Source organism: Sporosarcina sp. Y1011, from assembly GCF_057669885.1.
This window is the reverse complement of sequence record NZ_JBYHFP010000001.1, coordinates 115,343-230,685: the sequence shown is the minus strand read 5'-3', so window position 1 is coordinate 230,685 and position 115,343 is coordinate 115,343. Positions and strand designations below refer to the sequence as shown.

Annotated in this window: 119 protein-coding genes, 1 tRNA gene, 1 other RNA gene, 2 pseudogenes, 4 riboswitches and 1 other annotated feature (2 of these 128 running past the window's edge); of the genes and pseudogenes, 36 read left to right on the top strand and 87 right to left on the bottom strand. The window is 38.9% G+C overall.

All coding sequences use genetic code 11. The annotated features are described in order from the left end of the window. The 3 genes from leuS to AC25Y5_RS01170 all read right to left on the bottom strand — a co-directional run. Nucleotides 1–2,123, bottom strand: the 5' portion of a protein-coding gene (gene leuS / locus AC25Y5_RS01180) for a leucine--tRNA ligase (protein WP_488138721.1). 295 nt of this gene lie to the left of the window's left edge; only the first 2,123 of its 2,418 coding nucleotides appear in the window; the start codon lies at nucleotides 2,121–2,123; the stop codon falls past the left edge of the window. Nucleotides 2,124–2,383: 260 nt separating this feature from the next. Beyond that, nucleotides 2,384–2,610 (bottom strand) — a binding site (T-box leader). Nucleotides 2,611–2,652: 42 nt separating this feature from the next. Next, nucleotides 2,653–3,312, bottom strand: coding sequence for a 3-oxoacid CoA-transferase subunit B (locus tag AC25Y5_RS01175; protein WP_488138720.1), 660 nt, complete (start codon nucleotides 3,310–3,312; stop codon nucleotides 2,653–2,655). Nucleotides 3,313–3,331: 19 nt separating this feature from the next. Next, the gene (locus tag AC25Y5_RS01170) at nucleotides 3,332–4,018 is read right to left on the bottom strand and encodes a CoA transferase subunit A (RefSeq protein WP_488138719.1); all 687 of its coding nucleotides are present in this window, start codon (nucleotides 4,016–4,018) and stop codon (nucleotides 3,332–3,334) included. A 336-nt stretch (nucleotides 4,019–4,354) separates the two neighbouring features. On the opposite strand from AC25Y5_RS01170, the gene mnmL reads away from it, so the two are divergent. Both mnmL and mnmM read left to right on the top strand, forming a co-directional pair. Next, nucleotides 4,355–5,314, top strand: a complete 960-nt coding sequence (gene mnmL / locus AC25Y5_RS01165; RefSeq protein ID WP_488138718.1) for a tRNA modification radical SAM protein MnmL/YtqA — start codon at nucleotides 4,355–4,357, stop codon at nucleotides 5,312–5,314. Continuing rightward, on the top strand, nucleotides 5,311–5,898 hold the full coding sequence (gene mnmM / locus AC25Y5_RS01160; RefSeq protein ID WP_488138717.1) for a tRNA 5-(aminomethyl)-2-thiouridylate-methyltransferase MnmM: 588 nt from the start codon (nucleotides 5,311–5,313) through the stop codon (nucleotides 5,896–5,898). Before mnmL ends, mnmM begins: the two co-directional genes overlap by 4 nt. A gap of 405 nt (nucleotides 5,899–6,303) precedes the next feature. Here the strand turns inward: mnmM and AC25Y5_RS01155 are convergent, their stop codons facing one another. From AC25Y5_RS01155 to AC25Y5_RS01135, 5 genes are all read right to left on the bottom strand, one after another. Continuing rightward, the gene (locus tag AC25Y5_RS01155) at nucleotides 6,304–7,035 is read right to left on the bottom strand and encodes an SDR family NAD(P)-dependent oxidoreductase (RefSeq protein WP_488138716.1); all 732 of its coding nucleotides are present in this window, start codon (nucleotides 7,033–7,035) and stop codon (nucleotides 6,304–6,306) included. Between the two features lie 94 nt (nucleotides 7,036–7,129). Then, a complete protein-coding gene (locus AC25Y5_RS01150; RefSeq protein WP_488138715.1) occupies nucleotides 7,130–7,435 on the bottom strand; it encodes a hypothetical protein in 306 nt (101 codons plus the stop codon). Nucleotides 7,436–7,445: 10 nt separating this feature from the next. Next, on the bottom strand, nucleotides 7,446–7,901 hold the full coding sequence (locus AC25Y5_RS01145; RefSeq protein WP_482099849.1) for a helix-turn-helix transcriptional regulator: 456 nt from the start codon (nucleotides 7,899–7,901) through the stop codon (nucleotides 7,446–7,448). Nucleotides 7,902–8,091: 190 nt separating this feature from the next. After that, nucleotides 8,092–8,766: a 3D domain-containing protein gene (locus AC25Y5_RS01140; protein ID WP_488138714.1), complete on the bottom strand. Its 675-nt coding sequence runs from the start codon at nucleotides 8,764–8,766 to the stop codon at nucleotides 8,092–8,094. Nucleotides 8,767–9,012: 246 nt separating this feature from the next. Next, entirely contained in the window at nucleotides 9,013–9,609 is a 597-nt protein-coding gene (locus tag AC25Y5_RS01135; RefSeq protein ID WP_488138713.1) for a 3D domain-containing protein, read from the bottom strand. A gap of 126 nt (nucleotides 9,610–9,735) precedes the next feature. Here AC25Y5_RS01135 and AC25Y5_RS01130 point away from each other — a divergent pair, with 126 nt between their 5' ends. The 3 genes from AC25Y5_RS01130 to AC25Y5_RS01120 all read left to right on the top strand — a co-directional run bounded on the left by AC25Y5_RS01130 (nucleotide 9,736) and on the right by AC25Y5_RS01120 (nucleotide 11,598). Continuing rightward, nucleotides 9,736–10,254, top strand: a complete 519-nt coding sequence (locus AC25Y5_RS01130; protein WP_488138712.1) for a GNAT family N-acetyltransferase — start codon at nucleotides 9,736–9,738, stop codon at nucleotides 10,252–10,254. A gap of 15 nt (nucleotides 10,255–10,269) precedes the next feature. After that, nucleotides 10,270–10,857: a VanZ family protein gene (locus AC25Y5_RS01125; protein ID WP_488138711.1), complete on the top strand. Its 588-nt coding sequence runs from the start codon at nucleotides 10,270–10,272 to the stop codon at nucleotides 10,855–10,857. A gap of 78 nt (nucleotides 10,858–10,935) precedes the next feature. Further along, nucleotides 10,936–11,598, top strand: a complete 663-nt coding sequence (locus tag AC25Y5_RS01120) for a GntR family transcriptional regulator (protein ID WP_488138710.1) — start codon at nucleotides 10,936–10,938, stop codon at nucleotides 11,596–11,598. Between the two features lie 38 nt (nucleotides 11,599–11,636). Here the strand turns inward: AC25Y5_RS01120 and brnQ are convergent, their stop codons facing one another. The 3 genes from brnQ to AC25Y5_RS01105 form a co-directional block, all read right to left on the bottom strand. Then, nucleotides 11,637–12,992 (bottom strand): branched-chain amino acid transport system II carrier protein, encoded by a 1,356-nt coding sequence (gene brnQ / locus AC25Y5_RS01115; RefSeq protein WP_488138709.1) that lies wholly within the window; start codon nucleotides 12,990–12,992, stop codon nucleotides 11,637–11,639. Nucleotides 12,993–13,352: 360 nt separating this feature from the next. Beyond that, nucleotides 13,353–16,430 (bottom strand): AAA family ATPase, encoded by a 3,078-nt coding sequence (locus AC25Y5_RS01110; protein WP_488138708.1) that lies wholly within the window; start codon nucleotides 16,428–16,430, stop codon nucleotides 13,353–13,355. Continuing rightward, entirely contained in the window at nucleotides 16,427–17,587 is a 1,161-nt protein-coding gene (locus tag AC25Y5_RS01105) for an exonuclease SbcCD subunit D (RefSeq protein ID WP_488138707.1), read from the bottom strand. The genes AC25Y5_RS01110 and AC25Y5_RS01105 overlap by 4 nt, the downstream gene beginning before the upstream one ends. Before the next feature lie 148 nt (nucleotides 17,588–17,735). Continuing rightward, nucleotides 17,736–17,839, top strand: a riboswitch (TPP riboswitch). Nucleotides 17,840–17,945: 106 nt separating this feature from the next. Here AC25Y5_RS01105 and tenA point away from each other — a divergent pair. The 4 genes from tenA to AC25Y5_RS01085 are packed head-to-tail and all read left to right on the top strand — an operon-like array spanning nucleotide 17,946 to nucleotide 21,082. Then, the gene (tenA, locus tag AC25Y5_RS01100) at nucleotides 17,946–18,638 is read left to right on the top strand and encodes a thiaminase II (protein WP_488138706.1); all 693 of its coding nucleotides are present in this window, start codon (nucleotides 17,946–17,948) and stop codon (nucleotides 18,636–18,638) included. After that, complete coding sequence (locus AC25Y5_RS01095; protein ID WP_488138705.1) at nucleotides 18,625–19,374, top strand: ABC transporter ATP-binding protein; 750 nt, start codon at nucleotides 18,625–18,627, stop codon at nucleotides 19,372–19,374. Before tenA ends, AC25Y5_RS01095 begins: the two co-directional genes overlap by 14 nt. Beyond that, entirely contained in the window at nucleotides 19,371–20,111 is a 741-nt protein-coding gene (locus tag AC25Y5_RS01090) for an ABC transporter permease (RefSeq protein ID WP_488138704.1), read from the top strand. Before AC25Y5_RS01095 ends, AC25Y5_RS01090 begins: the two co-directional genes overlap by 4 nt. Further along, complete coding sequence (locus AC25Y5_RS01085; protein WP_488138703.1) at nucleotides 20,108–21,082, top strand: ABC transporter substrate-binding protein; 975 nt, start codon at nucleotides 20,108–20,110, stop codon at nucleotides 21,080–21,082. The genes AC25Y5_RS01090 and AC25Y5_RS01085 overlap by 4 nt, the downstream gene beginning before the upstream one ends. Before the next feature lie 48 nt (nucleotides 21,083–21,130). On the opposite strand, the gene AC25Y5_RS01080 is transcribed toward AC25Y5_RS01085, so the two are convergent. From AC25Y5_RS01080 to AC25Y5_RS01055, 6 genes are all read right to left on the bottom strand, one after another. Beyond that, nucleotides 21,131–22,066, bottom strand: a complete 936-nt coding sequence (locus tag AC25Y5_RS01080; RefSeq protein WP_488138702.1) for a metal ABC transporter substrate-binding protein — start codon at nucleotides 22,064–22,066, stop codon at nucleotides 21,131–21,133. A 26-nt stretch (nucleotides 22,067–22,092) separates the two neighbouring features. Then, nucleotides 22,093–22,959, bottom strand: coding sequence for a metal ABC transporter permease (locus tag AC25Y5_RS01075; RefSeq protein ID WP_488138701.1), 867 nt, complete (start codon nucleotides 22,957–22,959; stop codon nucleotides 22,093–22,095). Continuing rightward, a complete protein-coding gene (locus AC25Y5_RS01070) occupies nucleotides 22,956–23,696 on the bottom strand; it encodes a metal ABC transporter ATP-binding protein (protein ID WP_488138700.1) in 741 nt (246 codons plus the stop codon). Before AC25Y5_RS01070 ends, AC25Y5_RS01075 begins: the two co-directional genes overlap by 4 nt. 264 nt (nucleotides 23,697–23,960) lie before the next feature. Further along, nucleotides 23,961–25,223, bottom strand: coding sequence for a hypothetical protein (locus tag AC25Y5_RS01065; RefSeq protein ID WP_488138699.1), 1,263 nt, complete (start codon nucleotides 25,221–25,223; stop codon nucleotides 23,961–23,963). Nucleotides 25,224–25,293: 70 nt separating this feature from the next. Continuing rightward, nucleotides 25,294–25,668, bottom strand: coding sequence for a nucleotide excision repair endonuclease (locus AC25Y5_RS01060; RefSeq protein ID WP_482099867.1), 375 nt, complete (start codon nucleotides 25,666–25,668; stop codon nucleotides 25,294–25,296). A 78-nt stretch (nucleotides 25,669–25,746) separates the two neighbouring features. Beyond that, a complete protein-coding gene (locus tag AC25Y5_RS01055; RefSeq protein WP_488138698.1) occupies nucleotides 25,747–26,586 on the bottom strand; it encodes a TetR/AcrR family transcriptional regulator in 840 nt (279 codons plus the stop codon). Nucleotides 26,587–26,732: 146 nt separating this feature from the next. Here AC25Y5_RS01055 and AC25Y5_RS01050 point away from each other — a divergent pair, with 146 nt between their 5' ends. Next, nucleotides 26,733–29,849 carry an efflux RND transporter permease subunit gene (locus AC25Y5_RS01050; RefSeq protein WP_488138697.1) on the top strand — a complete coding sequence of 1,039 codons (3,117 nt, stop codon included), beginning with the start codon at nucleotides 26,733–26,735 and terminating at the stop codon, nucleotides 29,847–29,849. A 455-nt stretch (nucleotides 29,850–30,304) separates the two neighbouring features. Then, nucleotides 30,305–31,165 (top strand): SAM hydrolase/SAM-dependent halogenase family protein, encoded by an 861-nt coding sequence (locus tag AC25Y5_RS01045; protein ID WP_488138696.1) that lies wholly within the window; start codon nucleotides 30,305–30,307, stop codon nucleotides 31,163–31,165. Nucleotides 31,166–31,244: 79 nt separating this feature from the next. On the opposite strand, the gene AC25Y5_RS01040 is transcribed toward AC25Y5_RS01045, so the two are convergent. Further along, nucleotides 31,245–31,676: a YkvA family protein gene (locus AC25Y5_RS01040; protein ID WP_488138695.1), complete on the bottom strand. Its 432-nt coding sequence runs from the start codon at nucleotides 31,674–31,676 to the stop codon at nucleotides 31,245–31,247. A gap of 676 nt (nucleotides 31,677–32,352) precedes the next feature. Here AC25Y5_RS01040 and AC25Y5_RS01035 point away from each other — a divergent pair. Further along, nucleotides 32,353–32,967, top strand: coding sequence for a DUF3298 and DUF4163 domain-containing protein (locus tag AC25Y5_RS01035; RefSeq protein WP_488138694.1), 615 nt, complete (start codon nucleotides 32,353–32,355; stop codon nucleotides 32,965–32,967). A gap of 193 nt (nucleotides 32,968–33,160) precedes the next feature. Here the strand turns inward: AC25Y5_RS01035 and AC25Y5_RS01030 are convergent, their stop codons facing one another. The 7 genes from AC25Y5_RS01030 to AC25Y5_RS01000 all read right to left on the bottom strand — a co-directional run bounded on the left by AC25Y5_RS01030 (nucleotide 33,161) and on the right by AC25Y5_RS01000 (nucleotide 40,196). After that, nucleotides 33,161–33,868, bottom strand: a complete 708-nt coding sequence (locus tag AC25Y5_RS01030) for an NAD-dependent deacylase (RefSeq protein ID WP_488138693.1) — start codon at nucleotides 33,866–33,868, stop codon at nucleotides 33,161–33,163. Nucleotides 33,869–33,883: 15 nt separating this feature from the next. Next, nucleotides 33,884–34,558: an SOS response-associated peptidase gene (locus tag AC25Y5_RS01025; RefSeq protein ID WP_488138692.1), complete on the bottom strand. Its 675-nt coding sequence runs from the start codon at nucleotides 34,556–34,558 to the stop codon at nucleotides 33,884–33,886. Nucleotides 34,559–34,715: 157 nt separating this feature from the next. Further along, nucleotides 34,716–36,317 carry a BCCT family transporter gene (locus AC25Y5_RS01020; protein ID WP_488138691.1) on the bottom strand — a complete coding sequence of 534 codons (1,602 nt, stop codon included), beginning with the start codon at nucleotides 36,315–36,317 and terminating at the stop codon, nucleotides 34,716–34,718. Between the two features lie 319 nt (nucleotides 36,318–36,636). Further along, nucleotides 36,637–37,830: an MFS transporter gene (locus AC25Y5_RS01015; RefSeq protein ID WP_488138690.1), complete on the bottom strand. Its 1,194-nt coding sequence runs from the start codon at nucleotides 37,828–37,830 to the stop codon at nucleotides 36,637–36,639. After that, nucleotides 37,823–38,233 (bottom strand): MarR family winged helix-turn-helix transcriptional regulator, encoded by a 411-nt coding sequence (locus tag AC25Y5_RS01010; protein ID WP_482105099.1) that lies wholly within the window; start codon nucleotides 38,231–38,233, stop codon nucleotides 37,823–37,825. The genes AC25Y5_RS01015 and AC25Y5_RS01010 overlap by 8 nt, the downstream gene beginning before the upstream one ends. Before the next feature lie 260 nt (nucleotides 38,234–38,493). Beyond that, on the bottom strand, nucleotides 38,494–38,964 hold the full coding sequence (locus tag AC25Y5_RS01005) for a DinB family protein (RefSeq protein WP_488138689.1): 471 nt from the start codon (nucleotides 38,962–38,964) through the stop codon (nucleotides 38,494–38,496). 11 nt (nucleotides 38,965–38,975) lie between these two features. Next, entirely contained in the window at nucleotides 38,976–40,196 is a 1,221-nt protein-coding gene (locus AC25Y5_RS01000) for an MFS transporter (RefSeq protein ID WP_488138688.1), read from the bottom strand. Nucleotides 40,197–40,360: 164 nt separating this feature from the next. On the opposite strand from AC25Y5_RS01000, the gene AC25Y5_RS00995 reads away from it, so the two are divergent. The 3 genes from AC25Y5_RS00995 to AC25Y5_RS00985 all read left to right on the top strand — a co-directional run bounded on the left by AC25Y5_RS00995 (nucleotide 40,361) and on the right by AC25Y5_RS00985 (nucleotide 42,518). Next, the gene (locus tag AC25Y5_RS00995) at nucleotides 40,361–40,930 is read left to right on the top strand and encodes a nitroreductase family protein (RefSeq protein WP_488138687.1); all 570 of its coding nucleotides are present in this window, start codon (nucleotides 40,361–40,363) and stop codon (nucleotides 40,928–40,930) included. Between the two features lie 41 nt (nucleotides 40,931–40,971). Continuing rightward, nucleotides 40,972–41,895, top strand: coding sequence for a DsbA family protein (locus AC25Y5_RS00990; RefSeq protein WP_488138686.1), 924 nt, complete (start codon nucleotides 40,972–40,974; stop codon nucleotides 41,893–41,895). A gap of 260 nt (nucleotides 41,896–42,155) precedes the next feature. Then, a complete protein-coding gene (locus tag AC25Y5_RS00985; protein WP_488138685.1) occupies nucleotides 42,156–42,518 on the top strand; it encodes a hypothetical protein in 363 nt (120 codons plus the stop codon). A 41-nt stretch (nucleotides 42,519–42,559) separates the two neighbouring features. Here the strand turns inward: AC25Y5_RS00985 and AC25Y5_RS00980 are convergent, their stop codons facing one another. Beyond that, nucleotides 42,560–43,165 carry a YitT family protein gene (locus AC25Y5_RS00980; RefSeq protein WP_488138684.1) on the bottom strand — a complete coding sequence of 202 codons (606 nt, stop codon included), beginning with the start codon at nucleotides 43,163–43,165 and terminating at the stop codon, nucleotides 42,560–42,562. Between the two features lie 216 nt (nucleotides 43,166–43,381). On the opposite strand from AC25Y5_RS00980, the gene AC25Y5_RS00975 reads away from it, so the two are divergent. Both AC25Y5_RS00975 and AC25Y5_RS00970 read left to right on the top strand, forming a co-directional pair. Further along, nucleotides 43,382–44,977 (top strand): catalase, encoded by a 1,596-nt coding sequence (locus tag AC25Y5_RS00975; protein WP_488138683.1) that lies wholly within the window; start codon nucleotides 43,382–43,384, stop codon nucleotides 44,975–44,977. Between the two features lie 213 nt (nucleotides 44,978–45,190). Next, a complete protein-coding gene (locus AC25Y5_RS00970; protein ID WP_488138682.1) occupies nucleotides 45,191–47,077 on the top strand; it encodes an LTA synthase family protein in 1,887 nt (628 codons plus the stop codon). Nucleotides 47,078–47,162: 85 nt separating this feature from the next. On the opposite strand, the gene AC25Y5_RS00965 is transcribed toward AC25Y5_RS00970, so the two are convergent. From AC25Y5_RS00965 to AC25Y5_RS00955, 3 genes are all read right to left on the bottom strand, one after another. Next, nucleotides 47,163–47,468: a magnetosome magnetite crystal formation protein family gene (locus AC25Y5_RS00965; RefSeq protein ID WP_482099886.1), complete on the bottom strand. Its 306-nt coding sequence runs from the start codon at nucleotides 47,466–47,468 to the stop codon at nucleotides 47,163–47,165. 145 nt (nucleotides 47,469–47,613) lie between these two features. Further along, complete coding sequence (locus AC25Y5_RS00960; RefSeq protein ID WP_488138681.1) at nucleotides 47,614–47,769, bottom strand: hypothetical protein; 156 nt, start codon at nucleotides 47,767–47,769, stop codon at nucleotides 47,614–47,616. Nucleotides 47,770–47,792: 23 nt separating this feature from the next. Beyond that, the gene (locus tag AC25Y5_RS00955; protein WP_488138680.1) at nucleotides 47,793–48,032 is read right to left on the bottom strand and encodes a hypothetical protein; all 240 of its coding nucleotides are present in this window, start codon (nucleotides 48,030–48,032) and stop codon (nucleotides 47,793–47,795) included. Nucleotides 48,033–48,183: 151 nt separating this feature from the next. Here AC25Y5_RS00955 and AC25Y5_RS00950 point away from each other — a divergent pair, with 151 nt between their 5' ends. Further along, the gene (locus tag AC25Y5_RS00950; RefSeq protein WP_488138679.1) at nucleotides 48,184–49,446 is read left to right on the top strand and encodes an erythromycin esterase family protein; all 1,263 of its coding nucleotides are present in this window, start codon (nucleotides 48,184–48,186) and stop codon (nucleotides 49,444–49,446) included. 360 nt (nucleotides 49,447–49,806) lie between these two features. On the opposite strand, the gene AC25Y5_RS00945 is transcribed toward AC25Y5_RS00950, so the two are convergent. Further along, nucleotides 49,807–50,292, bottom strand: a complete 486-nt coding sequence (locus AC25Y5_RS00945) for a PaaI family thioesterase (protein WP_488138678.1) — start codon at nucleotides 50,290–50,292, stop codon at nucleotides 49,807–49,809. A 49-nt stretch (nucleotides 50,293–50,341) separates the two neighbouring features. Further along, nucleotides 50,342–51,061, bottom strand: a complete 720-nt coding sequence (locus AC25Y5_RS00940) for an AAA family ATPase (protein WP_488138677.1) — start codon at nucleotides 51,059–51,061, stop codon at nucleotides 50,342–50,344. A gap of 122 nt (nucleotides 51,062–51,183) precedes the next feature. Here AC25Y5_RS00940 and AC25Y5_RS00935 point away from each other — a divergent pair, with 122 nt between their 5' ends. From AC25Y5_RS00935 to pepF, 3 genes are all read left to right on the top strand, one after another. Then, nucleotides 51,184–51,612, top strand: coding sequence for a hypothetical protein (locus tag AC25Y5_RS00935; RefSeq protein ID WP_488138676.1), 429 nt, complete (start codon nucleotides 51,184–51,186; stop codon nucleotides 51,610–51,612). Between the two features lie 151 nt (nucleotides 51,613–51,763). Beyond that, on the top strand, nucleotides 51,764–52,060 hold the full coding sequence (locus AC25Y5_RS00930; RefSeq protein WP_488138912.1) for a hypothetical protein: 297 nt from the start codon (nucleotides 51,764–51,766) through the stop codon (nucleotides 52,058–52,060). A 124-nt stretch (nucleotides 52,061–52,184) separates the two neighbouring features. Further along, nucleotides 52,185–54,005, top strand: coding sequence for an oligoendopeptidase F (gene pepF, locus AC25Y5_RS00925; protein WP_488138911.1), 1,821 nt, complete (start codon nucleotides 52,185–52,187; stop codon nucleotides 54,003–54,005). Between the two features lie 63 nt (nucleotides 54,006–54,068). On the opposite strand, the gene AC25Y5_RS00920 is transcribed toward pepF, so the two are convergent. Genes AC25Y5_RS00920 through AC25Y5_RS00910 form a run of 3 tightly spaced genes read right to left on the bottom strand, consistent with a single transcriptional unit; the run spans nucleotide 54,069 to nucleotide 56,573 of the window. Beyond that, nucleotides 54,069–54,881 carry a MetQ/NlpA family ABC transporter substrate-binding protein gene (locus tag AC25Y5_RS00920; protein ID WP_488138675.1) on the bottom strand — a complete coding sequence of 271 codons (813 nt, stop codon included), beginning with the start codon at nucleotides 54,879–54,881 and terminating at the stop codon, nucleotides 54,069–54,071. A gap of 17 nt (nucleotides 54,882–54,898) precedes the next feature. Then, a complete protein-coding gene (locus AC25Y5_RS00915; RefSeq protein ID WP_488138674.1) occupies nucleotides 54,899–55,570 on the bottom strand; it encodes a methionine ABC transporter permease in 672 nt (223 codons plus the stop codon). Further along, on the bottom strand, nucleotides 55,560–56,573 hold the full coding sequence (locus AC25Y5_RS00910) for a methionine ABC transporter ATP-binding protein (RefSeq protein WP_488138673.1): 1,014 nt from the start codon (nucleotides 56,571–56,573) through the stop codon (nucleotides 55,560–55,562). Before AC25Y5_RS00910 ends, AC25Y5_RS00915 begins: the two co-directional genes overlap by 11 nt. 102 nt (nucleotides 56,574–56,675) lie before the next feature. Then, a riboswitch (SAM riboswitch) is annotated at nucleotides 56,676–56,786 on the bottom strand. A 168-nt stretch (nucleotides 56,787–56,954) separates the two neighbouring features. Between AC25Y5_RS00910 and AC25Y5_RS00905 the strand changes: the two genes are divergently transcribed. Next, nucleotides 56,955–58,121: an aminotransferase class I/II-fold pyridoxal phosphate-dependent enzyme gene (locus tag AC25Y5_RS00905; RefSeq protein WP_488138672.1), complete on the top strand. Its 1,167-nt coding sequence runs from the start codon at nucleotides 56,955–56,957 to the stop codon at nucleotides 58,119–58,121. A gap of 192 nt (nucleotides 58,122–58,313) precedes the next feature. Here the strand turns inward: AC25Y5_RS00905 and AC25Y5_RS00900 are convergent, their stop codons facing one another. Beyond that, nucleotides 58,314–59,153, bottom strand: a complete 840-nt coding sequence (locus AC25Y5_RS00900) for an aldo/keto reductase (RefSeq protein ID WP_488138671.1) — start codon at nucleotides 59,151–59,153, stop codon at nucleotides 58,314–58,316. A gap of 65 nt (nucleotides 59,154–59,218) precedes the next feature. Continuing rightward, nucleotides 59,219–59,459: pseudogene (locus tag AC25Y5_RS00895) on the bottom strand (MFS transporter); the annotation flags it as partial. Nucleotides 59,460–59,714: 255 nt separating this feature from the next. On the opposite strand from AC25Y5_RS00895, the pseudogene AC25Y5_RS00890 reads away from it, so the two are divergent. Beyond that, nucleotides 59,715–60,077, top strand: a pseudogene (locus AC25Y5_RS00890) (winged helix-turn-helix transcriptional regulator). Nucleotides 60,078–60,197: 120 nt separating this feature from the next. Here AC25Y5_RS00890 and AC25Y5_RS00885 read toward each other — a convergent pair. The 3 genes from AC25Y5_RS00885 to AC25Y5_RS00875 form a co-directional block, all read right to left on the bottom strand. Beyond that, nucleotides 60,198–60,794: a hypothetical protein gene (locus AC25Y5_RS00885; RefSeq protein WP_488138670.1), complete on the bottom strand. Its 597-nt coding sequence runs from the start codon at nucleotides 60,792–60,794 to the stop codon at nucleotides 60,198–60,200. 52 nt (nucleotides 60,795–60,846) lie between these two features. Beyond that, the gene (locus AC25Y5_RS00880; RefSeq protein WP_488138669.1) at nucleotides 60,847–61,608 is read right to left on the bottom strand and encodes a class I SAM-dependent methyltransferase; all 762 of its coding nucleotides are present in this window, start codon (nucleotides 61,606–61,608) and stop codon (nucleotides 60,847–60,849) included. A gap of 183 nt (nucleotides 61,609–61,791) precedes the next feature. After that, a complete protein-coding gene (locus tag AC25Y5_RS00875) occupies nucleotides 61,792–62,643 on the bottom strand; it encodes a GNAT family N-acetyltransferase (protein WP_488138668.1) in 852 nt (283 codons plus the stop codon). 142 nt (nucleotides 62,644–62,785) lie between these two features. Between AC25Y5_RS00875 and AC25Y5_RS00870 the strand changes: the two genes are divergently transcribed. Next, entirely contained in the window at nucleotides 62,786–63,373 is a 588-nt protein-coding gene (locus AC25Y5_RS00870) for a uracil-DNA glycosylase (protein WP_488138667.1), read from the top strand. Between the two features lie 116 nt (nucleotides 63,374–63,489). Here the strand turns inward: AC25Y5_RS00870 and AC25Y5_RS00865 are convergent, their stop codons facing one another. From AC25Y5_RS00865 to AC25Y5_RS00810, 12 genes are all read right to left on the bottom strand, one after another. After that, nucleotides 63,490–63,933, bottom strand: a complete 444-nt coding sequence (locus AC25Y5_RS00865) for a DUF2269 family protein (protein ID WP_488138666.1) — start codon at nucleotides 63,931–63,933, stop codon at nucleotides 63,490–63,492. Between the two features lie 8 nt (nucleotides 63,934–63,941). Continuing rightward, on the bottom strand, nucleotides 63,942–64,289 hold the full coding sequence (locus AC25Y5_RS00860; protein ID WP_488138665.1) for an ASCH domain-containing protein: 348 nt from the start codon (nucleotides 64,287–64,289) through the stop codon (nucleotides 63,942–63,944). Between the two features lie 150 nt (nucleotides 64,290–64,439). Next, the gene (ribH, locus tag AC25Y5_RS00855) at nucleotides 64,440–64,904 is read right to left on the bottom strand and encodes a 6,7-dimethyl-8-ribityllumazine synthase (protein ID WP_488138664.1); all 465 of its coding nucleotides are present in this window, start codon (nucleotides 64,902–64,904) and stop codon (nucleotides 64,440–64,442) included. 13 nt (nucleotides 64,905–64,917) lie between these two features. Further along, on the bottom strand, nucleotides 64,918–66,111 hold the full coding sequence (locus tag AC25Y5_RS00850; protein ID WP_488138663.1) for a bifunctional 3,4-dihydroxy-2-butanone-4-phosphate synthase/GTP cyclohydrolase II: 1,194 nt from the start codon (nucleotides 66,109–66,111) through the stop codon (nucleotides 64,918–64,920). A 12-nt stretch (nucleotides 66,112–66,123) separates the two neighbouring features. Beyond that, nucleotides 66,124–66,777, bottom strand: a complete 654-nt coding sequence (gene ribE, locus AC25Y5_RS00845; protein ID WP_488138662.1) for a riboflavin synthase — start codon at nucleotides 66,775–66,777, stop codon at nucleotides 66,124–66,126. Between the two features lie 299 nt (nucleotides 66,778–67,076). Further along, on the bottom strand, nucleotides 67,077–67,352 hold the full coding sequence (locus tag AC25Y5_RS00840) for a RibD family protein (RefSeq protein WP_488138661.1): 276 nt from the start codon (nucleotides 67,350–67,352) through the stop codon (nucleotides 67,077–67,079). Then, nucleotides 67,300–67,842, bottom strand: a complete 543-nt coding sequence (locus tag AC25Y5_RS00835) for a bifunctional diaminohydroxyphosphoribosylaminopyrimidine deaminase/5-amino-6-(5-phosphoribosylamino)uracil reductase RibD (protein ID WP_488138660.1) — start codon at nucleotides 67,840–67,842, stop codon at nucleotides 67,300–67,302. The genes AC25Y5_RS00840 and AC25Y5_RS00835 overlap by 53 nt, the downstream gene beginning before the upstream one ends. Before the next feature lie 59 nt (nucleotides 67,843–67,901). Further along, nucleotides 67,902–68,049, bottom strand: a riboswitch (FMN riboswitch). 296 nt (nucleotides 68,050–68,345) lie between these two features. Then, nucleotides 68,346–68,789 (bottom strand): OsmC family protein, encoded by a 444-nt coding sequence (locus tag AC25Y5_RS00830; RefSeq protein WP_488138659.1) that lies wholly within the window; start codon nucleotides 68,787–68,789, stop codon nucleotides 68,346–68,348. 65 nt (nucleotides 68,790–68,854) lie between these two features. Continuing rightward, the gene (locus AC25Y5_RS00825) at nucleotides 68,855–70,618 is read right to left on the bottom strand and encodes a methyl-accepting chemotaxis protein (RefSeq protein ID WP_488138658.1); all 1,764 of its coding nucleotides are present in this window, start codon (nucleotides 70,616–70,618) and stop codon (nucleotides 68,855–68,857) included. Nucleotides 70,619–71,157: 539 nt separating this feature from the next. Then, complete coding sequence (locus AC25Y5_RS00820; protein ID WP_488138657.1) at nucleotides 71,158–71,619, bottom strand: S-ribosylhomocysteine lyase; 462 nt, start codon at nucleotides 71,617–71,619, stop codon at nucleotides 71,158–71,160. A gap of 225 nt (nucleotides 71,620–71,844) precedes the next feature. Beyond that, nucleotides 71,845–72,591 carry a FixH family protein gene (locus AC25Y5_RS00815; RefSeq protein ID WP_488138656.1) on the bottom strand — a complete coding sequence of 249 codons (747 nt, stop codon included), beginning with the start codon at nucleotides 72,589–72,591 and terminating at the stop codon, nucleotides 71,845–71,847. A gap of 375 nt (nucleotides 72,592–72,966) precedes the next feature. Then, on the bottom strand, nucleotides 72,967–73,614 hold the full coding sequence (locus AC25Y5_RS00810) for a DedA family protein (RefSeq protein ID WP_488138655.1): 648 nt from the start codon (nucleotides 73,612–73,614) through the stop codon (nucleotides 72,967–72,969). A gap of 229 nt (nucleotides 73,615–73,843) precedes the next feature. Here AC25Y5_RS00810 and AC25Y5_RS00805 point away from each other — a divergent pair, with 229 nt between their 5' ends. The 3 genes from AC25Y5_RS00805 (at nucleotide 73,844) to AC25Y5_RS00795 (ending at nucleotide 75,057) form a co-directional block, all read left to right on the top strand. Then, the gene (locus tag AC25Y5_RS00805; RefSeq protein WP_482099912.1) at nucleotides 73,844–74,140 is read left to right on the top strand and encodes a hypothetical protein; all 297 of its coding nucleotides are present in this window, start codon (nucleotides 73,844–73,846) and stop codon (nucleotides 74,138–74,140) included. An 84-nt stretch (nucleotides 74,141–74,224) separates the two neighbouring features. Continuing rightward, entirely contained in the window at nucleotides 74,225–74,545 is a 321-nt protein-coding gene (locus AC25Y5_RS00800) for a YflT domain-containing protein (protein WP_482105126.1), read from the top strand. Between the two features lie 143 nt (nucleotides 74,546–74,688). Further along, nucleotides 74,689–75,057 (top strand): hypothetical protein, encoded by a 369-nt coding sequence (locus tag AC25Y5_RS00795; RefSeq protein ID WP_488138654.1) that lies wholly within the window; start codon nucleotides 74,689–74,691, stop codon nucleotides 75,055–75,057. Nucleotides 75,058–75,148: 91 nt separating this feature from the next. Here the strand turns inward: AC25Y5_RS00795 and rlmN are convergent, their stop codons facing one another. The 10 genes from rlmN to hisZ all read right to left on the bottom strand — a co-directional run bounded on the left by rlmN (nucleotide 75,149) and on the right by hisZ (nucleotide 84,034). Next, on the bottom strand, nucleotides 75,149–76,213 hold the full coding sequence (rlmN, locus tag AC25Y5_RS00790; protein ID WP_488138653.1) for a dual-specificity RNA methyltransferase RlmN: 1,065 nt from the start codon (nucleotides 76,211–76,213) through the stop codon (nucleotides 75,149–75,151). Between the two features lie 600 nt (nucleotides 76,214–76,813). Beyond that, the gene (locus AC25Y5_RS00785; protein WP_488138652.1) at nucleotides 76,814–76,993 is read right to left on the bottom strand and encodes a hypothetical protein; all 180 of its coding nucleotides are present in this window, start codon (nucleotides 76,991–76,993) and stop codon (nucleotides 76,814–76,816) included. A gap of 81 nt (nucleotides 76,994–77,074) precedes the next feature. Continuing rightward, complete coding sequence (gene hisC / locus AC25Y5_RS00780; protein WP_488138651.1) at nucleotides 77,075–78,139, bottom strand: histidinol-phosphate transaminase; 1,065 nt, start codon at nucleotides 78,137–78,139, stop codon at nucleotides 77,075–77,077. After that, complete coding sequence (hisIE, locus tag AC25Y5_RS00775; RefSeq protein ID WP_488138650.1) at nucleotides 78,132–78,773, bottom strand: bifunctional phosphoribosyl-AMP cyclohydrolase/phosphoribosyl-ATP diphosphatase HisIE; 642 nt, start codon at nucleotides 78,771–78,773, stop codon at nucleotides 78,132–78,134. Before hisIE ends, hisC begins: the two co-directional genes overlap by 8 nt. A gap of 2 nt (nucleotides 78,774–78,775) precedes the next feature. Continuing rightward, nucleotides 78,776–79,537, bottom strand: a complete 762-nt coding sequence (hisF, locus tag AC25Y5_RS00770; RefSeq protein ID WP_488138649.1) for an imidazole glycerol phosphate synthase subunit HisF — start codon at nucleotides 79,535–79,537, stop codon at nucleotides 78,776–78,778. After that, nucleotides 79,534–80,250, bottom strand: a complete 717-nt coding sequence (gene hisA / locus AC25Y5_RS00765; protein WP_488138648.1) for a 1-(5-phosphoribosyl)-5-[(5-phosphoribosylamino)methylideneamino]imidazole-4-carboxamide isomerase — start codon at nucleotides 80,248–80,250, stop codon at nucleotides 79,534–79,536. Before hisA ends, hisF begins: the two co-directional genes overlap by 4 nt. A gap of 53 nt (nucleotides 80,251–80,303) precedes the next feature. Continuing rightward, nucleotides 80,304–80,888, bottom strand: coding sequence for an imidazoleglycerol-phosphate dehydratase HisB (gene hisB, locus AC25Y5_RS00760; RefSeq protein ID WP_488138647.1), 585 nt, complete (start codon nucleotides 80,886–80,888; stop codon nucleotides 80,304–80,306). Continuing rightward, entirely contained in the window at nucleotides 80,881–82,167 is a 1,287-nt protein-coding gene (gene hisD / locus AC25Y5_RS00755; protein ID WP_488138646.1) for a histidinol dehydrogenase, read from the bottom strand. The genes hisB and hisD overlap by 8 nt, the downstream gene beginning before the upstream one ends. A gap of 6 nt (nucleotides 82,168–82,173) precedes the next feature. Next, the gene (gene hisG, locus AC25Y5_RS00750) at nucleotides 82,174–82,800 is read right to left on the bottom strand and encodes an ATP phosphoribosyltransferase (RefSeq protein ID WP_482099924.1); all 627 of its coding nucleotides are present in this window, start codon (nucleotides 82,798–82,800) and stop codon (nucleotides 82,174–82,176) included. 1 nt (nucleotide 82,801) lies between these two features. Further along, a complete protein-coding gene (gene hisZ, locus AC25Y5_RS00745) occupies nucleotides 82,802–84,034 on the bottom strand; it encodes an ATP phosphoribosyltransferase regulatory subunit (RefSeq protein ID WP_482099925.1) in 1,233 nt (410 codons plus the stop codon). Nucleotides 84,035–84,129: 95 nt separating this feature from the next. Between hisZ and AC25Y5_RS00740 the strand changes: the two genes are divergently transcribed. Continuing rightward, the gene (locus AC25Y5_RS00740) at nucleotides 84,130–84,927 is read left to right on the top strand and encodes a histidinol-phosphatase HisJ family protein (RefSeq protein ID WP_488138645.1); all 798 of its coding nucleotides are present in this window, start codon (nucleotides 84,130–84,132) and stop codon (nucleotides 84,925–84,927) included. A gap of 60 nt (nucleotides 84,928–84,987) precedes the next feature. Here AC25Y5_RS00740 and AC25Y5_RS00735 read toward each other — a convergent pair whose 3' ends face one another. The 3 genes from AC25Y5_RS00735 to gdhA all read right to left on the bottom strand — a co-directional run bounded on the left by AC25Y5_RS00735 (nucleotide 84,988) and on the right by gdhA (nucleotide 89,695). Further along, nucleotides 84,988–86,643: an S-layer homology domain-containing protein gene (locus AC25Y5_RS00735; protein ID WP_488138644.1), complete on the bottom strand. Its 1,656-nt coding sequence runs from the start codon at nucleotides 86,641–86,643 to the stop codon at nucleotides 84,988–84,990. Between the two features lie 295 nt (nucleotides 86,644–86,938). Next, on the bottom strand, nucleotides 86,939–88,147 hold the full coding sequence (locus tag AC25Y5_RS00730) for an argininosuccinate synthase (RefSeq protein ID WP_482099928.1): 1,209 nt from the start codon (nucleotides 88,145–88,147) through the stop codon (nucleotides 86,939–86,941). A 165-nt stretch (nucleotides 88,148–88,312) separates the two neighbouring features. Continuing rightward, nucleotides 88,313–89,695, bottom strand: coding sequence for an NADP-specific glutamate dehydrogenase (gdhA, locus tag AC25Y5_RS00725; protein WP_482099929.1), 1,383 nt, complete (start codon nucleotides 89,693–89,695; stop codon nucleotides 88,313–88,315). A gap of 323 nt (nucleotides 89,696–90,018) precedes the next feature. Here gdhA and AC25Y5_RS00720 point away from each other — a divergent pair, with 323 nt between their 5' ends. Continuing rightward, complete coding sequence (locus AC25Y5_RS00720; RefSeq protein WP_482099930.1) at nucleotides 90,019–90,159, top strand: hypothetical protein; 141 nt, start codon at nucleotides 90,019–90,021, stop codon at nucleotides 90,157–90,159. A 78-nt stretch (nucleotides 90,160–90,237) separates the two neighbouring features. Here the strand turns inward: AC25Y5_RS00720 and AC25Y5_RS00715 are convergent, their stop codons facing one another. Further along, nucleotides 90,238–91,524, bottom strand: a complete 1,287-nt coding sequence (locus AC25Y5_RS00715; RefSeq protein WP_488138910.1) for a glycoside hydrolase family 18 protein — start codon at nucleotides 91,522–91,524, stop codon at nucleotides 90,238–90,240. Between the two features lie 166 nt (nucleotides 91,525–91,690). On the opposite strand from AC25Y5_RS00715, the gene AC25Y5_RS00710 reads away from it, so the two are divergent. Beyond that, nucleotides 91,691–92,341: a spore coat protein gene (locus AC25Y5_RS00710; protein ID WP_488138643.1), complete on the top strand. Its 651-nt coding sequence runs from the start codon at nucleotides 91,691–91,693 to the stop codon at nucleotides 92,339–92,341. 93 nt (nucleotides 92,342–92,434) lie between these two features. On the opposite strand, the gene AC25Y5_RS00705 is transcribed toward AC25Y5_RS00710, so the two are convergent. Next, nucleotides 92,435–93,343, bottom strand: a complete 909-nt coding sequence (locus AC25Y5_RS00705; protein ID WP_488138642.1) for an RluA family pseudouridine synthase — start codon at nucleotides 93,341–93,343, stop codon at nucleotides 92,435–92,437. 114 nt (nucleotides 93,344–93,457) lie between these two features. Here AC25Y5_RS00705 and AC25Y5_RS00700 point away from each other — a divergent pair, with 114 nt between their 5' ends. Next, nucleotides 93,458–94,117, top strand: a complete 660-nt coding sequence (locus AC25Y5_RS00700) for an HAD family hydrolase (protein ID WP_488138641.1) — start codon at nucleotides 93,458–93,460, stop codon at nucleotides 94,115–94,117. A gap of 79 nt (nucleotides 94,118–94,196) precedes the next feature. On the opposite strand, the gene AC25Y5_RS00695 is transcribed toward AC25Y5_RS00700, so the two are convergent. Further along, nucleotides 94,197–94,859, bottom strand: coding sequence for a YczE/YyaS/YitT family protein (locus AC25Y5_RS00695; protein WP_488138640.1), 663 nt, complete (start codon nucleotides 94,857–94,859; stop codon nucleotides 94,197–94,199). 260 nt (nucleotides 94,860–95,119) lie between these two features. Between AC25Y5_RS00695 and AC25Y5_RS00690 the strand changes: the two genes are divergently transcribed. Beyond that, nucleotides 95,120–96,313 carry an NAD(P)-dependent malic enzyme gene (locus AC25Y5_RS00690; RefSeq protein WP_482105143.1) on the top strand — a complete coding sequence of 398 codons (1,194 nt, stop codon included), beginning with the start codon at nucleotides 95,120–95,122 and terminating at the stop codon, nucleotides 96,311–96,313. Nucleotides 96,314–96,587: 274 nt separating this feature from the next. On the opposite strand, the gene AC25Y5_RS00685 is transcribed toward AC25Y5_RS00690, so the two are convergent. From AC25Y5_RS00685 to metA, 3 genes are all read right to left on the bottom strand, one after another. Beyond that, nucleotides 96,588–97,049 (bottom strand): DUF421 domain-containing protein, encoded by a 462-nt coding sequence (locus tag AC25Y5_RS00685; protein WP_488138639.1) that lies wholly within the window; start codon nucleotides 97,047–97,049, stop codon nucleotides 96,588–96,590. Nucleotides 97,050–97,260: 211 nt separating this feature from the next. Beyond that, nucleotides 97,261–98,019, bottom strand: a complete 759-nt coding sequence (locus AC25Y5_RS00680; protein ID WP_488138638.1) for a hypothetical protein — start codon at nucleotides 98,017–98,019, stop codon at nucleotides 97,261–97,263. Between the two features lie 60 nt (nucleotides 98,020–98,079). Next, nucleotides 98,080–98,988, bottom strand: a complete 909-nt coding sequence (metA, locus tag AC25Y5_RS00675; protein ID WP_482105145.1) for a homoserine O-acetyltransferase MetA — start codon at nucleotides 98,986–98,988, stop codon at nucleotides 98,080–98,082. Nucleotides 98,989–99,156: 168 nt separating this feature from the next. Further along, nucleotides 99,157–99,263, bottom strand: a riboswitch (SAM riboswitch). A 138-nt stretch (nucleotides 99,264–99,401) separates the two neighbouring features. Between metA and AC25Y5_RS00670 the strand changes: the two genes are divergently transcribed. Continuing rightward, nucleotides 99,402–99,581, top strand: a complete 180-nt coding sequence (locus AC25Y5_RS00670; protein WP_488138637.1) for a hypothetical protein — start codon at nucleotides 99,402–99,404, stop codon at nucleotides 99,579–99,581. A gap of 237 nt (nucleotides 99,582–99,818) precedes the next feature. On the opposite strand, the gene AC25Y5_RS00665 is transcribed toward AC25Y5_RS00670, so the two are convergent. The 9 genes from AC25Y5_RS00665 to AC25Y5_RS00625 all read right to left on the bottom strand — a co-directional run bounded on the left by AC25Y5_RS00665 (nucleotide 99,819) and on the right by AC25Y5_RS00625 (nucleotide 105,854). Next, on the bottom strand, nucleotides 99,819–100,490 hold the full coding sequence (locus AC25Y5_RS00665) for a PP2C family serine/threonine-protein phosphatase (RefSeq protein WP_488138636.1): 672 nt from the start codon (nucleotides 100,488–100,490) through the stop codon (nucleotides 99,819–99,821). Beyond that, nucleotides 100,487–101,242 (bottom strand): NUDIX domain-containing protein, encoded by a 756-nt coding sequence (locus AC25Y5_RS00660; RefSeq protein ID WP_488138635.1) that lies wholly within the window; start codon nucleotides 101,240–101,242, stop codon nucleotides 100,487–100,489. The genes AC25Y5_RS00665 and AC25Y5_RS00660 overlap by 4 nt, the downstream gene beginning before the upstream one ends. Nucleotides 101,243–101,272: 30 nt before the next feature. Then, a complete protein-coding gene (locus tag AC25Y5_RS00655; RefSeq protein ID WP_488138634.1) occupies nucleotides 101,273–101,638 on the bottom strand; it encodes a spore germination protein GerW family protein in 366 nt (121 codons plus the stop codon). 45 nt (nucleotides 101,639–101,683) lie between these two features. Continuing rightward, on the bottom strand, nucleotides 101,684–102,334 hold the full coding sequence (locus AC25Y5_RS00650; RefSeq protein ID WP_482099943.1) for an SIMPL domain-containing protein: 651 nt from the start codon (nucleotides 102,332–102,334) through the stop codon (nucleotides 101,684–101,686). A 315-nt stretch (nucleotides 102,335–102,649) separates the two neighbouring features. After that, entirely contained in the window at nucleotides 102,650–103,156 is a 507-nt protein-coding gene (locus AC25Y5_RS00645) for an N-acetyltransferase family protein (protein ID WP_488138633.1), read from the bottom strand. A gap of 93 nt (nucleotides 103,157–103,249) precedes the next feature. Next, a complete protein-coding gene (locus tag AC25Y5_RS00640) occupies nucleotides 103,250–103,765 on the bottom strand; it encodes an N-acetyltransferase family protein (protein WP_488138632.1) in 516 nt (171 codons plus the stop codon). Nucleotides 103,766–103,843: 78 nt separating this feature from the next. Beyond that, nucleotides 103,844–104,290, bottom strand: coding sequence for a GNAT family N-acetyltransferase (locus tag AC25Y5_RS00635; protein ID WP_488138631.1), 447 nt, complete (start codon nucleotides 104,288–104,290; stop codon nucleotides 103,844–103,846). A gap of 133 nt (nucleotides 104,291–104,423) precedes the next feature. Beyond that, entirely contained in the window at nucleotides 104,424–105,296 is an 873-nt protein-coding gene (locus tag AC25Y5_RS00630; protein ID WP_488138630.1) for a YitT family protein, read from the bottom strand. Between the two features lie 78 nt (nucleotides 105,297–105,374). Next, complete coding sequence (locus tag AC25Y5_RS00625) at nucleotides 105,375–105,854, bottom strand: metal-dependent hydrolase (protein WP_488138629.1); 480 nt, start codon at nucleotides 105,852–105,854, stop codon at nucleotides 105,375–105,377. 144 nt (nucleotides 105,855–105,998) lie between these two features. Here AC25Y5_RS00625 and ssrS point away from each other — a divergent pair. Continuing rightward, nucleotides 105,999–106,190: non-coding RNA, 6S RNA (gene ssrS / locus AC25Y5_RS00620), on the top strand. A gap of 128 nt (nucleotides 106,191–106,318) precedes the next feature. On the opposite strand, the gene AC25Y5_RS00615 is transcribed toward ssrS, so the two are convergent. From AC25Y5_RS00615 to AC25Y5_RS00590, 6 genes are all read right to left on the bottom strand, one after another. Continuing rightward, nucleotides 106,319–107,212, bottom strand: a complete 894-nt coding sequence (locus AC25Y5_RS00615) for a PhzF family phenazine biosynthesis isomerase (RefSeq protein WP_488138628.1) — start codon at nucleotides 107,210–107,212, stop codon at nucleotides 106,319–106,321. Between the two features lie 31 nt (nucleotides 107,213–107,243). Continuing rightward, on the bottom strand, nucleotides 107,244–107,447 hold the full coding sequence (locus AC25Y5_RS00610; protein ID WP_488138627.1) for a hypothetical protein: 204 nt from the start codon (nucleotides 107,445–107,447) through the stop codon (nucleotides 107,244–107,246). Nucleotides 107,448–107,588: 141 nt separating this feature from the next. Further along, entirely contained in the window at nucleotides 107,589–107,822 is a 234-nt protein-coding gene (locus tag AC25Y5_RS00605) for a DUF2798 domain-containing protein (RefSeq protein ID WP_488138626.1), read from the bottom strand. Nucleotides 107,823–108,122: 300 nt separating this feature from the next. Then, complete coding sequence (locus AC25Y5_RS00600; RefSeq protein WP_488138625.1) at nucleotides 108,123–109,694, bottom strand: FAD-dependent oxidoreductase; 1,572 nt, start codon at nucleotides 109,692–109,694, stop codon at nucleotides 108,123–108,125. Nucleotides 109,695–110,332: 638 nt separating this feature from the next. Further along, a complete protein-coding gene (locus tag AC25Y5_RS00595; protein ID WP_488138624.1) occupies nucleotides 110,333–112,006 on the bottom strand; it encodes a ribonuclease J in 1,674 nt (557 codons plus the stop codon). A gap of 203 nt (nucleotides 112,007–112,209) precedes the next feature. Further along, nucleotides 112,210–112,281 (bottom strand) — tRNA-Asn (locus tag AC25Y5_RS00590). A 312-nt stretch (nucleotides 112,282–112,593) separates the two neighbouring features. Here AC25Y5_RS00590 and AC25Y5_RS00585 point away from each other — a divergent pair. Together AC25Y5_RS00585 and AC25Y5_RS00580 are read left to right on the top strand one after the other, a co-directional pair. Next, a complete protein-coding gene (locus AC25Y5_RS00585; RefSeq protein ID WP_482105629.1) occupies nucleotides 112,594–113,151 on the top strand; it encodes an SLOG family protein in 558 nt (185 codons plus the stop codon). Nucleotides 113,152–113,574: 423 nt separating this feature from the next. Next, entirely contained in the window at nucleotides 113,575–114,309 is a 735-nt protein-coding gene (locus AC25Y5_RS00580; protein ID WP_488138623.1) for a glycerophosphodiester phosphodiesterase, read from the top strand. 54 nt (nucleotides 114,310–114,363) lie between these two features. On the opposite strand, the gene AC25Y5_RS00575 is transcribed toward AC25Y5_RS00580, so the two are convergent. Together AC25Y5_RS00575 and AC25Y5_RS00570 are read right to left on the bottom strand one after the other, a co-directional pair. Beyond that, the gene (locus AC25Y5_RS00575) at nucleotides 114,364–115,077 is read right to left on the bottom strand and encodes a gamma-glutamyl-gamma-aminobutyrate hydrolase family protein (RefSeq protein ID WP_488138622.1); all 714 of its coding nucleotides are present in this window, start codon (nucleotides 115,075–115,077) and stop codon (nucleotides 114,364–114,366) included. A 78-nt stretch (nucleotides 115,078–115,155) separates the two neighbouring features. Continuing rightward, nucleotides 115,156–115,343 carry the 3' portion of a thioredoxin family protein gene (locus AC25Y5_RS00570; protein WP_488138621.1) on the bottom strand. The gene runs 130 nt beyond the window's last position, so the window shows 188 of its 318 coding nt (coding positions 131–318); its start codon lies beyond the right edge, outside the window — the gene reads right to left on this strand; it ends in the stop codon at nucleotides 115,156–115,158.

Sequence of the window (115,343 nt, the reverse complement as noted above, 5' to 3'; positions counted from 1 at the left end):
ACTGGAGAAATCATTTTCACGAAACCTTCTACATATTCTTTTGGAATTGTATCTGTTTTATAGCCTTCGTTTATGAAAACCATCAACTGAGAAATCGCAGTATTATTACGCATTCCCTCAAAGTCTTCCGTCACCTTTTTCACTGTTTGATGGTAGACCTTTTCAAGTGCCCCACCTGTTTTTCCACCAATTTTCGTACTTAGAGATCCATCTTCATTGACAAACAAGCGCCAGATTCGGTCAAGGAAGCGACGAGCTCCATCGAGACCATTTGTCGTCCATGCTTTTGAACCTTCTAAAGGTCCCATAAACATTTCATAAAGACGTAGCGAATCTGCCCCGTGTGAATGAACAATATCATCAGGATTGACAACGTTGCCTTTAGATTTTGACATCTTCTCATTGCCTTCACCAAGAATCATTCCTTGGTTGAACAATTTCTGGAATGGCTCTTTCGTGTGTACAACACCGATATCGTAAAGTACTTTATGCCAGAAGCGTGCGTAAAGCAGATGTAGAACCGCGTGTTCTGCGCCACCTACGTAGATATCTACAGGCAACCAACGTTTCGCAAGTTCAGGGTCGATGATCATCTCATCGTTATCCGGATCGATGTAACGCAAGTAATACCAGCAACTTCCCGCCCATTGCGGCATCGTATTCGTTTCGCGGCGACCTTTCATACCTGTTTCAGGATGTGTCACATTTATCCATTCCTCGATGTTTGCAAGTGGAGACTCACCCGTTCCACTTGGTTTGATATTATCCGTTACCGGTAATACGAGTGGTAAATCCGCTTCTTCAACAGGTGTCATCGTGCCATCTTCCCAGTGGATAATTGGAATCGGCTCGCCCCAGTAGCGTTGTCTTGAGAACAGCCAGTCACGAAGACGGAATGTAATCTTCTTGTCGCCTTTGCCATTTTCAACAAACCAAGCGATCGCTTTATCAATTGCTTCATCTTTCCCTAATCCGTCAAGGAAACCTGAATTGACATGTTTGCCATCTCCAACATACGCTTCTGCAGAAACGTCGCCGCCTGCTACAACTTCAATGATTGGAAGGTCAAATTCTTTTGCGAACTCATAGTCACGCTCATCATGTGCAGGAACCGCCATAATTGCGCCCGTTCCGTAAGTCGCAAGAACATAATCCGCGATCCAGATTGGCATTTTTTCACCGCTTGCAGGGTTGATAGCGTAAGCCCCCGTAAAGACACCAGTCTTTTCCTTCGCAAGATCTGTTCGTTCAAGATCACTTTTCATTTTCACTTCATTTAGATATTTTTCGACTGCATCTTTCTGTTCTGCAGTAGTCACTTGTTCAACCAATTTTAATTCTGGTGCAAGCACTGCATATGTCGCACCAAAAATCGTATCCGGACGTGTTGTGAATGCTTCAAACGTCAGATCAGTTCCATCAATTTCGAACGTCAGCTGCGCCCCTTCTGAACGACCAATCCAGTTACGTTGCATATCTTTCAAGCTTTCCGGCCAGTCCAGTTCATCTAAATCTTCAAGAAGACGATCTGCGTAATTTGTAATACGCAGTACCCATTGGCGCATCGGACGTCGCTCGACTGGATGACCACCACGTTCTGACTTGCCGTCAATCACTTCTTCATTCGCTAAAACCGTACCTAGTGCTGGGCACCAGTTAACAGCTACTTCATCAACATAAGCCAAACCCTTGTTGTAAAGTTGGATGAAAATCCATTGCGTCCATTTATAATAAGATGGATCCGTTGTATTAATTTCACGGTCCCAATCGTATGAAAATCCGAGATCATTCATTTGACGCTTGAACGTCGCTATATTTTTCGCTGTAAATTCAGCGGGATCATTTCCTGTATCAAGCGCATATTGCTCGGCCGGAAGTCCAAAGGCATCCCAGCCCATCGGATGAAGAACATTATAGCCTTGCTTCCGTTTGAATGAACTTAAAATGTCTGTTGCGATATAGCCTAGGGGATGCCCAACATGAAGACCCGCCCCCGATGGATATGGAAACATATCTAACGCAAAGAACTTCGGTTTTGATGGATCATCCATCATTTTAAATGTTTTATTGTCCTTCCAGTGCTGTTGCCATTTCTTTTCAATTTGCCCGTGATTATAACTCATTTACAATTCCTCCTATTTAAATCAATTGCGCCTCGGCGTAATTGCGTCCAGATTTTGAATCGAGCTTGTGCCTGCAGGATGCAGGTATGCAACAGGGAAGGATTGAACTGCATCCTTCCTATTGCCGCAGGACGCGGCGAACTTAAGTTGCCTTTCCACTCCCTTAAAAATCTGTGACATCCGCCGGAGGCTTTATTTTCATTCAGCCGGTGCATGAACACCGGCTGAATGAAAATAAAAAACTCCCGTCCCTTAAAAAGATAAGGGACGAGAGTACTATAGATTCCCGCGGTGCCACCCAAATTGACGGAAAAACCGCCCAACTTGATTCCTTAACGCGGACAACGGCACGGGTTACTGATTTACTGTTTAGTAGTTCACCAATGCAGGCTCCGAGGCGAGTTCATCTCCATCGTACAGGCTTTCACCAACCGCCTGCTCTCTAAAATCGACAGCAAAGATTACTATTCCTCATCTACGCCAAAGCTATTGCTTCTAGTTTACCCGAATTGTGGCACTTTAACAACCTTCATTTCACGCCTTCAATAACGTCTTTTACAATTAATTCAGCTTCCGTCGAATCGATAACTTCTTGAATTGTAAAACCCTCAAACACTTCTTTCAACTCAAGTCCTTCAGGAGTCACATTTATTAAAGCACGTTCTGTAATTATTTTATGAACGACTGCTTTCCCTGTTAACGGTAGCGAGCACTCTTTTTTAATTTTTGCTGAGCCATCTTTTGCAACGTGGTCCATTATAACGATTATTTTGCGAGCGCCATGAACGAGATCCATCGCGCCTCCCATTCCTTTAATCATTTTACCAGGAATCATCCAGTTGGCGAGGTCCCCATTTTCGGAAACCTCCATGGCACCTAGAATGGCAACGTCCACATGTCCTCCGCGAATCATCGCAAACGATTCTGCACTGTTAAAGTATGCAGAACCCGGAATTGATGTGACCGTCTCTTTTCCTGCGTTAATCAGGTCCGGATCGACTTCATCAGAGGTCGGATAAGGTCCGATACCCAGTAGTCCATTTTCTGATTGAAGCACGACTGTTTTGTCCGGCGAAATATAGTTTGCGACAAGCGTTGGCATACCTATCCCAAGATTGACATAGTTCCCATCTTCGATTTCCTTTTCAGCCCGTCTAGCAATTCTTTCCCTTACATTCACTTCTCCCATTTCATACATTCCCCTTTCCTTAGCGAGTCGTCAGACGCTCAATTCGTTTTTCCTGTTTAGCTTGTAGAAGTCCTTGCACATAGATACTCGGTGTATGAATTGCTGCAGGATCTAAATCTCCCGTTGCAACGATTTCCTCTACTTCAGCAATCGTGAACTTCCCTGCTGCCGCCATCATCGGATTAAAGTTTTGTGCTGTTTTATTGTAAATCAGATTACCGAATTGATCGGCTGTTGCTGCACGGACAAGTGAAAAGTCTGCGCGCAACGCTTCTTCTAGTACATATTCTTTGCCATCGTAAATCCGAACTTCTTTTCCTTCAGCTACCAATGTACCAACACCGGCCGGCGTGAAAAATGCCGGAATACCAGCTCCGCCTGCACGGATTTTTTCGGCTAACGTTCCTTGGGGCGTTAACTCGACTTCAATTTCACCGGAAAGCACTTGTCGTTCAAATTCTTTATTTTCTCCCACATATGAGCCAATCATTTTCTTAATCTGTTTATTCTTTAGTAGAAGTCCAAGTCCCCATTCATCGACTCCACAGTTATTTGAAATGACAGTAAGGTCTTTTACGCCTTTTTCAACTAGTGCTAAAATGAGCTGTTCAGGAATCCCTACGAGCCCAAATCCACCAACCATTAATGTTGCGCCATCCTCTATCTGTGCAACAGCATCTTTTGCTGACTTATAAATCGGTTTCATTTTACATCCCCCTTTTAAATCTTGCTAATTAAGCCGCAATTATCTATCTCTTCAATTAAATCATTCTATAGAAGATGTTGCAATGAAAGCATCTAACTTAATGGTATTAATCGTTTCTAAATTTAATAAAAATGAATTTTCGATGACTTTAATAAACATCCCAATAATGAGATGCCATACTTTCTAGACTCACAGACCGCCTCTGTTTACACTCAAACCAACTGAAGCTGATGACTTTCTTTATATTCCGACAAGACAAACACCTTATGTTCCATAATTCAAATGTTACTACAGTGTAAAACCATGATATAATCAACTGTTAGAGGAGTGAATGAAGTGGATAAATTGAACTTACCATTCCCTACTGAAGGGAAACGATATCATACATGGTCACGACACTTAAAGGATGAATTCGGATTTAAAGTGATGAAAGTTGCACTTGATGCAGGTTTTGATTGCCCCAACCGAGATGGTACGGTCGCTTTCGGTGGCTGCACATTTTGCAGCGTTGCAGGTTCTGGTGATTTTGCCGGAGATCGTGTTGACCCAATCGAGGTCCAATTTGCAGAGATTAGTGAAAGAATGCATAAGAAATGGAAAGACGGCAAATACATGGCTTATTTTCAGGCGTATACAAATACACACGCTCCACTCCCCAAGTTAAAAGAGAAATTTGAAGCAGCCTTGGCGCAAGAAGGTGTTGTCGCATTGTCAATCGCGACGCGTCCAGATTGCTTGCCCGATGATGTCGTGGAGTATTTGGCAGAACTGAATGAACGTACTTACCTGTGGGTTGAACTAGGACTTCAAACCGTCCATGAAAAGACCGCAAATCTTGTCAATCGGGCTCATGATTTCAAATCATACGTAGAAGGTGTTGAGAAACTACGTAAACATGGCATCCGAGTATGTACCCATATCATCAATGGTTTACCACTTGAAGATTACGATATGATGATGGAAACTGCACGTGAAGTTGCAAAACTTGACGTCCAGGGGATAAAAATTCATCTTCTACATTTATTAAAAGGAACACCAATGGTGAAACAATACGAAAAAGGTCAGCTTGAATTTCTAGAAAAGCAGGAGTACATTGATCTTGTAGCTGATCAGCTTGAAATCCTCCCCCCCGAAATGATTGTTCACCGTATTACTGGCGATGGTCCGATTGAATTGATGATAGGACCGATGTGGAGTGTCACAAAATGGGAAGTATTAAACGGCATAGACAAAGAACTCGAACGTCGTGACAGCTGGCAAGGTAAACATTACAAAAGGGCGGTCGAATTGATTTGAAGTTGCATCGGATTCTTCCTTTCGCAAGACAATTATTCAAAGATACAGTTCATGCAGGCGAAACCGTTATCGACGCAACGGCTGGTAACGGGAATGATACCCTTTTCCTCGCAGAACATGTCGGTGAAACTGGCCGCGTCTTTGCTTTCGATATACAGCAATCCGCACTCGATTCAACTGCTGAACATTTAGGCGACTTAAAGGAACGGGTCTCACTTATATTGGATAGTCATGCGAACGTTGAAAAGTACGTCGATGGGCAAATTGGTTGTGCGGTCTTCAACCTCGGCTATTTGCCGCATAGTGATGATCTATCGATTGTTACACAATCAGAATCTACAATTCAAGCTATCCAAAAGATGCTTGGATTGTTAAAAAAAGGCGGTATTATTGCGATTTCTGTCTATGATGGTCATGAAGGCGGCGCTGAAGAACGGGACGCACTTTTAGATTATGTAACTAGTTTACACCAGGCAGACGTACACGTAATTCGTTACCAGATGATCAATCAACGAAATAACCCTCCATTTTTGATTGCTATGGAAAAAATGAAAGACTTTAAAATAGTTAAACAAGTGGAATAAATAAAAGGTTGCTCTGATTGTTATTAAATCAGTTGCAACCTTTTATTATTTCCTTAATTAGATATGGAATAGCTGGGAATATTGTATCTTGAGACACGGCTGTTGATTAACCATAAAATAACTTGATGAAATACTGGGCACTACGTGTAGAATTGCTTTTGGTTCGCTTTGAATTGAACAACGCCTATACTATTATCGAAATGTCTTAGTAAGCAGGAACGCGACAGGCTAATAAACACAACAGGATTACTTGAAAGAGTGTATCTAGAAGTGTCGTATTTATATTTAATTCGCCAAAAGCGGGTCTGAAATAGTCCAGTGATAGCGGCGGTTTTCAAGCCCTTCTCGCCAGCTTTTTATGCAAGTAAATAGTTAATCAACTGACGTGATATTGAGTTCTACTATTCACTGTTCATAATCCCGCAAATCTGCAATCGGATCTATCGTTTTCAGGTCCACATTCTCCATAAACTTTATCAGACTCGTGGCTGTTTGTGCTGCACTGCTTAACAACCCTTTTTCTTTGTAGTCTATAAAACGCCCAAGGAGTGGAAATGCCTCTTCCTTACTTCCCCGAATAGTCTCCTGCATATCAGTATCGATAATGCCTGGCGCGATAGATACAATTCCTACGGGAAACGCCGCACTTTCCTGTTCTAGTGTGATCACGCGCGAAAATTGATCAAGTCCGGCTTTCGTTGTGCAATATGTCCCCCAGCCTTCATAAGCATTGCGGCCCGCTCCGGAAGATATATTCACAATCCGCTTCAATCCTTCACAATCTTTTAATTTCTTAATGAATGCATTAGAAAGAATCATAGGTGCTGTCAAATTGAGCGCTAAAGCACTTGTCATTTCATCTGCATTCACTGTCCCAATCAAACCTATGGGGGCAACCGTACCCGCATTATTAATTAGTGTGAATGAAGTAATTTTCTCCGAAGCGGTTAATAAAATTTCATCCATAAGAGTTTCTAGTATATCTGTTTCAGTAAGATCTGCTTCGACAAACTTTACCCCATCCAGTTCCCTTGCAGTGCGTGCAATTCCGATAACATAATGTCCCTTAGCACTTAATTGTTTTATAAGTTCATAGCCAATCCCTTTTGACGCACCTGTAACAATATACATATTCATTCATTCCACCCTTTCTGTATACATACTCAACAAAAATTCCATGTTAATCATTTTAAGAAATTTCGAGAAATCAATCTTACTAACAGCTATCCTATCAGAAATACGAACTAATTATAACTGCCCCATCTCTGCCAACGGGTTTAAACCAACCACCGTCATCAATGAAATTTGATGCCAACAATAGCGATCCTATTCCAGTAACAATATTGACTAAGAAAACATACCTTAATTTTATATTTCTCGATAATAAACCTGTTACTAGAATGAATAATATAGAACCAACAAATAGAAATGTTGCTTCCTCTCGCTTAATATGCTGCCCATATTCATAGTAGTGAAATAGGAAAGATACCGGTATTAATGAAACAATCAACCATAGTATTTTCGTGAAACCCCTCATAACTATCCATTCACTCCCCAATCGACAACTCGCTTAAACGCATGATAGCTTCATGCTCTTCAAACGAACTAAACCAACGATAATTATTGTTATCTAAAATTCTATAATGTTTGCTGATCACATTTTGTTGCAATCGAAAATTCCCTTTACAATCAATTTCATTCCACCAAATTCTGCCCCCCATGGATTTATCTCTTGGCCTATCTATTCCGTTATGTGCAAGTGTTTCAATGATTTCTAGAGGTTCATCCCCTAAAACAGACCGCAAAATTTCACTGTCCCTGAATAATGCACAAACCGTAATTACAGTTGTCCAACCCGCTAACGTTCTTCCTTTTTCGATTTGAATAAGTGTCTTTTTTGAAATACCTATAATGTCCGCCATTTTCTCTTGTGAATAACTTTTTTCCAATCGAATTAGTCTCATTTTTATTGAAATAATTTCGATTACCTGCCCTTTATTCATCATTTCCATCTCCTAGGTTACTAATAACACCAATTAGTGTAATTTTACACCTTAAATTATTATATAGCAAATATATGCAAATAAAAATAGAGCTATCTATATAAACTGTAACTCAATTGGAGGTACAGTTTATACACTAGCCCTTATCATATTTACACGTTCAAATTATGTTTTTGACGTAAAAATACACTTATTCGATAATAGATAATTTAACGGTTTTGCGTCCCCATTTAAATGCTTCGTTCTTTGTAGGAATGAAGACATCGATTTTATTCCCCTTGATGGCACTGCCAATGTCACCTGCGATTGCATATCCATATCCTTCGACAAAAACTTTTGTACCGAGCTCAATAACATTCGGATCAACTGCAATCACCTTCAGATTTGAATTTTCTCTTAAGTTAATACCTGTTTTCGTTATACCGGAACAACCGCTACAATAAGCTGTATAAGCAGTTGCTGTTACGGTGAACTCTTTGACGACATTAGTGGCAGCTGAACGCGATACAATCTTTGAAGTAGGCTTTTCTGCAGCTGCGGTTGATTCCCCACTTTCCTTCGCATTTGAATCAATAATTATTTCTTGATTTGGAGATATTATATTCGACTTTAAATTATTACTTGATTTAATATTTGCGACTGTTGTATTATGCATTCTAGAAATACTGAAAAGCGTGTCTCCCTTTTTAACTGTATAGTTTGAAGTTGATGTAGACTCCTTCTTTGTTTCATTTAACATTTTGGGTGTTTGGTATAACGTATCTCCGATTCTAACTATATCTGTTTGAGATGATGCATAAACCGCCTGTGCTCCACTAACCAATAAAGCGATTGTCAATACTTGTGCCAAAAGAAAGTTTTTCATTTACTCGTCTCCTTGTTTTGTATTCTAAGGTGTCAGCTTCCCCACCTTGTATTACAAGAACGTTACAACGAGTTGTCTTTTTCATTACAAATAAGCAAAAAAACCTATTAAATTATTTCTCTAGAATCGAAGCGGTTTATAACCAGAATCAACATTTCTCTTATTGTAGTTAATGAAGGTGCGATACTATGTAACTTAGCAACTCACAAAAAAGCCATTATTCCAATTGGAATAATGGCTTTTTTGTTATTTAAGTATTTTTATTTTCACGTTTTTACGGCCCCATTTAAATGCTTCGCTTTTTGTCGGATAGAACACATCGATTTTATTTCCTTTGATGGCGCTTCCCGTATCACCGGCGACTGCGTAGCCGTAACCTTCTACATATACTTTCGTTCCAAGTTTAATGACTCTTGGATCGACAGCAATGACTTTTAAGCCTGGATTTTTTTTCAAGTTGATACCTGTTTTTGTAATACCCGAACATCCATTACAACTTGCAGTAAATGCACTTGCTGAAACCGTGAATTCTTTAACCACATTATTAGAGTCTGACCTGGATGGTGTTTTCTTAGTGGATTTGACTGCTTTTTTGGGCGTAGCTTTCTTCTTGACTACTTTCCCTGCGGAAATGACTTTCAGTTTCATATTAGGATGAATTGTGTTTGACTTAAGGTTATTCCATGATTTCAACTTAGAAACAGATACATTATGAACCTTGGCAATTTTATATAACGAATCGCCTTTCTTCACTGTGTAACTTGAAGATGCTGCCATGCTTTCTTGGGCACCGCTGACTAGCAATGCCATCGTAAGAACGAGTGTCAATAGAAGTTTTCTCAATTATTCTACTCCCTGCTATTTAGTCTATAATTAATACTAACAATCGTTTATTACAAGAACATTACATTTAGATACCTTTAGCGTTACAAAAACAGGGTACATATTACAAGAAAAGAGGGGTATGTAATGAAGGAAATATCTATTCGTAATGCGACAAGAAATGACACCAAAGCTGTTACTGAACTACTCGTGAAAAGTCACTGGTTCACATATGATAGGCTATATTCCAAAGATTATATTAAAAAATTGATTAAACAATATTACAACGTGCAACGTATTGAACAGGAAATCGTCTCAATTAGTAATGAGTGGCACGGTTACTTTATAGCCGAAATGAATGGAAAGATTGTCGGAGCAATCGCTGGCGGTATGACGAATAGTAATTCTGGCGAAATATATGTCTTTTATTTGGATCCTGAAATGCGTGGAATGGGAATTGGTACACGTCTACTGGATTTTGCCACTAAAATACAAAAGCATTCATACGGGGCAAGCGAGCAGTGGGTTTCTGTCGCAAAAGGAAACGATTACGGCATTCCTTTTTATGAGGCACGCGGATTCATCTTTCAATACGAAGAGCTTGCATATGGTACATCCGTAGAAGATCAAGATATATCATTGAAGTATAAGCGATACATAAAATAAAGTTAGGTGAATGCGATGACAACTATAATAGGATATATCTTGGAAATGATTCCTTATTTACTAATTGCTTTGCCCTTCATACTGTTTCTTCGGATTGTTTATAATAAAATCCATGGTCCAGAGGAAATTAATCGGTTCCACGAAACCGGTGTCGTTGTCTTTCTTTTATTCATAACTGCGGTATTATCTCAAACAATCCTAACCTTTCTCTACACAGGACCAGTTGTTACACGTACTTATTCAAATTTAAATCTAATACCTTTCAGAGTTTTCCAGGATAATTATTATGCCATTACAGAATTAAACTTTTGGCATCCGTTCATCATTAATTTTTTGGGTAATATATGTATCTTTGTGCCAATCGGCTTTATGGTTCCATTATTATGGATCAGGTTCAACCAATTTTGGAAAGTTGCACTTGTCGGTTTCCTTCTCTCTCTTTTTATAGAGACAACTCAATTATTTCAGGCGAGAAGCAGTGATATCGATGATTTATGGTTGAATACAGTAGGTAGCATACTTGGTTACAGTACCTACCGTATTGTTAGAAAATATTTCCCTGCATTTGTCCGTCTTTATAAAAAAGAAAAATATCGAACGTAATATATTGCATATCTTCCAACCAGCTTCAATTTATTGTATACTAGAGAAGCGACGACAAATACAGGATGGTGATTCACAATGCCGGTACCGACAAATCATGCAATGCCGCTTCGAGTTTCAGCGAAAGAAAATGCATTTAACCAATTACAGCAATGGATTATTGATGGTACTTTACATCCAGGTGAAAAGCTGAATGATACAGAACTCGCTCAGGCTTTGGGCGTTAGCAGGACACCTATCCGGGAATCCCTGCAACTGCTAGAAGTACAGGGATTTGTGAAGATGTACCCTGGTAAAGCAACGCAAGTGACAGAAGTGGAAAAAGACTCCATCACAGACCTTTTACCACCGCTTGCCGCGTTACAAGCATTATCCGCTGAATTGGCAATTCCCCAGCTAACAGAAGAGACGATTAACTTACTTGATAGCACGAATAGAAGATTCGCTCGTGCAGTCTATACGGAAGATTATTTTGCAGCATTGAAAATCGACGAAGAGTTCCACCAGATCATCGTTGATGTAGCGAACAATTCATACATCACAACAATGATAGCATCACTTCAAGCACACGTCAGACGATTGTTCTTCCATAACTCGATTATTTTGACTGAAAAGTCGATTGATGAGCATGATTTAATCATCAATTCAATGAAAGAACGAGATGCTTTGGCAGTTTCCTCTATTATGCGTGGAAATTGGTTACGTGCAATCGAGGAATTTCATTCTATAAAATCCGAATAAATGTAAAAAGCTGGCCCTCAATGAGGACCGGCTTTTTATTATGCTTCTGTTATCGTTTTTTTCTGTATGCGTGCAATTATTCCAGTTATTAATATGACTATGAATACCGGTAGTAACCAGCCAAGTCCTTGACTATAGAAAGGAAGCACTTGTTCATAAAATGATACAATTGGTGCTAACCAGCCAAAATAATCTATTTCCAGTGAAGTACAAAGTGTTTTGAATCCATCAATTACACTAATCATAAATGCTACGACCGTAGCTGATACATACACCATACGTGAATGGTTGAATAATGGTGATAAGAACGTAAGGATCATTAATACAACTGCGAGTGGATACAAAAACATCAATACTGGAATTGAATACGTAATGATATTTGCCAATCCAAAATTCGCAATAACAAAACAGAATGTTGAGAAGAAAATTACGAATGCTTTGTAGCTGATTTTCGGTAGAATTGTATTGAAATATTCACCACATGCTGTGATCAATCCGATACTCGTGGTCAAACATGCGAGAATGATTACAACAGCGAGCATAACTAATCCAAATGTCCCTAAGTAATGAGAAGATGCGCCACTCAAGACTGGGCCACCTGTGTCTAGCAGACCAAATAATTCCGTGCTTGTCGCCCCTAAGTAAGCAATCCCTACATAGATAAGACCAAGAAATGCTGTCGCAATCGCTCCTGTTTTGGCTGTAGCTAGTAAAATATCACGCTTACTTGTCACACCCATCGCACGGATTGCGTTAATGACGATGATTCCGAAGACGAGTGAAGCGAGTGCGTCCATAGTGTTATAGCCTTCCATTACTCCCTTTACTAATGCGCCACTTGTATAATCGCCTTGCGGGGGCTGAATTACACCCATTGGTTTTAAAATAACCATGGCCAACAAAGCCATCAGCAGAACGATGAGTGCTGGTGAAAGGATTTTACCAACCCGATCAACAATTTTCGCGGGATTTAATGATAACCATAATGTTAGACCGAAGAATAACAAAGTAAAGATAATTGAACCAATCTGCATATACCCCTCGCTAATAAATGGAGCGATTCCGATATCAAATGCAACTGCACCAGTACGTGGAGCTGCGAAGAGCGGACCAATTGTTAAATAGAGAAGTGATGTGAAAATAATAGCATAAACTGGATGAATCCGACTTGCTAGTTGTTGTAGATTTTGGCTTCCTGAGAAGCCCATCGCTAGGATACCGAGAAATGGAAGCCCAACGCCAGTAATCAAAAACCCGATTACAGCCGGCCACATGTTCGTTCCAGCGTATTGTCCAAGCTGTGCTGGGAAAATAAGGTTCCCTGCTCCGAAAAATAGTGCGAATAGCATCAAGCCAATGGCAAGATACGATGAAAATGATAACTGCTTTTGCATAATTCTAGTTCCCCCTCGATGTTAGCGTCCATTTTATGTATGCAATATATTGCTAAAATAATAATACGCTTATTTCTTCCTAAATGCAATATATCACTTTAAGTTAATTAAAGATACCTGTTGTAGCTCATAACAGCAACAGGTATCTTTTTACAACTCTAAATATTCCCTATTATCCTTAAAAACGTCATCAGTCTACCCTTTTCTGGAACCCTTATTCAACTTTAGTCCGAGATCTAAATTAACTCATGTAGCAATCTCGAAAATGCGCAACGCCCTGACAAATAACGATTTCGTCCGAAGCATTAATTACAATCCTGATTCCGTAGAAAGTTAACTTCACCTAAGCTACTCAATGGGTTACTTAATCAAAAACTTTGCTTGACTATGCCCTTCTTTCGACTTTTTCACTTCAAGAATCGCAGGGAATGCCGCTTTCAGTTCTTCAACGTGAGAAATGACACCAATCATGCGCCCTGACTTTTGCAGGTCAATTAGCGTATCAATTGCTTTGTTCAGTGACTCTTCATCAAGTGAACCGAATCCTTCATCAATGAACATCGTATCGATTGAAACCGATCCTTGGAAGCTTTGAATGACATCCGCCATACCTAATGCCAAACAGAGAGATGCATTGAACTTTTCACCGCCTGACAGTGTCTTCACATCCCGCGTTTGCCCTGTATAAGCATCGTAAACGTCAAGACCTAGCCCACTTTGCCTGCCTCTCACTTCCTGCCTATCACTTCTGATTAAGGCAAATTGGCCATTCGACATTTCTTTCAACCGTTCATTCGCAGATTGAATGATTCGTTCCAAGTATTCAATTTGAATATAGCGTTCGAATGATAGCTTCAATCCGTTCTGACCTCTAACAACATCGTAAAGGTCAGTAATTTTTCCGTATATCCGCTCAAGTTCAATCACTTTTGCAGACGATTCCACAAGTTTCGCTTTCAAACCAAATGCAATCTTTTCATATTCTGATGATGCATTGTAATCAGTAAGGGCTGATTCATAGCCATTTTTTAATTCAGTCACTTTTATTTCCAGGGTAGCTAGATCCGTCATTTCTTTTCCTTCAAGCATCAATCGTAACTCTGCTACAGTTTCGCGCAAAGTATGAAGCCGCTGTTTAAACTCCACAACTTGTTCCTTCAATGAATTACGGTCTGCTTCAGTCATTTTTGACTCACGATAAGCCTGTTCAGTCGAAAACGCCGATTTTTGTAAAACTTCTTTGAATCTATTTTCGGCATGGTTTCTCTTCTCTTCTATTTCCTCTAAAGATTTTACTGCATGAATTTCAGAGGATTTTGCCGTTGTCAGTTGCTGTATTGCTTCTTCACGTACTTTCTGCACCGTTTCCCAAGCACGGTCCAACTCCGATTTACTCTTTTCTGTTTCGAGAATCCGCTGCTGTAAAAGAGAATGTATGCGGACGTCTTCCGGGATTGTCTGTACTGTCGATTGCAAAACAGCTAATTGAGTATTGTAAGAAGATTGCTGTTGAAACAATGTAAGTTCCATCTCAGATTTAGTTGTCACGAATCGCTTGGCAATTATTTCTTGCTTTTTTGCTTTCTCTTTTAGTTCAACAAGTAGTTTCCTTTCATTACGAAGAACAGCTACTTCTCTTTCTAAATTTACTTTGGACTCATGCAGATTATTTTCATCTACTTCTATTGTAAGCCGTTTCATTTCTAATTCTATGCCATTTCCCTGTTCGACTGTATTTTGATAGGTGATTGTCGTATTTCGAAATTGCCCCTCGACTTCTGTTAGCCGAGCTTTTTTCGACTCAAGCTGTTCCCTTGATACGACCACTTCAATTGTTTTATGCGATTTGACGGGATGATTTTCGCTTCCACACACCGGGCACGATTCCCCGTCTATAAGTGACTCCGCCAACATCGCTGCCTGGTTATCCAACCACAGTTGTTCCACTGCATCATATTCCGATTTACAAGTCTTATAATTCGTTTCTTGGACGCTCTTTTCTTTATCCAATACATTCACCCGATTTTGCATAGCGATGAATTCATCCAGCACTTTACATTTTTCATTCACTTCATTTAGTTGATCAATACGTTCATCATACATAACAAGCCTTTTTTCAAAGTTATCGATTTCTAGTGTTAAACTGTCAAGCTTACCATTTTCTTCTTCTGTTTTCGCAACCAATGCAGCGAGCTCTTTTTCTAAACGAATGTTTTCTTTTTTCAGTACATCTAAAGCCTCTTCTTTAGCCGCTAAACTTGCAACTGCCGGAAGATAGTCATTTAATCGAGTCAAGTTTTCAGCCAGTTTTTCACGTTGCACTTTTCTTCCTTCTTCAACATGAAATTGGTGTTTAGCATCTTCCATCTTTTCTGTTGCAACCTGCACTGCTTGCTTGGCTAACTGAAAGTCATTTGATTTGGTTACAGCTTCCGCTTTCAATGAGAGAAACTGCATCTCGATTTCACCAATGGATACAGCCCGTTCCGCATCGACTATCTGTTGCTCTTTACGCTCCATAATTGGCAATTGTTCTTCTAACCCATTTAAATTCGTCACTTTTTGCTGCAGTTCAACGAAGCGGTCATTCATGCTTTTCGCAGCGTGATACATTTCTTGCATTTTAGTATGCTTCAAATAGGCGTCATCATAGCTTTTTTTAACGATAACTGTATTTTCTTGATAAAATGTGAGTTCCTCCTCCAATCCTAGTACGACTTGGTTCACGTTATAATATTCATTTGCCAAGACAGTAAAAACTGAGGATTCCCGTTCCGGCAGTAAGGATGTTATTTGACCAATATGCCCTTCGCTTAATTGTATTTCTTTGGTAAGCGTCGCCTGTGCACCGTCTTTCTGCCCTTTCAACTGCTCCACAATTTCACGGTACTGATCCGTCTTGAATATTTTGCGCATAATTGTTTCTTTGTTTTCTGTATCAGATGTTAGAAATTTTCGGAACTCTCCTTGCGGCAACATAACAATCTGACTAAATTGTGCCTGTGTGAAACCTATCAGTTCTTCCGCCTTTTTGTTGATTTCAGAAACGATTTGCCTGTCAACCAGTGGTATTTCCCCGTTTTCCGTAAGTTCATAAAACTCGCTCCGTGCAGTCGTTTCAGATTTGTTTCCTTGTTTTATATAGGGGATTTGCCGCATGATACGGTATGTTCTTTTATGTATCTGAAACGTCAACTCGACTGCCGTCTGAACTGTATCGTCAGCAAAGTCGCTACGCATCGCTCGGATATCCGTCCGGTCTTCTCCACTCGCCTGGCCGTACAATGCAAAACAAATACCATCGAATATCGTCGTTTTTCCCGCCCCGGTGGCACCCGAAATGACGAATAGCCGATTGTCTTTCAATTCCCTGAAATCGACTGTTTCCGTCCCTTTATACGGACCGAACGCTGTCATCGTCAATTGAATAGGTCTCAAAGTCCCGTCCCCTCCTTCTGCATAACTTCATGGAGAACTTGCGCAAACAATTCTTCCGTTTCCGCGTCTGCTGCCTCGCCTTTCATTTCTTCGTAAAATGCTTTAAATAATGCTAAATCATCGTGTTTACCATGTTCCGTCCTCTCTTGTTCGTCCACTCCATTCGCAGTCAGCTTGACCATTTTACGCTCAACATGCATCGCATTCGGATAGACTGAACGAACTTTTTCCATTGGAAATAAAACCGGCGTTTCATCCAGCAATTTCACGAAAACATAATCCTTACTTATAGGATGCAATAAGATATCTTCCATCGTACCTTCGACCGTCCGCATATCATGTTCCGGTTTCAACTCACGTTTTTCAATAATGGTGTGTCCATCAGCGTCCATATCGACAATGAAAAAACCTTTTTTATGATGTTCTTCTGAAATCGAATATTTCATCGGCGAACCTGCAAAACGGACTGACTCATTCAATACATAATGCGCCTGATGCAAATGACCAAGTGCCGTGTAATGGAACGGTTCAAAAAGATGTGCCGATACGTATTCCGCACCGCCAATCGCGAGTGGCCGTTCCGAATCACTTGTGTTGTCTTCGCTTTCTCCATGAGGTGTTACAAACGCATGTCCAACAAAAACGTGTCGCGCACTATTTGACATCTGGGGGCGAATCCCTTCTATCACTTTTTTCATCGCGTCATTATGATTCGCAATCGTTTCATCTCCATGTATATGTTTCACGACGGAAGGATCTGCAAATGGAACCAGGTGAAAATGGACTTCGCCGAATTCATCCGTCAAAACGACCGGCTCAATAACTTTCGTCAGTTGACCGGCTATATGATAACCGTTTGCCCGCATCAATCCGCTGCCAAAATGGAGACGCCCAGGACTATCATGGTTACCGCTAATAGCGAGGACCGGCGTCCCTAGTTCTATGGTGATTCGTTCGAGCAAGTCATCGAGCAACGCAACGGCTTCTGTTGGCGGTACTGCCCGGTCATACAAATCCCCTGCGATGACGACCGCATCGGGTTTCTCCTCTATGATTGCCTCTATAAATTGGTCAAGAACATACCGTTGTCCGTCTGTCATGTAAATGCCTTGAACAAGCTTACCTAAATGCCAGTCTGCAGTATGGAAAAACTTCACTGTCATTTCCCCTTTCAATGATCTTTTCTACTACTTTACAGGACAAACCGAGAAAAATGAAACATGCATTCCTTTTTTCAATTCCAAGATTAAGGTTGACCTCCCAATTTTTCTATGCTTATATTAGAGATGAATCCAATTTCATAAGATCCACCGCTAGGGGTGCTCTAACAGAGCTGAGAGAGGCATGTGTCTTGACCCTTATAACTTGAACTGGTTAATACCAGCGTAAGGAAGAGGTGCTGACACAATATTTCTGCCAGTCTGTTTTTGCAGATACAATTGACAGTCTACAACCCACTTCTTTTTCAAGGAGTGGGTTTTTGGTTGGCTATCAATTTTAGGGAGTGTTGGAGAGATGAAGTTTACTGACCGCTTACTGGAAAAAATAACACCAATTTGGAGACAGAATCACAGCCATCCGTTCGTTCAAGGGATTGGCAATGGTACCCTAGACCCCGATAAATTTAGATTCTACATGGTACAAGATTATTTATATTTGATTGATTATGCAAAAGTTTTTGCAATTGGGGCTGTAAAAGCCGACGACTTGGAAACAATGGGCAAGTTCGCTACGCTACTTGATGGCACACTGAATACAGAAATGGTACTACATCGTAGTTATGCGCTCCGGTTCGGTATTTCTGAACATGAACTAGAAAACGCAAAGCCCTCTCCTATCGTGCTTGCCTATACGCACTACATGTTACATGTCAGCCAAAACGGTACTGTCGCCGAAGTTATGGCTGCACTTCTTCCATGCGCGTGGAGTTACTGGGAAATAGGTAAAGAGCTAAATGCGATTCCAAGCGCAGCTGAACATCCGTTATACGGTGATTGGATACGCATGTATTCGTCCGAAGATTTCGGCGATCTCGCAATCTGGTGTATCGATTTGATGAATAAATCTGCAGAAGGAAAACCTGAACATGAACTATTAAAGCTCGAAGAAATCTTCCTTAATACAACTCGCTATGAATATATGTTTTGGGATATGGCCAACACGAAACAGATGTGGCCCGGGGTTGAAAACTCTAATGTTATCGTTTGACAATGTATCATTCGCCTATCATTCAAGCAACAACATACTGGAAAATCTATCATTTAATGTACTTCCCGGTGAATTCATTTCAATAATCGGGGTTAGTGGTTCCGGTAAAAGTACCATCTTCCGACTTGTAACAGGATTAGATGAACCTACTTCTGGCACCATTTCACTCGATGGGGTTCAAAACAACCGCCGCCTTGGTAGCGTCGGTTATATGCCGCAGCAGGATTTGCTTCTGCCTTGGCGCACGATTTTAGAAAATGCATGTCTCCCACTTGAACTAAAAGGGATGAAACAGCAGTCTGCAAATAATCAGGTATTACCGTTATTAAAGGAGTTCGGTCTTGGCGGTACAGAAAAAAAATATCCGGCGGAACTTTCTGGCGGGATGAAACAGCGAGTCGCTTTTTTGCGCGCTGTCCTTTCCGGAAATTCCCTTCTCCTGCTGGATGAACCATTTTCTGCATTAGATGCGATAACTAAGTTATCAATGCAAGAGTGGCTAATTGATCAATGGAAGATACATCAATTTACTGTATTATTCATTACACATGACGTTGAAGAAGCGCTATTTTTATCAGACCGTATTTTCCTGTTAAGAAATGAGCCGGTTACTACATTCGAAGAAATCAGCGTTCCACTTGAAAGGCCTAGAACAAGAAGTGATTTACATCGAACGGATTTGCTTGAGCTAAAGGAACAATTGCTAAATACGCTACGTAGTGAGGTAATGCAATGAAAAACATTACCTCACTTCTTATTATTGCGTTATTCGGTAGCATCTGGGAGCTAGGTGCAAGACTTTACGATAAACCATTCATCTTGCCTTCTCCTATTCAAATTTTAATCCGTTTTTGGGAGCTAAAAGAAATACTGTTGTTAAAGCACTTACCGATGACTTTACTAACAATTATCATCGGACTAGTCATTTCAATTATTTCAGGAGTTGCAATCGCCGTTTGGATGTCTTCCAGTCCCAGAGTTCGAAAAGCGCTCTATCCGATTTTAATAGCTTCACAAATGATTCCTATTATTGCACTTGCACCTATTTTTGTCCTCTGGTTCGGATACACAATTTGGAGTAAAGTCGCAGTTACAGTACTCATCACCTTTTTCCCGATTACTGTAAATACATACGACGGGCTATCTTCTGGAAGTAAAGAAATACGCGAGCTTTTTTTAACAATGGGCGCAAAAAAACAGGATATTTTCTTGAAATATTCTGTTCCCACTGCCCTACCCCACTTCTTTTCAGGATTGAAGATTGCCGTTACATTGAGTGTGATTGGCGCAGCAATCGGGGAATGGCTCGGGGCGCAGGCTGGTCTTGGATACTTTAGTCGCCGAATGATGACTCAGTTCGATGGTGCAGCTGTATTTGCACCTATTCTTGTACTGACCCTCGTTGGAATTACATTTTTCATGGGAATCACATTCATTGAAAATCGACTGTTAAAATGGAGGACTAAAAATTGAGGAAAATCATATTATCCCTATCATGCATCGCACTTATTTTACTGCTGAGCGCTTGTAATGTAGAAAAAGACAATAAAGTTAGCATCATGCTCGACTGGTATCCAAATGCAGTTCACAGTTTCTTGTATGTCGCACAGGAAAAAGGCTATTTTAAAGAAGAAGGAATTGAAGTTGATATTCAATTTCCTGCAAATCCAACAGATCCCATTAATCTTGCAGCCGCTAGTAAAGTAACTATGGGAATCACCTATCAACCGGATGTCATTATTGCAAAATCCGAGCAGAACATAGATGTTAAATCGGTCGGAGCCCTAGTCCGATCTCCGCTTAATCATGTCGCATTTCTAAAAGAAACCGGGATTAAAACACCTAAAGATTTAGAGGGGAAGACAATTGGTTATACAGGGATTCCACTGAACGAAGCCATTCTCCAAACAATGATGGAAGCGGACGGAGCCGATTATAATAAAACGAAAATGGTTGACGTAGGATTTGAATTGAATTCATCACTCGTTTCGAAAAGTGCAGAAGCTGTAATTGGTGCATACATCAATCATGAAGTACCCCTGCTCGAATTTGAAGGTTACCCAACTGGTGTGATGGATCCTACAGATTACGGCGTACCTTCATTTTATGAACTTGTTGTCGTAACAAGTGATGATACATGGAAGAAAGATCAGAAGAACATTGAAGCATTTTGGCGAGCTTCCGCAAGAGCGTTTGATGATATTGAAAAAGATCCTGAAGCAGCACTATCAATTCTCTTGAAAAATCAGGATACAGCCAATTTCCCACTCGTAGAAGAGGTTGAAAAAGAATCTCTGTCAATTCTACTGCCCAAAATGAAAGCTCCTCATACATTTGGGGAACAAGATGAAGAAACATGGAAAGTAACTGCCAAATGGATGAAGGAATATGGATTATTAAAGAAAGATGTAAATCTTGAAGGTATTTTTATTAATCTAAAATGACAAAAGCGGCCTGAACTTTCCATTTGAAAGGTCAAGCCGCTTTGTAGTCTATTGGTCATTCAAACCATTAAAAATCATGTCCGTGTTCCATTTCAACATTTTTATATACGTATCGCCATCTTCACCTGGTTTCCCTAAGGAATCTGTAAATATTTTCCCTTTAATTGGCACATTAGTTTCGCGAGATACCATTTCCATGCTTCGGGGATCGACACTCGTTTCTAAAAATAAGCCCCGAGCATTTTCGCTTTTAATTGTAGAAATGATGTTTGTCAGCTGTTCAGGAGTTCCTTCATGATGTGAATTGATTTCCCAAATGTAAGCCGCACTAAAATCATACGCATCTGAGAAATACTTGAACGCACCTTCGCTAGTTACGAGTATACGGTGTTCTTTAGGAATTTCATTCATTTTTTGTATAATCTCTTCATGAAGGGCTTGAAGTTCAGCACTATAAGCATCCGCATTAGCATCATACTTAGCCGCATTATCTGGGTCTAATTTCTTCAATGCGTCACGGACATTCTCAGTGTACTTTATGCCATTTCGTACATCGAGCCAAGCATGGGGATCTTCTTCCCCTTTATGGTCCTCCGAATTAAGGAGCTTCGGCTTCACCCCTTCACTTACACGAAATACTGGCGCATCAACGCCCGACTTCCCGGCCGTCTCCATCAATTTCGTAAACCATGCATTTCCTTCTTCTAAATTTAGCCCATTATAAAAAACAACATCTGCATCTGTCGTTAGAACGACATCATCGGGAAGTGGATCATATTGGTGTGGGTCTGATCCAATCGGTGCAAGACTGTGAACCTCAACCAAGTCTCCTCCGACATTTTTCACAATATCGTAGATAATTGAATACGTAGTAACAATCTGCAGTTTTTCACCCTTCTCTTTTGTAGCGGTCGTTTCTTGGCCACATGCTGACAACAAGACTCCTACAATGATCATCGCAAACAGCGTAATACTTTTTTTCATAATCAAACTTTCCTTCCTATTTTGAATTACCATTTAAGAAACGGCTGATTTTTTTTATTTGTTCGAATAGCCCGCCACAATAGTCCTTGTTTCGGCGAAAATAGAAACGCTGTAATAAATAATGCAGTTGCTACGAGTACAATCGTTGCGCCAGAAGCGAGATTGTATGTAAAACTCAAATACAAACCGATGACCGCCGAAATCGTTCCACATATTGCTGATAAGATGATCATCGAGGACAACCTGTCTGTCAATAGATAGGCTGTCGAGGCAGGTGTAATGAGCATCGCAACTACTAAAATGATACCTACTGTCTGTAACGATGCTACAGTGACAAGTGTTAGTAAAACCATTAAAAAGTAATGAATCATTTTAATTGGAAGTCCATATGCTTGAGACATAACCGGGTCAAACGAGCTAACAAGCAATTCTTTATAAAATATAAACACACATAACAAAACGAAAATACCAACAACGAGTGTCATCCACATATCAGAAGGTCTGACCGCTAACACATTCCCAAAGAGGATATGGTACAAATCCGTGCTACTCTTCAGGAAAGTGATTAGAATTATCCCAGTGGCAAATGCAGCGGTAAACATGATCCCAATCGCAGAATCATTTTTCACTCGGCTATTTTGGTTGATAAATCCAATACCGATAGCCGTCAAAATACCTGTTATTACCGCTCCGATAAAGAAATTGATTCCCAACATAAATGAAATCGCAACTCCAGGCAACACAGCATGAGATATCGCATCCCCCATGAGGGCCATTCCTCTTAAAATGATAAAACAACCAATGACGCCACTAATGATACCAACCATCACAGATGTAATAAGCGCTTTTTGCAGAAAACCATATTGCATGACAGCTTCAAAGAAATGAATCATTTCGCCATCACCTCGTCTAAAAATGATAATTGTCCGCCGTACGCTTTTGAAATCATTTTAGGCGTGAACACCTCTTTGACACTGCCCGTCGCAATTAATTCCTTGTTTAATAACAGCAGTTCATCAAAATACTTTTCCGCTTTATTCAAATCATGGTGAACAACAATGATCGTTTTCCCTTCATCTCGTAACTCTTTTAAAATCTTCACAATCATCTCTTCACTCGTAGCATCAATCCCTACAAATGGTTCATCGAGTAAAAACAAATCCGCCTGCTGAGCAAGTGCTCTGGCCAAGAAAACACGCTGCTGTTGGCCGCCAGATAACTCTCCAATTTGCCGATTCTGAAACTCTTTCATATCTACCTTTTCAAGACATTTCAGAGCCAATTCTCTCTCCTTCCGACCGGGTCTTTTCAATAGTCCAACTGTCGGATACGTACCAATTAGAACCGTATCTTTTACAGTAATAGGGAAATCCCAATCAATTGTACTGCGTTGCGGAACGTATGCAATTCGTTTACGTACGTCTTTCAACGTGGAGCCAAGGATTGTAATATCACCTTTATCTTTTGAAATCAAATTTAGTAATACTTTAAGCAAAGTGGACTTCCCTGCTCCATTCGGTCCAATGATCCCAACTGATTTCCCCTCGGTTATCGTAAATCCAATATCATGTAACACTTCTTTTCCGAAATACGACACATGCAAATTCGAAACTACTATTGCATCTTTCATATTTACACACCTCCATATATCTATATATATATATATGCAAAAGTTTCCTTAAAGCAACTTTTACAGTAAATTTTTTTTGCCCTAGGGAAACTTTATGGATAAAAAAAGGAATCACATCATTGTTTCCCTAAGGAAACTTTATTATCTTCATAATAAGATATTTTGAATTAAATGTAAAGCATTAGTTTTGAAATCATTTACACTGTCAAAAAAATGAGGTTACCATTTTCACGGCATCCTCATTTTTTCACGTATAGTGAACTCTTAAATATCTTCCAATAAAATAATTTCACCAGTTACTGCATCTACCGCTTCTGCCGCATCAAGCAAACCGCATAGAATATACTTACCTGTGATTTCATCATAGACATATGTAGGGTCAAGTGTAATATAGGAAACCATTTTTTCGAAAGCTTCTTCATGAGTCACTACAGCATCTTCTGCAGGTGAAAATGCATCAAATATTTCGGATATCGATCCATTATCAAAATAATTTAGTACCGCCATCGTTTCCGGGTTCATGAATACTACTACTTTCCGATTGAAAGACGTTGAATCTAATTCAATGAATTTACAGTGTGCTTCGATGAACTTTTCTTGAAGCTGAATTTTAGATAGCGTCCATTTTCCAGTGTCATTAGGATATTCTGTCCGTAAGACATCACGAACGATATGTTTGCTACGTTCAATTTGTTCATCTGACAACGTCAGTTTATCAAATGCACCAACGTTTCTGAATGCATCTTCTACGCTTGCGTCAGAAAAAAATGTGATTTCTTCACGATTGATAGGCTCTTCCAGCGGCTTGTCCCATTCAATTATTTCTTCTACTTTCACTTCAGAACGTTCATGTTCCATAAACGGGATTACTCGCTCTCCATCCACCGTTACATACACTTCTTCCATTGCATAGACAGGAACGAAACGTTTTTCAGTTTCAGATGGGAGTTTTACTAGTTGAAGTTGCCTTTTTACGATTGGTTCAATTTCTTCAAGTGTCAAAGTGAATTTCGATAGCTCAATGAGTTCCTGTGAAGGGAACATTCCGTACGAATGATAGGAAGTCAGCTTTCCTGCATCATCAAATTCAACTTCAATCATACAGTTCGGAGAAATATAGATTCCTTCGATATCTGATTTAAATTGAAAACCATTAGCCTTGGCTTGCGTTAATTTGAAATCTCGTTCGTACAGCAGTCCAGTTTCTTTTTCAAGCCACGCAGTTACTTCCTCCACGCTTTGATTTGGAAAATAAGTTTTTGTAGAAAATGATTTACCTTGCACGAATAACACAGAAGTAAAACATTTATTTCGAATAGCATATTCAATAACCGCTGTGCCCTCCGGATTATAATCTTCTTCGATTGGCTCATTTAATTCCTTAGGAAACCATTCCATATTGAACGTATAATATGCATTCCCAGTAATATCTCGTACTTTACGGATTGAATGTCTTTCCAACTGGTACGTATCCAAACCAAACTTTTCTTGCGCTTCATCGACAATCTTTTGTAGTCTTTTATCCATGTTCCCACCCTTTTCCTATGTATGTAGTCAAAATGAAAAGCTGAATGCACATGGCAGTCAGCTTTGTAATTTACTCGAAAAACACTTTATCAACGTTATATTTCGCGCGTTGTGTATTAATGATATACGTTTCATAAATTTCACGGTCCATCGGTTCTTCGACAACGATAATTGAAATCTTATTCACTTCATTGCGATGGTCTTTAATTGGTGAGACAGCATCTTCAAAGTGCTTTTTCACGCGTTGACGCAGTTTGCGGGCTTTTCCTGCAAATAACAATTCATCTTTGTTGTTATAAAACAAGATGATTCCGCCTTTATCACGTGGTATTTCATGTAAATCAATAAATCCATAAACTGGTTTGATTGGCGCAGCATCCGGACCCATTTCTTGTTTGCGTTGTACAATCGTTACATCAGGATTTGGTATTGTAATTGTGATCAATTAAACGTCACGTCCTCTTCTTTTATGAACTTAAATTCTACCATAAAACTGCTTAGAAAGCGAAGAATGGCTAAGTAGTCACTGATTTAGGAACTGTGTTATTTTCTCTACTAGCTCCTCTGTTAAGTCACTTTCCCGCAAATTTGAAATCATACCAAAAATGACGGGTTTTCGAATATTGTTATTTAAAAGTTCTGCTCCAATCACATCTAAACTTATATAAATCCCGTCATCCTTATCTTCAATTTTCTCTTTAATCATGTCAATATCTTTTACTAATTCCTCAAGCTTAATCGAACACACAACTCCGCCAGTACTTCTTAACTGTTCTTTCTTTAACAAAGGTTGTGTTAACCCGTTGACAATCGAATCCGTCCGTTCAACGATGTAATTTGCCAATTCAGGATAATTCAGCATTTTTAAATTGAACACAACAATCTCCGCATAGCCATGTATAATTCCATTCAACATGACAATGAGATCAGGCAAATGCATACGAATATCTTCACCATACACTCCTAATAGAAGTGTTTCCAACATTTCATAGGCTTTTCCACGTAATTTATTCATGAGGCCAAGCATTTCTTCATTAATAGGACTGGTTTGTTCCTTCATCTGCATTAGAATAAAATCCGAATAGCGAGCAATTTCTTCAAATTGAATAATGAAAAATTGTTCAAAACGCCCCCTCGGTGTGATTTCCATTTGATAGATACCACTCATTCGATCAAGTAACTTTGTACTAAAGTACTCAAATATCGAAAACAAGAGACTTTCTTTTGATTTAAATGAGAGATAGAAAGAACCTTTTGAAATTCCACATGCATCTGTAATCTCTTGTACGGACGTTGCCTCAAACCCATTTTTTGCAAATAGCTCCGATGCTTTTTCGATAATCAATATCTTTTTATCTGACAAAATAAAACCCCCTCGTATAAAATTGTTTCGCTTGACTCATGACTGACCGGTCAGTTAATATGTAAAAGTAAAGATTTACTAGTTATATACAATTGTATAACATAATGACTAGTTGGTCAAAGCAAAAAGTTCAATGGAGGTACATAATGAATTCAATCATTAATTTTGTAATGAAGAACAAATTAGCTGTATGGCTTGTCACACTTATTATAACTGCTGCCGGCATTTATTCCGGTTCGAAAATGAATTTGGAAACAATACCAGATATTACAATTCCTATCGTTAGTGTAACAACGGTTTACCCGGGTGCCACACCTGACCAAGTGGTGAATGAACTATCAGAGCCACTCGAAAAAGCAGTAAATAGCTTGAACGGAGTTACATCGGTTAGCTCCACATCATACCAAAATGCTTCCTCTCTACAAATTGAATATTCGTTTGGGACTGACATGAAGCAAGCGGAAGATGACGTAAACGAAGCTCTTTCTAAAATCACATTGCCGGAAAACGCGATGGATCCAACTGTAGGAAGAATCAGCATCAATGCATTTCCGATTCTAGCCCTTAGTGTTACTGACAGCAATGTTGACCTAGAAGCGTTAACTGTAAAAGTACAAGATTCTTTGGTTCCTGACCTCGAAGGAATTGGCGGCGTTTCAAGTGTTGCAGTTTCCGGGCAACAAATTGAAGAAGTCATTCTGACATTCGATCAAGAAAAACTAGCCGCAAACAACTTGGATGAAGATACAGTGAAACAAATTGTAAAAGGCTCTGAGGTGACGATGCCGCTTGGTTTGTTCCAATTTGATGGAGAAGAGCAATCGGTAGTCATTGATGGTAATATTGCGACTGTAGAAGATTTGGAGAACATACTGATTCCAGTAATGCCAGCTAGTACTCCAGGCGCTGCAACACAATCCGAAGCATCATCTACACCCTCTGTCGGCACGAATCCTACAACTGTACAACTGCCTTCAATTAAACTGGGTGAGATCGCAACGATTGAACATATCGGAAAAGCTGAATCCATTTCAAGAATGAATGGTAAAGAAGCGATTGCTGTTCAAGTTGTAAAATCGCAAAATGCCAATACATTAGTGGTGGTCGATGAAGTAAAAGACCTCATGAAGGATTTTGAAAAAGAGAACGATGGCGTCAAAATTTCAACAACACTTGACCAAGGTGAACCCATTCAACAATCCGTTGATACAATGATAAATAAAGCATTGTTTGGTGCAATCTTTGCGGTAATTATTATTATGTTGTTCCTACGTAACTTTAAATCGACACTAATTTCAATTGTGTCCATTCCAATGTCTCTTCTAATTGCAATCATATTCTTGAATCAGTTGGGTATTACATTGAATATGATGACACTTGGTGCTATGACTGTTGCAATTGCGCGTGTTATCGATGACTCCATTGTAGTTGTAGAAAATATATTTAGACGTATGTCCCTTCCAACAGAAAAGTTAAAAGGTAAAGAACTTGTACGAGAAGCGACAAAAGAAATGTTTAAACCAATCATGTCGTCCACACTCGTTACGATTGCAGTCTTCTTGCCTATCGCTTTAGTTAGCGGCATGATTGGCGAATTGTTCATGCCTTTCGCTTTGACTATGGTATTTGCACTGCTCGCTTCATTAATTGTAGCGATTACAATCGTGCCAATGCTTGCACATTCATTATTCAAAAAACAGCTTTACTCGACTACGAGTAGCCACAAAGAAAAACCGAGTAAAATGGCCGCTTCTTATAGAAAGATATTAAATTGGACATTAAATCATAAAATGATTACTTCTCTCGTTTCAATCGTACTTTTAGTCGGTAGCTTATTCCTGGCTCCTATTATCGGTGTGAGTTTCCTTCCAGATGAAGAACAGAAAACAATGTATATTACGTTTACCCCTGAACCTGGTGAAACGCTTGAAACTGTAAACAATTATGTTGAATCAGCGGAAGAGTATCTATTGGATTTGAAAGATGTTAACGTCGTTCAAGCTTCCGTCGGCGGAGAAAATCCGATGGCGCCTGGCGCTTCAAACGGGGCTCTCCTGTTTGTGACGTTCGATAATGATACGGCTGATTTTACGAAGGTGAAAGAAACGACAATCTTAGAACTCCAAAAACGCGCAACTAAAGGTGAATGGAAATCACAGGACTTTTCAACAAGCGGTTCCAGTAATGCAGTGAGTTATTACGTTTACGGAAATAACTTAAAAGAAATTGAACCTGTTGTTGAAGACATCGAAAAGATTATGAATGATAACAATGACCTAAAAAATATCAAAACAAGTTTAACTAGAAAATATAAAGAATATACACTCGTTGCCAATCAAGAAAAGTTAACACAATACGGTTTAACTGCTGCACAAGTTGGAATGGTTCTCTATCCGAACGACCAGCAAGAAGTGTTGACTAAAATTGAAGATGGTAATAATACAATCGAAGTATTAATCAATGAAGATAAGAAAGAACATAAAACAATCAATGAATTACTAGAAGAAAAAATACAGTCACCACTTGGTATGGAAATCGCCATTTCTGAACTAGTTGACTTACAAGAAGGCACAACTTCCGATACAATTTCTCGTAAAGATGGTAAATTATTTGCGAGTGTTTCAGCGGAAATAACAACAAAAGATGTTGCAAAAGCGTCTACAGCTATCCAGGAAAAAGTAGACAATCTCGATATCCCTTCAAATATAGAAGTTAATACGGCAGGCGTAACAGAAGATATCGCAGATGCGTTTACTCAGCTTGGGCTTGCAATGCTTGCTGCCATCGCTATTGTGTACTTGATCCTAGTCGTAACGTTTGGCGGCGGACTTGCACCATTAGCAATCTTATTCTCTCTTCCCTTCACAGTAATTGGAGCGTTGGTTGGTTTATGGATTGCTGGTGAAACAATCAGTGTTTCGGCAATGATTGGTATGCTAATGCTAATCGGTATTGTCGTAACAAATGCGATTGTTTTAATTGACCGCGTCATAAATAAAGAAAATGAAGGAATGGCAACTAGAGACGCCATTTTGGAAGCAGGCACTACAAGACTGCGTCCAATTCTAATGACAGCACTCGCTACAATAGGTGCATTGATTCCTTTAGCTATCGGTGGAGAAGGTAGTGGACTTATCTCCAAAGGACTTGGTGTTACTGTTATCGGTGGCCTAACAAGCTCGACATTGCTTACACTTATTTTTGTTCCAATTGTTTATGAGTTTTTAGGGAAGTTCCGCAAGAAAAATAAGAAAATAGTATAACTAAGAAAAAACCAGTCCATCCAGTGACTGGTTTTTTCTTGGTATCTCATTACCTCGAATCATTTGACTTTTCATTCGAAACCATGTAAATTATTCATTAATATGAATAGGCGATGAAGAGAAAAGTAAAGTGTGTACATTTCTGACAGAAAGCTTCGACAGATGAAAAGAAGCAGAAAGGTTCCACTAGAAAAATGGTCTCTGAGCTCTTCATTGAACGTGCAATTTAGCATTAGTAGATGTTTGCGGGTTTTGGTACCCGTTACCAAAACCACAGTTTAGAATCCGTTATGATTGGCTTCTGCACTTGTTGAGGCTGCGCATGTGAATGAGTAGCGAAAAAAGGTGGTTACACGAGTTAATATCTCGTCCTTTTCAATCGATTGGCGATTGATTTGGGCGGGATTTTTTTGTTTAGAAGTACATATTATATAAAAATGAGGAGTGGTTTAATAATGACAAAAGGTTTATTAGTTTTTCAATCGGATTTCGGAAAAAGTGATGGTGCAGTTAGTGCAATGCATGGAGTAGCAAACTCAGTTGAACGTGGAATTCCGATTTTTGAGATTACACATCTAATTCCTCAATATAATATTTGGGAAGCGTCCTATCGTTTATTGCAATCGATTGGTTATTGGCCGAGCGAAACCGTATTCGTATCCATCGTAGATCCTGGTGTAGGTTCTGATCGGCGTGCTGTAGTTGCAAAAACAGTAAATGACCAATACATCATTACACCGGATAACGGAACATTAACGCACGTTTCGCAATTCATCAACATTACTGAAGTCCGGGTAATCGATGAAACAAAAAACCGGCTCCCTAACTCTGGCGAATCCCATACGTTCCATGGCCGTGATATTTTTGCTTACACGGGTGCCCGGCTTGCTGCTGGGGTAATCCAATTTGAAGATATTGGTCCTTCAGCTGATCCTTCAACGATTATTTCACTGCCTTTAAAAATGTCGACAATTACGAATGAAACAATTACAGGGATAGTCGATATTATCGATCGCCCATTCGGCAATCTGTGGACGAATATTAGCAGGTTACAATTCGGGGAAATTGTGGAGCAGTACGGTGATTCAATTGAAGTTTCTATAACAACAGATGGCCGAACCATATATAACAATATAATGACCTTCGGAAGGTCATTTGCAGATTTGCATATCGGTGAGCCCCTCGTCTATGTAAATTCACTCGACAATATCGGTATCGCCATCAATCAAGGTTCTTTTGCGGACGCATACCGTGTTGGCACAGGAACAAACTGGGAGGTTGTTATTCGTAAAACAACGCGAATTGGGTATGAATAACTTTTTATTATTTCACGAAAACCATTATACCGATCAAAAAATGCTAACGCGGAATTCATTCCCACGTTAGCATTTTCCTTTATAAGAATCGATTGTCTATTTCTTCATCATGTAATTTATCACCAAATAATTTTTCCAATCTCACTTTTGCTTTCAATTTCATATCAGCGTCAATATGAGAGATAACCTTATATACAGCAGCTGCAATGACACTCGCATCATCAACCAATCCGACTGCAGGTATAAAATCTGGAATGAGATCAATTGGGAAAATCAAATAACTAAGCGCCCCTACAATTATCAATTTCGTTGATTTTGGTACCGCTGGACTTTTCGCCGCATAATAGAGGAGCAAACTGTAATAAACGGTTGTCTTCCCTGCTTGCTTCCCGTGCTTCTTCACTTTGTTCCAAAAGTTTTCATCAGAGTAATGGTTTTCTGCCACATGGTTAGATAGTTCCGGATTGAAATTCTTCAAAGTATCTTCATAATCATTTTGTTTTTTATGCATACTTAAACCCCCACCTTTAATGTCCGTTCCCTTAATTGTACACGGAACAGCGTGGAGTGTCATTCGACAGGATACGCGCGTCACCTATAAAATACCATTTCATTAGATATTCAATTGATTATATGCTAATGAATGAAGTTTGATTAAGCAATAATTTTACGTAAGGGGTAGTTTATGAATCACATCCAACTTGAATAGTATTTAAAAACGCTTGGCAAAAGTTTCGGGAGATAGATTTTGAGTAATACATTTGAAGTCCAAACAGCAGAAATTGAAGCTCAAGGTTAAAATCTGAAAGCTGTAGAAGCAATGCGCGAGATTGGAATTGATATTAGCGAACAATCTTCTCAGCTAATTGATGAAAAAGTTCTAGTTATAGCTTAGTTACGTCATCACACTATGTGGAGATCCTTACGACAACTGCCCGATAACTCCTCCTCACATCTCTCACTTGCACTGGGGCTTCAATGATCCTGCTCGTGCGACAGGAACTGAAGAAGAGAAATAGATGGTTTTTCAAAAAGTACGGGATGAATTAAGGACTGAATTCAGAAATTTGCTGTGTCCTACAAAAGAGTGTGAGTGAAATTTAGGATTTCATTCTCTGTTTTTTTGACTTTCCTAATCCATCCTTACATATGATGAACTATCTCATATAAAGGAAAGGATTGCTGCTATGGATTTACCTGTATCAATTGCAACAAAAAAATTGCCCCACGCTATACCAAACGTCAAAGTCTATTATCCAGTTGTTACTCAATTGCCCAACTCAAATGTTCAAAGCAAAATTAATCACGCTATTATATCTGCACTGAATAAAATACTAGTAGAGCAAAGTTTTTACGATAAAGACCTTGTGGAATTGATAGCCTATTACGAGTTAAAAAACAATCAGCGCGGTATCCTCAGTTTGAATTTAATCGTTTATTCATTTACAGGCGGTGCGCATGGGATGACTATCATTAAGTCCCTCACATTTGATACAAAAACGGGTGAAATGTATTCGTTGAGCGAATTATTCAAAACGGACAGTAATTACGTAAAAAAGTTGTCAGATATTATTGAAGGGAAAATTAAAGACTGGAATATCGAACTTCTAGATCCTCCTTTCAAATGTATTCGCGGCGACCAAGACTTTTATATTGCAGATACATCTCTTGTCATCTATTTTCAGCTTTATGAAATCACGCCATACTATTGGGGATTCCCTTACTTCCCGATTCCTATACTGGATCTCGCGGATATTATCCAACCAGATGGCCCACTTGACCGTATGATGGCGTTCACTTAGTTTCACAGTAATAAATAGCCTAATTCTAAGAATCCTATACAGTATTAGGCTTTTCTCTTACTTTTTAAAGTAAATTTAAACATAATGGAATTACGCCCAATCTCTTGCTCATAATAAATCTCCTATCGTGTCGATTTATTATTAGTTCGTTTGGCAAACGAGTAAGTTTCGCTTCTTCTGCTTGATTACGGAGTTAATTGAAGTCCGCTTCCATTAGCACTTCACCAATCAGTCGACCATTAATGACTAGATTTGCGTAATCATCAAATAACGTTGGTTCCATATTAACTATAACGAGCTTTGCCCCATTTTGTTTTGCTAGAAGCGGAAACTGATTTGCGGGTGTGACAGTCAGAGATGAGCCTAATACAATGAATAACTCGGCCCGTTCGCTTTCTTCCACTGCCTTCATGAAAGTATCTTCCGGTAGCCCTTCTCCGAATAGAACAACAGATGGTCGCAATTTGCCACCACATTTACAATAGAAACGTTCTTCTTCATACATCTCATTTCCGAATTCTTTCCCACAAGATTCACAATGGACTTGTTGCAGCGTGCCATGCAGTTCCATCACATTTTTCGAGCCAGCAACAGAATGAAACCCATCAACATTTTGGGTAATTACCCCTTGTATAAGTCCATCCTTTTCCCATTTAGCTAAGATCCTATGTCCTTTATGCGGACTACAATCTTTTACTCCAAGCACACGTTGACGGTAAAAGGAAAAAAACCGTTCTACATCAAGATTTAAAGCTTCTGTACTTGCAACTTGATCAGGACTTTCATTCTCCCATAGCCCGGTTTTTGCAGACCGAAAATCAGGTAAACCGCTTTCTGTGGACATACCAGCACCTGTATAGACAATCGTATAATTTGATTTTTCCATCAACTCCACCAACATTCGAAGTCCTCCTTCTTAACAAACTTCAATAATTAGAGATTTTTCATTATTTTTCGGCGAATTAACTGCAGAAGAAACAATGTATGCCTCCATTTTTTTTTCATCGAATGGCATCAATAAACTTTTTAATAACTCGATATCTTCATTTTTAGGATCAAGCCAAGCCGCCTCATTTTCACGTTTTAGTATGACAGGCATACGATTGTGAATTGGTTTTACTAACTCATTTGGAACTGTCGTAATGGCTGTACACGAATGAATGATACTTCCATCCGTTGAAACCCATGACTCCCATAGACCCGCAATAGCAAATAACTCATCAGATTTCAATTTGATGCGCATTGGTACTTTCCCATCCCCTACTTTCTGCCATTCATAAAAGGAGTCCGCTGGAATCAGGCATCGTTTCTTCTTAAATGGATTTCGAAAACTCGGTTTTTCTGAAACAGTCTCAGCTCTTGCGTTGATCATTTTATGTCCAATTTTCTCATCTTTTGCCCAAGGAGGGATAAGCCCCCAACGCAAATGACCCAATCGATTTTTCCTCCCATCATTGATAATGGCAACAACTTGTTGGGAAGGCGCGATATTATAACTCGGAATATAATCGTTTTCCTGAAATGCAACTTCAATGTCGAAGCGTTCGATCATTTCAAAATAAGGGGCAAACAATGTAAATCGACCACACATAGAAATTCTCCTTTGTGAATGGAATTTGTTTACCTAACTCTACCATTGTTGTAGGTTTGAATCATGTGAAACGTCGTTAACTGATGAGTATGTAGTCTAATAAACCAAAAAAATGCAAGCCCTAATCACCTAGAAGCTTGCATTTTTTGATTAAAATTTACTTTTTCTGTTGGTTCCTTCTTTTGGATGAAGGTACTTGCGGTTTATCGGTTCCTGCCTTTTTCTTCGCTTCCTTTTCCACACGTTCAAAATTTCTAATATCTGAAGGTCTGACTGTAATAGGTTCCTTTTTCAATAATTTCCCCATTCCGAATACCAGTAGTAGAAGGAGTACCGTGAATGGCAAGGCAGCCACTAGAGAAGCGGATTGGAGCGCATCCAGACCTCCCGCGTACAATAACACCGCTGCGATTGCAGACATAAGTACTCCCCAGGTCATCTTGACAATTAGGGGCGGAAATAGACTCCCATTTGTTGTCATACTGGCAAGGATATATGTTGCAGAATCTGCAGAAGTGACAAGGAATGTGAATATTAATAGAATTGCCAAACCGGACATTAATCCTGTAAAAGGCATGTGTTCAAATGTCGCAAAAATTGCCGATGTAACATCCGCTTCTACAGCTTCTGCTATTTTTGTGCCGTTATTCAAGTCACTGTAAAGCGCTGTCCCACCCAAAGTTGCAATCCACATACACGCGAAAACCGGTGGAAGAACCATCACTCCAACGATGAATTCTCGAATCGTTCTCCCTTTGGATACACGTGCAACAAATGCGCCCACGAAAGGTGACCAAGCAATTGTCCAGGCCCAATAGAATATTGTCCAGTCTTGTACCCAGCTTCCTCCTTGATAAGGTTGCAAACGTAAACTGTATTGAATGAAATTCGTTATGTAATCACCAAGTGCTAAAGTGAACGTTTCTAAAATAAATACTTTTGGACCTACAATAAAGAAGAATAATAGCATCGCAATTGCCAATACTAAGTTGAAATTCCCCAAATACCGAATACCTTTATTCAATCCTGAGGATGCGGAAATCATATAAGATATAAAGACAATAAAAATGATGATTAACTGTACAGTAAACGTACTTTCAATCTTGAAAACTGACTCTAATCCCCCACTCATTTGTAAAATTCCGAGTCCAAGTGAGGTGGCAATACCCATGACAGTGGCTATAACAGAAAAGGAATCAATGCCAATCTTCACTTTTTTATTGTTACCAATGAGTGGTTCCAATGCAGTTGAAATGAGTCCATCTTTTTTCTTTCGGAACTGCAGAAAACCGATTACCAAACCGACAATTCCAAAAATTGCCCATTGTGAAATGCCCCAGTGAAAGAATGAGTAACCCATCGCAACCCGCGCCGCCTGTTCTGAATGCGGCTCGACGCCCTCAATCGGTGAGGTGAAATAATGACTCATCGGTTCCGCAACACCCCAAAAAACAAGACCTACTCCAAATCCTGCCGAAAATAACATTCCAATCCATGTGAAAAATGGATAATCAGGACGCTCCTCATCTCCACCAATTCTAATTGCACCAAATTTACTGATTGCCAGACCAGCTAAAAATACGACTATAATAAATACAGTTAGGAGGTAAAACCAGCCAAAGTTTACCGTTGTAAAATCATACAATAAATTTGCTACATTCCCGAATTGTATAGGTGAAACCGCTCCTAATAGCACTAGCACAAAAATAACTGATGCTGAAATTGAAAATACTGGATTCTTCCAAAACTTTTTGTCCAAAGAAAACCGACCCCTATTAATTTAGTTAATAACTATATACCCTAAAGCACTTCACTCTAAAGTGCAAATGTCTACCTAAATGAAATTTATTTAAAATATCTCAGTTTTTCTTCAAAAAAAAAGATGAACCCATATATTCAAGGTTCAACTTTCACTTATCTATTTTGAGCGCGAATGCCTTATTAGAGGGAGCCGAAGCCGTTAGACTAGCGGTTAAACCATTTGAGGCGGCTAAGAAAAAGATAATAGTTTGAAAACATATTTTTATTGGGGATGAGACTATCTAAGCCGAGTGCATCCTATCAAATCGACTTTTCTATCAAATTTTATTGGTTTGTTCGATTCTTTTTCTTCTTCGAATAATTAGTAAATAAAGGATAAAGACAACAAATACTAGTGCACTTGACATGACGTAAACTGATTGATATCCATAATGGAAAGCGACCAAACCTAAAACGTACGATCCAAGAGCAAGTCCCGTGTCAAAAAACGTAAAAAATGTAGCAGTCGCATATCCACTTCTTTCATGCTTTGTCGACTGTACAGCAAGTGTTTGAAAACTAGGTATGAGCGCTCCATAACCAAAACCAATAAACGCTCCGGCCACTAAAAAGGACACTGCCGAATCCATATTTGCTAATAGGAAAAGACCAAGTGTAAATGAAATAAACCCAGGAATGATTACATATTGTGAACCTTTTTCGTCAAATAGCATACCTGTAAATGGACGAGTCAGGAGCATCACAGCTGCAAACACTAGAAAAAAAGCGCTCGCGAGTGCTAGGAGACCTTTTTCCTGTGCGTAAATTGATAGATACGACAATACGCTTGCATATGACAAAGCGATTAAGCTACCAAGCATAGCAATCGGCAACGCTCCTTTTTCAAATAAGTCTCCTATTTTCAATTTAGTTTGTCCAATACTTTTTGCAGAAACATTTCCGGCCGGCGCCAATAAGGATGTAAGGACACCTATAACCATTAGAATACTTAGAACAATAAACAACACATCGAACGAGTAATTTTGAATTAGATATAACGCAATTAATGGGCCAAGAACAACAGCTAAATTGGTCGACATATTAAAATAACCAAGGCCCGCACCTCTTCGTTTCATCGGCACTATGTCTGCAGCTATTGACAGCGCCGCCGTAGTGATAATGCTAAACCATATCCCCTGCACAAATCGCAATACTAGAAGTCCTGCAAATGGTTGGATAAAATAATAGAGGATTGTGCATATCAAATAGAGGACTAGGCCACTCCATAACATTTTTCGCTTCCCTACAATATCCAATATCTTGCCCGTAAACGGTCTGACAACAATTGCAGATAGTAAGAATATCGTCATTAATAAACCCGCTTCTTCGTCTGTACGCTTTAACACGCCAACCGCATAAAGTGGCAATGTAGTGACGAGTCCGTAAAATACGGTAAAAACTGAAATATTTGTAAAAAATAAACTTATAAAAGGTTTTGTCCAAATGGCTTCTTTTTTCACTAATTTACTCACTTCTTTCCTTATCAAGGCTTTTCAATAAACCCATTAATAACAGCTCATCTTCTTTTGAAAGATCTTTTAGAAACTCATTCTCAAATTCAATAATTGATGCCTCTATTAGCGGGAACTTTGTTATCGCTTCTTCAGAAAGACATACAACTTTTTCTCTTCGATCTATTCCTTCAAATGTCCTGACCCACCCGAGGTCTTCAAGGCGACTGACAGTCCTCGTAATTGTTGGGGCTTCCACATTTAAATACTTCCATATATCTGTTAACTTCATTTCCTCATGCTGCTTAACACAATATAACACCGTCCATTGCGCCGCAAATAAATCATATTTTTTCAGCGTTTTATTTAACTCTTTACTCAACATACGGGTCTTTTGAAATAGTTCATGAAATAGCGGATTCATACATATTAACTCCTTTGTTTACCTAGCTAACTATTTAATCATACTTCGCCAACCAAAGCTTGTAAAGTAAACAGAAAAAAACAAGCAATCCCAATGTACGGGGATCACTTGTCATAATAATTCAATAGGTTTTTAAGACCTTTCCACTTCATCTAGATGAACAGTGTAAGTAATAATACTGCCAACCTTAAAATATATGGAGATAAAATTTAAGAATACACAATTAATTTCTAAGTATCTATGCACATGTTTAGCTACAACTATTCAAATAGCTGTACGTCAGGATCCACCCCACAACAATGGACTAGCATTGAATGAAGTTGCCCCCGATGATGATAGACATGAGCCACTATTTCTAGCAACCATTCATATCTTGAATATGTAGTCCCCCAATAAGAAGTCATTTTCATATTCAATTCTTCAGCATTAAATGTGGCGAATTTTTCTTCTAAAAAAGTATAATTACTCAACAATGCATCTTTAATTTCTTCTAGAGAAGCCAATTTAATCGTTGAATAATACGCTGTCATTTCATCCCTGCTTGCACCTTCAGCGATTTGGTAATCTGCTACACAAATTGTTGCCAAATGCTCCAATAACTCTCCAATTGAATATTTATTAGGCGTAGGTCTAATTTGTAATGAATGGTCATCTAATTGATCTAGTAACTCAATAATGGAGTTAATGGAAACCTTCAGCTGGTTTAGTGCATATCCACAATATTTATTCATTACTGTTCTCCTTACAAAGCAGTTTCAGCCGTCATTTTCCGATCACGTGGTAGCGCTAAACCGACAAGACCAATAATCGGCAAGAATGAAACGATAATCATTGTCGGGAAAATACCAAGCTGGTCCATCAACATTCCGATGATGACGGATCCAATCGCTCCCATACCAAATGCCAGACCCACTGTCAGCCCTGCCATCGTCCCAATTTTGCTCGGAACAAGTTCTTGGGCATAGACGACCGTAACTGAAAAGCTGAGCATAATGAAAAACCCAATGGTCATGAGTAATAGGGCAACAGCCCATAACGGGACGTATGGGAGCAGTAGACATAAGGGTATCGGCACAGCGAGCGAAAGAACTATGATATTCTTTCTGCCAAATTTATCAGCCATTGGCCCGCCGAAAAACGTCCCCACCGCTCCGAGTGCAAGAAACAAGAATATGTATAATAGCCCTTCTTTATCAATAAGATTATATTTATCCATTAAATGAAAGATGAAAAAGCTAGTGATATTCGTAACGTAAAATGAACGGGCAAAAATGATGACAAGCAGTAATACAAGCGCTGTTCCCACTTGTTTTTTGGTTAGCTTTCCTATGGATGATAGCAACACTTTCTTGCGATTGTTCAACTTCTCCTGATCAAGCTGGTTTTTATACCAAGCGGATATTTTTAGTAAGATGAAAATACCAAGTGCTGCGACAAGCATAAATAACGCCGCTCCTATTTGTCCAAGCGGCACTAGAATAAATGCACTGATCAATGGGGCTAGTGCCTGTCCCGAATTTCCACCTACCTGATAAATAGATTGAGAAAGTCCACGCTTCGATCCTGCCGCCATGAAAGATACTCTTGACCCTTCCGGATGAAAAATTGCGGAACCGAACCCGAGAAACATAACAGAGACAATAATCATCCAGTAGTCCGGGGAAAGGGCAATCCCTCCTATTCCTACAAATGAGAACATCATCCCTATCGGTAATGCATATGGTTTCGGTTTTCGGTCACTGAAATACCCGACAACCGGTTGTAAAACGGATGCAACCATATTCAAAGCGAAAAAAATGAATCCAAGTTGAGTGAAGGTAAGTCCCCTTTCCTTTTCAAGGACGGGAAACATTGCAGGAACCACTGCTTGCAGCGTATCGTTCAGCAAATGGACACCACCGATTGCAAACATGATCGGATATACGGGATTTCCCAGTGGACCTGCTTCTTTTATTTTTGTCATTTGATTCTCACGTCCTTTCTATGCTGATAAAAACTTCATAGAACAAGTATATATCAATTTCAGAGTATTTGGATGCTTTATAATTCGAAATAAATGATTATAGCTTCTTATGTCGATATACTTATGTAGTAATGATTGACCACCAATAGAAAGAGGCGACTCATTTGAACATACATGAAGCAATCAAAACACGAAGAAGCATTCCACTTGTAACGGAACAGGCTGTACCAGTGGAACTTATTGAAAAGATTATTGAATCGGGTACTTATGTACCCAACCATCATAGGACGGAACCTTGGCGTTTCTTCGTATTGCGAGGCAATGGCAGAACAAAGTTAGGTAAAGTCCTAGGAGAGATTACAAGTGCTGAACAGGAAGATCCGCTGTCCGAGAGTAGTCAATCGAAAATTGAACGAAGCAAAAGGAATCCCCTGCGCTCCCCCGTTATTATCGCGGTAGGTATGGAACCGGGAGAAAAAGAGAATATCATTGAAAAAGAAGAATATGCCGCTGTCAGTAGCAGTATCCAAAATATGCTGTTAACTGCTCACGCGTTAGGCCTAGGTGCAATCTGGCGAACAGGTGCAATTTGTTATCATCCGAATGTAAGAGACTTTTTTGGACTATCCGAAAAAGGTGAAGTTCTTGCATTTATCTACCTCGGTTATCCCGAAATGGAACCGAAGTCTTTTAAAAAGACCAATTTTAGTGAATTCACAACTTGGATTGATTAAAAAAATTTGAAGTAGTCAAAATGTAGAAATGAGGAATCGAAATGGACATGAAAAACAACATGATGTGCGACTTAGAAACAGGCATATGCGGGCCTGGTGGTGATACCGTAATGGAATTCATCGACCTCTCTGCACCTACAAAAAAAGTCGATCTGTATTATGTAACGGATCCAATTTGTTCCCATTGCTGGGCATTGGAACCCGTACTCCGCAAATTTGAATCGCAATACGGTCAATACTTCAATATGCATACATTGATGGGTGGATTATTGGAAAACTGGGATGGCTTTTCGGATACTGCAAATGGCATCAATGGACCTGTGGACGTTGCCGATCACTGGAGAGAGGTTGGTGAACATTCCCGCATGCCGATTGACGGAACTCTCTGGCATGATAATCCAATCAAATCATCCTTCATTCCTTCCCGCGTTTTTAAAGTGATACATCAGCAAAGCCCGGATCTTGCAAACGCATTTTTACGACGTGCGCGGGAGGCTCTTTTCGCTTTCAATAGAAACATTGCAGAAGACGACATGTTAATAGAGCTTGTCGATAGTGTCGGACTTAACGGGGAAGAAATCATCAGACAATCGAAACTGCCAGAAGCGGAAACTTCTTTGCATGAAGATTTTCAGCTTGTGCGGCAACTAGGCGTTCGCGGCTTCCCTACAATCGTTATATTGAATGAAGAGAAAAAAGGTGTCAAAATTGTAGGAGCACGTGCGCTTGAACAGTACATTGCAGCACTACAACAAATCCTCCCGGGGGATACTATACAACCGAAACAACTACCCAACTTATTGACCTTAATCCAAAAAGAGAAACTGTTATTCTCACGTGAAATCGAAGAGTTTTTTGCAATTGAGGAAAAAGTTTTTGAAACTTTCGTAAGTGATCAATTGGTCAATACCGAGTTTGAAACAAAGGAAGTACTTGGTGAAAAGTATATTACAATCATCGGATAGCACTACTGGCTGATCAATGCAACGAGACATCGATAGTATTTGAAATCATGAATAATGACAAAAACAAGACCTAGTGGATCGACACTCGGTCTTGTTTTTGTATCCCCTCTTTCACTATCCAACTCCAAATTCCGGTTAAGTTATTCATACGTATCAATCATTTCTAGTTTGTCTCAAAAAACATATCCGCGGGCTTATTTTTCATCATTAATTTGGCAATACTTTAGGATAATCATACAACGGCGGAAGGGAATGCTTTCATGTTTGCTTTGAATGGGGATACTATGCTTTATTACTTTCCTTTCTTATTAATTTTAATTACGTTTGAATTGTCTTTGTCTGTTTATAAATCCACTGGTTTAGAATGGACAACTAGGATTGCAGGCGGAAATTTTATTGTCAATGTACTTTGGACTGCGCTCCTTTTGTCCATTATATTAAATCCGAACTTGTTCAATCCTGAATTTGTACCGTATATGGTAGAACTCTACGACAGCACTACAGAGAAAATCACTTTCATAATCGACATAAGTAAGACTTCAATCTTATTAGCGATCATCGTGACAAATTCAATTGATATTTACAACGGATTCAATAATATCGGAGTTAAAGAAGAAACATAAAAGATTTAATTTCATTCAACATATACGTAGTTTCTGTTTGTTCAATTCAGCTCCATATTTGCACCTCTTACTTTCCCAGTTTTAGCTACAATCAGACTCATTGTTAGACCGGCAAAGAACACTGTCGCAATTGACAATACTATGTGAATTGAAGGTATCAGCAGACTTCCTATTGTAACAATCAGTATATCAACGCTAAATATCATAATGCCTGGATTAATCATCAATTTCCTTGCGATCATTTGTGCCAGTAAATCAGTTCCTCCAATACTAATGTCGAGACGAAGCATCATGCCTATTCCCGTACCGATAATGATTCCACCACAAATGGCACTTACTAGTGGAATAGTTACCAATTCCCTTCCAATCATATGTAATGGATACAACAGATCTATAAGTAGGGATGAAAGTAACATGCCATGGATTCCGTGATAAAAAAACGGACGATAGTACTTCCAAGCCAATATGAAGATTGGAATGCTTACGATAAGAAACGTAAGACCCACTTTAACATCCATTGCATAATGAAAAATTAAACTAATCCCAAGTCCACCGCCATCCAACAACTCGAATGGAACAAGAAACATATTCACTCCAACAGCGACCAACAAACTGCCAAGAAATATCGTCAACGCTTTTTCGAACATGTACGCAGGATCCCACCTATTTTATATACTTTATAGATGTATATGATTGTCTTGGACATTTCTTAACCCTATAACGACAATTCATAATAATTAAAGAAGGAACGGGAATTAATCCCTTTAAAATAGTGCAAAGTATGAATGAAATACCTTATTAAGATAAATCAGCGGTTGAGTTGCATCGCCTACGTTTCATCACATCAAAGAGGAGGCTTTCATTTGTCGGAAAATCCATCTAATAACAAATCAACTGAAGAACATGAAGACACATTGACGAATAGACAGGGGCACCCTGTTACAAACAACCAGAATATAAGGACTGTCGGCAATCGAGGTCCTGCCGTTTTGGAAAACTACGATTTTCTGGAGAAGATTAGTCACTTCGACAGAGAACGAATTCCTGAACGCGTCGTTCACGCTCGTGGAGCGGGCGCACACGGCTATTTTGAAGCATATGGAACAGCTGGCAAGGAACCGGTCTCCAAGTATACACGCGCAAAACTTTTTCAAGAAAAAGGGAAACAAACACCTGTATTTGTTCGCTTTTCTTCCGTTATACATGGTGGGCACTCGCCTGAGACACTTCGTGACCCACGTGGTTTCGCCGTAAAGTTTTATACAGAAGACGGTAACTGGGATCTTGTCGGGAACAATTTAAAAATTTTCTTTATCCGAGATGCTATTAAGTTTCCCGATATGATTCATGCTTTTAAACCCGATCCAATTACGAATATTCAAGACAGTGAACGATTTTTCGACTTTTGTGCGAGCTCACCTGAATCGTTCCATATGGTGACATTCGTTTATTCACCTTGGGGCATTCCTGCCAACTACCGCATGATGCAAGGCTCCGGTGTCAATACGTATAAATGGGTGAATAAGGACGGGGTCGCTGTACTTATTAAGTATCACTGGGAACCGAAACAAGGTATTAAAAACTTGACTCAAAAAGAAGCAAGTGAAATCCAAGGAACTAATTTCAATCACGCGACACAGGATTTATATGACGCTATCAAAAACGGCGAATATCCCGAATGGGAGCTGCTAGTCCAAGTTATGAGCGACGATGAACACCCAGAACTTGATTTCGATCCGCTTGACGATACAAAGTTATGGCCTGAGGATCAGTTTCCTTGGCTACCTGTCGGCAAAATGGTCCTAAACAAAAATCCTGAAGATTACTTCACGGAAGTGGAACAAGTTGCATTCGGTACAGGTGTCCTTGTAGATGGCCTCGATTTCTCTGATGATAAAATGCTCCAAGGGCGTACATTCTCCTACTCTGATACGCAGCGACACCGCGTCGGTGCAAACTATTTGCAACTTCCGATCAATGCACCAAAAAAGCGGGTTGCGACGAATCAGAGCGGTGGGCAGATGCAGCTTAAAGTTGACCGAGTCCCTGGTCAGAACCCGCATATTAACTATGAGCCTTCAATTTTAGGCGGATTGAAAGAAGCTACACAGGATGGAACAGAACACTCACCTTACATTCAAGGTAATCTCGTTAGGGAGTCGATTGATCGACAAAGCAATACAAAACAAGCTGGGGATACGTATCGCATGTTTGAAGACTGGGAACGAGATGATTTAATATCAAACCTGGTGTCAGACCTTTCCAATTGCGACCAGCGCATTCAAGACAAAATGATTGCTCTTGCAGAAGAAGCTGACGAAGAATACGGGCGTCGTTTACGTGACGGATTGGCCCACTCGACAAGAGAAGGTTCGAGTCAAAAACCTCTCGGTAATAGAGACGGTGATAAGGCACCTGATGAAGCGGTGCGAAAGGGTCATAAAGCCGATCCTTATTAAAAAACAGCTCACTCGAATGGGTAATTCCATTTAAGTGAGCTGTTTTATTTTAGGTAATACTTTTGGTTGAAAGAAAGAGTACCATTACTATCACTTTTTTGTGAAATTCTCTTCCAATATAAAATAAGGGTTGTTCTTTCCACTCTTTATTTCACAGCAAAAATTATTTTTGTTACACTGAATTTATAGAATTTTTCGTCGGAGGTGTTTTAGGTGAAGAAATTCAGCGAAATAGTTAAATCAATCCTAACTAATCCTTATATAATCATTTTGACATTCCTATTCATCAAAATAATCGGCTTCCGACTGGTCGTTTTTCATAATAAATCCGTCTTTCATATTGCACTCATTGAATTCCCACTATGGGCATTCTTCCTGTCTCTCCTTATTCTCTTAGCAAGAAAACGAGTATGGATGGGAATCCTTCTATTTAATATTACATTATCCGTCTTATTCATAGCGATTATCTACTACACGCGTTACTTTTCAACGATTCCATCCTATTATGATTTACGGCAGATTTACCAGTCAAATTCTGTGGGAGGAACTATCGGACTTCTTAGCAAGCCATATGATTTTCTATTTTTCCTAGATATTGTGCTGATACTTCCCATCACTTATTACTTTACTAACAAAAAAATTAAACCCTCATTCAAAGTCGGCAGGCGTTTAACCATACTATTCGGTAGCATCAGTCTCATTACAACGTTATTGGCATTCCGGCAACCACTCATCGATGTTTCATATTTTGCAAAAGAGAATGGCTATTTGCAATCACAAGCCGTCCAAGTTTTCACACGTGGCTTCGGAATTGCACTTGCTTCTGATGTTAATTTATCTGAAATTGACATTGAAAAGCTAAAAGGAAATGATTATGTCCCAGCGGATAAGCATGCCTCGTATGGAATTGCAAAAGATCGACATGTTTTCGTCATACAAGTTGAATCGCTGCAAGGCTTTGTAATCGATAAGAAAGTGAACGGGCAAGAAATTACACCGAATCTAAATGCCTTATTGAAGGATAGTGTGTATTTTGATAATGTCTATCAGCAAATCGGTGCTGGCAACACATCCGACACTGAATGGCTTATGCATACGTCCATCTATCCCGAAGGCATGGACCCGACCGTCAATGTCATAACTGGTGATCCCGTTCCCTCCCTCCTACACACTTTAGGGGAAAAGGGTTATGGCACGGCCACGTATCATGCAGATACCATCACCTATTGGAGTCGTGATAAACTATACCCTGCACTCGGTTTTGATTATGTCTATACAGATGAAGAAATTCCGGAAAAACTAGAAGTAGGCTTCGGACCGGCAGATGAAGTGCTGTTTGATTTCGTTATAAAACAACTGCCTTCGCAATTAATAAAGAACAAAAAAATGTATTCTAACATCATAACAATGACGAGCCACACTCCATTTGAAATGCCTGAAACTCTTCAGTATCTCACACTGCCAGGCAGTTATGACGACACGTATGTTGGCAATTATTTTCAATCCATCCGATATACAGATGAACAAATCGGGAATTTTGTTGATACACTGAAAGAGGATGGTCTGTATGATGAGTCGCTGATACTTATTTACGGGGATCATTCAGGAATTCACGGGGCTCCTGTCACAGATAAAGACGAGTCAATACTTTTGGATTTGCTCGGTCATCCCTATAACTTGTCTGACCGTTTTGTCATCCCGGTCATTTTTACTGGAGGTGGACTTTTCAGCGGTGAAACGATTAACCACTTGGGCGGGCAAGTTGACTTGATGCCGACCTTATTGAATTTGCTCGGTATCCAACATCATGAGCAGATGATGGGTCACAATTTGTTTCACTACGAAAATAATTTACTTGGTATGCGTTATTACTTGCCTGGCAGTTCTTTCATAAACAATGACTCATTATACGTTGCACCAAGTGCTAGATTACCCGCAACGCTCTATAACTTGGATACAATGAAAGAGAAACCACGTAACAATAAAACTCAGCAATCTATCGATAACACGCTACAAATCATGCAACAATCAGATCAAATCTTAAACTCCTATACTACTCGAAATAAAAAAGCCGAACACAATAAGTCTGGTAGTAAGTGATTTAATCCAAGCGAGGAACTAAAAAAACTTAACAATGATTAAAAGACACGTTCCAATATATGGAGCGTGTCTTTCGTTTTCACTATTAAATCCATCTACCAACAATCGGATAATCGTACGATTCCCCATTTAGCGCCTTAATAATTCCAATGATTGGAACGATAAGCCACATTAAAAGAAACCCAAGAATTAATGGAATACCAATAATTACGACTATCAGTAGTGCAGATACGAAAATCAATGCTCCCATCACTAATTGAAAAAGGATTGCTTGTATTGCCACTCTTTTAACTTCTAGATCATCAATAATAAGATAAATAACGAATGGAACCAAAAATGGAGCGAAAAAAGCACTCGCATGAACCAATACTTTTAAACCTGTCTTTTCCAAATACAAAAACCTCCCCCATTTATTCCATTAGCTTATAATACGGTTGAAAGAAGGGGAAGTTTCATTTATCTCAAGATTCACTATCACTCCTTTGTTCATGCTGCAAATTTAACCAATGCGGTTTATAACCTGCATCTTTTACAATTCATTGAAAGTGCAGAAACGTATCACCAGCAAAATACTCTTGCGATAAAGGTTTTCCATGTCCCGCCAAATTATCCATTCGGCCACATTTTGTATATTCCTTTAGAATATCACCTATTAAATCATTGTATGGAGGATTCAACTTATCTTCGATCATACTCGTTAACGACTCTTTTTCTACTATTTTAAAACTTTCATTATTTCACTGCTCCCTGTTGTATAGTCCAGTTTCATCCGTTCCAATTCTATCTTCATCTTTTCTGTTTCCATGATATAGTTTTGCTGTTTCAGTTTTTCCAACTCAATTTCATCGCGCATAAACTCCCCTTTTATTTTAACAATACGACGCTGGTAATCAGTAACAATAGCAATAATCGGTACACACATTACAAGCCCAACAATTATGACTCCTTCTAGCATATAAATCCCCCTTTACCATATTGTTAGTTCCATTGTACATTATCTGAATTGTCAGTCAAAAGAAAGTTAATTACTTTATTCAACTTAAATAAGGGTACTATAAAAATTTCGGGGCATACTTTTATAATACATTGCAAGAAAGGCGGGCAAAATGTTGAAATATACACTTGAAGAAGCAGTGATAAAATATGCAATTCCAATGGATTCGGATCCGGAATTTGCCACACTAATCGATGCAATTGGAGATGCTTCGATTGTACTATTGGGTGAATCGAGTCACGGTACTTCTGAATTCTATAAAATACGTGCGGAAATTTCTAAGAAGTTGATTGAGCAAAAAGGATTTACAGCCATTGCTGTGGAAGGTGATTGGCCTTCTGCACAAATAGTCAACCAATATATAAAGGGTTACAGCGAAAGTGATGCAACTCCACAAGAAATTGTCAAAGCATTTAAAAGATGGCCAACTTGGATGTGGGCTAATGAAGATATAGCTGATTTTGTTGAATGGTTAAAAACGCATAATAACAATAAAATCCCGGAAAGAAAAGCGGGTTTTTACGGCATTGATATATATAGCCTATGGGAATCAATGGAAGAAATTATTAGTTATCTAACAGATACTAATCCTGACGGAGCGGACCTTAAGCTTGCGAAGAAAGCTTTTTCCTGTTTTGAACCTTTTAACGGTATGCCGGATCATTATGCAATTTCCACAGCACATTTTTCACAAGTCTGTACTAATGAAGTTAGCGAATTACTATCGTCAATTCGTTCGAATATAAAAAACTACGATGAAACCAATGAAGCCGATTTGAATTTAAAAGTGAACACAATTATAGTTGATAAAGCTGAGGAATATTACCGCACCATGATTAAAGACAATACACGCTCCTGGAATATCCGCGACGAACATATGGTGAATGTAATTAATGAAGTGAAAAATTATTACGGAACAAATTCCAAAGTAATCGTTTGGGAACATAATACACATATCGGAGACGCACGTGCCACAACAATGCAAGACGATGGAATGCTGAATGTCGGTCAATTGCTCCGCGAACAGTATAAAGATGACGAAGTCTACGCGGTGGGGTTCGGTACACACCAGGGCACTGTCATTGCAGCCGAGGAGTGGGGTGTCCCATATAGAGTCATAAATGTACCTCCTGCACGAAAACATTCTTGGGAAGCTTTGCTACATCAAACAGGAGCATTCGATAAGTTATTTATCTTTAACGAAGAAAACAAGGAACACTTCATCAGCTGGATTGGTCATCGAGCAATTGGAGTCGTTTACAACCCTGAGAATGAGGCATACGGAAATTATGTACCTTCCCAAATGGGAAATCGATATGATGCATTTATATTTATAGATCAAACCAAGGCGCTCACCCCGATAGTTGAAGCATAGAAAAAGAACAAGCCAGTTTGAATACTCAATTTGGCTTGTTCTTTTGGCTTCTTACTTTAGATATGCAAAGCGTCAATTACAACGGCATTTCTATCAACGTTTCATGGTGATTAAGTCGCTCTCGCGTTTTCCTCCAATAACAACGAGTAAGATGGTTGCGAGGATTTCGACTATTGTCTTCATTTTCATTTCCCTCCTTGCCCCCTATCTTGTTCTATATAATTATAAGGAGCTGAAATCAGTCTACCCAACTGTTTCATTTTGCATTCATTTTCAATATTCTTTGATTATTTAAATACTAATACGAAAAAAAGCCGACCGCCTAATGGCAATCAGCATGTACTATTATTGTTTTAATGATTATTGTGAAAAGGTTGCCGGCATGACTACTGCAACGACTTCTCCTGTTGCAACAAGTAACTCGCCCGCTAAAACATCAACTGATACCTTAAATTTCTTTGGATGGATTTCTTCTACTGTACCTACCGCTTTTAACAATGTTCCTTGTTTAGTGGGTTTTAAGTAATTCACGTTCAATGAGGCTGTGACGAATCGAGGTGGCTCTATTTCGCTCCCCGGTTCATAACCGTTTTTTCTGTGCAAGGCAAGCGCAGCTGATCCTGTCCCATGGCAGTCGACAAGTGAAGCAATAAGTCCTCCATAGACAAACCCCGGAATGGCAATATGTTTTGGTGACGGTTCGTAAAAAGTTACCGTCTCCTCCCCTAGCCAACCTGTGCGGAAGTGGTAACCGTCTTCATTTAACCTACCGCATCCAAAACACCAAGCGAAATCATCTGGATAGTTATCTTGTATTGCATATACTACTTCTTTTTTCGTTTCCATTATTCCAACCTCCCCCAGTCCATATTAATTATAACATTCTGATAAGTAATTAATCATTCAAAATATCATTTAAAAACTTTTCTCGATGATCAAGGAAGTATTTTGTAATCTGATAGTGCTCTGTCATTTCATATTCCGTTTCTTTTATCACTCCATCATCAAAACTCAAAATGGCTGCGTCAGGATAGCCTAAAATGATTGGTGAGTGTGTGGCGATGATAAACTGACATTCCTCTTCTTGGACAAGATCATGCATGATACGCAGAAATGCCAACTGCCTTTGCGGCGATAATGCAGCTTCGGGCTCATCCAACAGATAAATGGCTTTTCCATTGAAGCGATTTAAAAATAATGACAGGAAGGATTCCCCATGCGACTGTTCATGTAGAGACTTACCGCCATACGCTCCAAGCGCGCCTGGCCCTAAACTGTCAATATGTGAAGCGAAATGATAAAAAGATTCGGCCCGTAAAAAGAAACCTTTTGTCACTTTCGGCATCCATGACAAGCGTAAATAATCACTTATCGCACTTTCAGATGCCTCTACATCGTAGCTATTATTCCTTCCGCCACCCGCAGAATTAAATCCACACAAATCTGCAATTCCTTCAAGTAATGTTGATTTACCCGACCCATTTTCCCCAACAAAATACGTAACACTTTTCTTTAAATCTAGTTTTGACATTGATTGAATGGAAGGTATTGAAAAAGGATACTCATCTAGTGAATTTCCTTCATCATGCATTAGCGTAATTCTTTTCAAAAACATTTGCCCACACTCCCTTCTATTAACCTTTTAGTATGAATAAGCATAATAGTATTGGTCACAGCACTATTCAAAACACAATCGTCTGCGTATACTACATAAACGAGTTACAGGAGGAATTGAAGATGATAATTAGAGGACTTATACTGCTTGCCATTATGTTGGGTGGAACTTACGCAATGGTCCAGTCCTTCCATGATTACGATGACAAGGAGTTTATAGTACTTCTCGACGCTATTCAAAACCCTTTCACTTCACTTATATTAACAAAAGCTTCCCCCTTCGGCTACAATATCGAATATACCAAGGATGAAGATAAAATTGAAAGTTTGCTTGATTTTCTCCAAGACTATAAAATCCGGAAATTGAAGCCGGAAGATATTAGACTTGAGGACAATATCGAAGAGTACAGCATTATGTTACAAGATGAAGACGGTAACGAAATTACAATTATCCTAAATGAAAATTTAATCATCCAAAACTCTTTACTGTATTACGAAGTCGTTGACGGACCACTAGATGTTGACTGGTTAGTTCAGTTATTTATAAAATAGGTAATTTGCAAGGACAAGAAACCTGAAATTTTCTTGTCCTTTTTTTGTTGACTTGCTTATCGTTTTTAATACAATTGTATATTACTCGTTGAATGTTTCAGCTATCGTATATACTTGTTAATAGGCATTAAAAAAGGAGTGTATTTCCGTGATGGAATTTAAAAGTATCGATGATCAAGTCATTCAGAAATATCAGCAGGATGAACAGCTGATGATCAGGTTATTTGTGCAATGGTGTTCAAATAACGACTTAAATCCACATGTACTGTATGGCAAAGCTTATCCAGAGCAACAAGAAAACGAAACGATGAAAAAAATAATAGAAGAAGCAAAATTTGAAGAAGAAATAGACATTGATAATGAAACAATGCTCGATGTATTGCAGCTTTTCGGCAATGATGAACTTGCTTTTATCGTAACCGATGAAATTCAACGGCTTTCAAAGTAACGCTTTCATCTTTCTGAAAGTTAGGAAAAGATAGACTCACTCTTTTATTATTATCAATTCTCCTATATACTAATATTTAGTTCGGCATCCGTAATAAAAGGGAGTGATTCGATTGGTTAAAAGTATGCCGCTGCGTTCAGAAGTACCGAAAGAAGAAACGTGGAATTTAGAGGATCTTTTTAAAACTGAAGAAGCATATAACAATGCAATAATCGAGTTAGAAAAGAACGTTGAAGTATACGTTAAACAATTCAAAGGAAATATTAAGAACGCCGCTTCTGTAAATGAAGCGCTCAAAGGCTTTGCAGCAATTTACGAACAAATTGTTCCTGTCGGTACGTATACAAGTTTATCGTTCAGTACGGATCAGACAGATGATGAAGCACAAATGCGTTCAAGTAAATTCGGTTCTACTGCGGCAAAAATGAACAGTAAACTTTCCTTCATTGACAGCGAACTTTCCCTCTTACCTGTCGATGTATTAGAAAATGCAATGCAACAATCTGATGTGTTCAAAAATTATTTGGAGAAATTAATCCGTAAAAAGAAGTACCAATTGCATCCTGAGGTTGAGAAAACATTGGCTGCTTATTCATCGACATTCAACGCTCCTTACGGCTTGTATAATACAACGAAAATGGTCGACATGTCGTTTGACGATTTTGAAGTCGAAGGAGAAAAGTATCCATTAAGCTATGTATCGTTCGAAGGTGACTGGGAAGCAGAAGCAGACACGGACAAGCGCCGCGCTGCGTTTGACGCATTTTCTACAAAATTAAAAGACTATCAGCATACGACAGCAAAAACGTACGATATGCATCTGCAAACAGAAAAAACAACATCCGATTTACGCGGCTATGACACGATTTTCGACTACTTATTATTCAATCATGAAGTTGATAAATCCATGTATGACCGTCAAATTGACTTGATCACGAATGAACTTGCACCTCATATGCGTAAATATGCAAACCTTCTGCAAAAAGCCCACGGACTTGATAAAATGACATTTGCTGATTTGAAAGTTCCGCTTGATCCGACTTATGAGCCGAAAATAACAGTTCAGGAATCGAAGAAATATATAGATGACGCTCTTGCAATCATGGGCGAAGACTATGTTAACATGGTGGATCGTTCGTATAAAGAGCGATGGATAGATTTTGCTCAGAACAAAGGTAAATCGACGGGTGCTTTTTGTTCGAGCCCCTACGGTAACCACCCATATATTCTTATTTCATGGACCGGTAGCATGGAAGACGTATTTGTACTAGCCCATGAACTTGGTCATGCAGGCCATTTCTATAATGCGAACCGTGAGCAGAATGTATTCAATGCTCGTCCATCCATGTACTTCATCGAGGCCCCTTCAACGATGAATGAAATGCTTGTTGCGAATCATTTGTTAAAAAACTCGGATGATCCCAAATTCAAACGTTGGGTCATTTCATCCATTGTTTCACGCACATACTATCATAATTTCGTGACACACTTACTGGAAGCGGCATCCCAGCGGAAAGTGTATGAACGCATCGATGCAGGTGGTAGTGTCAATGCGGGTGTCTTAAATAACTTTAAACGCGGAGTCCTTGAAGAGTTCTGGGGGGACGCTGTAGAAATTAATGAAGGTGCCGAACTAACATGGATGCGCCAGCCCCACTATTACATGGGATTGTATCCATACACATATAGTGCTGGACTTACGATTTCCACACAAGTGTCTAAACGTATTTTGAAAGAAGGTCAACCCGCTGTCGATGAATGGCTGGATGTCCTCAAAGCGGGCGGTACAAAATCACCTGCTGAACTCTCAAAAATGGCTGGTGTGGATATTACAACAGAACAACCATTACGTGACACAATTGCGTACATCGGTGATTTGATTGATGAACTCATCGTTTTGACGCAAGAAATCGAAGCAAATGAAAATGCCAATGTCTCACAATAAATTCGAAAAAGCTGACGAAACCGTAATGGTCTCGCCAGCTTTTTGCTATCTATTTTGAAATTCTTACTTCATCCACTCGGGTTTACCAAAACCTTCAAAATCCGAATCTATCACTTTTTCAAATTCTGCTGACTCTACGATTTCAATAATATCTTTAGCAAATTGTTTATCGGTATTTTCCGTTTTTACTGCAACAACGTTTCTGTAAATATCAAGCATATCTTCCAGAACCAACGCATCCAATAAATTCATGCTTGCAGCAAGTGCAAAGTTTCCAGGAACAGCTGCTAAATCAGTGCCATCTAGGGAGCGTGGAAGCTGTCCCGCTTCGATAGGTTGAAATACCAAGTTCTTCTTGTTCAATGTGATATCCTTTTCGGATACTTTTAATACTTCTGCATCAGGATCGAATTCAATTAGACCCACGTCTTGTAACACTAATAGAGCACGAGCCCCATTGACAGGATCGTTTGGAATGGCAATTTTTGCGCCTTCCTCAATTTCTTCAATCGACTTGAATTTATTGGAAAATATCCCCATTGGAGCTGTTGGAACGATAATCAGTGGTGACAATTCCGCTTTAGTTTCTTTCACAACATTCTCTAAGTAAGTCGTGTTTTGGAACAAGTTTGCATCAATATCGCCACTTGCTAGTGAGTTGTTCGGCTGAATATAATCGCTGAACTCCACTAATTCCACTTTATATCCTTTTTCTTCAAGGCCAGGAATAATCGCCTTTTTCAACATATCGCTGTACGGTCCTGCAGTCGAACCAAGCTTCAATGATTTATCATCAGATGCTTCTTCTTTACCACCACAAGCGGCAAGCACTGTTCCAAGTATAAGGACTACTACAACAAATAGAAATTTTTTCATATTTTTTTCTCTCCCTATCATCTTTTATCAACAACTTTTGAAATACGATCTCCTGCAAATTGAATTAGTTGTACAAAAATTATTAATATCACGACAGTAACAACCATAATCGTATTGTCGTAACGATAATAACCGAATCGAATTGCTAAATCCCCGATTCCTCCACCGCCGACAACGCCTGCCATCGCCGAATAGGCGACTAAACTAATGACTGTCATTGTCACGCCTTGAATAATACTTGTCTTCGCTTCCGGCAGTAGCACATCTTTGATAATCATCCATGGCGTCGCACCAACCGCGATTGCAGCTTCAATGACGCCTTTATCAATTTCACGTAGCGAAGTCTGCACGATTCTAGCAAAAAATGGGATCGCAGCAGCAGATAACGAAACGCTCGCTGCGCCAGGACCAATCGGAGTTCCTACTATTAAAATAGTCAATGGGATCAGCGCGACTAGTAAAATAATGAACGGAACAGAACGAACCATATTGACGATAAAACCGAGAACTGAATTCAATGCCCTGTTCTCTAAAAACAGTCCTTTTTCCGTGGTGAACAATAGGATTCCTAACGGCAATCCAATAACCAGCGCAATGACAAGAGAAATACCTATCATATAAAGCGTCTCACCAAATGCTTTCGTAATATCAGGCATTAACTCTATAACATGTTGAATATCAATTCCCATATTCAATAACCTCCACTTGGGCAGCCCGCGATGACATATAGGCAATGGCCTTTTCTATTTCGTCATCTTTCCCTTTAAGTTCCATTAAAAAAGTACCTAGAGGCATTTCTTGAATATATTCAATCGAGCCATGAAGGAAATTACCTTGTACCCTAAATTGCTGGACCATATCTGAGATAATTCCCTCGCCCGCCACATCCCCTTTAAACATAACTTTAACGAGTTGTCCCGTACACCTACTCAATATTGCTGATGGAACATCAAATGATACGACACTACTGATAAATTCCTTGGTTAATGTTTCTTGAGGGTTTGAAAAGATATCATATACTTGTCCTTCTTCAATCACTTTGCCGTTTTGCATAATCGCCATTCGATCGCAAACTTCCTTCACTACATTCATCTCATGTGTAATAAGAACAATCGTAATACGCAATTCCTTATTGATTTTTTTCAAAAGCCGTAAGATTGATAGCGTTGTATTCGGATCGAGTGCGGAAGTTGCTTCATCACAAAGCAAAACGGATGGGTTATTCGCGAGCGCACGAGCAATGCCCACTCTCTGCTTTTGGCCACCACTTAACTGTGCAGGATAGACGTCACGCTTATCAGAAAGTCCGACCATTTCAAGCAACTCTGTCACCCGTGTATTTATTTTATCGGGAGATGTTTTTGCAGCTCGTAATGCAAATGCAATATTTTCAAATACAGTCTTTTGGCTGATTAAATAAAAGTGCTGAAAAATCATTCCGATTTTCAAACGCGCCAGACGAAGTTTATTTCCTTTTAGATTCATCAGATTTAAACCGTCGACTAAAATTGTTCCACTCGTTGGTTTCTCCAATAAGTTGAGGCATCTGATAAGTGAACTTTTCCCTGCGCCCGAGTAACCGACGATTCCGAAAATTTCTCCTGTGTTAATGTCTAACGACACATTGTCAACGCCGGTAACAACTCTTTCTTTAGTTGTATATACTTTCGACACGTTTTGTATTTGTATCATGAAAATCTCCTCTTTCTCTAAATGGAAGTATGAAATCTCTGGATGCCTGACCATATAAAAATGCTTCTTTCATAATAAGAAAGAAGCACCGAAAAAGGTTTCAGCTCATCTTTCAGAATGAAGTTCACTCTGTAGGAGTTAGCACCTACCTTGCTTTACACAAGGGGTTGCTGGACGTCATCGGGCCTATCCCTCAGTCTCTCTTGATAAGTACCATTATATTATTGTTTTGATAATATACTATTTATATTAATCATTTCTAATTAATTTGTCAACCTATCATCATGCCATCCTTTTCGGAAGTATTGTCAATTAAGCTTCAATCCATGTATACTAACCTTAAAATAATAGTTTTTACTATATAGAAAACGGGGTTATTAAATGGCACTATCAAATCGATTAAAAAACTTACCGCCGCACTTTTTCGCGTCACTTGTACGAAATGTTGAAGAAGCTCTTTCGGAAGGACGAGACGTTATTAACTTGGGGCGTGGTAACCCCGATCAACCTACTCCACCTCACATTGTAAAAGCACTTCAAGAAGCGGTTGAAGATCCAGCAACACATGGGTACTCCCCGTTCAGAGGTACGCCCGAATTAAAACAGGCGGTTGCCGACTTTTATAAGCGAGAATACGATGTTCAAATTGACCCGACAACAGAAGTCGCAATTCTATTCGGTACAAAACCCGGCTTGGTTGAGTTACCGCTTGCCATAATGAACGAAGGTGAATTACTTTTGCTTCCGGATCCTGGATATCCCGATTATTTATCAAGTGTAAGCTTGGCAAACATTAAATATGATTTAATGCCATTGGTAGCTGAGAATGATTTTTTACCTGATTATAATGCCTTAACGGAAGAACAAAAAAAACAAGCAAAATTAATGTATCTGAACTACCCGAATAATCCAACCAGCGCATCTGCCAATATACCTTTTTTCGAAGAAACTGTTGCTTTGGCGAAAGCCAATGATATTGCAATCCTTCACGACTTCGCTTATGGCGGAATTGGTTTTGACGGCGTTAAGCCTGTCAGTTTCCTCCAGGCGGAAGGTGCGAAAGACGTTGGTATTGAAACGTACACGTTGTCAAAGACTTATAACATGGCCGGTTGGCGGGTCGGCTTCGCTATCGGTAATGCCGATATCATAGAAGCAATCAACTTATTACAAGACCATCTATTCATTGATATTTTCCCGGCTGTTCAGCGCGCGGCTGCGGCTGCGTTAACAGGAAGTCAAGATTGTGTAGATGAACTCGTATCCCTCTACGAAGGTCGCAGAAATGTCCTAATTGCCGAATGTAGACGAATCGGTTGGGACGTCGTTGCCCCAACAGCTTCTTTCTTCGCTTGGTTGCCTGTTCCAAAAGGATATACAAGTGAGTCTTTAACCAATTTACTATTGGAAAAAGCGGACATTGCCGTTGCACCCGGACACGCCTTCGGAAAACATGGCGAAGGTTATGTACGCGTAGGCTTATTAGTAGAAGAAGATCGTATAGTTGAAGCTATTGCAAGGATTGAAAAACTCGGTCTATTTTCTTAAGAATTATTGTGCATGTTGCAATATAGAATACTTATAACTTCGCTTGCGCTTAGGAATGGCTTTGGCTGTCCCTGAAAGATGCCTATGCACAGTTTCTACACCGTATTCACTATTTCCACTCATCTAATTACCATAGTAAGGGATCAAAACTTGTGTAGTTTTAATCCCTTACTTTTTTTATGTTGATTCATATTAAAAATTAATGTTATCCGGGTCTGGACCAACTCGATGATTCTCATTCAAACTATCGATGCGTGCCATATCTTCTGCCGTTAACTTGAAATCGAACACGGTAGCGTTTTCGGCAATGCGATGTTCTTTCGTCGATTTCGGAATTGTGATAACGCCATTTTGTAAGTCCCAGCGTAAAATGACTTGGGCTATGGATTTACCATATTTATCGGCAATTTCTTGAAGTTCCGTATTATCGAGCAACCCTCCCTGCATAAGTGGAGACCATGCTTCCAATTGAATATCATGTTGCCGGCAAAATGCATGCAGTTCTTTTTGTGTCAAACGTGGATGATATTCCACTTGGTTTAGCATCGGGTTAATTTCCGCATTCTTCATCAAATCTTCCAGGTGATGAATCTGGAAGTTACTTACACCGATTGCTTTAACCCGACCTTCCTTATAAAGGGTTTCCATTGCGCGCCATGCTTCTTTATATTTACCAGCTACTGGCCAATGAATAAGGTATAAATCCAAATAATCTACACCTAGTTTAGTTAAGCTTTCTTCATAAGCTGCGATTGTCGTTTCGTACCCCAACTCTGAATTCCAGACTTTTGATGTGATGAATAGATCTTCTCTTGCAACTCCAGATTCCGCCATAGCTTGACGAACACCTTGTCCCACGCCGACTTCATTGCGATAAATCGCGGCTGTATCGATACTGCGATAACCATGTGTAATCGCAGTTTTCACTGCATTCACCAGTTCTTGTCCCTCTTTAACTTTAAATACCCCAAGACCCAACCAAGGCATTTTCACGTCATTTTGCAATGTTGTTGTTGATTGTAAGTTTTCCATAACTCAATTCCCTCCAATGTTGTAATTACCACTATATTGCAATCATTTCTCGTCTAAAATTGCTTCCCTATAATAAAGACTACCATAATCCACAGCAGTAATGATTTCCGCGGCATTCTAGAAGTGAGTGACGTTAAAATTGGCGCACCAATCATTACGCCTAGTGCATAGAGCGAAAAAGGTCAGCTCAGCTGTTGTAACCGATATATCGAGATCTTGAGAAATCAGCGGCAATAGCCCCACACTGATAAACTCTGTTGTTCCAATTGCAAATGCACTGACAGCTAAGGCAAGCAGCGCAAACATACTTCTCTTTATCTAAAGTAATTCTTTTCCTTTCCTATCTATTCTCACGTTGTATGATTAAATCGACGGAGAGCTAAAATTTATGATTAAGCCAAGAACACCCGTGACTTCAGTCGTGGGAGGTTCATATCGTGTAACCCACCGCTTATGTTAGTATGATTCACAAGAGTCATATAGAAAAGTACGCACTTTAAAGTGCTGTAGGAACCAATTAGTGATACAGGTACTTTTAGGTTCCTAAAGAGAAGGGTTATAATGACTAAAAAGAAGTATAATATATCTGTGGAAGCGACATTAACAATGATTGGCGGATAGTGGAAATGTGTGATCTTCTGCCATTTAACTCATGGTGAAAAACGAACCAATGAATTGAAACGACTCATGCCTGATATTACGCAAGTAATGTTACGCAACAATTGCGTGAACTGGAAGCGGATGGCGTTATTAACCGGATTGCATACAACCAGGTTCCCCCGAAAGTGGAGTATGAGCTAAGTGAATATAGTTTGGGAGCATTTTGGATGCGCTATGTGCATGGGGGATGTTCATATCACGAAGCTATATGGAGATAAATTTTCTGTCCTAGGTGATAGAGTTTTGAACGATAAACTGAGATAACTGACTGCATAAAAAAAAGAGATTCCATACACACGGAATCTCTATTTCCACTCTTCAGGGAGATTATTTTCGACTGCAATATTTTCATTGTCATAACATCTCTGCCTTCTTTGTAGTGCGTTAAAAATCACCCTTTATGATTTTTTCGAGCTCACCATAGTCCTGATTATAGCGAATCTCTCCTATATTACCCTCCTTGGGTAATACCGCAAGGCCCGTTATCTCGGCTTTCTTTTTGTTGCCGCCCTCTTTTTTATACTTTACATGAACCGTAAAGCCGTAGTCACTGGGCCGATCCTCGCTTTGTTCCACGTCAATCTTGTCGACAGTAATTTGATAGCCTGAGTTATCAGCTGCAACTTGATAATTCAAAGGGTAAATTAGAATGTGTCTATCAAATCCTAATTCAGTGAAATGCGGTCCGTATATCTTATACAGATAGTTGGTGAACTCTGTATCATCCGGCGGTGTATCCGGATTGTTGCGTTGTTTTTTTATCAAATCGTTAAAAATTTTAATAAATTCTTTGTCGGGAGCAGTAAATTCATGGTCAAGTACAGTTTGAATGGCAATCTTATTTTTGTCTTCTGGCCCCGTTCCCGAACATGCTGCAATCAGCAATGAAAAAAGTGCGAGGGAAAGCAATAATCCGATATTCCGATGTTTGTTTCCCTTTTGAGTGGTAGATGGATCCCTCCTAAAGAATTTACGATACATAAAGTCAACTCCCCGTATAATGTATGGTCAATTTATTTCACAAAGATAGTATCTACTCTTTATTAGCCACAGCTTCAAACGTTATTGCCTGTTTTGGGTTCACCGGATACTCCCCAAAATTATAGTCCGAAGAAATTGTAATATTTTCAAAACCTATATCTTCTAAGATTAGCTTGAATTCTTCTATTCCATACCAACGTAAAGGAAATCGTTCAAGTTCGGTTTGTAAAAGCGTACCGTTACGCCATTTCTCATATCGCCCATGCGCTATCGAGTACTGATGGATATAGTCAATTTCCACAGTTTTATTTTCCAATGTGATACTATCACCGTTTGCACATTCCCAAGTTCTAGTCGAGACTTTGCCTATCCTGACTTCGGACTGCATAAATAAATCAACAATTAACCTGCCACCATCTGCAAGATGACGGTAAAAGTTTTTCAATGCTTCGATAGACTCCTCTCTTTTATGCAGTAATAAAAATGTACCCGCAGGGATAATTATGGCATCATATTTTTTATTTAATAAAAATGACTCCATATCTCCTTCGAAAAGGTTAGGGGTTAGACCCCTTTTTTCACAGTTGGTACGACAGATAGTTAACATATCAGCCGAATTGTCAAATCCATCAACCTTAAATCCACTTTCCATAAGTGGTATCAAGATTCGACCTGTACCGGTGGCGGGTTCGAGAATACGCCCTGTGCAAGAATCTAATCTATTTAAATAATATTCCACATCCCCGAATGAATGCCCTACAGGTTTGTCTAAATCATAGACTTCAGAGGATAACTTACTATAATAACTTAACAATTTACTTCTCCTTTCAACTTCCACACTTATTTACCATCAAATACAATTATTTTTAAATACTCCAACTATTAAAATGTATAGATGACGGTATATTTAAGAACCAATCGCCTATAGCATATTAAATTGGTGATTTTTATTTTAACTTAATAAGGAACTTTCATAGGGCAGTGCTGCACTTCACATTTATTCCCTTATAAAACCAAGCTGTACAGAATTTGCAATTTGTTGATAACCAATTTCTTGGTAGATTTTATTCGATGTCTGATTCAATAAATCTGTATAAAGAACGCAGAATTTATATTCTTTAAGAAGTTCTTTTGTTCCAGTAGCAACCATCGTCCGGGCATAGCCTTTTTTCCTCTCTTCCCGAGGTGTAAATACGAGAGACACTGTAACGCCATGATTTGTCGGGCGCGCTTTTTTCATCATTGATACGACTTTCCCGCCATCCTCCCACAAAAATACTTCCTGTTCTTCTACAAATGATGCAACTCGTTTTTTTACATCTGTTTCAGCTAAAGATGGTAATTCTGCATCTTCTTCAAACAAACTGTACCACTTTTCAATTAGCGGACAGTCATCTTTATCTGCAAAACGCCAGGAACCCGTGCTGTGCTTTAATGACTCATTTACTTTATCCAGTCGGTATAATCCTTGATCCATCAACAATTTATGAGTCATACCTATTTTTGCTTCCCATTTCTCTGCAAAAAAGTATGCCCATGGTTTCAAACTAATGATAGAACTAATTTCGATTCCAAGTTCTATTAATTCACTAATTAACAAATCCATACATTCTTCCAACCTGTCTTCAGCGGTAAAAACAAGGTTTAAAGGATGCGGAGGTGTCATTTGAAATAGTGCTAGCACTTCCCCATCCTCTTCAATTGTTGCCATGAAGGGGTTTTCATACCTTCCTGCTTTGATAGCATTCAACACACCTAGAAAAAGACTGTAGACATCTTCCCCTTTAAATAAAGTCGGTTCCGCTTTTAATGCGAATTCATTCACGTCTACAAATTGCTTCAATTCCATTCACACCAACTCCATTCACAGTAATTAGTTTCTTCAAAATCTTATGCTGATTTTACCATAAACGACCAGTATATTGCAGCGTAGTTTGAAATCTGTTGATTAGAGGAAAGCTTTAAAGATTGAGTCTGACCAGTAAAGGGAGATGAAAACCATATCTGACTTTTGTCCAAAAACATTGACGGAGGAGCCAACCCCTAATCAGCTTGTAGATTGTAAGTTATGCGGTTTATATGAACACGGAACACGGATGGTCTGGGGTGAAGGTAATCCGAATGCGCCCATTATGATTATCCTCGATAATCCCGGAGCACGTGAGGACCGTGAAGGTGAGGAATTTCTTTGCGGGACGCGGCAAACTCTACAAGAAGTTGCCAGTGAGGCAGGCTTAAAATTAGATGATTTTTATGTCACTTTTATCTTGAAAAGAAAACCCGTGCGCACTTATGAAAAGGAGGTAACCCGTCAAATCTGTATGCAACATTTAGATCAACAGCTTACAGAAAAGAAACCCAGTCTAATTCTTTGCTTGGGAAATGTGGCGGTCCAATCTTTTTTTCAAAATACCGAAGCTGATGTGAAGTCATTACGGGGTAGTTGGCATGATGTACGAGGATTTCAGACGGCCGCCGCTTACCATCCACTTGCTGTTAGACGTCGACCTAACTTACGTTCATTATTTTTACAGGACTTGAAGTTCGTTGCAGAACGGTATGATGATTTAACTCCGTGAAAGGCACCCATTCAAATTAGAAACTATTCAGGCAGCTCACTATAAAAACAAAAAAGACATGCAACGGTTAAGATGCATGTCCTTTTCTATGTATGATGAGTACTTCTCATTCATATTCACCAAAGCATCGGTTTTTGAACCATAAGCCAAAGCATAATCAGCATAAGACCAATATATATCCAAGAAGTTGTATTCAAACGATTAAGTATTTTATTTTTATCAGCATCGGGATTTTTAAATTTCCGTAAGACAATTGTAAAACCTTTAGCCAGAAAAACTCCAGATAAAAGCATTACTGCAAGCGTCAAAATTACCCAAGATGTATACCATGGCCAAGGTCCAAATATTAATAAGAGGGCACCAGTGTAGACGAGAGAATGTCCTGCATGCATGACGATGCGGATGATGACGTTGATAACGGATAAATAAGTTTCCTCTATTACAGTTTCAACGTCACGCAATCGCTTAATAATCGGCATTAATATAAATAATGGACCTATGGCGAGGACAGCACTGATAACGTGCAGAAAGACAATCGCACCATAGATTCCCGAATTCATTCAGAACGTCATTTCGCCACGGGGCTATATTCATGCACCCATACGCTCATCTTCGGTAACCATGGCATTTTATCATGCATCGCAAGAATGGATTGTTTATATTCCTCCATCGATGTGTAGCCTTCTTGCTTTGCATTTTCGTCCGTCATTTCACCAAGCGTCTGTGAATATATTGCATCTACTTTGAACTCTTTACCTTCGAGTACCATTATTTCACCAAGATCTGCATAAACACCATTACGACGTGTAGCTGTTTTTTCGCCATTTATCACTTTCTCAACATCTTTTGGAATCGTAACAAGCCTCTCGATCGAACATGTTTTTTCAGGAAGTCTAACATTTGATTGTTCACTCATGTAAATCGCCTCATTTCATAAAATAACAACTCCCTCTATCATAACTATTCCAAGCGAAATTAGCGAGACTTCTGGTCACCGATACTAAAATAGAGACAAAATAGGCTCAGTATCCAGGTAACCGGATACTGAGCCTTCACTTATCAGTAATTAAATCTGTTTCAACAAATTCGCCATCTCAATTGCAGAATTCCCTGAATCCCATCCTTTATTTCCAGCTTTCGTTCCTGCCCGTTCAATTGCTTGTTCAATTGTATCCGTCGTCAAGACACCGAAGATGACCGGGATGCCTTCCTGCAGATTGATGGCTGCGACTCCTTTAGCAACTTCATTACAAACAAAGTCGAAATGCGGCGTTGATCCGCGTATGACTGTGCCAAGTGTGATAACAGCATCGTACTTGCCGGAAGCAGCCATTTTCTTCGCGATTAGTGGGATTTCATAAGCACCCGGTACCCACGCAACAGAAATATCACTTTCATCCACTCCGTGACGATGCAATGCATCTTCCGCTCCACTCAATAATTTACCAGTGATGAAATCATTGAATCTAGCAACGACGATACCTATTTTAAGCCCTGTTCCAATTAAATGTCCTTCATAAATTGTTCCCATTATTATTTCCCCCTCAACTATTTAGTATATGGCCCATTTTACTTTTCTTTGTGTCCATATACGCTTTATTTGATTCTTTTACTGGCATTTCGATTTGAATACGCTCCGTTACTTCCAACCCATGACCACCCAGACCGGCGATTTTACGCGGGTTGTTCGTCAAAAGATGAATGGTTGTTAAACCGAGTTCCCGTAGGATTTGTGCGCCGATTCCGTAATCTCGAAGGTCATCAGGGAATCCTAATTTTTCATTAGCCTCAACTGTGTCGTATCCTTCTTCTTGTAGCTTGTATGCTTTCATTTTATTGACAAGACCGATGCCCCGCCCTTCCTGACGCATATACAGCAGGACGCCTCTTCCGGTTTTTTCAATCTGCGTGAGTGCTGCCTGAAGTTGAGGGCCGCAATCACATCGGCATGAGCCAAAGACATCGCCTGTCAAACATTCCGAATGAACGCGGACCAGTACATTTTCAGCATTTTCAATATCACCCTTTATCAAAGCAATATGTTCATGTCCGGTTTCTGTTTCTTTAAAAGCGACTGCTTTGAAATCACCATAATCCGTCGGCAAATCAATATCCACGATACGCTCGACAAGTTTTTCAGTTTTCCGGCGATAAGCAATCAATTCCTGAATCGTTAAAATTACAAGGTCATATTTATCCGCGATTTCTTTTAGCTGTGGTCCTCTAGCCATCGTTCCATCGACATTCATAATTTCAACTATCACGCCCACCGGCTCTGACCCAGCAAGCTTCGCAAGGTCGACCGCAGCTTCTGTATGACCTGACCTCTTTAAGACACCGCCAGCCTTCGCAATCAATGGGAAAATATGACCGGGTCTTGTGAAATCAGTCGGTCTGGCTTCACTCCCTAGCATCTTCAACACGGTTTCTGATCGTTCAAATGCAGAAATGCCAGTGTGACACTGCGCGTGATCGATACTTATCGTGAAAGCTGTTCCGTTTACATCGGTATTATTATTTGTCATAAGTCCAAGATCAAGCTGTTGGGATTTCTCTTCATCTATCGGCACGCAAATCAATCCACGACCTTCAGTCGCCATGAAATTAATCATTTCCGGCGTTGCAAATTCACCAAGCGCAACAAAGTCCCCTTCATTTTCGCGATCCTCGTCGTCAACAACAATTATCGCTTTTCCTTTTTTCAGATCTTCGATTGCTTTTTCTACGGTAGTGTACATCTTTTTTCCTCCTTAACTGAGGAATCCGCTTGCGACAAGTGTATCCATTGTTAAACCGCCAGTTGATTTCTCTTTGTTAGTAGTAGTCATAAGCCGTTCAATATATTTTGCAAGCATGTCACATTCTACGTTCACTTTATCCCCTGGTCTTTTCCGACCGATGATTGAGTCATCTTGTGTAACCGGAATTAGTGAGATGATAAAACTTCCTTCTGTCACACCAAAGACAGTAAGCGAAGTCCCATCCACTGTTACTGAACCTTTCGGGATGAAATATTTCAACAATTGAGGCGCGATACTGATTTCAACATAAATGGCATTTTCTTTTTGTCTTACTGACACGACTTCTCCGGTGCCATCAACATGTCCGCTGACGATATGACCACCGAATCGACCATCTGCCGCCATTGCACGCTCAAGATTGACGGGACTCCCCGTTCGCAATGCATGAAGCGTTGTCGCCTTGACTGTTTCAGGCATGACGTCGGCAGAAAAATGATTACTTGAGAAGTCAGATACTGTCAAACAGACACCGTTCACTGACAAACTGTCACCTTTTTTAACATCGCTCAGCACTTTAGCGCAACGAATTGATAGTTGCATTGAATTCGATCCTGGTCTGACCGCTGAAACTGTTCCTATTTCTTCGATAATTCCAGTAAACAATTATAGTCAATCCTCCTTCAGGAACTTGTCGTTCAATCGGATATCGTCTCCGATTTGTTGCACATCTAAAAAACGGAGTGATTCTCATCCGCTATCCAGTTCTGCGTGTCGTCCACAAAAATAGATGCCTATTGCCAGTCAATTTCGGTGCCAGTTACAAATACAGTTCATCCGCCAAGTCTTCAGTGATGCAACTGCAAAGGAAACGGATGTCGCCTTCGACAAACAACTTCATGCTTATAATCTTTACATGACGATTTAAAATTACATTCAAAAAAGGTACATTTTCCGAAATCCTTTCAATTGAATCGAGAGGATGTTCGAAAAAGCAGGTTCCGACTCAGGTGAATCGAGTGTGAAAAAAATGTTTCTGTAGCGCAGTCAGTTACGACATTAGCTGTTTTGGGCGTCCTGAGATACCGTTCTAAAATAGTTCGAATTGGATTCTTTCCACCATGGGGCAAACGGGTGGTGAGGAAAGGGTTATTGTGAAGTACGGTTTGTACGCCAACCAAAATAGCATCATGGATATTGCGGAGGTGATGGATAATAAGTAATCCATTTGCTGTCCCCATTTTGCGTTGAAAGTCTACCGTCAAGAGTTGCGGCGGCTTTCAAGGTGTCGTATGGTGTCCCGTATTTGCTAAAATACAAAAATGCTTGTTTTGACTGCTCTGCCTCTTGTTGTAAAATGCCGGAGATGACATCGATTCTCGCTACTTTAAGAAGCCCGACTCCTGTTCCATTGACGGAAGGATTCGGATGGAAAGACGCAACAAAGAAACGTTGAATTCCTGACGACCTAAGTAGTTCTGTACACGAAAGTGTTTTCCAACTATGGAAAAACTGTTCTAGTGCCAAGTATAGATCTGCACCAACAGAATTCAAACCTGTCATCGTCAGTGCCTGCACTTCTGTATAAGGTCTAGCTCGCAAATGTGCACCGGTCCCTAATATCCGACCGTCTTTCGCACAAACAGCACCGACGAGTAGATTCGGCGAGGCTTGTCCCTGTGCAGTTCGCACCAGTTCAAGAGCAACTCTCATATAATGTTGAGGTTTCATTTGCATTCCCCCTTTCACTATTTGAAAGGGCAGAGCTTGCAAGCATAGTACGTATAGCCAAAACACTTCTCCCATCCAGACTGTAACTGTCGGTGCCGGAATTTCACCAGCTCCACCGCCTTCCAAACGAAGAAGGACGGGTCACGGACTTACGAGCTATGCTCGATCACCGTCGGTAAGGAATTTCACCTTGCCCCGAAGAGTTTGTTTATACGTACCGATTTAAAGTTAACATACTTTTATAAAAAAAACAAAAAAACTCAGTTCGTTTCAAAACGGAACTGAGTCTCAGTCATCATTGTCCTTATTCTTTTAAGTCTCCAATCGAATCGATATCAATGTATTACGGAACAACTAGACCAAATTTTGAAACCTTCCTACTTACGCCAAGTTCTTCAAATTTACCAACGGACTTCCAGGATATGCGTTGAAGTTTAATGCTATCTAAGCTTCGAGTGGTGCCTCTGGACTAAAGTCAGCACCCCCTGTTGTGAATGAAGATTTTATTTTACCACTTTCGCTTTCAATTCAATTTCAACATTTCCTTTTATCGCCCGGCTAATCATACAGGATGTTTCTGCCTTTTCCGCAAGTTTATAAGCAAGTGCTTCATCCTTTTCAGTCGCATCCAGTTTCAAAACGATTTGGGGTTTATGTATAATCTTTTTGTATGTAATGACACCGTTTGTTACATCGACAATCCCCACAGACTCCATTGTCAACGCTTCCTTTTCAAGCTTACTGCGTTCCATCATCGCAGCGAGCGTAATAATATAGCATGTCGCGGCTGCTCCTAATAACATTTCATCAGGGTTTGTACCTACTCCTGGACCATCCATTTCAGGAGGTATTGACACTGTTGTCTTCAAATTCCCCGTGTCAATCGTTCCGATATCATTTCGTAAACCTGGCCAATCCGCTTTCAAATAAAAGTGATGTTCTGCCATCGTGTATGCCCCCCTTATATTTTGTTGCTGTAATCATCTGTACAATTCTATTTTACACTTCAGTCTCAATTCGTAGTATTAAATTGATTGGCATTTTCCAATAGCTTATCTGAAAGTAAGGATAGCTCTGCTCCCGTTTTCTCAACTTCTTGCATCGCTTCGACTTGCTCCTGAAACGCCTGTATCATTAGCACTGCATTACTCTTATTTTTCTTTGAAACATTTCCCACTTGTTGCGTAGATTGTTCCAACAAGGGTAGGCCGCTTTCCAATAAGTCTAATTGTTCTTTCATAATGAACAACTTTTGATCCAATAGTCGAATATGATTTGTAGCTTCTTTAAAATTCTCACTATTTTCATAAGTCATGCTCTCAAAAGCCGTCGCTTTCTGTTTCATTTTTTCTATGTAAGCAGTAGAATTATCAACAGATTGTTCCATTTCAGAAATCGTTCCTTTTATTTCTTCTGTTGCATTGGCAGATTGCTCCGCTAAACGTTGTACCTCGTTCGCTACTACTATGAAACCTGCTCCTGCATTTCCAGCTCTTGATGCTTCAATTTTCGCATTTAATGCAAGCATGCGTGTTTGGTTCGTAATTTTGTCAATTGTCGTAACAACTTGTGATACAGACAAGAACTTTTTTTGTAAAGCATCAATCGTTTGAATGACGCTTTTCATACTATCAAAGAAGGTATGCATACTATTAGCAGCTTCGATTGTCGAATCCTCTCCAGCTTTTACGACTTGCTCCGTAACTGTTGCCACTTGAAATACTTCGTCCATTTTATTGAACATTACACCCATTTGCATTTTCATATGCTGAAAAGCTTGTTGCTGAGATACTGAAACTGAAACTGTCTCCGATGCAATCTTCTCTAACTCCGAAACTTGAACTTTTAAATAATCGTTTTTCGTTAGAAGTGTATTTGAATTCTCATTTAAGTGACTCCCGGTCTGCGCTAATTGTGTACTGGTGTTTTTAATTTCCACTAGCATCTGAGACATATTGTTGATCATCATCTGGAAACTTTTTATAAGGGAATGAAATTCGGGTGTAGTTGATTGAATCGATAGGTTGACACTTAAGTCTCCCTCTCTGACCATTTGCATTTTTTGTTGTAATACAGTTATTGGTTTCGTCATTCGGTGAATCGTTGGTGTAATGACTAGTAATGCAATAATTAATGCAAGTAGGATTGACACATAAATTACCTTACTCATTTCTCTCGTATCAGATAAGTAATCGCTGTCTGGAACGACAATAACATATTCTCCGCCTAATTCTTGAATACGGAAAAAGCTAATGGTATATGGATTCCCCTGAATTGTTTCATGTAAAATACCTTTTCCTTCTTTACTAATTTTTTCTGCGATTTGATTAGACAACTTCAGAGTTGAATTTCCATTAACAGCAAAAGGTATCAGTTGATCATCCTTACCGTAAAATATAGTTGGATTATAACCATCTTGCGTTAGTGAAACATGTTGCCTTTTTATGACTCCCTCAAGCTCTTTCATAAAGTTTTCTTGATTACCTACATGCACTAACATCAATGTTTTCGCCATATCGTTGACAATTGTCACTTCTCGTTCCAAGTGTGAAGATACAAGATTAATCGTGCTGGTTTTCATTTTTTCATATGCTGTCAACCCTATCGTAATGGTAGATACTAGTAAGATAGCTAAAATTACAACTAGAAGTCGCAATTTAAATGAGATGGTTGTTAGCCTTAATGAAAAGACTTTCCTTTTCACTTTTTTAAAAAGGGACGAGCCCATTTTAAAAAATTTAATTCTTTTACTCCAAACAGCCTTTTCTTGTACCATTCGCCTCATCTCAACAAGCACCTCACAGGAATTTATACTCAATTTTCTCACAAGCATGTAAAAACCCTGTAAAAGTTGTGTAAAGTTTCTGTAATTTTTGAAGGATTTACGTTAATGATGATAAATAGTTCACTGAAAAGATTACGTATTGAAGATTTATCTGTTGATTACTTGCATGGAACATCAGGGCTTTAAAACCACCTTTTTCACTGGACTATTCTCTGCCCGCTTTCGGCAAATTATAACGACACTTTTACTTAGGGGCGAGTGTGGCATCCCGTTGTGACTAATTGCCTGCCGCGTTCCTTGGGAGAGCGACGGATGAACAAACTTCATTAGATTACCGAAAAAGTAAGTAGGGGATGCGAATTTGTCGCATCCCCTACTTACTTAGACCTCTCGATAAGCGTATAAAACTTGTTCAATTCAAAGCGAACCAAAAGCACATATACAAGTAGTACCTAGTGTGTGATCAAGTTATTTACTGGTTTTCATTAGTTCATCGTCAGATGCGTATTTTTACATAGTAAAAAAACCCTTTATTCAGCGAACACTTGACGCCACTCATCTTTTTTCTCAAGCATTTCTTTCGCCAATCCTTTTGCCCCTTCCAGGCTATGGCTTGCAGCCCAACCACACTGCACTTCATTGCAAGCTGGAACCTCTGTTGCTGTGAGTACATCTTCCAACGTCTTTTCTAACACAATTAGAATATCGTCAAAATCATCATGATTAATAACGGATAAGTAAAAACCTGTTTGGCAACCCATGGGACTTAGGTCGACAACATTATCCGAATGGTTTCGAATATTTTCAGCCATTATATGTTCAATAGAATGAAGGGCATCCATTTTCATATGCTCTTTGTTCGGTTGTTTGAAACGAATATCGTATTTATACACTTCATCACCATGGGTCCCTTGCTTAACACCTGCTAATCGCACGTACGGTGCCGCAACTTTTGTATGATCTAAGTTAAAACTTTCAACATTCATTTTCATTTTTATCTCCCTCTCATTATCTATTGAATTCCTATCTGTTTACCACAAGATATAAATGTTATTACTATTTATATCATAAAAAGGATTTATTAGCTATCAGAATAGTTGAAATAACACAATACTTCTTGGGGGGAAATAAATCATGTAAAGTCATTTTCCCCCTTGATTAATTTGCAAATAAAAACAAGCCCCCTTAACATCGTCAGGGAGGCCTACTCTTACTTATTACATAACTTCAATTGAATGTTCTTCGTGCTCATGTAATTCATTATCGTCTTCTACATGAATTTGTATTTTATGTGAGCCTGATTCTGTGAATTTGTAAGTTATTGAATACTCGCCGGCAACTTTTTCTTCCGCATCTATCCAATCATGTTTGTCAGGATTAGCGTCATCCCAGATTTCAAAACGTACACGCGCTTTTTCAAATGGCTCTCCATCAAATTGCAAGTTCACGATGAATTCATTATCCTCGCCCGACTTTATATTTTCACGTTCCATAAAGTCCATCGAAAATCCGTCTGCGTGGTGATTTTCAACTTCTCCTTCAGCTGCCTTTTCATAATGCCCGCCGTCACCAACTGTAACTTCTTTCACGGGCATTGTGTGCAAGCCTCTCGCTGTTACATGGACTTGAATATGGAACAGTCCATCATGATTAAATGTTTTTTCTGCTGAGTATATTCCATTCTCGTCGTTTGTTGATTCAACTTTTTCACTAGCGTCTTTTTTACCTTCTTCCCAGATTTCGAATACAACTTCATCTGCATCATCTATTTTGTCTTCACCCTGTGTAACGACAGCAGACATTTCTACAGTTCCATTCACTTCAACCTCTTCTGTAACAGTAAGGTCTACTTTAAGTGGTAGTGCTATTCCTGCTGCGTCTTTTTTCACAGCATCCTCTTTACCGCATGCTGCCATTGTTAGTAACACAAGTACAGCCAATACCACTCCAATTTTTCTCTTCATTGAAATCCCCCCGTTGTCTTTTTACTTATCGTAGTTCGCTATGTTAGTAAATGATTAGTTAGAACTTATTGTGAGATAATACGTTTCACAGGTTTTTCATATCTATTGGAAATAATGATTATATTGAAATAAGGTCCTATCTTGAATTCACCCACCATTATAATTATAGCGATGAACAGCAAATGAGGGAACTGATTCGCATGTTTATAGAAAAGAAGATGAATGGGGTAAATTCAAGGACTTAAATTTGGCAGTGACAACTCTATCGAAAAGCTCTTTTTACCTAGTGAGCTTTTCGCACGGGTCCAAACTGTTTTTGTTAAATTGAATTTCCAAAAACACCTCCTGATATTAGAATCAGGAGGTGTTTCGTTGTTAGTATTTTTTTCGAGAGCGACTCTTTACAATACTAATAATAGCAGGCAAAACTGATATAAAAATAATTAATAATATAACAGTAGAAAAGTTTTCTTTAATAATAGGTATATTACCGAAGAAGTAGCCTGCCATTGTACATATCCCTACCCATAACGCTGCGCCTATAATATTGTAAATTAAGAAATAACGGTAGTTCATCCTGCTAGCACCTGCTACAAAAGGAACGAACGTACGAACAAAAGGCATAAAACGTGCGATTACAATTGTTTTTCCACCGTGCCTATTAAAGAAATTCTCAGCTTTATTCATCTTATCCTGATTAATTAATTTCCCCATAAAACTGCCCGGCTTAATTGTCATTCCAACTTTCATACCTATGTGATAATTCACTGTGTCGCCAATGACTGCCGCTATAAAGAAGCCACTGAGTAGAACGACGATATTGAATGCTTCCATCGCTGCAAGCGCACCGCTTGCAAACAGTAATGAATCACCTGGCAAAAAAGGGAAAATCACAAGACCTGTTTCAACAAACACGATTAAAAATACAATTGCATAAGACCAAACGCCGAAGTTCTGAATAATTTCAACCAAGTGCTGGTCTATATGCAATATGAAGTTGATTAGATTTTGAATTATAGTCATTCACAAACTCGCTTTCAAATTTATTTATCAGATAAACTGATGGGCACAACCTCATTCATCATACTTCTTTCAACTGAAATTGTCACGAAGTGTAATAGAATTAGATCTTATGGTACAAGCTAATTTAAACAATAACCCAATTTACTTTTATCATCATTTGAATACAATTCTGTTACAATATGCTTAGATATTACATATTATGTTCAAACTAAAGCTTGGAGGCATCACAATGAATGACAAAGACACACAAAGCGTTTCAACTCTTACATATATTATAGTCGAACGTATTATGGGTTGGTACGACCAAAAAACAAGTCGTACTGTTCACCAAATCCATTTATATAATGATACGATTTCAACAGCACAACACACTTTTAAATTAGACCATGTACATGACATGTCATACAAACCCTTTTCCAGTGGAAACGGTTTTTTCTATTTACACACAACACAAGGTGTCTTTTCCTATGAAGTCGATACAAATCCGACTCACTTCATTCTGACGTATAAAAATTTACGGAGGTAATCATTCCCTTTTTAAAAATTTTGTTTAGTTTCCCCCTGTTGAAGGTATATAAAGATAGAGATAAAAAAATGGAGGGATTTTATAATGACTATTAAAAAAACTGTTGAAAACGCCATTCAGGCAAAGAAAGAAATCGATGAGTTGGTTACACAAGGATATACACATGATGATATTTATATTTTCGCACATGACAAAAAAAGAAGCGACCACATTACTGATGCACTCGATACAGAAACCGTCGGTATGAAAGAACAAGGTTTCTTGGATAGCATGAAGAATATGTTCTCTTCCCGTGGCGATGAACTTCGCAGCAAAATGGAAGGTGCAGGTCTTACAAAAGAACAAGCTGCTTCTGCCGAAGAAGAACTTGATCAAGGTAAACTAATCCTTATTGCAAAGAAATAATTAAAGAAATATCCAATCTCAATTCCCTTCGTTGGGGATTGAGATTTTTTCATAGCTTAGAAAATGATTTAGCCTTACAATGCTTTTATTGGCATTTGAGCCCCATTATTCGATATGATGTTTAATGAAAGCGGGTGCGGTTTATGTTGAATAAGTTGTGGAAGATTGGTTTTTTTACTGGACTTACGAGTTTTGTCCTTCTTATATTAGGTGTACGTACTATCCTAGGCCAAACACTTGTCTTTACGAACTACTTAACGTTCGGTATTTTTGGGTTAATCATTGGTACATTTTCTTTTTTACTATTATTTTACCATTTGAAGATAGCTTTTAGGATATTTATGGTTGCTGTTGTAATCGGTTTTGTAGAGTTTTTCCGTAGTTTACTAATAAACCCCAATAATATGGGTGACGCACTTGGAATTCTGTCTTTATTCATCATTTCTTCCTTCGGTTTGGGACTAGCCTTTATCGTACAGTTTATCGTGATTTTAATGCGTAAAAATAAATAATCAATTTCATAAATACGAGATTCATCGGATTTTCCATTTCGGAATCAAAAAGACACATCCAATTTAATGGATGTGTCTTTTTTTACCTATATTAGACAGTTTTTTCTTTCTTAATCTGCTTACTTCTTAACTGGCCACATGCCGCATCAATGTCTGTACCCTGTTCAAGACGGACACCGCAATTTATACCTTTTCTCTTAAGCGTTTCATAAAATGCTTTTATCGCCTCTGGTGTGCTACGGCGATACTGGTCATGTTCGTCAACCGGATTGTAGGGAATCAAGTTAACATATGACAGGTGACGTTTATCTTCAAGCAGTTTTGCTAATTGTTGTGCTTCCGCAATGTGATCATTCACGTCTGATAACATAATATATTCAAACGTAATTCTGCGGTTTGTTGTTTCCAAATAATAATCAACAGAATCCATCAATTTTTCAAGCGGGAACGCTTTGTTAATTTTCATAACACGTGTTCGAAGTTCATTGTTTGGTGCGTGCAGTGAAACTGCTAAGTTAATCTGAATATTTTCATTCGCAAATTCTCTGATTTTTTGAGGATTTCCACTTGTTGAAACGGTAATATGACGCGCACCAATTGAAAGACCTTTTTGGTCGTTGACAACACGTAGGAAATCCATCAGATTTGAGTAATTATCAAATGGTTCGCCGATTCCCATTACAACAATATGACTTACACGCTCCTCTTCAGCTTTGGCATCGAGGTGATGCTGCACTTCCATGATTTGCTCAACAATTTCCCCTGCGCTTAAATCACGGCTCTTTTTCAGCAATCCGCTTGCACAGAAGCTACAACCGATATTACAGCCGACTTGTGTCGTTACACAAACCGATTGACCGTAAGGGAATTTCATCAAAACAGTTTCAATCAAGTTGCCATCTTGCATTTTGAATAGAAATTTGATTGTCCCATCTTCTGATTCCTGCTTAACAGTCTGTTCCAATGATTGGATGTAGTAATTTGCTTCAAGCAGATCTATACATTCTGTATTAATATTTTTCATGTCTGCAAAATTTGTTACTCGTTTTTTATATAACCAGTCCCAAATTTGTGCGGCACGGAATTTTTTCTGCCCTTGTTCCAGTAACCATTCTGTTAGTTGATCAATCGTAAGACCATATATCGAGTTTTTCATTAATTATCCTCATTTCAAAAAATGCAATCTTAACATTATACTACATGAAATTAGAAATTGGAACAACTAATTTAATTTACTGAGTTTTTTATTTATTAAAAAACCACCTAGTTTTCCGCATTCACCGACGGTTCCACTATGAATGCATTTTACAACAGTATAGATAGATGAAATGAATAAGAGATCCTACTAATCCCGCTTCAGCGCTTTGTGGATGCCTCCCGCGAAGTCGCGCCTTCGCTGGATGGTCTCTATGTAGGGAAACACATTTCGTTATCAGGGATAAGTCCTGTAGCCTGTAGTGCATCTTTCTTCAATGATATTAGTATCAAATAGTAATCACATTATAATCTCAGTCTATAAATCTCAAAATCAATTTCAATAATGGAAAACTCCAGCGCAGGCGCGGCAAAGGTGTAGCCGAAGCCCTTAGACTGTATGCGAAGCATTAATCCAGGCTTACGGTGAGAGGCATCCCCAAGCGCCAAGCGGTCTACAATCCACACTCCTAAATGACGCCTGTTAAATAAAGTTAAAAAGACTAGCCCCCTCAATGTTCCTTAGAGGGTGACTAGTCAATCTTCGTTGTTTATTTCCTATTCATCGAACATCTTTATTTGTTTCTTTTTCTTTATTGATTTTCATTACAAGTGTTAAAATGTTCAATAGCGCAAGAACCGTGAAGAAAATGCCGAAGCCGGTTTGTCCACTTGAAAAACGTGTAAATGCGAAATAACCCATAAATGCGATAAGTGCAAGATCAATGTATTTAGATCCCATGACAGAACCTCCTTTGTTAACACAACTATATCAGTTTCAATACACACTTCACCAAATTATTTCGTTTTCGCATCAAGTAGTTCAATATGAGTTGATAATTTTGACCAACTTATCAATTAATTGCTCCATTTGCTCATCTGTACCAATTGTAATGCGTAAATAATTGTCAATTCCAGGTTTATTAAAATACCTGACTAGTATATTTTCTTTTTTTAATTCTTTATAAAGAATTTCTGCAGGAACTGTTCTATGAGTTGTGAAAACAAAGTTCGCTTGTGAAGGCAAGGTCTTGAAGTTAAGCTGATTCAATAGCTCTAGCGTTTTTTCACGCGTAGCAATTATTTTTTCCACTGTTTTAGTAAAATAAGGTACATCTTCAAATGCCGCCTTAGCACCGACTAATGCTAGCCGATCCAAGGTATAAGAATTGAATGAGTCTTTAATTCGTATCAATGCTTCGATCAAAGAAGGCGAACCCATTGCAAAACCGACACGTAAACCAGCAAGTGAACGCGATTTTGATGTCGTTTGAATGACGAGTACATTATTATATTTCCGAATCAACTCGGTTGCTGATGTTGAAGCAAAATCAATATACGCTTCATCAATGATAACTACTTGATTCGGGTTTTTTCGGATAATTTCTTCAATCACTTCAAGCTCAGCATAAATACTGGTAGGTGCATTCGGGTTCGGTAAAATGACACCGCCCTCCGAGTCAAAATAATCTTTTGCAGACAATGTAAAATCTTTATTCAATGGAATTTCTTCATAGGGAATATCAAATAACTTTGCATACACAGGATAAAAACTATAGGTTACATCAGGAAAGCGAATCAGCTTACCTGGTTCGAAAAATGCCATAAAAGAGAATGCTAATACTTCGTCAGAGCCATTGCCTACAAATATTTCATCAGTAGAAAGATTATAGTGCTGTCCTATCGTTTCACAGAGTTCCGTCGCTGTAGGTGATGGATACAATTGAAGGTTGCGCGCCATCTCCTCCTGGATAGCAATCGATACATTTGGACTTGGAGGATACGGATTTTCATTTGTATTCAATTTAACGATATTGGGTTGTTCTACCTGCTCCCCGGGAATATAGGGTTCTGTTCTTTTCGCCATCGTGCTCCAAAACTTACTCATCCCGAAGTACTTCACTTTTAGGTCTTCTATTTGTCAATTCTTTTTTGACGTCTTCAACAGTTACACCTAACTCTTCCATCAGCACAAGTGAGTGGTACGTCAAGTCAGCAAGTTCACTTGTCACTTCAGCTTTATCACGATTTTTTGCACCAATGACAACTTCGGTTGTTTCTTCCCCGACTTTCTTCAAAATCTTATCTAATCCTTCGCGGAATAGGTACGTTGTGTATGAACCTTCTACAGGATTGGCGCGTCGATTTTTTATTTCATCTATTATTTCATGAACAATGGATCGAGCCGATAATTTTTCTTCGAAAACCGGCTTATGAAAACAAGTAACTTCCCCCGTATGACAAGCTGGACCCACAGGCGCAACTTGAACCAATATGGAATCACTATCACAATCCAATGCGAGACTTTTAACTAGTTGACGATTGCCAGAAGTAGCCCCTTTGTTCCAAAGCTCTCTCCGTGACCTGCTGTAAAACCACGTCTCCTTCGTTTCAATGGTCTTTTGCAACGCTTCCTTATTCATATATGCGAGCATTAGTACATTTCCAGTGCGGTCATCTTGAACAACGGCAGGAATCAATCCATTTTCGTCAAACGAAATCTTGTCGATTTGTATTGTCATAGTTACTCATTCCCAACGGAGGTATTTTTGTTAGCTAAATATGTTTTTAATTCACCTATATTAATGTCTTCGAAATGAAATACAGATGCGGCAAGTGCAGCGTTGGCTTTTCCTTCTGTTAAAACAGTGTGGAAGTGTTCAGGCGTTCCCGCCCCACCACTTGCAATGACAGGGATACTAACTGCTTCAGCAATTGTTCTTGTCAATTCGAGATTATAGCCGTCTTTCACTCCGTCTTCACCGATACTATTAACTACCAGTTCACCTGCGCCCCACTTTTCAGCTTGCTTTGCCCATTCAATAGCATCTATACCTGTGTCTTTCATGCCACCATTTGAGAAGACGGACCATTTAGAAGGTCCCACTTCATTCACATCCATCGATAAAATAATTCGTTCAGAACCGAATCTTTTTGCTGCCTCTTCTATTAAAGTTGAATCGATTAGCGCTGCACTATTGATGGATACTTTATTCCCACCTGCATCAAATACCTTCTGGATATCTTCAATTGTCCTGATGCCGCCTCCTACAATAAATGGCACTGGAACTTCTTTTGCAATTTGTGCAATTAGGTCTAGGAACATTGGACGGTTTTTTGTTGAAGCTGCTATGTCATAAAATACAAGTTCATCTGCGCCATCAGCCACATATTTCTTCGCTAATGTTAGTGGATCCGCAACTTCTTGAACTTCTAAAAACTTTTTACCCTTAACAACTTTACCGTTATCAAAATCGAGGCATGGTATAATTCGATTGTTTGTCATCCTCTACTTCCCCCTAATACTTTTTCTAAAGAGATTTTACCTTCATATAACGCTTTACCGATAATTGCACCATATAAATCGAGGTCCTCTAACTGAGCGATGTCATTCTCTGTAGAAACGCCGCCTGACGCCACAATATTAATGGAAGATGCTTTGTCCATTAATTCTAGTTCTTGAAAGTTAGGGCCTTGCATCATACCATCTTTCATAATATCTGTGTAAATGACCGTTTTAATGCCAATTAGCTCCAATTCATGTAACAAGTCAACAGCCGACACATCACTCGTTTCCGTCCAGCCGTCCGTTGCTACCATTCCTAATCTAGCATCGATGGAAACTGCAATTTTGTCCCCATACTTTTCTACAGCTTGCTTTAAAAATGGTTTGTCCTGAATTGCAGCAGTTCCAATTATTACTCGACTAACGCCCGCCGCAATATGTGCGTCAATGATTTCCATGTTCCGTATACCGCCACCTACTTGAACTGGTATCGCTACACTTTTAGCAATCGCCTGGATTGCTTCCAGATTTAAAGAATTTCCTGTTTTAGCTCCATCTAAATCTACAACGTGTATGTACTCGGCACCTTGTCTTTCCCATTCCTTTGCCATCTCTGTAGGTGAATCATTATAGATAATCTCCTGGTCATAATCACCTTGAATTAACCGAACACACTTACCATTACGAATATCAATTGCAGGAAATAAAATCATGCCTTCTCCTCCTATTTGTAGTAGATATGTCTAAATAAAGTACGGTACTGTTTTTACAGCATTCCCTTTGTTGATGGAACTCCTTTTACATCCGGGTTGATCGTACTCGCTACACGCAAAGCACGTCCAAATCCTTTAAATATTGATTCGATAATGTGGTGACTGTTTTTCCCGTACTGCAAATTAATATGCAATGTCACTTTGGCATGACTTGTAAAAGCATGAAAAAACTCTTCTACAAGCTCCGTGTCGAATTCTCCCACTTTGTCTTTCAATCCTTCTACGTTATACACGAAAAACGGACGACCACTAATATCAATGGATACCGTGGACAACGCTTCGTCCATCGGGGTTGACACCGTTGCATAGCGTTCGATGCCTTCCTTTGATCCGATACTCTCGTAAAATGCCTGTCCCAAAACGATACCAATATCTTCGACCGAGTGATGCTGGTCAACTTCAATGTCACCATCACAATCAACTGTCAAATCAAATCGTCCATGATTCGTAAACAGTGTCAGCATATGATCGAAAAAGCCAACCCCTGTATTAATGTTCCCTTTACCAGTTCCATCAATCGCAAAATCCAAATTAATCTTGGTTTCAGCAGTCTGTCTTGAAATCATTTTTCTACGCATTCTTATCCGCCTTCCTAACTTGAATTGAATTTGCATGAGCTGTTAATCCTTCAGCATTTGCAAGTGCTATAATGTCGTCTGAAACATCTTGTAGTGCCTGCTTTGTATAATGAATGATACTTGATTTCTTCATAAAGTCATAGACACCTAATGGAGAAGAAAATGCGGATGTCCCACTTGTCGGTAATGTATGATTTGGACCAGCCATATAATCGCCCAAAGCCTCAGGTGAATAGTTTCCTAAAAAGATTGCCCCTGCATTGTGTATGAAGGGTAATTGCTCTAACGGATTTTCAACCATTAACTGCAGATGTTCCGGGGCGATCTCGTTTACAAAATCAAAAGCTTCTTCTATTGATTCAACCAAAATAATTCTTCCATTACTCTTAATAGAAACGTCGATGATTCTCTTGCGTTCTGCGACTTCGGTTTGTCGCAAAACTTCTTTTTGAAGTGCCTCAGCAAATCCCCTGCTCGTTGTCACACATAGCGCTGTTGCATTTTCATCATGCTCCGCTTGTGATAGCAAATCGGCTGCGACAAATTCCGGTATTGCACTATCATCTGCCATGACACAAATTTCACTTGGACCTGCAATCATGTCGATCGCGACGTCTCCGAACACCCATTTTTTAGCCCGTGCTACGTATGCATTTCCTGGCCCCGTTATTTTCACGACTTTTTCTACCGTTTCCGTTCCATACGCTAGTGCTGCAATCGCCTGTGCCCCACCGACTTTATAAACTATATCAACACCAGCTTCTTGTGCTGCTACGAGTACATGTGGATTTACATTGCCATCTGCCTGAGGCGGTGTGACCATTGAAATCTTTCCGACTCCAGCAATTTTTGCCGGTATGGCATTCATCAGAACAGTAGATGGATAAGCTGCTTTCCCTCCAGGTACATATATTCCTACACTTTTTAAAGGAGTCACTTTCTGGCCTAACATAATCCCTTGTTCTTGATTGATAAACCATGATTGTTCTTTTTGAATTTCATGGAATGCGGTAATATTTTGTTTCGCTTTTTTGAGTGCACTCATGAACGACTCTGTAACCAACGTCTGCGCTTCTGCGAACTCTTCAGCTGTCACAATCAGGTTATCCAGTTGGACACCGTCAAACTGAGCCGTATAACTTAATAAGGCTTGATCTCCCTCTTTGCGAACCGCTTCGATAATTCCTAACACTGTTCGATCAAATTCAAGGTCAAATGCTAGTCCTGTTGTGTGTAGCGCTTTCTCTTCTATATATTGCTTCAATGATACAATCTTCATGAATTATCACTCCAATACGGCTTTTAAGTCCGAAATGAATTGCTGGATTTGACTCGTTTTTGTAGCGTAACTTGCTTTATTAACAATTAATCGTGCACTGATATCTGCAATTTCTTCTAATACGACCAATCCATTTTCTTTAAGCGTCTTACCTGATTCAACAATATCAACAATGACATCTGCCATACCGATGAGAGGGGCCAATTCAATCGAACCATTCAACTTGATTGTTTCAATGCGAATGCCTTTGCTGTCAAAATATGCTTTTGTTACGGCTGGATACTTTGAAGCAACAGTCAATAGTGAACTGCTCTCCAGTTGTTTATCTGGGAATCCAGCAACCGCCAACTGACATTTTCCTATTCCCAAATCAAGCAATTCATAGACATCAACCGGATCCTCCATTATCGTATCTTTTCCGACAATTCCAATGTCTGCTGCACCTTTTTCAACATAAGTCGGTACATCCACCGCTTTCACAAAAATGAGTTTAACTGTATTTTTGTCATCGTAGATTACGAGTTTCCTACTTTTTTCATGAAAGTCTGAAAAATGAATTCCCGCTTTTTCAAAAAATAGTAATGCTTTGTCGGCAGTTCGTCCCTTTGCCAACGCAATCGTCAAATGGTTCATTTCAATTCAATCCTCCTGCAAGTAAATCCAGTAACTCATTCAAATCTGAAAATGTCGTTGTTTTATCTTTATATAAAAGTGAATTGAGACCTTGCCCCAAACGAATCAAGTATTCGCTTTGCCGTAAATCTGCCAGCTCTTTCTGTTCAGAAAATGATAGAACGCTATACTTACGTTCCCTTAAGTCATTTGCAATAACTATGGCCTGCTCCAATTCGTTATCTTCGTAGATGATTTTAATATCAATCGGATAAGGGGATACAGCTTCCCTGCTATCAGTCGCTTTCACCAACGACTCAATTTCGCAAGCAAATCCGATCGCCGGGAGGGAAGCGCCAAACTCGTTTCCTAATTCATCGTAACGTCCGCCCATTAACACGGGCTTGCCAAATTTCTCGACATAACCTTGGAATATAACGCCTGTATAATAGCCCATATGATTAATTAAGCCTAAATCCATGACGATATACTGTTCCAGTCCATACATTTCCAATATACTATAGACATCCATTAAATAATCGAGCGTTTCCTGCATTTTATCCGTCAAGGCAATTCCTTTAGTACGTTCGCTTACATCCTTAGGATTTCCATATAAAAATGGGATACGTTCGATTAATTCTCTCACATCGTCATCGATTTCCATTTTTTTGAGAAAGGGTCCAATTTCCACAACGTTTTTCGCTTGTATCAATGACTTTAATTGATTAATTTGCGGTGTAGATAGCGGAAGACTCTGAATAATTTCGTTAAAAAAACCCGCGTGACCTAGTTCAATTTTAATATCGTTGAAACCCAAATCTTTCATTAAGTGACACGCAAGTGCGATTACTTCTGCATCCGCTTCGGGAGAGCTTTCACAAAAGTATTCAATACCCGCCTGTGTCCGTTCTATGCTTTCATTATTATCTAATGGCTGGCGAAATACTTCTTGAACATAGAAATAGCGAAGCTCACTCGAAATTCCCGGGAAGTTTTGTACAAGTTCTTTTGTTATCGGAATCGTAACATCGGGTCTCAATACTAAGACTTGTCCAGTATGATCGATTACTTTTATCATTTCATTTTGATTGATTGAACTCTTCACTTTTGAATACAAGTCATATTGCTCGAATGCAGATGTCTTAAGGCGTTTATAGCCGTATGTTGTAAAACGTTTATTTATCGTTTTAATGATTCGTTCAAATCTCTCGTTCTCGCTAAGCATCCTGTCCGGATACACTTCATTTCTAACCAAATTTAGCACCCCTCACTTTATTGCTTTACTAGACTAAAGTTATTTAGTACTATAAAGGTATAACTACGATTTGTCAACAGGAGGAATGATTATTAATGTTTGATTATCACATGCACAGCTCGTTCTCAGGAGACTGCTCAATTCCAATGGAAGATATGATTGATGGAGCCATTCAAAAAGGATTGACAGAGGTTTGTTTTACTGAACATATCGACTATCAATACCCCGATGATTCAATCGTCTTTGATTTTGATAAATTGGATTACACAAATAAATTATTAGAAATGCAGAAAAAATATAAGGGACTTATTGAAATTAAGAAAGGCGTCGAAATCGGCGTACAACCCCATTTATTAAACAAATATGAAGATTTAATGGATAACGAAACTTTCGATTTTGTCATCTGTTCTATGCATACGGTCGAGAGAAAGGGAATGCATTACGGAGAGTTTTTTGAGAATAAAACGATAGAGGAAGCATATGGCATTTATTATGCTGAGTTGCTGGACTGTGTAAAAAACTTTAAACGTTTTAACATTCTTGGTCATGTTGACCTCGTAAAAAGATATACACAAAAGTCCTGCGATAATCCATTCCATGATGAAATAACCGAGATTTTCAATATAATCATTCCTGAAGGTAAAGGTATTGAGCTAAATACATCTGGTGTACGCTATGGATTAGCGAATGGCATGCCAAGTGATGATATATTAAAGCTTTATAAAAAATGTGGAGGCGAAATAATTACGCTTGGTTCTGATGCACATAAGCCCGAAGATATTGCATTTCAATTCAGTGAATCACTCGAATTGCTACAGGCCACTGGATTCAAGTATATCACTACGTTTACCGATCAAAAACCAACCTTCCATTCCATTAGCAATTTGATATAAAATCACAAAACGGTCCGTCACATCCTGACTTCTAAAGATGTGACGGACTATTTTTCTGTTCTATTGCTGTACAGGCTTTAATATAGTTGTGAAATTCACAACTATTTTTGCAGCTTGTGCACGTGTAGTGGAACTGCTAGGCATGAATTTCCCCTGAAATCCTGTTGCAATGTTTAATTCATGGAGCATGGAAATGGCATTAACTGTTTCCGCATTATAATTTCCTAAATCAGTATAAGGAGCTTTTTTAGTAGCTGTATATGCCTTACCTGTCACAACTTTAGATGCACGTTCAATCATTAATGCAAGTTGAGCTCGCGTTACTTCTGCACTCGGTTTAAAGTTTCCTTTGTCACCTTTAATAATTCCATATTTATATGCAGCATTAATTTCCGCCTTGGTTTGTGCAGCATAACCGTTAATATCACCAAATGGAGCAGCTTCGTTTGTTTCTAATTTAAGTGCACGTACAAGGATTGCCGCTGCTTGTACTCTAGTCAAATTCTGATTGGGTTTAAATGTACCATCTGGATAGCCACTAATAATCCCATTCACTGCTGCCTGTTCAATGTACAATTTCAATCCGTTATTTTCTATATCAGTGAATAGTAATTGCGCTGTATCCTTAGTCTTGACTGTTACTACAGGATTATAGATACTTTTATTTCCAGCTTGATCGACAGCTACAATAGAATAGAAATACGTTGTATTTTTAGCCACATTTTCTATTTTATAACCCGTAACATCTCCATTTACTGTGGCAATATGTTCTGTCCCACTATAAATTTCATAACCCGTCACTGCTAGATTATCAGTCGCAGGCTGCCAATTTAAGTTAACTGAATCAATTTCACTCGATTCAGCGACCAGACTGTTAGCTGGTATCCATGGATTCGCAGTAAGCATCTGTGTCCAAAATTGATCTTGCACCTTTTGATAACCAAGTTCACTCAAGTGGATATTGTAAGGGTTTGGAACGTGAGCCAAGTGATCAGTAGCAATTACTTCGCCGGTTGGTACAAATTTTGCTGTCGATCCCGTGAGCCCCAGTTCAATACCTTTATTCAATGAGTTAAGAAGTTGTTCAAGAAATGGTTGTATTTCAGCGGACATATACGGATAAGGATTGTAATAGCCCATTACATAAACTTTTGCATCTAGATTGAGGTTATTAATTTGCTTCAAAATCAGTTTATAGTTTAGTGCTACTTGTTGGATTGCTGTTGCCATCGCTTGCTGATCGACAGTTGCAATACCAGTGGCTGAGTCTATTTTAACAAGGGGTAATACATCATTAGCCCCAGCACTAATTGTAATCACTTCTGCGTCTGCTATTGACTGGTGAAGTTGAACCTTCTTCACATTATAGCCAATACCGAAAACATCTTTAGTCACATCCTCCTGAAGGTCTTTCACTATATCTCCTGTTGTATACCCTGGAAATGAGAAACCTTTATTAAAGGACTTTAATGCACCAATCGAATGCATTGATTGTGCAAGGTAATCCGTATAGCCTTCCCCTAATTCATTGTTTGGAGTTACTCCTGCCGCCAAAGAATCACCGAGTGCCACATAATCGACGGGTACTACCCAAGACGGTGCATTTGTATCAAGTGCGCTCGCTTCTTCAGCAGAGAAATGTAATGGACCTGCAACCATCTGGAAAATAAGTGCAACTACGAAAAGTAATGGTAGTTTAAACCTATTTTTATTCATGTACTTCCCCCAATCTAATTTTGTTCAGCTACTTTCCTTGTTAGTACAATTATACTGTCCAGTCTCCTTATTTAAATTACTAACACTTTTAATTAATTCGCCAAATAGCATCTAATCCCTTCAATTCCACTCAGACAAAAGAAGAGCGTGCATCAGCCAAAGACATCGGTAAATACCCATTTACTTATAGTACAAATCTTTTACATATAATTTTTCGAGTGGGAACTTTATACAATAATAAGCAAGAAAAAAACCTTCTACTATCCTTAGTAGAAGGTTCTAAATATGAAGTAATTTAATTTTTCACTGCTTGTTTGTTATTTACCATGCTATGAACTTCCGTCGGTAAGCCCCATAGTTTTATGAAACCAACAGCCGCAGACTGGTCAAATGAGTCATCAGAAGTATATGTTGCCAAGTTCATATCATAAAGCGAATTTGCTGACTTCCTACCTTCAACAATTGCATGTCCTTTAAAGAGTTTCACTCGGACTGTACCATTGACATATTGCTGTGTTTCTTTAATGAATGCATGCAACGCCTCTTTAAGCGGCGAAAACCAGAGACCATTATAAATCAATTCACTCAGTTTTTGTGAAATAATTGGTTTAAAATGAGCCAGTTCTTTGACGAGTGTTAAATCCTCTAGTTCCTTGTGTGCTTTCAATAATGTAATAGCACCCGGGCACTCGTACACTTCACGTGATTTGATACCGACCAGACGATTTTCCACATGGTCAATTCTCCCCACACCATGTTTCCCGCCGATATCATTTAACTTTAGGATTAATTCACTAAGCGGATATTGTTGACCATCAATACTTACCGGTACACCTTTTACAAACTCAATTTCAATGACGTCCGGCGTATCCGGTGCATTTTCAATTGAAACCGTTAGTCCAAAAGCGTCTTCAGGTGGTGCTGCCCATGGATCTTCCAAAACTCCACATTCATTAGCACGTCCCCATAAGTTTTGGTCAACTGAATACGGACTACCTAGGTCGATTGGTATCGGAATGTTTTTCTCTTTCGCATAGGCGATTTCTTCTTCTCGTGACCAGCTCCATTCACGAACAGGAGCAATTACTTCAAGTGAGGGATCAAGTGCTTTAATAGCAACTTCAAAACGAACTTGGTCGTTACCTTTTCCGGTGCAGCCATGTGCAACAGCCGTAGCGTTTTCTTTATGTGCAACTTCTACAAGTTTTTTTGAGATGAGTGGACGTGAAAGAGCTGAAACAAGTGGATATTTGTTTTCATAATATGTTTGAGCTTGAAGAGATAGTAATGCATACTCTTGAGCAAATTCCTCTTTCGCATCAATTACATAACTGTTAACTGCTCCAACTTGCAATGCTTTCGCTTGGATGAAGTCCAAATCCTTTCCCTCTCCAACATCCAAACAAACTGCAACAACTTCGTACCCCTGTTCTGTTAGCCACTGAACTGCTACAGAAGTATCCAGTCCACCGGAATATGCCAATACTACTTTTTTCTTAATCATAATAAATTTCCCTCCCATTCATCCGCCTGTATCTTTATGCATCATTTTGTATTTTTATAATAACATATTTTAAAATTAATACAATAGGTCTGAATAAATTTTTCATAAACAAAAAGAGTACACAAATACTATTTTGTGTACTCTTTTTAGGGGACTGTCATAACCTTAACTAAGACCATGGGCTACCATTGCATCTGCTACTTTTAAAAATCCTGCAATGTTGGCTCCAACTACCAGATTTCCCGGATGGCCATATGTCTCTGCAGCATCTAAACAGCTCGCATATATATTTTTCATAACGTTTTGAAGTCTTTCATCAACTTCTTCAACCGTCCAAGATAAACGCATGCTATTTTGTGACATTTCCATTGCCGATACTGCAACACCACCTGCATTTGCCGCTTTAGCTGGAGCAAATAATACATTGTTTTCATGGAAAACGGACATTGCTTCCAACGTACAAGGCATATTCGCACCTTCCCCAATCGCTTTCACACCATTTGCAATCAGTATACGTGCAGCTATCTCATCAATTTCATTTTGAGTTGCACAAGGTAGCGCAATATCACATGGAATTGTCCAGATATTGGAACAATCATCATGATATACCGCATGTGGATGTTCTTTAATATATTCAGATATCCGTTTGTTCTCAACTTCTTTTAAACGCTTGATGGTCTCTAGATTAATGCCATTTTCATCGTAAATATAACCGCTTGAATCACTACAAGCCAGAACCGTCGCTCCTAATTGAATCGCTTTTTCAATTGCATATGTCGACACATTTCCTGACCCAGAAACAATAACTTTTTGTCCTTCAAAACTTAAACCTGCTTCTTTCAACATCTCTTCAACAAAATAGACAGTTCCATATCCAGTCGCTTCTTTACGCCCAAGACTACCGCCGTGTTTCGGATCTTTCCCGGTGAATACACCTGCTTCATATCCACCCTTCAAGCGATTATACTGTCCGAACATATAACCGATTTCTCTTTTCCCAACGCCAATATCGCCAGCTGGCACGTCTGTATCGGGACCGATATACTTACTTAACTCTGTAATGAAACTTTGGGTGAAACGCATAACTTCACGATCCGACTTTCCTTTTGGATCAAAATCAGATCCACCTTTTCCCGCGCCAATCGGCTGACCTGTTAAGGCATTTTTAAAAATCTGTTCGAATGCGAGGAATTTCATGATACTACTATTTACGGAAGGATGAAATCGGATTCCGCCTTTGTAAGGACCAAGATCACTATTGAATTGAACGCGGAAACCACGATTTACATGGACTTTCCCTTTGTCATCTTCCCATGCAACTCGAAAAATGATGATTCTTTCTGGTTCTGTAATACGCTCTAAAATACCATTTGTAATATAGTCGGGGTGCATGGAAAAGACAGGTCGAAGCGAATCGAAAATCTCTCTTGTCGCCTGTAAGAATTCCTTTTCATCTGGATTTCTCTTTTTAATCAGCTCATAGACTTCATGAACATAATCATTTGCTCTTTTTTTATTTTCTGCGTGCGTTTCATTCAACTTCGTCATGGGTCACTCATCCCTTTCTTATATAATTAACTGCGGGAACTGCTGAATCCCCACTCTCAAAGACAAATAACATTTCAGAATTAAACGGTTAGTTTTAATAGTATCTCTGAAATCATGATATTATTCAACATTTTTTTGATTCTGAATAAGTAATTATACATCATTTTGTTATTTTTATGTATACGAAAAAAAGACATTTACATATTTCTGAAAATGGTGTATTATCTAATTATTCTAGTATCAATTGACTTTGCATATATTAAACCGTATTGCTGTTAAATGCTATTAGAAAATGACAATCAGGAGAAAGAGGGAGAACGATTATGAAAATCAAAAAAATGATACGTGCATTTGTAGGAGCTAATATAATGTTGATTATGACTTTCGTTTTCCTACCTGCATTAATTTTTAATCCAGATTTAGAATTATTGTCAGCTTTTAACAACTATCTTAATAGAGACTAACCTATTTATCCAAAATATTATAGTGTAGACGATGAAAAAATGAACCGCGAGTGCTTAAAGCACCGCGGTTCTTTTTATTTATTCTATTTTGCGTATAGTAAAGTTATCCTCCAAAAGCAACCAATTTTGTGGGAACGCCAACCCTAACTTCCAATACATAATTCCTCGTAAATTAAACTGTTTAATTAAGTCAAATTTTGCTTGAATGCTACGAGCATCTTCAAACCATACTTCATGTTGAACGCCTGTGTCGTCTGTGTAGTTGAAATGCGGTGCCTGCGCTACATAATCGTACTGAATGTCAACCTCTTCCTCTACTGCAAGTTCTATCGCCTGTTGTGGGCTAATTGCCTTAGCTGCAGATCCGCCTTGACTAGGGTAAGGAGACGACCAGTCATAGCCATAAAGATTTTGGCCCAAGAATATTTTTTCACTCGGGATTTGAGTGACAGCATACTCAACTACATTCCGTACAGGACCGATTGGACTGACCGCTTGCGGATCACTATACGTATATCCCCATTCATATGTCATTAGAGAAACGAAATCCGCGATTTCTCCGTGGGTACGATAGTCATGGGCGCCATAAATCCCTGTCCGGACGTCGCTTGTCATAGGCGCAAGCGCAGTGGAAATTGTGAATCCGGCTTGATGGATAAGATCTCTCGCTTTTCGAAGGAAACTATTGTACAGTTCGCGATCCTCCGGATGTAATAGTTCAAAGTCAAAATGGATGTCCTTATATCCGACATCATTGGCAACTTGGATGAGATTTCCGAACAGACGGTTTTGAGCCTCTTCGTCTGTAAATAATACATGTGCAAGATCAGCATTGAATGTGAACTCTTCCAGGTTCGTTACGACTAGCGCATTTGCCGCACCCGCAGATTGGGCGATATTCGGAATATCATCCAGCGGAGGCGCTTTTAATGAACCGTCCCGCTGTGCTTCATAGCTGAACATAGCGAGATACGTCAGTGCACCGACCCGATTTCTCACTTCATCAATCATCGTTTGAGTTACCGGGGTCCGGGGTTCGACGTAAAGTAATGATTCAGCCGGCTTTTTCGGTTTTGGCGGGATGTATAGTCGCTGGCCGATTTGAAGAGTTTGTGTTGGTGAAAGCCCGTTGATTGTTGCTAGCTCATTGACTGTCATACCATACAATCCGGCAATGACATACAGTGATTGACCTGGCTGAACCCAGTGGAAGCTACCAGTTGTCGGAATGACTAAGGCTTGACCAACAACGAGCCGTGATGGGTCCGGCAATTCATTAGCTTGTGCGATATCCGTGTAATTAATTCCATAAGCCCGAGCAATCCCATACAAACTTTGCCCTTTTTGAACCACATGAATCTGCATACTCATCATCTGCCTTTCATAGACAAAATTGTCCTCTACCTTAGACTATTTTTGTGAGGAAGAAGTTATGCATCATTTTTTTATTGAAGATCTTTGCGTATAACTATTACATGACAAACCATACTACTGTTGATGAAAAACTTTATTATTAGGAGGAATTATTTAAGTGACGCAAAATCCATTCAGTCAATCTCAAAATCAAACTCATGAGAACATGCATACGGGTACTGTTCCTCAACAAATGAACCACGGTGGTCATGAATTATTCGATGTTCATGAGGCACTATCCGGTACAGTGGCAGCTCTGAATCAAGCAATGCTGCTTCGTCCACACGTTCAGGATCCTGAGTTACTTGATATTTTGGATCGCCAATACCGTTTCACATTAGACGAATATAATATTACTGTTGAAACCTTCAAAACGGGTCAGGATCCTTCACATCCGACCGGTAGTTACAAAATGAAACAAGGAAATGATTTTGTATATGGCATGAAACCCTCGCAACCCAAGAAGCCTATGCAATCCGTTTCAGAAATTTCGGACGAGATCATTTCAGGTTTTCTACTAGGGTCAACCAAAGCGGCAGCATCCATGAAAACAATGGCAGCAACGGAAACCTGTAACCCTGTACTTCGCCGTGTGTTGGCCGACTCCGTTCCAAACTGTATCGAAATGGCTTATGAACTGTCAATTTATCAAAATAAGCATCATTATTACCAAGTTCCACAATTGGCAGAGCAAGATATGCAGCAACTACTAAATGCATTTGCATCATCGACTGGTCAACCAGGTATGCCGAATAACAAACTTCAGTAAAATAACTTTAAACAAAAATCAGGTGCCTACTCAATTTAAAGTGGGCACCTGATTTTTGTTTAATGACTAGGTCTTCATGTATATTCCAACCAATTATTTTGATTTGGCAACAAGAGATGATGGTACGTCTGCCGTAAAGCGGACAAGTTCTCCAGTCCGAGGATGTATAATTGCTAACGCAGTTGCATGAAGTCCAATACGTTTGATTGGATTTACAGAAGATCCATACTTTTTATCGCCGACTATCGGATGACCGATATCTTCCATGTGCACGCGAATTTGGTTTTTACGACCTGTCTCAAGTTGAACTTCAAGTAACGTGTAATTTGCATTTGACTGCAGTGTTTTATAATGGGTAATAGCATGTTGTCCACCGTTGTCAGTAGGATTAGAATACATTTTATATGTTTTACTTTCTTTTAACCATGATGAAATTGTACCCTCTTTCTTTCTAACTTCACCTTCAACAAGTGCAGTGTACGTACGTTCCTTCACGACCTCATTCCAAGCAGCTTGTAAACCGTTCTTCACTTCTTCGTTCTTTGCAAATAACATCACACCCGAAGTATCCCGGTCAAGGCGGTGAACAATATAAACACGGTTTCTGGAATTGGATTCTTTTACATAGTCCATTAACTGTCTAATAGCCGTCATATCTTCCGGGTTTTTCGATGCGACAGATAGAAGTCCAGCCTCTTTATTAATAACAATAATATCGTCATCCTCATGTAAAATCGTAACACCAACCAGCGTTTCCTCTTTCAATGCTGCTTGATTTTTAAGGATTTCAACACGCTGTCCCGGTCTGAGGGGATGATTATGTTGCGTGATTCCCTTTCCATCAACTGTAACCTGCCCGCGCGTCAGTATCGATTTCACTGAATTCCTACTGCTCTTAGACATCGACTCGATTAAAAAAGGTAATAGTTCTGTAGGTTCTTTAACCAGATAAATTGCTGTGTCGTCTTTTCTGCTAGAAGAATTCTTATGATTTTTTTTCATAATATAATACGCCTCACTCTCATCTCTTATTATCCTCAAATTGCTACAACAATACAAACGCTGTATGATTAAACATAAGAATTAATTACAAATAGCAAGAAAAAGGGGATTTTTATGCGAGTTGCAATATTCGATTTTGATGGAACACTGTATTCGGATGAGACTTTCCAACTTCTCATGAACCATTTAAGATACCACCCCGTTTACAAATCAAATTATAAGCGTTTTTACCGTGCTATCTTACCTCCATTTATCGGTCATAAGTTAAAGTTGGTTCCAGAGGCTAAGATGAAAGAACGATCCATGCAAGTCTATTTAAACGCACTCGAAATTGCATCCATTGCGGAGATGAATACCTATTTTGGTGAACTAACTGAGAAAGTACGTGAAGGTTTTAATCCTGAAGTCATTGCACGGCTAAAGAAGCATGCGAATGACAATGTACATATAATGCTTGTTTCGGGAGCGTATACTTCTCTTTTAACATCGGTAACCAAAGAATTGCAATTTGACACAATTATCGGCACCGAGATTCCTCTGAAGGGAGAAATCATCGATTATAAAACACCTATTTATCACATACAAGGACTACGTAAAAACGAAAAAATCAAGGAAGTTTTAGATGGCTATGATATCGATTGGCAAAATAGTTTTGCATACGGTGACAGCCTGTCCGATTTATCCGTCTTGGAACTCGTTGGTAACCCCGTGGCTGTTAGACCTGAACCAAGGTTACATGCAATTGCTACTGAACGGAAATGGGAAATAGTTTAAACGAAAAATATATTGAAATTAGCCAGTATGACAGATTTTAAGCGTACCCTACGTCCAAACTACAAAAACCAACATCCACTCAAAAGGATGTTGGTTTTTTGTTTATTTCTGTCATACAAATTCGGTTTCTAAGTTTCGTTACTGGCGGATAGATGATATGAATAAGTGGTCCAATAGCAAAGGTAACAATGATTGTTCCAATGCCAATAGGTCCTCCAATAAAAAATGCCAAAACTAGGATAAATACTTCCATCACTGTTTTTGTTACAGCCAAACTTTTTCCTGAAAGTGATTGTAAGGCCATCATCAAGTTATCCACAGGATTTCTAGCAAAACTTGATTGAAGTTTAAAGCAAATACCTATTCCAATAATAACAATTCCTGCTGTTAATAAGATGATTCGCATAGCCATTCCGGTTACCGAGTACGTAGAAAATACGATTAGCAACCAAAAATCGATAAAAGAACCAATGATTAATATTGTTATAATCGCTGAGAAATCCGGTACTTTTTTTAGTAGGACACTATTTATAATGATCAATAGCACGCCAACAATAAAGACCCAACTTCCTACCGTGAATCCAATAATATCTGAAAGCCCCACATACAAAGCATCCCAAGGTCCCGCACCCAAATCAGAAAGAATCATTAAACAAATCCCTAAAGACAATAATGCAAGTCCTATTAAATAAAACAAACTAATAATTACTATATTTTTCATAAAGTCAGCATCTACTTTCACATTTCTAATCTTAGTTGCCTGCCCCTTTTAATGTACCATATTTTTTTCTTGAAGATTCATTATTTCCGATAATTTTATTAAATGAGCTTTTTTTCGAATTTTTTTTGATTTTAAGCAAACACTGATATAAAAGCAATGTAAGCGCTCCATTCGCTAAATTTTCTAATTGTACAGAATTTTCACTCTTGCATTATTATCTGCTTCATGTTAATAATTTATAACAACAGATAAAAACACTACAATGGAATGGGGTATGTTAAATGACGAGTTCTTACCGGTCATCTTTAGAAATGCATCAAATTCACAAGGGCAAAATGGAAGTTATTTCAAAGGTTCCACTTGAAAATAGTAGGGATCTTAGCCTAGCTTATTCACCAGGAGTTGCAGAACCGTGTATAGAAATTGCCAAAAACCCCAACGCAGTATATGACTACACAATCAAAGGGAATTTAGTAGCAGTGATTACAGATGGATCTGCTGTGTTAGGTTTGGGTGATATTGGACCAGAAGCGGCACTTCCTGTAATGGAAGGTAAAGCTCTATTGTTAAAGAGATACGCCAATATTGATTCGTTCCCAATCTGTTTAGGTACAAAAGATGTGGACACCATCGTCCAAACAATCAAAGCTATAAGCCCGACATTTGGCGGAATTAATTTGGAGGACATTTCAGCCCCGCGCTGTTTTGAAATTGAAAAGAGATTACGCGAGGAATGCAATATCCCGGTATTCCACGATGATCAGCATGGTACTGCTATCGTCGTCGCCGCAGGATTAATTAATGCTATGAAAGTCGTCAAAAAAAATATGGCAACTCTTAGAATAGCTGTAAATGGAGCTGGTGCCGCCGGGATTGCAATTGTAAAACACCTGCTGAACATTGGTTTTGAACAAATTGTCATCTGTGATTCAAAAGGCATTATTTACACCGGCCGTCCTGAAGGCATGAATCCGACTAAAGACGAAATTGCACAAATTACAAACCCAGACGGTCTACAGGGGTCTTTACAAACCGCTATGACAGGTGCTGATGTCTTTATTGGCGTTTCTGCTGCTAATATTTTATCAAAAGATGATATCGACTGCATGAACACAGATCCAATTATCTTTGCTTTAGCTAATCCCGACCCTGAAATTGCACCTGCTTTAGCGAAGGAATTAGGGGTACGTATTATGGCAACAGGTAGATCCGATTTTGCAAATCAAGTGAATAATGTGCTTGCATTTCCAGGTATTTTCCGAGGCGCTCTAGATGTGCGTGCAACTGAAATCAACGAAAGCATGAAGCTTGCAGCTACTTTTGCCATTGCTTCTGTCATTGACGATTCCGATTTGCATGAAGACTATATTGTTCCTGATCCTTTTGATGAACGCGTTGTAAAAGCGGTCACAGAAGCTGTGAGTAAAGCGGCAATAGAATCAGGGGCTTCTGCCCTTTCTCTCGCTGTCCATTAAATAGAACCAGTATAAAAACGTCGTAAAAAAGGGATATCTCCCTTTTTTCGACGTTTTTTTCAACTTTCCACATTTTTCTTCATTTCAATTTGGAGACTGCCGTCCGTTTGTACTTCTGCAAAGAAAACGTGTTCAACTTTACCAACACCCTGCTTTTTTTATTGTTCGTACAAGCACTCTTCCGTCAGATTCAGCTCTCTTAAATTCCTTGTAGCAATTTTCCCTTCTGCAATTAGTTCAGTCGGAATATATTTGGGAGCAGGAGCGTTAGCATTTACGTCTTTTTTTGTAGCCCCCGTAATTCCACTTTCTTTAAGACACTTAACTGTCCATTTGCTTCAAGAAGCGCATAATGGACGTTTGTATATGTAAAAATATTTTGTTCACGCAACATCATCGTTAAATCATTTAAATGCAGACGTAATTTCTTCATTGACTCTTCAACGAGTTTTCCTTCATATATGACAATAGTCGGCTGATCATCTAGTATTATTCGTGATTTCTTAGATTTAAATGCAATATAACTCATTAGCATTGTCAAAAATGCCCACCAAATCATTGAGATTACCCCATATAAAAATGGCGTTCTGGATTCTCCTGCTATATCCGCTGCAATTGACCCAATTGTAATACCGGTAACATAATGGAAAAAAGTTAGCTGAGAAATTTGCTTTTTCCCTAAAAACCGGGCAAGTATAAGAAGGACTAGAAATGCAGACGTTGTCCTAATAATCATTTCCAAAAATCCACTTCTAAAAATTTATCCAAAACCACACCTCCACTATAGAGGAAGTGTTCCATTATTACCTATCGCCTATACATGTAAGTATCTTGAAGTTTAATTATTAAAAAGAGAGCACATCCAATAGCCATGTGAAATGACTGTTGGACAGCTCTCTCTATATCAATTACCATGCTTGAATTCAAATCAAGTGAGCGTCACCTGTTCATTCAGTATTTTCCTCTTTTTCTTCCTGCTTGTGATTTAACATGAAACGTGTCGAATTTTGTTCCTGTCCGCTCAGTACTTTAGGAACGCGCGAAGTTGTCGTATTATAGCTGCCTTCTATTTTTCTTGTTAAAAAGGATGTTCGCTCGTAAAGGGCAGAGCGGAGATTATCCAGTTGTCTAACTACCTTCTCCAACAATCCCTCTTGGTTGTCCAACCTTATGATTACATCCTTTTGAACGTTCTTATGCTGCGAAAATTGGTGAGATAATTGCTGTTGCTGATTCATCTGCTCATTTATTTTAAAGAGTACTTCCTCGTTTGCAGATGTAATTATTTCAATGCGCTTTATAATTTCTTGATTTGATTGACTTATCCCCTTTACTTGCACATTACAATCCTGATTCAAATTTCTCAGGTTCCAAAACCTCTCAAGAAGCACTTGATTCTTATCTTCTAATTTCGAAAACGAATTTTGTGCCCCCTTCTCAAAATTTTCCCGGCGGATATCATTTTCTTTTAATTCCGATAGTTGATCATGAATTGATATCATTCGATTTGATTGTGCTTTACTTTGTCGTTTCAGTAAGTTCTCCATCATATTAAACCGGCGGTTGGTTGTTTCGGTCGCTTCCTTCTGTTCTTTCATCCATTCCGCTAAAGGGTCTAATTTGAAGTGTTCTTGATTTTGGTTTTTAATGTCCTCATTATTTTTAAAGACATTCGGATGCCCTTTTTCATTGATAAACAACCCCACACTTTTTCCCCCTTTGTCGTATTATCTTATGCACTATACGATAAAAAGGTCATTAAACAGTTATTCCCACACATAAGGCGTTTCTTGATAGACATAATAATTAAGCCAATTTGAGAAAAGCAAATGAGTATGTGAGCGCCATGTGTTCAAAGGTTCTTTAGTGGGATCATCATTCGGAAAATAGTTTTGTGGTATCTCAATGTCTACCCCTCTTTTAAGGTCACGTGCATATTCCTCCGCAAGTGTATCCGCGTCATATTCCAAATGACCTGTAACCATAATATGTTTGTTGTCTTTGGAAAGGACTATAAAAGCTCCTGCATCTTCAGACTTGGCGAGTAGAAGTAAACGAGGGTCATTTTCAATTTCTTCTATTGAGACAGACGTATAGCGTGAATGCGGCGCTCTGAATTCATCATTAAAGCCTCGTGAAAGATTGATGGTAGGATCGGATAAACGATGTGTAAAAACGCCTGAGCATTTTTTCGGCAATTCAAATTTCCCGATTCCATAATGATGATAAAGAGCTGCTTGAGCACCCCAACAAATATGTAAAACTGATGTTACATTTAATTTTGACCATTCCATAATTGCCGTTAATTCTTTCCAGTAGTTAACATCTTCAAATTCCAAATGCTCAATGGGTGCACCGGTAATGATCAAGCCATCGAAACGGCGATGTTTCACTTGTTCAAATGTCGCATAGTATGCATCTAGATGTGTTTTACTAACATTTTTCGAATCATGTGTTGCTGTATTCAAAAATGTAACATTTACTTGCAACGGTGTATTTCCCAGCAATCGTAGAAGCTGTAACTCAGTTCTTTCTTTCTCAGGCATTAAATTTAGAATTGCAATAGTCATAGGACGTATATCTTGAGATGTTGCACGTTCTTCATCCATCACGAATATTTTTTCCTTCTTCAATAGTTCTACTGCCGGTAATTGTTTCGGTATATTGATTGGCATTTGTCGTCTCCCCTTTTCGATTTTATATGTATGATTTTTTAAATAGCGGTAGGCTCCTGCAACTCGATGCAATTCATCTTGAAAACCTTATAACTTCCTACCTTTTTAAAATATAAAAAACCCTTTTTTCTGTAGGATAAGAAAAGAGGGTTCTTTTTAGGCTCTAAGCTCTTATCTCTCAAGAATTGATCTTGTTGGAGGTAGCACCTTCCTGACTAGGTCAGAGGTTGCTGAAGCTTCACAGGGCCAATTCCCTCTGCTTCTCTTGATAAGAATATTTAATTAACTTCCATTATACTACTTAACTTACTATTGTAAAAGGTCTTTTTCTATTGCAAAAATTTTCATCGGATAAATCCCTCTTATAAAGCCACCTTAACAAAGTACTTATTGAAATGAAAGGAGCTGTTACAATGGGGAGAGATGACAACAAAACTGGCGGGAACAATGCGCGTTCGTTACCGCAGACACCGAAAAACCAAAAAATAAAACCTGGTGACATGAGTGAAGAAATTGCTCGAGAGTTTGCTGAACTGAGTTCCCTGAAACCAAAGCGTGAACGCATGAATCCAAATGAAAAGAAAAGAAAATGAGTAACCTAAACAAAAAACTGTAAGTAAAACGATGAACCCTCGCGCCAGCGTCATGCTGACGCGGGAGTTTATTTATACTCAGTCTGCTTTCTGCGCTTGCTTTAAATCTGCCTTCATCCCCTATAATCGCTCGGGATGCTGCCTTCCTTTTCTACTTCCACATTCCATGCAACAATTGTTGTACTGTCTCGTACATTTTGTCTTTCAATTTCCTTTAACAACTGTGAAATACCTTCATCAAGTTTTTTCATTCAGCTCAGCAACAAGATTTAATGGATTCGAAAAAGGTTCGCCTGGGCATTCCACCAAACCGTCAGTCGTCAAAAAAATAAGGTTGTTCCCTTTTCTCAATTCTCTTGTTCCTGAAGTGTAGCATGGTACTGCTTGCTCAAACGTATTCACCTGACCAATCCACTCGAAGAATTGCCTTTGGTTGAGTTGAAATTGGTTCAGCGCAATCAGATCCGGATGCAATACGTATACTAGGCAATCTCCAACGGAAAACCACCATACATAATTAGCTTTCCTCACTACGATAAGACAAGCCGTTTCTCCTGTGACACACCTGCATTTGTCCAAAAACTTCTCGGATTGAAAAATTTCAAGGAGCTTCACTTCCAAATATTTAAAATCCAGAAAACCCTTTATGTTTATAATCTCTACAAAATCACTTTTAAACTGTTCAAGTGTATCAATGACAAGTTTCGCACTTTCGGCACTTTTATGTGCATCCAAAATAGCCGCGAATTCCCAATCCTCATTTTGCCAAATAACAAAGCCATCCTCATTCTTGGTTTGTCCCGCTGAAGAATTACCTCCAAAACGACCAACTGCCATACGATTAACCCACCGAACATCCCGTTCATCGATAAAGTCCTTTTCACTTCCAACCCAAGAGTGATTATTCATGAACGCTCGACCAATCGATATGGCCTCACTTCATAACCCTCATAGGCAATCGTCACTTTATTCAAGGCATCCTTCACTCTAGAAACGAATTGCGGGCGTTTTATCCAGTCTTCTACTTGTTCTTTATCAAAGTCAACAAATTGTACGTCAATCGTTTCAGGAGGCTGCGCAGCCGTCACACCAGAAATGACTCTCCCACGGAAAACTATACAGATGATGCCCGCCGTGATATTTTGATAAACGCCGACCATGTCACCGATTTCAGCGTAGTTGCCTGTTTCTTCTAGCACTTCCCGTTTAACCGCTTCTTTTAACGTTTCACCTGGCTCGACTCGTCCACCCGGCATTTCATATGTATCATTTCGGTGATTGTTCCGTACAAGCAATACCTGTCCTTCCTCATTTACAATGTAACCACTAACAGCAACAATCTGTTTAGATTGCCCATAATCCCCTGTTGAAGTGAAAAACTCTTCATTTGATGAGGTATATAACGAACCGAATGTTTTTCGATGTCTTTGCGCTTGTGAATGCATTTTAGAAGCTCGGATGGCGGCATCCACCGTTTCATAATGTGCTCTGCTATCGTATGACCATAATGCCATAATCTCCGTCAGTTCTTCATTAACCCACCGTCCAACCAGCTGCGCCCCATGCGTCAGCTGATTCGGTAGCAAATAGGTGTGGAAAAACTGTGTAAACGTTTCGTACATCGGCGGTTCTATCTTGTACGTTTTTCTGCGATACAGCATATAATGATTCTCCCTTAAACAAATACATATTTAACGAGCATTTTTCAATAACCGAATTAGACCCAATGTGAAAACAGAAAAGAGTATTAAAGTGAATTTAGGGTCAATGATAGGTCTAAACCTAACTTTTTCCGAATCTATTTCATAGACCCCTAGAGGTCGGATGGCAATACGCCCCCCACCTCCTTCTCCTTGGCCTACCGAAGAATTTCCAGTTTCTTCCGAATAACCCCCTCCCCCGCCAACGATATAATTGAGCTTTGCTACAGGAAGAACTTTTTTGTTTTTAAATTCAACCGGTTCACCGAAAACCAACGATACGTCCCGCTGCCGTCTAAATTTTTCAAATATCCTTCCAACTGGTGATTGGTATACAGCAGTTTTTTCAGCGTCCATTTCTCTCCTACTCTCTTAAGTTTTCGTCATTACTGGGATTCCGTTTTAATATTGAAATTCAACTCTTACAGTAGCGTTAATCGTGATTTGTCCTTGTTCAATCGGAGTTGCCACTGCCATTTCCTTCGCTGAAAAAGAACGATATAAGATGGGTTCTGCTTTTAATTCTTCTACAATTTTAATTGGCTGAGGGTCAAGTTGCAGCTGCATTGTCGCAGCAATGGTTTGCGCTTTAACGAGAGCATTTTTCAATGCTAGGCTCAATGCTTCTTGATAATGAAGTTGTTCATCTTCAACAGTGAACTGAATGTTTGAAACCCTGTTAGCCCCGTTTTGAACAGCCACGTCTATCACATTTCCAACTTGATCAATATCTGAAATTTTTACAGTGATTGCATTTGTCACTTCGTATCCTCTAAATATTTGTTCACCTTCAATATAGTCATATTCAGGAAGTATATTATACGAAACTGTTTGTATATTTTTCCTTGCAATTCCTAATTTTAATAATGATTCAATGACTTGATTCATCAAATAAGCATTTTCTTGCTGTGCATGGCTAAGTTGTTTAGCTTCTGTAATTACTTCCAATTGAATTTGAGCTGTATCCGGGGCAACTGAAAGACTCCCAATCCCTGTAACAGTCATAACGCGATGTTGCCGTCGACTCATTTGTTGTGCATACGGATAATACATTTGCCTCCACCTTTCCTGAGCATCATTATGCTTCTTTAGATAGTATGCTAATTGCTTGGAAAAGATAATTGAAGTAGTACTAAACAGAGAAACGAAACCTAACTTCTAACGGAGATGCATCCATTTTTCGAGAACTTCAAAAACATCTGCATTGGATTTCTTACCAAATATTATAATGATTATAATAACCTAGAAAATGGATGTTTAATTTCCGACAGGTTCTTTACTTCTATTCCCGTGCATACCTTATCTACACAAAATTGCTTAATTATTTCTCGGGCAATAATCTAGATAATCTTCTCGAATTCCTTATTTTTACATTCCATCCCATCCATATGCGACTTCACACAACTTCTTATCATCAATTTCAATTTCTCCGTGAACGATTTTCTTTCCACCTAACGCTTCATAGAATAGGCAAGCCGGGTTCTCTTCTATCGCCCATATGAGCATTGAATTAAAATTATTATATTTCAAATCTTCCACAACCGCCTGAAAAAGTAATCGCCCAATCCCTTGTCCTTGGTATTCTATCAAGAGATAAATTGCATATAATTCCCCTGTATATGCTTCATATTTCCCGGTACGTTCTTTTCCACCTGTAGAAAATCCTATGACTTGACCATTTTCATTTTCTGCTATGTATACGTGATTCTCTGTTATCTCCTTTTTCCAAATCAGCTCACGCTTCTCGTAGGAAAGGCTTTTTAAAAAAGTGTCCGGTACAATTCCTTTGTATGTCGTTCTCCAAATATCCACATGTACTTTTGCAATTCCTTTTGCATCTTCTACCTTTGCTTTTCGAATTAATATCTTACTCACTCCTTTCATTGTTGTAAGAAGACCTGGCAATGGTTTAGCTAAGTATATTTCTCTCTCGCTTTAAAAAGTTATTCCCCACTAATTTTACATATATTAGCTACTTTTAAAATCAGTTATGTCGGTCCATCCATATGCGATTTCAATCAACTTTTTACCCCCCATTTCAATTTCTTTGGTATCAATTTCTTTTCCGCCTAGTGCCTCATAAAATTGGCATGCTGGATTTTCTTTTATGACCCATATGAGCATTGAATTCAAATTATTTCTCTTTAAATCATCTACTACCAATTTAACCAGTGATCTACCAAGCCCTTTTCCTTGGTGCTCTTTCAAAATGAAAATCGTATATAATTCACCTAAATACGTTTTGTAGGTACCCGTACGTTCTTTTCCACCTGCAGAAAATCCAATCACATGACCATTTTCATCCTCTGCTATGTATAAATTATTCTCGATAATCGCTCGCTTCCAAATCGGCTCCCGTTTATCATATGAGAGGTTATTCAAAAAATCGTCCGGCACAATCCCTTTGAATGTCGTCCTCCAACTATCCACCTGGACTTTTGTTACACCAGTTGCATCCTCTCTATTTGCTATGCGGAAACCCATTCCAATCCCCCTCAATTTGACCATATAAATTAAGAATCGCTTCCATGCAAGGCACAGAAACGATTCCGTTGACAGCTACTATAACTTCAATAAATGTGTCGTCTCGGAAGCGGAGTCGTCCAGTTCGAATCCATTTGCCCTATAAAAAGCATCTGCTTTGAATGAATCTGTTCGTACTGTCACTTCATTGAACGTACTTCGTGAATGGTCGACGATTTCTTTGAGTAATAGGGATCCTACACCTTGCCGCCTAGCTTCATCCAGCACGTAAAATCTTTGCAAACGAGCAACTTGTGTATCCTCGGAAAAAGGTGATTGATTCACCCCGCCGATTGCTACTACATTACCTACTTCATTTCTAACAGATAATAAAGCTTCACCCGGTTTATTGAACGTATTTGTTCCATCCTGATAGTCATTGACCAACCGTGTTAAAAATCGATACCCTTCTGTTTCACTTTCCTTCACTAAATGGGCAATATCTATTTCCCCTAAATTATCAACCTGTTTTACTGTATAAGACATCTCTATTCCTCCCATCAATCAAATAATTTAAACATACAGTCTATTTCGACATCCGCTACAATAAAACCTTTTAACAAGCAAAAATGACTTGATACGGATAAATGCTCTCCGCGTCAAGTCATTTTATTGAAACTCATTTCATATCGTCTACGTCATATTGCGCTTTAGAAAAGCCCCTGCCGAGAATTTCAGATGCATTCAAGAAGATGACAAACGAAGTCGGCTCCTTTTTTTGAAGAAGCTTTTTGAAATAGACGGCTTCTGCTTGTTCGACGACACATAAAATCATTGTTTTCTCTTGATTGGAATAGCCGCCGATTGTTTTGATTTTCGTTAATCCTCGATTGATTTCATTTTTGATGATGTCTTGGATTTCCTCTTCTTTATCCGTAATGATGAGAACCAATTTAGTCGGTGACGTTTGCAACTGAACAAAGTCAATTACCTTACTCGTAACATAAATTGCGATCATCGCATAAAGTGCAAGTTCGAAGTTGAAGACAAATGCCGAAGCGACGACAACTAGTCCATCTACAAGCAACTGGGAAAAGCCACTCGAAAGGCCGGTGTATTTCTTGACCAATTGAGCGATTAAAGCAGTACCGCCTGTCGAACCGTTTCCCCTGTACACAATGCCGAGACCGACACCAAGCATAATGCCTCCATAAATCGCACTCAACAATGGATTGTCGACAGCGAGCTTCATGTCCATTGTTAACCAAATGACAAACGGTACAAAAAATGTACCGACTAGTGTTTTTAAACTGAATTCCTTGCCGACAAGTATGACTCCAAGAAATAATAATGGAATATTAATAAGCCATTGCACGTACGCCGGATTAAATAGGAAAAGTTCATACAAAATTGTACTAATCCCGGATACTCCGCCTGCAGCTAATCTAGTTGGTAATAAGAAAATATTGAAGGCCAAACCAACAAGTGCAGCCCCGAAAATAATCTGTATGTATTCAAATAAGACCGTTTTCCTGAATTTTTGTATTGCCATTTATTTATGTTCCCTTTCCTTCGCCTTGCTCATTTGAAAAAAAGCGAGCGATGACATCATTTTTTAGATTTAACAAGATTATATATAGAAACCGAATGCTTCGTATCCAAAATAAAATGATAAAAGCGATAAAATACTAAATACGACATTTTCTACGGCGCCACCTGTCCTCGTCGTCAACGGAAAGCGTACAGTCATCTTGAGCGGAAATAGCAGTTTAATGCCATTTTTTGTCACCATATCTAGGATGTAATGACTTACCATTCCTGCCATGAATCCCGCCTTGACAGCTTCATTAGGAATGAATGTATTCAATAAAGCTGCGATTAGTACTAAAAACAACAAACTGTGCGTAAATGTGCGATGACCGAATAGCATATTGATAAGTTTCGATAACAAAGGCAATTTCCTTCCGATTTTACTGCCGCCGTGGCAGATGTCAGGAAGCAATGCGCCAATCACTCCTGCCCCTAGCATGATAATCGGATCATGATTTGTTAATTGTGCATAAGCAAGACTTGCTGCAATGCCGCCTACGATGTGTGTTTTCCCTGTCATGCTGTTTTCTCCTTTTCCCCATAAATCTTTCCTTACTAGTATAAACGTTGTTACGTCACCTGACACGGAAATCATACAAATGTTTTGCAATGAATTTCCAATACTTTCATTTGAAATTACAAATCGGTTGATGTAAACTATATTTACAAGCTGCGTTGTGCGTATACCCATTAAGTTTTAACCTTTAAGCTGTAAACGGGAGTTTTACCTAGAAACAGAAATGGCACGCCCAGTTCTTTCGACAACTGGGACATACAGGAATGTTTCTGCGAACACCCACTTTGAGGAGTGGTGGTTTAAAACTTTCTAAGACCATACGGCAAAGGCGGCTATGCTTTATAAAGCTATTAGCATCAGTTCTTTTCGAAAAAGCATCATCCTTCAATGGGTGATGCTTTTTCGTTGTTATTATTAATCTGATACAAATGCAACGCATCCTTTGGTTTAGTAATTTTATTCCACCATTAGAAATTCACTTCTAAATCTTTAACGTAAACAGCATTTCCAGTAATATCGATATCATAACTATCTTTATTTTTGGATACCCGCACCATAACCCGACCATTTTTTTCAATTTCGTGCCCTTGCTCCACTATTAGATTTAGAGTTTTTTCAAAGCTGCTGTTTATGTATTTAGCATAATATGCGCCCATTACCCCCGAAGCAGTTCCAGTCACTGCATCCTCTGTAGTACCAGAATATGGTGAAGAGAAGTGCCGAGCGTGCATATGTGCATTGGAATCATAAGTTTCCAAACAAAAAGGATGGATAGATGTTTTTGGCATTTCTTTTAATATAGTGGGGAATAGCTTATTAATAGGTTTCATTTTTTTAAATGCATCAAGTTTATTTATAGGTACCAATAGTGTCCAAGTACCTGTACTACCGTATAGAATCGGTAAATCATCATCAATGTCCTCTTTGATTAAACCAATTGAGTTGGCTAAATCTTCCTTTGAACCTCTAAATTCTTCAAACTGTGGCGGGATCTGTTTCATCGTTATGTTTATTTCATTATCAGCTGTTTCATTAATCTTTATTGGTAAAATGCCTGCTTTTGTTTCAATCGTAATATCTATTTTATCTCCCAACAAACCTTTTGTTCTTAAAGCATAAATTGTAGCTATTGTTGCGTGTCCACAAAGATCCATTTCATGACCTGGTGTAAAATAACGTATTCTAAGGTCAGCTACCTCAGATTTAACTGGAAAAACAGTCTCATTAAATCCTACTTTTAAAGCAATTTCTTGCATCATCTCAGCTGTTAGGTCATCCCCATTAAAAACAACTCCTGCTGGATTCCCTTTATTAGCTTCTTTACTAAATGCATCATAATGATAAACCTTTACCGATTTCATTCTTCATTTCCCCTCCACATATTTTGTTTTTTCATCGACCAGTTAAAATAATTTCATAAGTTCCTTTAATGAATAATATTAAATCACCGAAAAAGCCTATGCAAAAGAACACGAAATAGTAGCTTGCATTTGTAATTTCCATTTTGAATAGTTCTTTGATTGCCTGAATAAATAACTTATTAAAGTTAAACCAACTCAATATCCATCCAATGAGTAGAAAAGTTACAATCGCCATTTTGAAATCTCCTTCCTTCTTTAAATTTCACCAATTTACTATACGTTGACTGGGAACTTTCCACTAAACAATCCTGCTTCGTTACCGTCATAGCTGCGCGCAATCAGATTGGCTCTAGTAAAAATGCTTTATATTTCAACTCTAATTCTCTACGAATTTAATTTTCCTCATTACTTTTTGTATTACTATCGGAAAAAAGTAAGCTCCGAAGAAAGCAAATACAAAAGCCTGTAACCAAGTTTTTAACCATGAAATTAAAAACGTGTTATTATAACCTCTATTTATGGAGACTAAAATAAATGAAATAAATAAGGACAGACTAAAGGCCATTAAAAACGCAAAAATAATAGGTTTGTATTTAACATTAATACTCATTTTTCTCCACCTTTCAATTAAATACTTTCAGGATTTAAACATAACATAAACCCGACTACTATTAACCAAACTGCCTGAATTCGAACCATGGTAGCCAGCATTTACTACTGTTGCTTTGACATTATGCTTATCCATCATATCACTTCAACTCCGGTATCATGCTCTTGGAATGCACACAAAAGTTCTTCCAGAGCAATCAGTCCATTCGAATATCAATATCGCCATGGAGACGTAATGCGTTTTGTATTTTAAGAAACAAAAAAACAGCAGTAGAAGTCCACTGCTGCAAGATGTTTCCTGTCAATAACCTGAGTCCTCGGATGTAAAGTTCTCAATCATTTTGTAATCATATTTTTTTAGCGGTTTTTCTGCAGGACCTTCAATTACTTCTCCAGTAAATGAAAACCTAGACCCATGGCACGGGCAATCCCAGGTGCGGTCACCGTTGTTCCATTCGACTTCACATCCGATATGAGTGCAGGTTGTATCTACAATATGCAGTTGACCTTCATCATCTTTAAATGCACCTTTTCGATGTCCTTCAAGGGTGATTACAGCACCTTCCCCCTTAGATAGATCTTCCGGCTTAGTTTTTGGTGAATCCAGCTTCCCTTTAATTAATTGACCGACAACGTTGGCGTTCTCCTTTAAGAAGTTTTTCAAACTCGGATGCGCATAGAACCGCGAAGGTGTATATAATTTTTCAAACGTGTTCTCTTTGCCAAGAATCATATCTCGGAATAACAAAGCAGCGACTGTTCCATTGGTCATTCCCCATTTCCGAAAACCTGTAGCAATCAGGATATTCGGCTGTCCTGATGTTAATTCACCGATATAAGGCAATTTGTCCAGCGTAATTAAATCTTGTGCAGACCACCGATAGACGATCTCCTCAAGTCCAAAAACTTCCTCACCAAAAGTCTCTAACGCTTTGTAATGTTCCATCGTCTCTATTCCTTGACCGGTCTTATGACTTTCCCCAACAATAAGGACCATTTCTTCTCCGTTTACCATTACAGATCGGAGTGAACGTGTCGGCTCATCGGCACTTAAATACATTCCACCTGGAAATTTCTTTTTTGCTTTGATAGCAAGAGCATATGATCGATCTGCATGCATTCTTGTAGAATAAAGCCCAAGTCCCTCATAAAACGGAAAATGAGAACAAGCAAGTACATGTTTGGCGGTTATGCTATGTCCTTCACGAGTAAGTACGACTGGCTGATCTCCAGTCTCAATATTCACTGCTGTCGTGTTTTCAAAGATAAGCCCGCCTTTTTCAGTGATGAGTTGTAGTAAATGGACCAGATACTTTGTCGGGTGAAACTGAGCTTGTTTTTTCATGACAAGGACCTTTTGAAAATCTATTTCGAAAGGTATACTATCAACCAATCCCCCATCTATGCCGAGCTTCTCATAGGCTTCCGCTTCCTTTTCAATCTTGTGTGCGTATTTTTCTGTAGTGGCGTATATGTACGCATCTTGCGGGCTAAAATCACAATCGATTTTATGTTGGTCCACTGTTTCTTTGATAAAGTTAAGTGCTTCCGTATTCGCCTCATAATACAAACGTGCGTTACTTCTTCCAATGTTATGAATGAATTCATCGTATATTAAATCATGTTGAGCAGTAATTTTGGCGGTTGTATGACCAGTTGTCCCGTTCAACACTTTTCCCGCTTCGATAACAGCGACTTTCAAGCCTTCATTAACTAACAGATAGGCAGATGTAATTCCGGTAATACCTGCACCTACAATAACGACATCAACTTGAAGATCTTCCTCTAAACTTGGAAACTGTGGAAACTCAATATCGGTCCTCCAATAAGATTCAACTTGCTCCGGCAACTTTCCATTTTCATTTTGGGTCACAATTAATCCTCCATTCAATACTCATATAAAGTAAGGCTACACAAACAACATAGCCTTACTTCTTTACATTTAATCCAATAATCGATTATTTTCGTCGACAGCTAATAGTCTTGTTTCCTGAATATCATGCCCGATATAAGCCGTTATGACTGAACTACATAAAGTACAATAATATTTCCATTCTTCATCATCGGAAAGTAGTCCTTTCCTTCCCAATCGCATGCTTTACATATATTTCCGTCTCCACTTTAATTCTCATGAAAATCAGGAGAACTATATTCGACAATTGATTTCGATTACTCCTACGGCATACATTCATCTTGAGCATATTCCTTATGTATTAGACTATTTTTGTAGAATTTAATGAGCCATATTATTTTAGATGTATTGCGAAATGAAGTCTTTTGGTCTTATACCTCAAAGCAGTGTGGACCCGAAAACGCCTATGTGGGAATAATAAATTGAAATATATTGAACCAAATCGACATAATTCTCCCGTAAATCATGTACGGATACCCACTTTTTCGAAAAGTGAATTTATCATACACAACATTGTTATCCCTAGAGAAACCTTAAACAAACAAAAATCGAGCGAACTCCAACTACATCATGGAGTTCGCTTAGATAATGAAATAAGGTTATATTTCAATTATGATTGGAAGAATCATCGGCCTTCTTTTTGTACGATCATATAAATAGGTCTCAGTCGATTTTTTTATGTTTTGTTTTAATATATTTCTTTGGTTTCGATCGCTTCCCTTTAAATTGCTAACGGTCTTTATAACCAGCTGATTTACATCATTCATAAGTTCTTCTGAATCACGACTAAACACAAAACCTCGGGAGATTATATCTGGATTAGAAACAAGCAGACCATCCGCCTTATTTACAGTCACTACAATTACAAGCATTCCCTCTTCAGATAATAGTTTTCTGTCACGTAATACGATATTTCCTACATCACCAATTCCCAACCCATCTACAAAAATATTTCCTGATTGAACTTTTCGTGTTTGGCGGGCAACCTGATTTTTTATATCAACAACATCTCCATTGTTAATAATAAAAATATTTTCTTTTTCCACTCCAATTGATTCGGCCAACAAGCTGTGATGATGTAACATTCTATATTCACCATGTATAGGAATGAAATATTTCGGTTTCATTAACGTAAGCATTAATTTCAGTTCTTCTTGAAAGGCGTGTCCTGAAACATGCATTCCCGTTTCTTTTCCCGATCCATAAATCACTTTTGCCCCTAACAGAAATAAATTATCGATAATTCGTGAAACGCTCTTTTCATTTCCTGGGATAGGACTTGAAGCAAAGATTACGGTATCGTCTGTATCGACTTGTACCTGACGAAAATTCGAACTGGATAAACGCGATAGTGCCGCCATAGGCTCTCCCTGACTTCCAGTACAGAGAATGGCTACCTTTTCTGAATCCATTTGCCTGATTTGATTTTTTTCAATTAACATTCCATCTGGAATAGTTAAATAACCTAATTCAGAGGCAACCGAAACAACATTTACCATACTTCTACCAAGCAAAGCTAGTTTTCTGTTCGTTTTCTGTGCAGCGTCAACTACTTGCTGTACCCGGTGAACATTAGATGCAAAAGTCGAGATAAATACTTTACGACGAGCATTCCGGAACGCCTCTTCTATGTGACCACCTATAAATCGTTCAGATGTATTAAAACCAGGACGTTCCGCGTTGGTACTTTCCGACAAGAGAAGTAATACACCTTTGTTGCCGATATCAGCCATTTTATGGATATCTGGATATTCGTTATTAACAGGTGTTAAATCAAACTTAAAGTCGCCAGTATGTACAACTGCGCCTTCAGGTGTATGAAATGCAATTCCTAAACAATCGGGGATACTGTGATTTGTTTTAAAAAACGTTAAACTCATCGTTCCGAACTCTAAGTTTGAATCAGAGTTTATCATGACCAACTCAGTACCCCTAAGCAGTCCATGCTCTTTTAACCTTAGTTCAATTAACCCTAACGTTAATCTTGTCGCATAAATTGGTACATTTATTTGATTTAAAAAATATGGTATGCCTCCAATATGATCCTCGTGCCCATGTGTAATGACTAATGCTCGTATTTTATCCTTATTTTCTTTTAAGAAAGATACATCCTGGATTATCAAGTCAATTCCCATTAAACTCTCATCTGGAAATTTAGAACCACAATCAATTACCACGATATCGTCTGCGTACTGTAAAACATACATATTTTTCCCTATTTCGTTAATACCACCTAAAGCGAAAATTGATAAATTACTATCTGTTGTCATCAAAATAGATTTCCTCCTAATTTAGATTTCTATACGAAGTATTCCCATTTGGTTTTTATTTATGATTGTTACTATTCAAATGGAATAAAGTTTTTTAAAGAATAAATGTGTTGGGGTATAGACGAATGTTCATTACTGACTCGTATTATTCCTAAAACATCAAATAACCTCTACTCGATTGAGAAGAGGTTTTTAATAAAAAATGACTCCGGAGGTAGGAATCGAACCTACGACCGATCGGTTAACAGCCGATTGCTCTACCGCTGAGCTACTTCGGAATGGATATTAACTTTGTAAACGTATTATATCCAAAACTCATTATGTTATACATTACATTCATCAACAGAACATAAGATTTCCAAACAGATGATTATATCCAAAAAGAAAATTCCAACTTTATGGAAACAGTTTGGATTTTGTTCCTGATTTCAATCCATGTTGCATGACATGGATATTCACCCTGTCCAAAATAACCTTTACAATATTAGGGTAAGCGTAATATGAACTCTAGAGACTTACCTATATTACGAACACTATTCATGGTAAAATGATAGGTAATCATTTTTTAACTGGTAAAGGAGGCGGAACGTATTCTAAAACGATTGGTCGTTACGGGGTATAAACCGCATGAACTTGGTATATTTGATGATAAACACCCAGGAGTACATTTCATTAAAAAGGCTTTGGAAAATCGACTCGTAACATTGCTAGACGATGGATTGGAATGGGTTATTATTAGCGGTCAACTAGGTATTGAAACATGGGCAGCGGAAATCGTAATTGAATTAAGAAAAGAACATACCGGATTAAAATATGCGATTATCACCCCTTTTAAAGAGCAAGAGAAAAATTGGAACGACATGAAAAAGGAAAAGTACCATACGATTGTTGCTTTGGCCGATTATCATGTTAGTTTAACGAGCAAACCTTACGAGGCTCCATGGCAGTTTATCGAAAAAGACAAATTTTTCATGCGTAATTCTGATGGAATTCTCATTGTCTATGATGAGGAAAATGAAGGATCTCCAAAATTTGTGAAGAAGGCAGCAGAAAAACACGCTGAACGTACGGACTACCAAGTACTCACAATTACCGCGGACGACTTACAAGTAATCGCGGAGGAAGAACAGATGGATGAATGGCAATGAATCTTATGTTACCTTGACAGATGATATTATCCATGATAAGATGATTCAGTTAACAATTAGGTAATCGTTATGATTGAATATCTGGCATTCTATGTACTGTTTTTGAGAATACTTATTCACACTGGCGCGACTAAAGGGTCGCAAGGACGTAAAAGTAGGCAGGGTTTATGTTGCTTAAGTTAGAAGACACCCAGTGGAACAATGACCGCGGCTCTGAAAGCTTATCCTTTCTATGGAAATTATTCCCCGAATTTTCGGGATGAAAAATTAAATTCAAAATAGTAGTGGTACCTAACAAAAAACAAAGGGATGTCCTCAATTGAGGACATCCCTTTTCCAATTTACATTGTTTTCAGCAAGTAAATCAATTGCTACTCCATGATGAAAGCCTTACAATTATAGGTAAATAAAGGAGGTTTTAAATTGAATATTTATGCTCATCGCGGCTCATCAGGAACACATCCCGAAAATACAATTGCTGCCTTTCGGAGAGCTGCTAAACTGCAAATATACGGCGTAGAATTTGATGTTCATCTTACAAAAGATGGTGAACTGGTCGTCATCCATGACGAAACAATTGATAGAACGTCTAATGGCCATGGTTTCATAAAGGATATGACGCTATCAGAACTAAGGATGTTTGATTTTGGCAGCTGGTTTTCTTCCGAATTTCAAGGGGAAGTCATACCTACATTACGTGAAGTACTCGATATTTTCTCTGAAACGTCTCATCATCTAAATATTGAACTCAAATCAGATATTTTTCCATATGAAGGAATGGTCAAAAAAGTTACCGAGCTAGTATCGGTTATGAAACTTGATAGTCGTGTCGTAATTTCTTCATTCGACCACGGAGCGGTTCAAATGGCAAAAAAAATAGCCCCCCATGTAGAAACCGCCGCCTTGTTTATGGAAGTACTTGTGGAACCGCTTGATTATTTGTGCTCAATTCCTGCAGATGCCTTGCATATAACATTACCATCCGCTCTCCGACCGTTTGCTAAAATGGTTATCGATAAAGGTGTTTCCATTCGTGTATTCACGGTAAATGAGTATCAATATGTAGATGCTTTGACTCAAGTCGGTGTCACCGCTATTTTCACAGATTACCCAGAAAAAATGATGACTTATTTGAACAATAAAAAACTGAGCAAATGAACTGCACCCCAGCTAGTAAGTGTGACTACCAATTGGGGTACCGTTCAAACTAGCTCAGTTTTTTTTACTAGCAGACGCACTAATAAACTTATCAAATAGCCGTAGGGAGACAGAATCTCCTTTTGCTGATAATAATTCGGGATGCCACTGAACACCCAGTACAAATTCCTTACCAATGCATTCGATTGCTTCTATAATTCCATCACTCGCCATACCAGTAACTTTGAAAACAGCAGCTACATCTTTCAAAGATTGATGGTGGTATGAATTAACTTGAATGCGCTCACTTCCCGCTATCGTTTTTAGCAAACTTCCGTCTTCAACCATCACATAATGAGATGGATGTGAATTGGGTGCTATTTGAAAATGCTGAAGTGTTGGACTCTCGTTTTGTTTATGTAAATCTTGAAAAATCGTGCCCCCAGCTGCAACATTCAGTACTTGGAGCCCCCTGCATATACCGAGAATAGGTTTACCTGTTTTGAGCATATGTCGAGTAATTTCCAGCTCGATTGAATCCCTGATTGGCGAAACTTCACCCAGATAAGCATATGGCTCTTCATTGAAAAGCATTGGATTAATGTCCTGCCCTCCGGATAAAATAAGTCCATCCAACATTCCAAGCAGTTGACTGACATCTTCCTCAATCCCAACCGGAATAATAAGCGGTAAACCACCCGCTCTGATGACCGATTCGACATATTCATTACCTAAAACGTGCTTGCCACTTTGTTCGACATCTGTCGTTATGCCGATAACCGGTTTCATCAACAGTCCCCCTACTTAACGGTATTTTATTTATCAGGGTTACAAATTGCAAGTTCACGTCAATCAAATCACGATGTATTAGGCAGACAAGCTGTTGATAAACTCTTCAATCTCTGCTTGCGATTTTCGATCCTTACTGACAAAGCGCCCGACTTCTATGCCGTCATGGAACCCTATGAAACTAGGGATTCCAAAAATATCAAGTTCCCCACATAAATCGATAAACTCGTCACGGTCAACCAAGATGAATTGATATTCAGGATAAT

Coding starts and splice junctions, on each gene's coding strand:
- AC25Y5_RS01175 (WP_488138720.1), bottom strand. CDS start 3,312: ATGGGAGAAGTGAATGTAAGGGAAAGAATTGCTAGACGGGCTGAAAAG.
- AC25Y5_RS01170 (WP_488138719.1), bottom strand. CDS start 4,018: ATGAAACCGATTTATAAGTCAGCAAAAGATGCTGTTGCACAGATAGAG.
- AC25Y5_RS01155 (WP_488138716.1), bottom strand. CDS start 7,035: ATGAATATGTATATTGTTACAGGTGCGTCAAAAGGGATTGGCTATGAA.
- AC25Y5_RS01150 (WP_488138715.1), bottom strand. CDS start 7,435: ATGAGGGGTTTCACGAAAATACTATGGTTGATTGTTTCATTAATACCG.
- AC25Y5_RS01145 (WP_482099849.1), bottom strand. CDS start 7,901: ATGAATAAAGGGCAGGTAATCGAAATTATTTCAATAAAAATGAGACTA.
- AC25Y5_RS01140 (WP_488138714.1), bottom strand. CDS start 8,766: ATGAAAAACTTTCTTTTGGCACAAGTATTGACAATCGCTTTATTGGTT.
- AC25Y5_RS01130 (WP_488138712.1), top strand. CDS start 9,736: ATGAAGGAAATATCTATTCGTAATGCGACAAGAAATGACACCAAAGCT.
- AC25Y5_RS01125 (WP_488138711.1), top strand. CDS start 10,270: ATGACAACTATAATAGGATATATCTTGGAAATGATTCCTTATTTACTA.
- AC25Y5_RS01120 (WP_488138710.1), top strand. CDS start 10,936: ATGCCGGTACCGACAAATCATGCAATGCCGCTTCGAGTTTCAGCGAAA.
- brnQ (WP_488138709.1), bottom strand. CDS start 12,992: ATGCAAAAGCAGTTATCATTTTCATCGTATCTTGCCATTGGCTTGATG.
- tenA (WP_488138706.1), top strand. CDS start 17,946: ATGAAGTTTACTGACCGCTTACTGGAAAAAATAACACCAATTTGGAGA.
- AC25Y5_RS01095 (WP_488138705.1), top strand. CDS start 18,625: ATGTTATCGTTTGACAATGTATCATTCGCCTATCATTCAAGCAACAAC.
- AC25Y5_RS01090 (WP_488138704.1), top strand. CDS start 19,371: ATGAAAAACATTACCTCACTTCTTATTATTGCGTTATTCGGTAGCATC.
- AC25Y5_RS01080 (WP_488138702.1), bottom strand. CDS start 22,066: ATGAAAAAAAGTATTACGCTGTTTGCGATGATCATTGTAGGAGTCTTG.
- AC25Y5_RS01075 (WP_488138701.1), bottom strand. CDS start 22,959: ATGATTCATTTCTTTGAAGCTGTCATGCAATATGGTTTTCTGCAAAAA.
- AC25Y5_RS01070 (WP_488138700.1), bottom strand. CDS start 23,696: ATGAAAGATGCAATAGTAGTTTCGAATTTGCATGTGTCGTATTTCGGA.
- AC25Y5_RS01065 (WP_488138699.1), bottom strand. CDS start 25,223: ATGGATAAAAGACTACAAAAGATTGTCGATGAAGCGCAAGAAAAGTTT.
- AC25Y5_RS01050 (WP_488138697.1), top strand. CDS start 26,733: ATGAATTCAATCATTAATTTTGTAATGAAGAACAAATTAGCTGTATGG.
- AC25Y5_RS01045 (WP_488138696.1), top strand. CDS start 30,305: ATGACAAAAGGTTTATTAGTTTTTCAATCGGATTTCGGAAAAAGTGAT.
- AC25Y5_RS01040 (WP_488138695.1), bottom strand. CDS start 31,676: ATGCATAAAAAACAAAATGATTATGAAGATACTTTGAAGAATTTCAAT.
- AC25Y5_RS01035 (WP_488138694.1), top strand. CDS start 32,353: ATGGATTTACCTGTATCAATTGCAACAAAAAAATTGCCCCACGCTATA.
- AC25Y5_RS01030 (WP_488138693.1), bottom strand. CDS start 33,868: ATGTTGGTGGAGTTGATGGAAAAATCAAATTATACGATTGTCTATACA.
- AC25Y5_RS01025 (WP_488138692.1), bottom strand. CDS start 34,558: ATGTGTGGTCGATTTACATTGTTTGCCCCTTATTTTGAAATGATCGAA.
- AC25Y5_RS01010 (WP_482105099.1), bottom strand. CDS start 38,233: ATGAATCCGCTATTTCATGAACTATTTCAAAAGACCCGTATGTTGAGT.
- AC25Y5_RS01005 (WP_488138689.1), bottom strand. CDS start 38,964: ATGAATAAATATTGTGGATATGCACTAAACCAGCTGAAGGTTTCCATT.
- AC25Y5_RS01000 (WP_488138688.1), bottom strand. CDS start 40,196: ATGACAAAAATAAAAGAAGCAGGTCCACTGGGAAATCCCGTATATCCG.
- AC25Y5_RS00990 (WP_488138686.1), top strand. CDS start 40,972: ATGGACATGAAAAACAACATGATGTGCGACTTAGAAACAGGCATATGC.
- AC25Y5_RS00985 (WP_488138685.1), top strand. CDS start 42,156: ATGTTTGCTTTGAATGGGGATACTATGCTTTATTACTTTCCTTTCTTA.
- AC25Y5_RS00980 (WP_488138684.1), bottom strand. CDS start 43,165: ATGTTCGAAAAAGCGTTGACGATATTTCTTGGCAGTTTGTTGGTCGCT.
- AC25Y5_RS00960 (WP_488138681.1), bottom strand. CDS start 47,769: ATGATCGAAGATAAGTTGAATCCTCCATACAATGATTTAATAGGTGAT.
- AC25Y5_RS00955 (WP_488138680.1), bottom strand. CDS start 48,032: ATGCTAGAAGGAGTCATAATTGTTGGGCTTGTAATGTGTGTACCGATT.
- AC25Y5_RS00950 (WP_488138679.1), top strand. CDS start 48,184: ATGTTGAAATATACACTTGAAGAAGCAGTGATAAAATATGCAATTCCA.
- AC25Y5_RS00945 (WP_488138678.1), bottom strand. CDS start 50,292: ATGGAAACGAAAAAAGAAGTAGTATATGCAATACAAGATAACTATCCA.
- AC25Y5_RS00940 (WP_488138677.1), bottom strand. CDS start 51,061: ATGTTTTTGAAAAGAATTACGCTAATGCATGATGAAGGAAATTCACTA.
- AC25Y5_RS00935 (WP_488138676.1), top strand. CDS start 51,184: ATGATAATTAGAGGACTTATACTGCTTGCCATTATGTTGGGTGGAACT.
- AC25Y5_RS00930 (WP_488138912.1), top strand. CDS start 51,764: ATGGAATTTAAAAGTATCGATGATCAAGTCATTCAGAAATATCAGCAG.
- pepF (WP_488138911.1), top strand. CDS start 52,185: ATGCCGCTGCGTTCAGAAGTACCGAAAGAAGAAACGTGGAATTTAGAG.
- AC25Y5_RS00920 (WP_488138675.1), bottom strand. CDS start 54,881: ATGAAAAAATTTCTATTTGTTGTAGTAGTCCTTATACTTGGAACAGTG.
- AC25Y5_RS00915 (WP_488138674.1), bottom strand. CDS start 55,570: ATGGGAATTGATATTCAACATGTTATAGAGTTAATGCCTGATATTACG.
- AC25Y5_RS00910 (WP_488138673.1), bottom strand. CDS start 56,573: ATGATACAAATACAAAACGTGTCGAAAGTATATACAACTAAAGAAAGA.
- AC25Y5_RS00905 (WP_488138672.1), top strand. CDS start 56,955: ATGGCACTATCAAATCGATTAAAAAACTTACCGCCGCACTTTTTCGCG.
- AC25Y5_RS00900 (WP_488138671.1), bottom strand. CDS start 59,153: ATGGAAAACTTACAATCAACAACAACATTGCAAAATGACGTGAAAATG.
- AC25Y5_RS00885 (WP_488138670.1), bottom strand. CDS start 60,794: ATGTATCGTAAATTCTTTAGGAGGGATCCATCTACCACTCAAAAGGGA.
- AC25Y5_RS00875 (WP_488138668.1), bottom strand. CDS start 62,643: ATGGAATTGAAGCAATTTGTAGACGTGAATGAATTCGCATTAAAAGCG.
- AC25Y5_RS00870 (WP_488138667.1), top strand. CDS start 62,786: ATGAAAACCATATCTGACTTTTGTCCAAAAACATTGACGGAGGAGCCA.
- AC25Y5_RS00865 (WP_488138666.1), bottom strand. CDS start 63,933: ATGAATTCGGGAATCTATGGTGCGATTGTCTTTCTGCACGTTATCAGT.
- AC25Y5_RS00860 (WP_488138665.1), bottom strand. CDS start 64,289: ATGAGTGAACAATCAAATGTTAGACTTCCTGAAAAAACATGTTCGATC.
- ribH (WP_488138664.1), bottom strand. CDS start 64,904: ATGGGAACAATTTATGAAGGACATTTAATTGGAACAGGGCTTAAAATA.
- AC25Y5_RS00850 (WP_488138663.1), bottom strand. CDS start 66,111: ATGTACACTACCGTAGAAAAAGCAATCGAAGATCTGAAAAAAGGAAAA.
- AC25Y5_RS00840 (WP_488138661.1), bottom strand. CDS start 67,352: ATGGGGACAGCAAATGGATTACTTATTATCCATCACCTCCGCAATATC.
- AC25Y5_RS00835 (WP_488138660.1), bottom strand. CDS start 67,842: ATGAAACCTCAACATTATATGAGAGTTGCTCTTGAACTGGTGCGAACT.
- AC25Y5_RS00830 (WP_488138659.1), bottom strand. CDS start 68,789: ATGGCAGAACATCACTTTTATTTGAAAGCGGATTGGCCAGGTTTACGA.
- AC25Y5_RS00825 (WP_488138658.1), bottom strand. CDS start 70,618: ATGGTACAAGAAAAGGCTGTTTGGAGTAAAAGAATTAAATTTTTTAAA.
- AC25Y5_RS00820 (WP_488138657.1), bottom strand. CDS start 71,619: ATGAAAATGAATGTTGAAAGTTTTAACTTAGATCATACAAAAGTTGCG.
- AC25Y5_RS00815 (WP_488138656.1), bottom strand. CDS start 72,591: ATGAAGAGAAAAATTGGAGTGGTATTGGCTGTACTTGTGTTACTAACA.
- AC25Y5_RS00810 (WP_488138655.1), bottom strand. CDS start 73,614: ATGACTATAATTCAAAATCTAATCAACTTCATATTGCATATAGACCAG.
- AC25Y5_RS00805 (WP_482099912.1), top strand. CDS start 73,844: ATGAATGACAAAGACACACAAAGCGTTTCAACTCTTACATATATTATA.
- AC25Y5_RS00800 (WP_482105126.1), top strand. CDS start 74,225: ATGACTATTAAAAAAACTGTTGAAAACGCCATTCAGGCAAAGAAAGAA.
- AC25Y5_RS00795 (WP_488138654.1), top strand. CDS start 74,689: ATGTTGAATAAGTTGTGGAAGATTGGTTTTTTTACTGGACTTACGAGT.
- rlmN (WP_488138653.1), bottom strand. CDS start 76,213: ATGAAAAACTCGATATATGGTCTTACGATTGATCAACTAACAGAATGG.
- AC25Y5_RS00785 (WP_488138652.1), bottom strand. CDS start 76,993: ATGGGATCTAAATACATTGATCTTGCACTTATCGCATTTATGGGTTAT.
- hisC (WP_488138651.1), bottom strand. CDS start 78,139: ATGAGTAAGTTTTGGAGCACGATGGCGAAAAGAACAGAACCCTATATT.
- hisIE (WP_488138650.1), bottom strand. CDS start 78,773: ATGACAATACAAATCGACAAGATTTCGTTTGACGAAAATGGATTGATT.
- hisF (WP_488138649.1), bottom strand. CDS start 79,537: ATGACAAACAATCGAATTATACCATGCCTCGATTTTGATAACGGTAAA.
- hisA (WP_488138648.1), bottom strand. CDS start 80,250: ATGATTTTATTTCCTGCAATTGATATTCGTAATGGTAAGTGTGTTCGG.
- hisB (WP_488138647.1), bottom strand. CDS start 80,888: ATGCGTAGAAAAATGATTTCAAGACAGACTGCTGAAACCAAGATTAAT.
- hisD (WP_488138646.1), bottom strand. CDS start 82,167: ATGAAGATTGTATCATTGAAGCAATATATAGAAGAGAAAGCGCTACAC.
- hisG (WP_482099924.1), bottom strand. CDS start 82,800: ATGAACCATTTGACGATTGCGTTGGCAAAGGGACGAACTGCCGACAAA.
- AC25Y5_RS00740 (WP_488138645.1), top strand. CDS start 84,130: ATGTTTGATTATCACATGCACAGCTCGTTCTCAGGAGACTGCTCAATT.
- AC25Y5_RS00735 (WP_488138644.1), bottom strand. CDS start 86,643: ATGAATAAAAATAGGTTTAAACTACCATTACTTTTCGTAGTTGCACTT.
- AC25Y5_RS00730 (WP_482099928.1), bottom strand. CDS start 88,147: ATGATTAAGAAAAAAGTAGTATTGGCATATTCCGGTGGACTGGATACT.
- gdhA (WP_482099929.1), bottom strand. CDS start 89,695: ATGACGAAGTTGAATGAAACGCACGCAGAAAATAAAAAAAGAGCAAAT.
- AC25Y5_RS00720 (WP_482099930.1), top strand. CDS start 90,019: ATGAAAATCAAAAAAATGATACGTGCATTTGTAGGAGCTAATATAATG.
- AC25Y5_RS00715 (WP_488138910.1), bottom strand. CDS start 91,524: ATGCAGATTCATGTGGTTCAAAAAGGGCAAAGTTTGTATGGGATTGCT.
- AC25Y5_RS00705 (WP_488138642.1), bottom strand. CDS start 93,343: ATGAAAAAAAATCATAAGAATTCTTCTAGCAGAAAAGACGACACAGCA.
- AC25Y5_RS00700 (WP_488138641.1), top strand. CDS start 93,458: ATGCGAGTTGCAATATTCGATTTTGATGGAACACTGTATTCGGATGAG.
- AC25Y5_RS00690 (WP_482105143.1), top strand. CDS start 95,120: ATGACGAGTTCTTACCGGTCATCTTTAGAAATGCATCAAATTCACAAG.
- AC25Y5_RS00685 (WP_488138639.1), bottom strand. CDS start 97,049: ATGATTATTAGGACAACGTCTGCATTTCTAGTCCTTCTTATACTTGCC.
- metA (WP_482105145.1), bottom strand. CDS start 98,988: ATGCCAATCAATATACCGAAACAATTACCGGCAGTAGAACTATTGAAG.
- AC25Y5_RS00670 (WP_488138637.1), top strand. CDS start 99,402: ATGGGGAGAGATGACAACAAAACTGGCGGGAACAATGCGCGTTCGTTA.
- AC25Y5_RS00665 (WP_488138636.1), bottom strand. CDS start 100,490: ATGAATAATCACTCTTGGGTTGGAAGTGAAAAGGACTTTATCGATGAA.
- AC25Y5_RS00660 (WP_488138635.1), bottom strand. CDS start 101,242: ATGCTGTATCGCAGAAAAACGTACAAGATAGAACCGCCGATGTACGAA.
- AC25Y5_RS00655 (WP_488138634.1), bottom strand. CDS start 101,638: ATGGACGCTGAAAAAACTGCTGTATACCAATCACCAGTTGGAAGGATA.
- AC25Y5_RS00650 (WP_482099943.1), bottom strand. CDS start 102,334: ATGTATTATCCGTATGCACAACAAATGAGTCGACGGCAACATCGCGTT.
- AC25Y5_RS00640 (WP_488138632.1), bottom strand. CDS start 103,765: ATGGGTTTCCGCATAGCAAATAGAGAGGATGCAACTGGTGTAACAAAA.
- AC25Y5_RS00635 (WP_488138631.1), bottom strand. CDS start 104,290: ATGTCTTATACAGTAAAACAGGTTGATAATTTAGGGGAAATAGATATT.
- AC25Y5_RS00630 (WP_488138630.1), bottom strand. CDS start 105,296: ATGGCAATACAAAAATTCAGGAAAACGGTCTTATTTGAATACATACAG.
- AC25Y5_RS00625 (WP_488138629.1), bottom strand. CDS start 105,854: ATGACAGGGAAAACACACATCGTAGGCGGCATTGCAGCAAGTCTTGCT.
- AC25Y5_RS00615 (WP_488138628.1), bottom strand. CDS start 107,212: ATGAAATCGGTAAAGGTTTATCATTATGATGCATTTAGTAAAGAAGCT.
- AC25Y5_RS00610 (WP_488138627.1), bottom strand. CDS start 107,447: ATGGCGATTGTAACTTTTCTACTCATTGGATGGATATTGAGTTGGTTT.
- AC25Y5_RS00605 (WP_488138626.1), bottom strand. CDS start 107,822: ATGAGTATTAATGTTAAATACAAACCTATTATTTTTGCGTTTTTAATG.
- AC25Y5_RS00575 (WP_488138622.1), bottom strand. CDS start 115,077: ATGAAACCGGTTATCGGCATAACGACAGATGTCGAACAAAGTGGCAAG.